Below are 115,343 nucleotides of genomic sequence, written 5' to 3'. Positions count from 1 at the left end.
TCTTCCTTGGTGGTGCTCAGGGCTACATCGTAGGCGAAGGTACTCAACACTCTCCAGAATCAGGTTTTGGAACACTCATGCTTAAAGGTGATTTAAAGGAGATGAGCTCGGAATACATTCGTGCTGCCAGTTTTGAAGGATATGGAACTTCCCTTTATGTTGGAATGGGTATTCCAATACCGGTGCTCAATGAGGATATTGCAAAAGCCACTGCTGTAACGGATGACGATATCGTTACAAATCTTCTTGATTATGGTATTCCCAGCAGCAATCGTCCTGCTATCAGGTCTGTCACTTATGGCGAATTGCGTTCCGGTTCGATCGATGTCAATGGTAAGGAAGTAACGACCTCATCTCTCTCAAGTTTCAAGAAGTCCCGCCAGATCGCCAATGAACTTAAAGATTGGATAAAAAGCGGTGAGTTTTTTGTCAGCATGCCTGTGGAACGTCTTCCAAGGGATACTGCATGCAACTCGATGAAATTATCTCGTGTTAGTCCTCTGGTGGGGGATATCATGACTTCGGACGTTAGTATCATTCAGGCAGAAGCAAGCTTTAACGACGCTGCAAAAACCATCATGGATAAACAGTTCAGCCATCTTCCTGTGGTCGATAAGGATAATTCTCTTGTGGGTATCGTGACCGCATGGGATATTTCCAAAGCCGTTGCAAAAGCGGAATATGATCTTGTTAAAGATATCATGACAAAAGATGTGGTGACAACAAGCCCGGATGAAGCAATAGACATTGCAGCTTTCAAACTTGACAGCAACAATGTTTCTGCACTTCCTGTCATCGATGCAAAGAAACAAGTGGTTGGTATAATCACAAGCGATGATATCAGTAAACTGCTCGCAAGGAGGCAATAAAGATGAAGATAAAGATAAGCATTGAATCTGCCATTGTTGCAAAACCGATATTGGCGGAGGCTATTATCGAAACCGGTGCTCTTCTGAACATTTCGCAGGCACACTATGACACCACTCATGGTGAGGTCGTAGCTGATATTCCTTCTGAACAGTTCGGGAAGATCCGGGATTCTCTTGTGAAGAAAGGTGCCGAAGTCGTAGTTCTTGATACTCCCATCAGCAGAGACGAGGAAGAATGTGTGGAATGCGGTGCATGCATATCTGTTTGTCCTGTAGGGGTATTTTCCTTTGCTGACGACTGGAGTCTGGAGGTCGATACTGACAAGTGCATCCAGTGTGGTACCTGTCTGACCATGTGCCCACATAATGCTCTGGTTCTTGGGCAGTGACAGTTGAATATGAAAGAACATTTTCAGTTAAAGGAAACTATCGTGACGATAGTTGCGGATGATCAGTCCTATATAGAGCTAGCGAAAGAGTCCATAGCCGTACACCGGCTGAAACTTGAGGAATACATCCGCTCTGATCCTTATTTTAAAGTAACTCTTGAACCCTATGAATGTTCAAGTGATGCTCCTGAAGTTGTCAAAAGGCTCGTTGCTGCCGGCAATTCCGTGGGCATCGGTCCCATGTCCGCAGTTGCGGGTACGATAGCGGCACTTGCAGTTGGATCAATGGTCGATGCCGGTGCGACTTCTGCAATTGTCGATAATGGGGGGGACATTGCGTTTCTCAACGACAGGCCTATAGTTATAGGGATATATGCCGGTCAGTCCTCTATAAGGAACATTGGGTTCACACTCGAGCCTTCTGATCACATTCGTGGTATATGTACGTCTTCTGGTACAGTTGGTCCCTCTATCAATTTCGGGTGTGCAGATGCTGCCGTAGTTTTTTCAGATGATGTATCCCTGGCAGATTCAGCAGCTACCGAACTGTCCAATGCAACAGGCATAGGACATGAGGGCGTGGAAAATGCGTTCGATACTATAAGTTCGATTATTAATATCGATGGTGCAGTCGTTATTCAGGGAGAGCACATGGGTATGTGGGGCACCATTCCTCAGATAACGCGTGCTGATATGCAATATGAATGTATTACAAAAGGCTGAATGTGATAACATGCTTTGAAAAATATTTGGCAGTACCGTTTGGTCTGCCATTATTAAAATAGTCTTTTTATGCTACTGGCTGCTGGAATGGTATCTCTTCATAAGGTTGGATCACAACAAATCCTTCACCTTTGAAAGACATCTGTATACTTTCGCCACTTGAGCGTCCGACAAATGATTTTAATGACACATCTGTTTTAAGGTCGGGGGAAAGATTGCCGGACCATGCAACTGTGGCGTTTGGATCGGTAAATACTGGTGTATCCTTTGTAACTTTGAGTGTGACTGGGTCGTAATGTGTGGTTATGGCTACCATTCCGGTGCCTTCAAGCTTTACATTAAAAAGTCCGCCTGCCATTATGCCGGTTACTTTTTTCATCATCTTGATGTCCCATCCTATAGTTTCTTCGAATGCCAGAAGATCGTTTCCGTTAACGAATATTGCTTCATTGTCAAGGTTTATTATGGATATCTTCTTTCCGGCATCTGCAAGGTATACTTTACCCTGTCCTTCTGCTTTTGTGAGGCTTATACCTTCTCCAGTCACTGCTTTTTTCAAAAGTTTGCCGACACCGTGTTCCAGTATACCCTCTCTTGTGAATTTGACGTTACCAAGGTATGCTACCATTGAGCCCCTTTTGGTCCAGACACGGCCATTAAGGTTCAGTTCGAGCATCCTGTCGCGTTCAAGTTCGAATAAACCTTCTCCTTTATCCTTTTGTCCAGTTTCGTTTACGAATTCTTCTATTGAATATCTTGGCATTTTATCATGTCCTTTAAAATATAATATATAGTTAATTTGTATTATCTCTCTTAATGCTTAATAAAGTTATTTGGTGTGTATTTAGTAATGAATATTAATATATTGGAATATCATATATTCGACAATACCAGAACTTGAATATGGACGAATTTTAAAAATCGATTGCAGTAATCTCCAAGTGCTTTGCGACAATTGTCGATAAGCTTATATATTACAATTTATAAATACTATGTCTGAAGACAGTCTTATGAGGGCAGGTTTAACTGACATAGTTCAGTTTGATCTATCTTTATGTCAGATGATGTCTTATATCAAGAGAAGGCGATAATTGATCGAATAATGTCGGTTTATCCGATAGTGTTTAAGTTGTTCCGTTCAATTTTAGTCTGATCTAATAACCATCTGCTTACAACACGGGTGGTGTCGGGGAAACCTGGCAAAAGAGAGTAGAACAGTCAATTCGTATTAAGCTAATTTGGTCAATACTTAGTAATGCGCATAATTTGCATTAGAATGCAAATCCAAGAGAGGGGATGAACATGCAGTCTATAGTACAGGAAGCACTAAAACACACAGAGAAAGAGAAAGAGTACAGGCAGTCAGTTACAGAAGACGACAAATTCGAAGGCTTCGGTATGCCCAGGATTACCATCGTTGGATGCGGTGGTGCTGGAAATAACACTATTAATCGCTTATATAATATCGGCATTGAAGGTGCAGAGACCATTGCTATCAATACTGACAAGCAACATCTGGACCATATTCGTGCTGACAAGAAGATCCTCGTCGGTAAGACTCTCACAAGGGGTCTTGGGGCAGGTGGCTATCCTGAGGTTGGTGCCAAGGCTGCAGAACTTGCACGTGGCACTCTTGAAGAGATATTCAAAGAGAGCGATCTTGTTTTCATTACTGCTGGAATGGGCGGAGGAACCGGTACTGGTGTTGCACCAGTTGTTGCAGAGATCGCAAAGGAACAGGGAGCTATCGTTGTTGGTATGGTATCCAGTCCTTTCAGAGTAGAGCGTGCGCGTACCGTCAAGGCTGAAGAAGGTCTCGATACATTCCGCAGTGCAGCTGACACAGTGATCGTTCTTGATAATAACAGGCTTCTGGACTATGTTCCAAACCTTCCTATAGAGCAGGCATTCTCTGTAATGGATCAGCTTATCGCTGAGACCGTTAAGGGTATTACTGAAACTATCACTCAGCCATCCCTTATCAATCTTGATTACGCTGATATCAGGGCTATCATGGGCTGTGGCGGCGTTGCGGTCATGCTCGTTGGTGACAGCAAGAATCAGGACAAGAGCACTGATGTTGTTCGCACAGCACTTAACCACCCACTCCTCGATGTTGATTACAGAGGCGCTACAGGAAGTCTTGTGCACATCACAGGTGGTCCTGACCTCAGCCTGAAGGAAGCAGAAGAGATCGCAGCATCCCTTACATATGAACTTTCACCAGATGCAAACGTTATCTGGGGAGCACGTATAAGGGATGACTTTGAAGGAAAGGTGCGTGTCATGGCTATCATGACAGGTGTTCAGTCCTCACAGGTCCTTGGTCCACAGTTCCAGAGTGGTATGGTCGAAAATGTTGCTAAGAACACAAGCTCACACTCAAAACCATCCTTTACTCGTGCAGAGCGAGGTCGCCGCACAATTGTTGAACCTATGGGTTCACAGGCATCCTTTGGCGGCTCTATTATAGATATAATCCAGTAATGTCATACGTTGATCGGAACGGATATTTTCGGTCAACATATACTTTTTTAATTTTCAATCGGTATCTATAGATATTCTTTTTTAGAATGCAGGGAATCTAAGTCCATGAAAGTTCTAATCGCTACAGGTAAGCTTGCAGAAATGACTGTGAGGTCTTCTGTTGGTGATAATGCTGATGTTCTCGTACTCGATGTCGATGTTGCTGCATTTATAACTCCTCACAGATTGCTTTCTGCTCTTAAGGAGGAAAAGGGGAAATATGATGTTATATTAGTCCCGGGTTTCGCATCCGGTGATTTTACTCTGGTGTCAAAAAGACTTGGGTGCAAGGTTTTTCTTGGTCCTAAACATGCTTATGATATTGGGAATGTACTCAAGTTCGTTGATGAGGTGGATCTTTCACTCGAGATTCCTGCATGTGAACTTCTTTCTGATATCTGGAAGGAGCTTGCACTTGAATCACTTGTAGAACTGGAAAGCAGTGCTGACATGCTTGCAATGCTTGGTGATGTAAAGCTTGGTGGCGGTTCTCGAATGAAGGTCATGGCAGAGATCGTTGATGCGACTGGATTCGAGGGGGACGCTTTATCCCTAAAAGTTACTGAATTTATTAAAAAGGGTGCAGATATAATTGACCTTGGAGCTTCTCTGACGGCATCTGCCAAAGATGTCAGAAATACAGTTCGTGTAGCTCGTAAGGTTTCAACGGTTCCTGTTAGCATTGATACGCTGGACCCCGACCTATTAAAAGCTGCATTGGATGAAGGCGTCGATCTGGTATTGAGCCTTAATTCCAGTAATATTGATATTGTCGGGAATGATGTCGCAGAAGCAGGAGTTACTGCGGTAGTCATTCCTGATGCCGGGAACAGCTTTGAGAGCCTTGTGCATAATATTCAGGCTGCAAGGGATGCTGGCATTGCGAATTTGATTGCAGACCCCGTGCTTGATCCCATTGGACATGGGTTTGTTGATTCAATTGTCAGGTATGTACGTTTTCATAACGAATATCCCGGGATGCCGATCTTCTTCGGTGCTGGTAATGTGACCGAACTCATTGATGCCGATTCTATTGGAGTGAATGCCACTCTTTGCGGGCTGGCTGCAGAGGTAGGTTCCTGCATTTTGTTCACTCCGGAGTTCAGTGAGAAGACGAGAGGTTCTATTGCTGAACTTAATACTGGCGCCAAGATGATGGCACTTGCTTTAATGAGGGAAAGTTCTCCGAAGGACCTTGGACTTGACCTTTTGGTGCTTAAGGAGAAAAGGCGGCGTCCGGATGTTACTATTCCTGAGGGGTCTCTTTCTGCAAAACGATTTGCAGGATGGGAACTTGATCCACTTGGACCGTTCCGTATAGGGATTGTTTCAGATGAATGTGGTGGCGGTATTATCGTTGCAGAGCATGAAGATGTGACTGTCACAGGGAGAACTGCAAAAGAAGTTATTGATACCATAATTAAAATGGGTCTCATATCAAAACTCGACCATGCCGGTTATCTTGGGTGTGAAATTAAAAAGGCTGAAATAGCCTTACGTCTTGGTAGGAGCTATTCACAGGACGATGATCTTTGATCTTTAGGTGTTAGGATGAAATTGCAAAATGATGATAAGGAACTGATCGTTGAGATAATGGCTGCAAGCTATTTTGCTCAACAGGGATGGAAATGGGTCAACCTGAAACGCGATGCTGATAAGCTATACAAAATTTATGACGAGCTTGTTGATCAGTACAATGCATATCCCTATATGAGTAAAGACTGGTATGTGGAGAACTCGTCTTCAAAAAGCATTCATATGTGCAGTAAATGGCAGGAGTTCAAAGAGCTTGTGGATTTCCTCAAAGCCTATTCCGATGACCTTGATTTCCTTGTGAACAATAATAACAATAAGATGTTCTGTATAAAATCTGTAGATGGTGACATTTCTGATTCTCAAAAACATGCAATAACAGAGGCGAGAAATCTGAGGTGCAATGTGTTTGTGTTCAAAGCTTCAGTTCCTGACAATATGGACTTTGAAATACTGCAGGTTGGTGGGGGTTATTAACACTCCTTTCTTTTTTTATTTGACCAAAATGCTTATATTAAATATGTTCCATTATTATAACTGCTTCAAAGTATAACTTTCTACTTCAAACGTAAGGCATTAAATAGTATTTACTCATGTATGTGCTGCTTTCTTCCATTATGTTCCGGTTTAGTTAGTTCTTTTTAGCATCAATAAAAGGACGTGAAAAGTTTGTTTAATAACATGGAATCCACTGCACCAGTAGAAGCTGGCGAGACTTACGAAGTGACAATTGAAGATATTGCAAGGGAAGGAGATGGAATCGCAAGAGTAAGCGGTTTTGTAGTCTTTGTACCTAACACCTCCGTCGGTGACGAAGTTACCATCAAGGTAACAAAAGTAATGCGCAAGTTCGCATTCGGCGAAGTCGCTGAGTAATTTCTCAGTGTTCATATCTGGTGTGAAAGAAGGAGTGATCTTTCTTCATACCATTTACTGACAGTCTTTTGATCTTCTTGCATTCGATTTGAATCTTCTTCTGATATCATCTTGATTTGGTGGTCTTGTTCTCATCTATTCTAATAGTTGTTTCTCATTGAAACACATTTATAATATATCGCTATTATAGGACACATTCTCATGACGCCTGATGAATCATATGACATTATCATTGTTGGTGCCGGACCTGCCGGTTCAACTGCTGCAGCCTATGCTGCAAAAGCAGGTGCTTCTGTACTTCTCATTGAAAAGAAAAAGGATATAGGATTGCCACTTCAATGTGGTGGCTTCCTTCCTCATCTGGACACTTTACAGGAGCTTGTACCAAATGCACAACTTCCTTATTTGCTTGAGGACATTCCTGCAGACTGCATTCACACTACAAGCAGTGTACAACGTTTTATCGCTCCGAATGGATATTCCAAGGAGTTTGAGGTGGATGCTGATGCCATCGACAGACGGAGGTTCGACAAATATCTTGCAAAGGAAGCAGGGCGTTGTGGTGCGGATGTAATGATAGGGACCAATGTTCTTGAGGTCAACGGTACTTCTGTTGATGTAGATGGTGTTTTTGGGACACATTCTATTAGTGGTAAAGTTCTCATTGGGGCGGATGGTCCGAATTCCACGGTTGGTAGGGCAAAGGGATTGGTGAGGGATCATGATCCTATGGGAACTGGTACTGCTTTTGAGTATGAGGTAAGTTGTGTGGATATCGACCGTGAAGCTGTTGAGATGTACTTTGGTAAAGATTATGTGCCCGGTGGGTATGCATGGATAATCTCTCAGGGTGGGGATACTGCAAATATAGGCGTTGGTATAAGGGAAGTGCTGTTCAGGAACGGATTGTCTGCAAGGGATTATCTTGAAAGGTTCATGTATGAGCACCCGATAGCAAGTCGAAAGCTTGATGGAGCTTCTATTATTTCAGTCGTATCCGGTCTTGTCCCGGTAGGTGGTGCTCCCAAAGTAACTGCTACAAAGGACACTCTTGTGGCCGGGGATGCAGCAGGTCACATAATAGCGACCAATGGAGGGGGGATATCTACTGCAATGGTTGGGGGTAAGATCGCAGGTCAGACTGCAGCTGAATTCCTCGAGGGCAAGTGTGCTTTGCAGGATTATGAGGAGCGCTGGAGGCGTGAGATGGGACTCGAGATAAAAACAGCGGTCTATGTGCGAAAGCTCATGGATAATCTTATGCGCTCCGATTCCATGATGTCGGCTGCGATCAAGATGATCGACCCTGAGCATATGAAAGCTATGCAATGTGGACAGTTGCCGGATGTTGTTCGTAAAGGTCTCATCAAGATGAACTTTGGGATAAAATGAATCTCCTTTTTGTCTATGGCACTTTGAAAAGAGGCTATGTGAACCACCATCTTCTGGAAAGGTCAACATTTGTTTTGGAAACTTGTACCGAAAAGAAGTTTCAGATACTTGATATGGGTGATTTCCCTGCAGTCGTTAAAGATGTTCCTGTATCGACCATTGATGGTGAATTATTCAATGTTGATGACAGTACATTGTCCGACATTGATGCATTTGAAGGGGAATGGTTCAGCAGGGAGGAAGTCGTTTTACAAGACAGTTCAATTGCATGGATGTATTTCCTGTCAGAATATGTATCCCATGAAGGGTGTCCATCTATCACTTCGGGGACATGGCAAAAAGATAAAGGAGACAATTACGAATGATCGGAGATAAATTAAATGGGGATATTGCAGGTGTCGGAACTCTTTGTTATGAGGGACATGATAATCTCTATCTTAACATTACCAATAGATGCAGTGCAAACTGTGTTTTTTGCATTCGTGATATATCTGATGGCATTTATGGGTCGAATCTTCGACTTACTAAAGAACCTTCTCTCGATGAGATACTGGATAAACTCGGATCTCTTGACCTTGAAATCTATCGGGAGGTAGTTTTCACTGGCTTTGGTGAACCGACTATAAGGTTGGATATTGTACTCGAGGTGACAAGATGGCTCAAAGAGCATGGAATGAAGGTGCGGATCGATACCAATGGACATGCTCAATTACTACATCCTGAAAGGGATGTTATCTCTGAACTTAAGGATGCTGGCCTTGATGAAGTATCAGTAAGCCTTAATGCTGAATCTAAGGAAAGATATGATGAGCTGTGCCAGCCTGATCTTGAAAATGCATATGAGGCAATGCTCGAGTTTACAAAAGAAGCAGTAAATGCTGGAATTGAGTCCCGTATGACTGTCGTAGGTTTTAATGATGTTGATATTCTGAAATGTGAAAAAATAGCACACGAGATTGGTGCTGCTTTTCACGTAAGGTAATATCTGGTTCAATTTCAGATATACTTGAAAAGATCATCTCTTTTTTCTTCGTGGAGGCGTTTTCTAAGAAGTCCTTTAAGGCTTTTGATGTCTCCTTTTTTAGCACTGGTGGGTGCAATGATATAGTTCCACTGTTTCCATGGGGACGATAACCCAAATTTTTCAACGATAGCATCAAGCCTTTCATCATGGTGTATATCTTTTATACGGTCCATCTTGTTGACGGCTATGATAGTGTCGAATCCAAGCTCATTGAAAAAGTCGAAGATCTCGATATCTATTGGGATCTCATTCCGGCTTTCCCAACGTTCAACGACATCGACAAATGAAACTGAATCAGTAACAATTACTGCGATCTTTATTCTATCTGCATTGTTCTCTATGTAGCGGACGATCTGGTCTTTTACAATGTCCTGCTTTCTGTCCTTTACACCGCTCATGAACCCAAAACCGGGCAGGTCTGTTATCAACATATCGGAAAGAAGGATCTGTGTCGGTTTTAGTGTAACTCCGGGGCGTTTTCCCACCTTTACTTGTTTGCCGGTGAGCTCTCTTATTATGGAAGATTTACCAACATTCGATCTTCCTGAGATGATTATCTCAAATTTGACTTTATCTAGATTCTGCTCATATTTCATGTCATGCTCCCGCTGTCCAAACTCCTGAAAGGGCTAAATAGGTTTCGTTCAGTAAATTCTGCGATTACCAGGAAAGAGCCTGATTGATTATTCTCATTGTGTTATCCACAATGTCTTTTACCGATCGGATTGTTTTATATTTAAGTCCATCCTCCTCTACCTCCACCTGTTTAGCAGGTCTGGTGAAATTGGTTATTTGCTGTTCCTTATCTTCTTCATACTCGTCAAAGACTATGGTTCCTCCATCTTCGTAGATACTATTAAGATAATATCTATTTGTCCTTACTGTGCCGGAATAACCTTTTGCATCAGTATATTCAATAATTGCTGAAGGTACGATCATATTGCCCTGAATTTTGTTCATATGGACAATGTATGACAAATTTGTGGTGTTATTCGGCAAAAGTACAAGATCTGCTGAGGTCTTACCATCAATTAATTTTGACTCGACAAGCATCTCATCCTGAATTCTTATGTGTGCTGCTCTATCTCCTTCGTTCTTGACATTCACTGCAATATCGAGTATTTCCGGATCTGTATCATTTCCCTTGACTGTCTTTGTAGCATTGATGTAAGGGCCATGGACTATAAAGTTGGTCGAATTGCTGTATTGGAAATAGGTGATCCCATTATTGACAAGTCGTATTTCGGTGGGGGGTATGGTATAATTTCCCGGGTACAATGCTTTTACAGAATACTGGATCACTTTTTTTGAGTAAGGGTTAAGGTCTGAAATATTGATCTCTTCGATTTCCGGGTCGAAGATAAGGTTCTCTGGAAGGGTTTCATTGATCGAGATATCGTCTAGGCTACTACCTCTAAGGTTGTGTAATTGGATTGTGATAAATGCACGTTCATCAATATTTACATTCTTTAGCTTTGTCTTTGAGACCTGTAATGTTGTGTTGATCCAGCTTTCAGAGTTTTGTGTCGTGAAATTGAATATTGAAACTCCTATCTTTGTATATGGGGTTGGTATGTCGTTGCCGGTAACGACTTCCAGAGCAGTGATGTTGAGTCTTCCACCAACGATCTTGCTTACAGGTATATCGCTACTATTTGTCGAGAGCATAACATTCCATTCTTCTGAACTTTCGGAAAGGATGGTGAGCATAACATAATCTGTTTCAATATCGAATGGTCTTGCCCTTGAAAAGTCATGTGCTTTTATCAATGATCCATTCACATCCACACTTTCACCCCAGTGGAGCGTGTAGTTAATTTGTTCTTCCCAGTTACCATTGTCTTCTGCAGCCGTAGGTGTATTTGTCAAGGCTAAAATGAAGATTAATAGCAGGATACAGACGTATGTTCTCATTAGATTACCTTTTAATGTCTTCTTCTTAGCAGGTACACTCCTGCAATGGTGGCAATGACAAGAATTGATCCAAATCCGGGCTGAACTTTTTCTTCATCATTTTGATCATGCACATCGGTATTGATATTGGTATTTTCTGAAGGTGTATTCGAATCACTTTGGGTATCTGGGTTACTGGTCTCTTCGGGTCCAGGTGGCACGTCTACTGTTATGCTGGGCATGTTCGATATTTTTTCACCTTTGAAACCCTCCATGTCAATAAATGTTGCAGTTGCAGGAGAAAGTTTGAATATGCCAAGCTCGTTCATTTTTAAGGTATATGTGTAACTACTGGATTGATCTGCACCAAGAACCGCATCGAGGTTTTTATCTCCGCTGATGAATGTTGCGCTTTCCGGGAATTGATCCGAAGTGACCCTTGTACTGGCATCTCTGTTACCTTCATTTCTTGCTGTGACCGTAACTTTGACTTCCTGCCCCGGCTGGAGGGTGGTTTTGTCAAATATCTGTGTTATTACAATATCCGGTCCGTTGACGATCAAGTCTGGCATTTCCGATTCATATGTATATTCTTTGCCATTGGAAGCTACAAACGAGGCTGTTGCTTCAGGAGCAGTGAATGTGCCTTCTTTAAGTGGTTTCAATGAATATGAAAATACTTCTTTTGTTTCACCAGGTTCAAAATTGAGGTTTTTTTCAAGGGTTATGCTATCCTTTAATTCAACACCTTCAATAATGGAATCCTTTACCGTAACTGAATTTATGCTGTAAATACCCGAATTGCGGATAGATACAAGGACGTGTGCAGTTTCATCCATGTATATCTCTTTTGTTATGGATTTAGTGAGTATGAGTTCTACTTTCGGCTCAACTGTAACTGTCTTTGATTCGTCCGTCTCATAAAAGTCGTTGTTTATATCTTTGGCCTCAACGATGGCGTTTATTTCTATTTCAGTTTCTTCCCATAGGTGGGGTACTTTGAATTTGACCGTTATGGGTTCGGCAACTTCGCCTTTTTCAAGGCTATAAATTTCATATTCTAATTTTCCATCAGTGAGTTCCAGTAAATTGGGTTCGATACTGAGTTTAATGTTCTTGCCTTCCGATGTTCCTGTGTTCTTAACAGTGAATGTTGCAGAGATCCTTTGGGGTGAGCTCATGGTCTTGGGATCGTATTCATCTTTGTCTGTACCGATCGTGATCTCTAATTCCGGCTCCCCTCTTCTGTATATCTCGATTTCGGCGTTAGGATCTTCCATATTACCGGTCCATTCATCAACATTCAATGTTACTGTTTTTGCAGAGATCTTTATGTCCTGTCCATCAGCTTCATCCCTGTATTCAAAGCTCTGTCCTACTCGTATGAAACTGAAATCTTTTATCTCATTATTTTTTGTTAATGAAATATGAACATAACCATCTTTGGTAAAATCTTCCGCTTTTATTGTGTACCCATCACTATCGCCTCCATTAACCATTGTATCTCCCCAGTATAATGTAGAAGAGGTCGATGATTCCCATTCAACATCATCGAGCGAGTATGCAGATGCGTTAAATGGGAGCAAACAAAGGGATATCAATAGTGCAGAGACCACTAGTAGAGATATTGATCGTGGAGATACAGCTTTCCGGAGCATGGGACACCTTCTTTAAATTGTTGATCGTGATCTTGATAAGACCAACGCTTAAAATAATCATATATGTAGATATATTTATTGTTTGATTATATATAATATTATATTTTATTTAAGTCTATAGTTTAAAGTCATTATAAAACCCGAACTTTATAATATAATGATTTCTAAAATATATTGTTTACCTCATTCGATCGAAACATTTTTTGTTATACTATAAATATCATAATAGTGGGTAGAAGCATCTATTTGTAACCAAAAAAAATTAACAATTGTCAGGTGACATAATTGTGTACTTTCCAAGCTCGTTTAATGTATGGGGAGTATGGGAAGTTCGAATCTTTTCCCTCGCAAAGCAAGTCGGAGATATAGGTAACAGCAAAAAACGGAACTCTTAAAATTAAAATCAACAACAGAAAAGAGAAATAGCAATTCCAGAGAAATTAGTGATAGTTTAAGTAGAGAGATTTCCATAAACTTTCAATAATCTTACCGTTTGAAGAAATTCAGAGTATTCATAATCTTTGTTCATTTCAACTTCTTTAACTATAAATTCAATTATAGCTTTGAATTCAATTACATGGTCAACTCCATTCTCTTTTAGAAACTGAATGGTCTGATTGCGAGATTTTTCAGTAGCAGGTAGCTTTGATAATACAATAATATTTTTAAATTGAGTTGTTTTGAAAAATAATTTTGCTGTATCCTGAGCATTTTCTGATACAAAGTTAAGAATCCGAGGGAAGTTTTTAATCAATGAAGGAGTAAACCTTTCAGTGTGCCAACCTTTAACTTCAATAGCAGCTTTTTCAATCCCTTTTAAGTCCTTGACACTTAATACAAAATTGCTTGGTGGGTTCATAGAATCAGGGTTTAAGTTTAGAACCATCAAATCAATATCACTATCACCACGAATTACAGGATATTTTAAATTTGTTTTAACAAGAAAATCATTTTTTTCAAAAAACTGTCGAACTATTTCTTCATTAGTATTGCTAATACGAATCCCCCATTCTTCCAATCTTTTCCTACGTGAATATTCATCGTAAAATACTTTAATCTATGGTAACAACTTAATATGTGATTCATATTAGAATATGGATGTGTTTTTACAAACATGGAATTTACACGCTTTAGGAGAATTATGTATGACTAAATATGGGGAAGCAGCGATAAAATCGGCTGATGTAATAATATCAAATGAAGGAAAAAGTCCTAGGGATATTTGGGATTTGATTACCTCTGATATTTTTGGAGAGGGAACTTGCAGCCAGAAAAAAGGATGCCCAAGAAACACATTTCTTGCACTTTGTGAAGAAGGAATGATAAAAGGAATAACAAAGGGAAACTATACAAACTCTCGAAAAAATAAAGAATATGCATTAAAAGCAGTTAAAATTTTGAAAGAAAAACCCAATTTAGAAAACAATCCCAAAGCCCTTTGGATTAAAGTTATTGATGAACCTAAAATACATAATGGTCAAATGGATGTTATTATCGCATTATGGAAAAACGGTTACATCGATGGAAAGTGATATATTATCATTTTCACTTTTATTATTTTGTCATTGTTTTAATTTTTCTATCAACCTTCTTACCGCAGGAGTATTCAAATTTAAATCCTCATTATCCCTTATACGTTTCTTAATCCCATGAAAAGTACTCCTACCAACTCCACATCTTTCAGCTTCCTTCTGTGACATCTCAAGAAGTTTCATCTTTATATCTTCAACATCAACAAACTCCTGAACCTTCTTCACATCAAGAGCCTGTTCATCAAACTTTGATATTAAAACAGGCTATGAGATAGTTTTTAAAAAATAAATAAAGACTACAAATCATTTCGAAGCTTAAGATGGGATTAAATAACAACAATTCCTATTGGAATGCAAGGAGCAAAAACCTATGCAAAATACAAAGAAAATACTTACTTTACTTTTCATATGCGTTTTAGCCACAGCCACTCTTTTAGTATCCGGCTGTACTGAAATTGCTGATGATTCGGAAGATGTGAACAGCGACGAAATAATTTCCATAAATACTGTAGCTAATATTGAATGGCAATGGTCGGGACTTATTGAAACTGAATCTGGCAGTCAATCCGTAGTTCCTGATCCCGAAAACTACACAATTGTCTTAAATTCGGATGAAACATACTCAATTAAAGCAGACTGCAACGTTGGAAGTGGAGGTTACACACTGGAAGGAAGTAATCTTACATTATCATCAGGACCAATTACGCTTGCATACTGTGGTTCCGACTCGTTGGATACTCAGTATCTTTCCCTATTAAACAATGTGACAACTGTCTCAATGGACAATGATCAGCTTGTTCTTGGTATAGGAGAAAATGGCGACAGAATGCTATTTGTTAAAGGGGGAATATCCTCAGACAGCAACGAAGAATCCGAAACTCTTAGCAGCTTCAATGGAACTATATCTTCTCTCGAAGATGGAGATTCTTATCCAATGTTCCTGCTTGAAAGTGAAGAAATAAGCAGTTCAGGATATACAAAAGGAATTAAATATGTGATATCGGAAGAAACTGTTATAATGGACCCAAATGGAGGTCTTTTTGATTCAGAGAATCTAAAGGAAGGAATGAACGTTAGGGTTTTCTTTGGTCCGGCACTGACCAAGAGCATTCCACCTATTGGGCAGGCCGAATTAATTCAACTAATTTAAAAATTAGTTTTTAATTTTATAGGCTTTGTAGAACTCCGCGTTTGAATTATTAGGACGGCCTTGACATATTTGTCAAGGTTGTGCACTAATAGTTTGAATTTTACTTCTTTTGCTTGATTCCAGTACTTTTTTGCCCTGATTTTTTTCCCACATCTCCAACCTCTCCCTCACATGAGCATTGAGAACAAAAGGCTTGTCACACCTTAGCGTTCTGCTTCATATAATGCAAAGTGCCTTTAGAAAATCCCATCTTCTTCCATTCAATGTAATACAAATCAATGATCTTCTTCCTCAGCAGATCAGTATCATCCCTTTTACCCACATAAACTGGCTTGCTAAACTCAACAGTTTTCCTTTTCCCTACGAGCTAATGACTTAACTCTCTTGCTTTCACCAACAATACAGATCCCTAAGAACTATTCTTCTTCCTGTATTCAACCTTACAATTCATCATAGCATTGAACTCTTCAGCAACTTTCTTTGTTCCATAGGTTTAAGCCTCAATGAAAAGCTCTCTGTCCTCACAAAGTCCTTATTAAATTATGTGAGGTACATTTAGATATGGCAGTGCTAGAAAAATGCACTGGTTTGTAATTTAGTATATAATTCGGACCTTACAAATTATCATTTGTGATAATCGGCTCTATAGAAATCATCGATATTCAGGCGACAATCAAATTTAATAATTCAAATGTACTACCAGCTATTGAACTAAGTCTTGCAAGAGAACACGACAATATGTAGTATATGATGTACTTTATGAAAAGATATACATACATTATGTAATGTATACTTTACATGGTGATTTAAGTGCAAACCAAAGATGTAGGTCTGTTAGTTATAGGATTCATATTAACCCTGATAGGAATAGGATTTCGTATTTTTGAACCAAGCTGGACTATAGATCCAACTGGAGCAAGTGGTGCATTCATAGGTGCAGGAGTCGTATTGATAATAATTACTTTCCGCGACATCCGATTTAGAAATAAAGGAACCATAGTGGAAGATGAACGAATATTTCATATCGCTGAAAAAGCCAGCCATAAAACCCTGTTAATACTCATTATACTTGAAGGTACGTTGATAGCATTTCTTGGAGTTACAGCATCAAACATCAAAGCTTACCCAATTGTATCTCTACTGTTTGCTATAACAATAATCTCCTATGCGGGATTTTTCCATTGGTACAAAAGACAAATGTAATCCCGGATGTATGTTGAATGAAGAACAATCTAAAAGTCTGGAGAGCAAAGAAAGATATCACTCAGGAACAACTGGCCAAGAAAATAGAGGTGACTAGACAAACCATCAACGCTATAGAACGTGGTAAATACGATCCAAGTATAAAATTGGCTTTCAAGATGGCACGATTCTTCGAATGTTCGATTGAAGATATTTTCCTTTACGAATAATATGTTAAAAGCATAATTATAACGGCTCCATAGAAATCCTCTAAATTCAAGCAATTATGCAACTCCATAAAAGTCCATTATGTTGTCTTGAATGGTGACAATTTTGCAAAATTTTGGCTATAGATTGTGATTTAATTAGGTTTTCTACAGAGCCGATAATTCACAAAAATAAATAGAAACTAATGGAGGAGTTTTAAATATGAAAATACTTGGAATATCAGGAAGTCCAAGGACAAAATCACGTTCAGGTTCTATTAAAGTTGTACAGAAAATTCTAGAGAATACAGGGTGTGAATATGAGCTTTTTCACTGCACGGTAAAAAGATAAATGGCTGTATCGGATGTATGGCATGTGTTGAGGATAATGTATGTAAAATAAAGGTATGTAAAGTAAATGATGATATGAAAACTCTGCGTGATGAAATTGTTGAAGCTGATGCATATGTTTTGAGTGGTGTCAACTATTACAATCCATTAAAAGCATTGATGCATTCTTTCCTTGAAAGATGGTATCAATTCAGGCACCTTGAAGCTGATATTCTCTGAGGAATACTTGCAGTTACTGTAAGTCTTGGGGGTGCAAATCCTTCGCCGCCTACTTTGGGTTCTTAATGAATTTTGCTTATATTACCATTAAAGTTATTGATAGTATTGAAGGAATATGTGCTTTTGGTTGCTGTTATTGCGGATACGGTGAAGACTGCAAGGTAGGAGGACACTATGCGGTATATGGACCGAACTCTCCAATCAATGTGGATACGATCCCTGACGTTACAAAAGACGAAAAAGTGATGTTTACAGCTGAGCAGGCAGGTAAAAAGCTTGGTGACCAATTGCGCTCTGCTGCTTACAGCCGTGAGAAAACAACACAGGAAGTTATGGAAGTTCTTCAGAAAATGCACCAACAGGAATAATTTGTATAATTGATACTGATTAAAAATTAATCTCTGTAGAAAGCCTCGATATTTGGAGATGCTAAAGTCACAAGAACAATAGTTTATGGCCTTCTTTTGACCATTGAGTATTCGCATCAGTTTTACACAACTGATGCTATTTTTTAATATTAATTATATATCATAAAAATAGTGCAGGGGTATAGATATTGTCAAAAAGTTCAGAACTTTGATAATGATATGATCTTTGTGTTGTTAAGCTTGGATATCATTGGTACGTCCACAGTATCTTATCTTTGTTTGATGCTAGATTTACACGCTTAAGTTGCTGATCGTTTTTAATTTAAATTTCTAACTCCACAAAATTTCACAATAGTGAATATATATATATAATATACGACAAAGTATAAGTCATTGTGAAGTGTCCGAAGGTATTATCATGAAACTGGAAACTCCTTGTCAGGCAGTAGTATGGGATGTCCTTCCTGCGATACGTGCAGCACTTGCGGTTGAGCTTGTGAACAATGGCATTGCCCAAAAGGAAGTTGCAAGGCTCTTTGGTATGGCGCCTTCCGCTGTTTCTCAGTACATGACAAAAAAACGAGGTTACCGGATCGAATTCGATAATGAGATAAAAGATGCAATATCTCGTCTTGCGGTTGAGATCCAGGAAGGCAAGATCGATAACGTTTCTGCAAAGATCTGTGATATATGCAGACATTTAAGGACTGGGGACGATGCCTGTCCTGTTGGTCCGACTTAAATTATAACTATCTTTTTTCTGAGCTATTATTGTTCTAAGGTTAGCTTTTGTTTTATTGGTCGTTCTGCTATCAAGCGCAATGGCTAAATAATAGCTTGCAACTTCACTATCGTGAACGCATTGGTCTGGTAGACCTTAAAGGTTTCTCCGGAATGGGTCCGACCTTTGGTGGTATGCTGGAGTCCGGTGTAAAAGTCGCAAAGATCGCTGAAGCTATTGTAAGATCCGTATGATCTTTGTTGAAACAGGTAGTTTATCTGCCTGTTCATCTTTTTGAATCACGGCAGATAGTTAACGATTTATACAGTTGCCGATATAACTTTGTATGTTCACCGATATCTGTCTTAAATTGCCTTTATCATTACATTTATCTTGGCAGATCGGTTCAATATCTTATTCCATTTAATTTAAGGGGTGTATTGCCAGATGTTCAATGAGACAATCTATCTTGATAACGCTGCAAGTACAAGACTTGATGAAGAAGTACTTGAAGCGATGAAACCGTATTTCTTTGATGCTTATGCAGTTGCTACGTCTGAATTCGGTTATTCCATGGGCATTGATGCCAAGGAAGGTCTTGAAAGGTCACGCAAGGTCATTGCATCAAGACTTGGTGCGCAAGCTGGCGAGATCGTATTCACTTCAGGAAGCACTGAATCGAGCAATATGGCAATAAAAGGAGTGCTTTCAGCTCTGAAAGGAAAGAAGGACGACCATTTGATCGTATCCCGTCTGGAAGATTTCTCTGTGCTGAACACAGCAAAGAAACTCGATAAGCAGGGCTATAAGGTAGACTTTATAAATGTCGATGGAGAAGGTGTCCTCGATATTGATATGTTCACCGATACTATCACTTCGCAAACAGCACTGGTATCCATTCAGCAGGCAAATCAGGAGATAGGCACTTTGCAGGACCTTAAAGCCATCTCTGATATCTGTGAGGATAAGGATGTTCTGTTGCATACTGATGCCACTCATAGTTTTACACGAGTTCCTCTGGATGTGAGCAAACTTCCGGTGGACCTTGTAACAATGTCAGCACATACTATACATGGTCCCAGAGGTATTGGTGCACTGTATATACGTGAAGGAACTCCGATCGACAAATGGATGGATGGAGGATTCCAGGAATCCGATAGGCGTGCTGGTGTGGAGAACATCCCGTCTGCGGTAGGATTTGCAAAAGCTGTGGAACTTGTGACCCCTGAGGAGAATGAACGCCTTGCAGCTATGAGGGATCGCGTTATCGAAAGAGCGATGTCTGATATTTCTCATGTTACGCTAAATGGAAGTGCTACCAGCAGGTTGCCACAAAATGCTAATATGACATTCCATTATGTCGAGGGTGAATCCATTACATTGCATCTTGATATGCTGGGCTTTGCAGTAAGTACAGGCTCTGCATGTTTTAGTCGTTCTCTTGAAGCAAGCCATGTGATACTAGGTATCGGTGGCAATCATGAGAGGGCACATGGGTCACTGCGTTTCAGTTTCGGGCGCTTTAATACTATTGAGGATGCAGATGCTATTATTGATGCATTGAAGGATGTTGTCACGAATCTGCGGGCTATCAGCCCTCTGTCAGAAGATAATTGAAATTATGGTGAGAAAAACAAGAGAGGTGTTTCTATGACTTTCCCATACACAAAAGAGGTACTTGAGCATTTCAGAAATCCACAGAATGTTGGAAAGATGGAGGATCCTGACGGCAAGGGTCTTGAAGGCAGTCCTGCATGTGGTGATATGGTTGCCGTTTATCTGAAAGTTAATCCTGATACTCTGGTTATCGAGGATATTTCTTTCGAGTCCTATGGCTGTGCATCCAATATCGCAACAGCATCTATGATTACTGAGATGGCAAAGGGCAAGACGCTTGAAGAGGCCAAGAAGATCACGTGGAAGGAAGCAGCTAATGCTCTTGGTGGACTTCCACCTGTCAAGGCGCATTGTTCCGTGCTTGCGGTCGAGGGGCTTCGGTCTGCTATTCGTGATTATGAAGAGAAGCATGGCATGGTCGTGGAGAATGAGGCCACTACGGTAGAGGTTGTCAGTAAGCGTTTGAAGCATGTGATGAACCCGATGGCAGGTCTTGATATCATCAGGACCGAACTTGTGCTAAAGGTGGTGGTCGAGGAAGGTACTGTTCGTATAGTGCTTGATATACCTTCGACACATCAGTTTGCAGTTGCCATAAAGGAAGATATTGTCGATAAGCTGGAATCATTGTGGGATGTTGAGAGTGTCACGGTTGATTTCATCTCCTGATATTCTTCTATCTCCTTTTTATATTTACATTTGATCAGGTTCTGATAAATATGGAAATTCGTTCTATTGCTCCTTGTACAAGCAAGCCTTCTATTTTTCATGTAGAGGCGCAGCTTGAAAATGAGATAGATATCCCAAAGGCATGTGAAGCTTTATCTGTCGAAGAAGGCGTTACCATCAAGTTTCTCAGGTGTTCTGAAGAGCTTGGTGCGATCCGTTTTACTTCAGGTGCTATGATGGTGCTTATCTATGGGAGTGGCAAGATCACTGTGAGACATGCGCCGGATGATGGTACTGCCAGACAATTGCTCGAAAGGGTTGCTGAGCTGGTGGAATGAATTTGATGAGGTGAAGGGCTGTCGATAGTTTATTCTTAGAATATGGCCTTACTTTTTCTATTTTCCGTTTTATCTGTTCCTATGCAAAAAAGAATTCAATTGGCTATTTAAGCTTCCTGCTGATATTCGACCGGCAACGATAAACTATATATAATTTTCACCAGTATGTTCCTTAACATTAGAGGCTATGCTATCAGGCAGAGCCTATAAGGATCTGGCTGATTCGATGTGTTATTTCATAAATTAAGAGGTCTTCATATGGATGATATGGATACTATTATCAACAGGATAAAAGAGCAAGATCCAGAGCTATTTTTGCAGATAGAGAAGATAATTCCTTTTCACGGGTACTTGAGCTCGGGAGCAATGATAGGATTACAGATGCTCACGATGGCGAAGAGATTACTTGATGTTAAGGAAGGAGAACGCATCTATGTTACAGCGGAGACATCAAATTGTGTCCCTGATCCATTCCAGATACTCGAGGGTGCTACCATCGGGAATAAGGGAATGAAGATCAAGGACTACGGCAAGATGGCTGTTACCGTGAACAAACGTGGTGCACCGGGTGAAATGATCATGCCCGCAGTCAGGATATATCTTGATGCGGAAAAGACCGAGGCTTATCCCAGATTGCATGCGTGGTTCATGAACCTTGAAAAAGTACGTCATGAAGAGATCCTGCCTATTTTACTCGAAGCAGGCGAGAAAATTTATTCTTACACTTTTACAGCGATCGAAGTTCCTGTCAAGAAAAGCAAGCAAGTAAGGCTGTGCGAAAAATGTGGAGAGAGCTTCATTCAATATGAAGGCGAAGCGCTTTGTGAAGCATGCAGGCATGAGCAGTAATTACGGAGTAGATGAGATGAACGAAATAGTAGTTCAGACAAAAGATAACAAGCAAGTGGTGTATTTACCAGAAAAGTGCATTGGTTGCGGAACCTGTACGATGGTCTGTCCTAAGGACACATTGATCATAGGTTCAGTAGGACCTGTTGCCAGGGGACTCATCAATAAGGAGTACCTGGATATTAGAGATACATGTATCACATGTGGAATGTGTACTAAGGTCTGTCCAACAGGTGCCCTTGAGATGAGAGAAGATGGAAAGCCTGTATGCGATGAGAACTTCCTGTGCAGCTCGCTCGCACCAACAACGGTGAACGATAATTGTGTACACTGTGGTGTATGTGAGCAGATCTGTCCGCAGGGTGCTATCGAGACCAGGCAGTGGCTTGCAAACGATGGCAGTGCACGCATAGATGGTGAAACCATCATCGATCAGGAAACCTGCGTACACTGTGGATGGTGTAGCGAGGTATGTCCAACTAATGCTATAACTGTGCAGAAACCTTTCGAGGGTACCTGGGAACGTGCAGAGGATGTCTGTCAGGCATGCCGTACCTGTGTGGATGTATGTCCATGCAATGCACTGTTCAATCCGGAATGGGCTCCAGGAGAAAGAGTTGACAAGGTCGCTCAGCGTCCTGATGCATGTATCTACTGTGGTGCATGTGCTGTTTCCTGTCCTGTCAATGCTATCGATGTCCAGAAGACAGCGATCGTTCCTGACATGAACAAGAAAGCTGTATTTGAGAAGAAACTTCTCAACAAGCCATCAGCAACTCCTGTATTGACCTCTGTCCTGGTGACAGATGAAGATGCATGTCTTGGCTGTGGAAATTGTGTGATCATGTGTCCTGTCAATGCAAAATCCTCAAAGGATCTTGCAGCAGGTTCACTGAATGATCTTGATGAGAAACCACTGCTTGAGGTAAGGAACGGTACTGTCAAAGTAGTTGATCAGGAAGCATGTGGCTCCTGTGGTGCATGTGCTCTTATCTGCCCGGTTTCTGCAATTTGGCTTGAGAAGAGGGAGGTTGAATAATGGCTGGAACTATTGTAATTAAGAACGGATATGTTTATGACCCGCTCAATGAAGTGAACGGTGAACAGCAGGACATCTTCATCAAGGACGGCGTGGTAGTTTCCGAACTTTCCGCAGCTGATCTGAAAGATGTTAAGGTAATTGATGCAACAGGCAAGACAGTTATGCCTGGTGGTGTAGATTCTCACTCACATATTGCCGGTGCTAAGGTCAATACCGGTAGGATGATGCGTCCTGAGGATGGTTACAAGACAACAAGGACAAAAACAGCTATCGCTCACTCAGGTTCAGGGGAGACCGTACCATCCGTCTACATGGAAGGTTACGAATACTCCAAGCTGGGATATACTACTGCTTTTGAGGCAGCTGTTCCTCCAATGGAAGCACGTCATACACACGAAGAGATGCGCTCCATCCCAATGCTCGATATGGGTGGCTACCTTGTTCTCGGTAACAACTGGTTCATGATGCGCTACTTGAAGGAAGGCGACATGGACAGGGCAGCAGCATATGTTGCATGGATGATGAGAACTCATAAGACATACGGTATCAAGTGTGTCAATCCTGGTGGAGTTGAGAACTGGGGCTGGGGAAAGAATGTTTCTTCCCTTGATGAGCAAAATATACACTTCGAGATATCTTCCAGGGAGATCATCGATGGGCTGACCGAAGTAAACGAAATGCTTGGTATGCCAATGTCAATGCACCTTCACGCAAACAATCTTGGTCATCCGGGAAACTACAGGACAACAAAGGAATCTCTTGGTATTTCCAGCAAAACAAAGGCAAAGCAGAACATGAGTGTTAACTGGGCTGAGACAAAGATCGATGCAAGCAGAGATCAGTCAGTGTACCTCACACACATGATGTTCAATGCATTTGCCGGCACATCCTGGCGTGATTTCGAATCTGGTGTCAAGCCTCTTGCAGATTATATCAACAACGCTGACCATGTTGTCATTGACAGTGGTTGCGTACCATTCGGTGAAGCAACATGTATGACTGGTGATGGTCCTTCCATCCACGATCTCTCAGTGCTTACTGGTGGCAAATGGTCCAACACTGATGTTGAGCTTGAATGTGGTTCAGGTGTCTGTCCATTTACATATCTTAAGAGCAACCCTGTTCACAGCACTCAGTGGGCAATGGGTCTTGAGTGCCTGCTCCTTATCGACGATCCATGGAAGACCATCATGACAACCGACAGTCCAAATGGCGGACCGTTCACCAAGTATCCACTCGTTATGAGCTGGCTCATGTCCGAGAAGTTCAGGGAACAGACATTCAGTGAATGTCACAAATGGGCTAACGACAGAAGTACACTCGGTGGTGTTGACAGGGAAATGTCCCTTTACGACCTTGCGATTCTTACCCGTGCTAACACGGCAAAGACCATTGGTATGGCACACAGGAAGGGTAGCTTTGGTATCGGTGCAGATGGTGATGTTACTATTTACGACATCGACCCAACAAAGATCGATACCAGGGAATATTCTGACCTGATCAACAAATTCAGCACTGCTGAATACACTATCAAAGGCGGAGAGGTTGTCTGCCACGATGGTGAGATCACTATGATCCCTGATAAAAGGACATATTATACCGACGCGAGCGTTCCTGATGCAAATGAGAAAGAAATGCTTAAGGATGTTCAGGAATGGTTCAGGTATTATTCACACGGTTTCAACCACTATCCAACACCTGAGAAGTACCTGGTCAATCCAACAGTGATCAAGGTAAACACGGAGCAGTGAGAGCATGGCAGAAGTCATTCTTACAGTCAATACTGAAATTGGTTTAAAAATAGAGGCGGATGTTATCACTCCTGATACATTTGCTGGCAAGAACAAGAGCGAAATCGAGGCTCTGCTGGTTTGGCAGGGCCCAAAACAGTTTCCTATCTCTGCATTCTTTGATGTGGAGGGCGATGCTGGTGCTTCTGCAGAAGATACATCTATTGTCATCAAAGGCGATTCTGCGAGAGTAAAGCGCATCGGTGAAAAGATGACAGTTGGAAATATCACTGTTGAAGGATCTGTCAGCATGCATGTAGGCTCCCAGATGGTAGGTGGCGAGATCCTTGTAAAAGGCGATGCTGATTCATGGGCAGGAATGGAGATGGTAGGTGGACTTATCCACATCGAAGGTAATGCAAATGACCACGTTGGTTGTGCATACCGCGGTAAGTGGATAGGAATGTCCGGCGGACGCATCGTTATCGATGGTGATGCTAACAATAACCTTGGTGGCGGTATCAGCGGTGGGGAGATAATCGTTGGTGGAAATGTCGGTCACTACACTGGCATTCGCCAGAACGGCGGTCTTATCGCTGTAAAAGGAAATGCTATTCGTGCAGTTGCTGCTGAAATGACAGCCGGTACAATGGTTGTTAATGGAACTATCGAGAGATTCTCTCCTGGATTTGAATATGTGACAAACGAAAGCGACCTTAAGTTCGATGATATAGAATGCCCGGGTGAGTTCATGAAGTTCCTCGGTGACAATGCGATCACAAAGAGGCCAAAGGGCACGCTCTATGTCAATCAGGCTGCAAATCTGGATCTGTGAGGTGTGATAATGGAAGTATTACTTAACACAGGAAGTACCATTAATGAGGGCAGACTTGCAAAAGGTGGAAACAAGTATTCAGAGGAATATAGGCTCGAGTGCGCAGTGTGCTGGCTCTCCCCCTCTAATTTTGGATCCCTTGGATGCCCGGAAAAAGTAAAAGTAACAAGTAAGGACAAAAAACATTCCATCATAGTTTATACAAAATGTACAGATGTTATGATGGATGGAGATGTATTCATGCCAAGAGCGATCTGGTCTAACGTGATCATTGATCCATATACATTCTCAACAGGTTCTCCTCTCTACAAAGGCAGTCCTGTGACTGTCGAGGCAGGAGAAGGTGATGTATTGAGTGCAGAGGATGTTGTCCTTAATCTCTATATGGGAGGTAAATGATATGGTTTTTAAGAACATTATGTGTCCGGTATGCGGAGCTTCATGTGATGATATCCAGGTAGAGCTTGGAGATAACGAGATCACTGTCAAGAACGCATGCAAGATGGGTAATGCAAAGTTCCAGGAAGTCGTAAGTTCACACCGTCTTAAGGACCCACTTGTCAAAAAGAATGGTAAGCTTGAGAAAGCTGCATGGGACGAAGCACTCACAAAGGCTGCAGAGATGCTTGTGAACGCAAAGAGACCTCTTTTCTTCCTCGGAAGTGAGACCTCATGCGAAGCACAGGAAGTCGGTCTTCATATCGCTGAGTATCTTGGCGGTGTAGCAGATTCTAATGCAACTATCTGCCACGGTCCTACTGTTATGGGTATTCAGGAAAGCGGATGTGCAGGCTCAACAGCAGGTCAGGTCAAGAACAGGGCTGACGTGAACATCTATTGGGGAACCAACCCTCTGGCATCCATGCCAAGACACATGTCTAAGTATGCTGTCTTCCCAAGAGGATACTGGTCTAAGAGAGGAAGGTTCGACCGTAAGGTTATCACTGTTGACCCAAGAAGGACCGATACAGCAGTAGCATCAGACCTTCACATACAGCTTAAACCAAACTCTGACTATGAGCTTTTGAGCGCACTGCTGACCATCCTTAACGGAAAACGTCCACACCCATCTGTAGAGGAGATCACAGGTGTGCCAATTTCTGCAATGGATGAGATGATCGATGTAATGGTGAATGCAAACTTCGGTAGCATCTCAGTCGGTCTTGGTCTTGGTTCTTCAATGGGTAAGCACAGGAACGTTGAGCTTGGTCTCAACCTTGTAAAAGAGCTCAACAACAACCACGGTACAAAGTTCGTACTCGGTGCACTCAGAGGTCACTGTAATGTGGCAGGTTTCAACCAGGTCGCATCATATCTGTACGGATATCCGTTTGGTATCGACTTCTCAAGAGGCTATCCAAGGTACAACCCTGGAGAGACCACCACTGTTGATCTGCTGAGGGATAAGGACGTAGACGCTGCATTCGTTATGTGTGCTGACCTTGTCAACCACATTCCTGCAGATGCTGCATCCTATCTTGCAGAGATCCCAATGACCTGCCTGGATATTGCTCCATGCCCAACAACAACAGCTTCAGATGTTGTTCTTCCTGGTGTCATCGATGCAATGGAGAATGACGGTACATTCTACAGGCTCGACAACGTGCCAATGTACTTCAAGCCGTTCACAACATCTCCATTCGAGTTCACACAGAGCAATGAAGACACACTCAAGCAGTTGTTCGCAAAGATAAAGGAAATTGCTTGATCATGCCGTTGGATTGGCACATTGAAAGAAAGAACGCTCAGAATAACTTCTGGCGTGATGAGGAATGGGATTCTTCCGCTCCTTATCTTTCTTATAAGGGTGTCGAGCTTACGGAAGACAGCAGTAACGAAATAGATGTGGATGTCATCGTTGAGAAAGAATTCCATCTTTCACTCAATGACGTCCCCCTTGCTTCTTTTTTTGCAACCCCTCAAGAGTTCGAAGAACTGGCTGTGGGTTTTTTAATATGTGAAGGTTTTATCGATCACGCCATTGACATCATATCGGTCGAGGTCAAAGATGACCGTCTGATATGCGAAGCGGACATCTGTACGGACCGTATCGGAAAGACCAAACGTAACATAGATCCTGATTCAAGATTCGATTTTTGCAGTTGTGCCATTGGCTCTAGACCCTGCAAGAAAAAGGTCGGTAATGTTTCTGACATAAGATTTGACCGTAAGGTCCTCTTCAATGCAGTGGAACACCTCAAGACCGATGCAAAGACATGGAGACGCACCGGCGGTACTCATTCGGTCATTATCACTGATAACGACAGCAATATCCTGGCATTCTGTGAAGATGTGAGCAGGGCTTCAGCTGTTGACAAAGCAGTTGGCAAAGCAGCCCTTGCAGGTGTGGATATGTCCAAATGTGCAATTGTCGCTACAGGCAGGCTTTCAGTCACAATGGTCTCAAAGGCCGTTAATGCAGGAGTTTCCGTACTCGCCAGCAAGGCAGGTCCCATAAATGAAGGTATCGACCTCGCAAGGGCGGTAGGTCTGTCACTGGTGGGTTTTGTTCGCCCGCCTCATATGTATGTCTATAACGGTATTGAGAGAATTATTTAAGGACAATTTTGTTCATATTTCAGTTTTAATTCTTGATCAATTTTGCTTTAATGTCTTCCATTTTTGCTGTCTGTTCCATCTGTCCCTGCTAATCCAATCTCTCTCTATTTTATATATGCACATCCAAATTTATTTATATGTTTGATGTGTTCTATGATTAACACATTGTTTATAAGGTCCATATCTTGAGGTTCCATCTTTGTTGTGTGATATTTTTGCTTATGCCTATTGGAAATATTGCAGCTAAAGATATCACCGTAGATGATGATGGTTTTGCCAAATTTATGTCGATAGACGAGGCTGTTAAATATTCAAAAACAGGTGATACTATCATTGTGTACCCTGGCACATATTTCGAAAATGTAGATGTTTACAAGGAGATAACACTTGTTTCATATTCAGGAGATCCGAATGATACTATTATCCAAACTTTAGGTCCAGACGCTCATGTTCTTCATGTGACCGAGGATAATGTGACCATTAGTGGCTTTACTATAATAGGTGCAAGTACCTCTAAATATGATTCGGGATCAGGCATTTATCTCGATGAAGTGGTAAATGCTTTTATTAGCAACAACATTATCACAAAAAATAATGCGGGTGTCATTCTTGTTCGATCAGAGAACAATACGCTGGTCAATAATGTTGCATACATGAATCGTAATGGTATTAGTATTGGGGATTCTGACCATAATGTGCTTAATAATAATACTGTGAAACAGAACAAGTTCAATGGCATAGTTCTTGGCTATTCTGACAACAATAGTTTGATCAATAATAATGCAAGTTCGAACTATGATAGTGGCATTAGACTGGAATCTTCAAATGACAATGAGTTAATCGTCAATGTTGTAAATTCAAACAGATATGGATTCGAATTCAAAAGTTCCTTCAATAATACCTTAAGTGATAATACTGTAAACTCGAATAGTGCTGTGGGCATCTATTTTAAAGATTCCGCAAATAATAAAGTTGAAGGCAATTTATTATCAAAGAATCTCAAAAATATTCATGAAGACTCGGATCGAAGTGATAAAAATCATATTTATGACAACGAGATAAATGACAGTACCATTGGGAATATATTGTTCATTATCTCGAGCTTTTTTGTAATTGTACTTGTGGCAGTTTTCCGGGTATTAAAGGATAAAATAAATACAAAAAAGTTGCTGATATCTTTAATTGCATCGTTATTTGTTTCTGCTCTTATTATTTTTACCGCGGTGATTTTCTTTACTAATGAAACATTTCGCACAATAGCCGGTGGATATTGGTCTTACCTTGAAATTCCGGTTATGTTCATGATACCTGCTACCCCCCTCATTTATGGATGGATAACAAGAGATAAGATTGGTTCGATAGTGGTTGGAATTATTCCATGGTTCGGTTTCATGATGTCGATAGCGATAATGTCAGGCAGTATATATGATTTTTTCAGTCCGATCAAGTTTATTGAGCTTATTTTCTATTATGGTATTTATTCTATTGTTGGCGGTCTGGCAGGTTATTTTGCATCAAAAAGAAAGATTGAATATCTTCTTATTGCGATTGTTCTTGCAATGGGATGGATCACTATTTTTCTCAGTGGCATTGACTGAAAAAGGGGAAATTAATTAAGTAAAATGGTAGGCTTGGTTTCATGAAATTCTCATTCAAAATTTTAATAATTCTTCTAATTATATCTGCATTTACCTCAAGTGCATGTGCAGATGTGTTATTTCCCGGAACACGCGGTATGGACAGATGTGTTAAAATAGTGAATCTGGATGAGTTCCCGGAAATTGTGCTGGTCGGACACATAACCGGTCCGGTCATCCAGTGTGAGAATCCGTATATCATCAGCCCGGATGAATGTTTGACTAAGTTTTATAAAGCCAATGAACTGACGATCTATGCCATTGATAAAGCTTATCTGGAAGCCAAAGGACTTGAGAATATCAATCTGGAAACAGATTCGAACTTATGCTCCTACGAAGTTAAGATTAATCCTGACTGGGATGTTGTGAACATAGCAAATCCGTTGATGAAAGAAGATATTGAATACTCGATCGCCGGTTTTTCAGAAGAAAGGCTGATCATCTACAAATCCAGACAAGTTTCAGAGTACAAGGCTGGCATTCCGGACAGGACCGAAATATTTGAAGAACCGGATATGCCGGATATCAGGCTGACGATAAAAGAAAATGTGTCTTCTGTAGAAGAGAACATTTCTTCCATAGAAGAAGACGTATCAAAGGATGAATATCCAGTTCCGGATGAGGGTGAAGCAAACGATGAAGGTATTCTGGATTCCATTATTCGTTTTCTTAAAGGCCTTTTTAACGTTAAGTGATAAGGATGATCTATGAATACAACTTTTTGCTTGCATTACTCGTTACTTTGATAGTGGAGACAACGATCTTATTCGCAACTGTTCGTTATTGCTTCAAAACAGATCGGTCATCTATTCCTGATTACTTGTTGATATTTGCAGGAACCTTTTCTTCATTCTCAACACTTCCATACCTCTGGTTCGTACTGCCAATGTTCATTAGATCATATTCTCATTTGATTGCGATCGGGGAAGTTTCAGTGGTTCTTGTGGAAGCTGTGATCTACTGCTTTGTGTTGAAAGTGAGTATGAATAAAGCACTCTTCCTGTCTTTCATCTGTAACCTTGTTTCCTTTTTAATAGGATTGGCATTACGTCCGATATTTCTGTGACTATATTTTGTATTCTGAAGTCTACACTTTGTTATGGTGGGAATATGAATATTTTTGATTGATATTTCGATCGAATTTACATAAATGCTTTATACTGAATAAATCTTAATTAAAAGTAAAAAACAGGCTCTGTATAAATCCTCTTTTCTAACTTCAACTAAGCCACTTCTTTTTATAATAAGAAGTCCCCTGTGATTGTTCTCCAACAAACTTCAATAATTTGTTACTCGTACATATTCTGTTGTTTTGGATACTATTTTTAAGAGAACACTTGACTTATTTTACAAAAATAGAGATTAAATTGACATTACTGCAATTGATTCCACTGGATTCACAAGTGGTTATTGTAGTAACTACTATTCCTGGCGAATTAAAAAGTGGAGACGAAGTTATGTAAAGACTAGCATTTCGGTTGATGTTAGTAAATTTGTGATTACTGGTTACAAGATATCTGGTAAACCTGTTTCAGTTCTCAATGAGGTGATCAAAATCAATCTTATGCAAATGATATCTCATTGATGTTTTACATGGAGTCTTATGATATTGTTTACCAATTGGATGGATTGAAAGTTTTTCTGTGGACGTTCCGAGAATAATAGTGAAGATGTCTTTAGGAGGGAGTGAACCATTTATTGAAATGGGGATGTTGTCCAGAAGCGGCGGTAAAACAGATTTAATACAATGGGCAGGTGTTAACTCAAGTCGTGATAACATGGAAAGGGCATATCATACGTATATAAATGTGCCGAATAATGTTGATTTGGTGGATTATGCTAAAATTAGTGAAGTACTGAATTTGCAATCCCACATCAGATATAAATTTATTTTCTTGTATGATGGGGACAAGTATATGACATATTATCTTTATTTTATGGAATACACGACCTAATAATGTAGGTGTATTTTTATTTTATAGGCTACAGTCAATGAAAAGTGACTGAAAGTATCTATCTGATTCAAAATCCATGTGCTTTTTTGTGCTAATTTTGGATAGTAAATTATAGATACTATTTTAAAGCCGAAACTTTACCCGTGGTTTTTCAATGGAAAAATACAGTAAGCAACAAAAAGAAATAGCAACAATGATCGATTCTGATGACTTTCTGGATAAGTGGAAAGATTGGAATTGGCAATTAAAACATTCAATTCGGGATATTGAAACTTTCGAGCGATTGCTTGGAATAAATTTTGAGCCACCTGAGAAAGAGAAGCTCAAAGAAACGCTGGAAAAATTCCCATTGTCTATCACACCTTACTACCTATCATTGATAGATTCTGATGATTTCAGAAATGATCCTATTTTCCTACAATCATTCCCTTCACCTGAAGAACTAATTATATCGGCGGACGAACTTGAAGACCCTCTTTCAGAAGATACAGATAGCCCTGTTGAAGGCATAACTCACAGATATCCTGATAGAGTTCTTTTCCACATAAGCAATGTATGTTCTATGTATTGCCGCCATTGCACACGTAAAAGAAAAGTTGGGGACATTGATTATATACCTGAAAAAGAGAAAATACTCGAGGGTATCGAGTACATTAGGAACACTCCACAAATAAGGGATGTATTACTTTCAGGTGGAGATCCTTTAATGTTGTCTGATGATTTTCTGGATTGGATCCTTACTGAAATAAATAGCATTCCTCACGTAGAAGTGATCCGTATTGGCAGCAGGATGCCGGTTGTACTTCCATACCGAATTACAGATGAACTTGTGGATGTTTTGAAAAAGCATCATCCGATCTGGCTAAATACACATTTCAATCATCCCAGAGAAATGACATTTTCATCCAGACAAGCGCTTAAAAAGCTTGCAGATGCCGGCATCCCTCTTGGAAATCAAACCGTACTGCTTGCGGGTGTAAATGATTGCCAGAGAATTATAAAAAAGCTGGTTCATAAGCTGGTTCAAAATCGTGTTCGTCCATATTATCTGTACCAGTGTGATCTTTCAGAAGGCCTGTCCCATTTCAGGACGCCCATAGGCAAAGGAATAGAGATAATGGAAAATTTAATTGGCCATACAAGTGGGTTTTCAGTTCCTACTTATGTTATTGATGCCCCTCACGGAGGAGGTAAAATACCGGTTATGCCAAATTACATCATCTCCTGGTCGACAAACCGTGTGATCCTTCGTAATTATGAAGGTGTTATTACCTCCTACAAAGAGCCGGAATCATATAAACAGATATATTGTGATCGAAATTGTGAAAAGTGTGATCTACAGCTTAAACTTGACGACGCTACAGAGTATAAAGCGATTGGCATTTCCAAACTGCTTGCGGATTATGATGACACCACAAGTCTTGTTCCTGAAGATAATGAGAGGATGGAGAGAAGGACTTGAAGGATACTATTGAGAAGATCGGCAACTCCATTATCCAGCATGGGAGGTATAATGATCGCATATACCTCATGAAATTAGATCCAGAAGATATTCATTCACTTCTGGATAAACTGGATGCTCTTGCAGAAAAAGAAAGCTATTCAAAGATATTCACAAAGGTTCCGGAATATTTCAAAGAACTTCTTTGTGATAGAAATTATCTTTGTGAAGCGGCCATCCCACAATATTATGATGGGAAAGAAAATGCAGTGATCATGAGCAAATTCCTTGATGATAAGAGAAGCATTGACTGTTTGAATGAACGGCATGAAAATGTGCTAACGACGGCTCTATCAAAAAGAAACGATCAGCAGAGCAATGTTCCATCTGAATACTCGATCAGAATATGTGATAAAAGTGATATTTCACAAATGGCGGATCTATATAATAAAACATTTGAAACCTATCCATTTCCCATACATGATCCCGATTACCTCTTAAAAACAATAGAGGATAATGTAGTGTATTTTGGAGCTTTCAAAGAAGATCAAATTATTGCACTCTCTTCTTCTGAAATAGAATACGGTCACTTGAATGTGGAAATGACAGATTTTGCAACATTGCCTGAATTCCGGGGAAAGGGCTTATCTTCATATTTGCTTGGAAAAATGGAAGATGAAATGAAAGCAAAGGGCATCAAAACTGCATATACCATTGCAAGAGCCAGCTCTTATGGAATGAATATTGTGTTTGCAAAATGTGGATATGAATATTGTGGAAGACTTGTAAATAATACCAATATATCTGGCAATATTGAAAGCATGAATATTTGGTATCGAACCTTTCAGACTGATTGATATTTATTTATCGATCATCTTTTTTTATCGTGTGACAAACACCAATTGATTCGCTATTAAAGCTAGTATTGTTTTTAGTTGCTTGCAAGGCTATATTAGTAATCTCAAGTCTTGTTAGAAATAATTACATCGCCTTATTTTTTTGTTGGTAATATGAACATGGAACTTATTATGATTAAACTTATATGTGAGAAATCGGTATTAGGTAAATTGCTTAGACAAATTCAAATTCTTTTTTGTTACCAGATTGTATATCAAAATCAATTAATAGTTTTAAATCATACTATATATTGCCGTACCATAAATAGTACGGCGTGGCAGTGAATCAGAAGGTAGAACGCCATTGGGTGTGAAAGCCCATAAATATTCAAAGTTTATTTGGCACTTGTAAATCCTTTAGGTCGGCCTGAGATGGGGATAATGTATTGGGGTAGGGTCGCCCGAAGATTGCCCGATGAGGTCGGCAAAGCGATCCCTGTTCACTGCCTTTAAGTAACTTTTTTGCTAAACATAACAATTTAAGGGTATTGCTGACCCCAAAGAACAGAACTTTTCAATATATAGCATAATGAACTGGTCCTTATATTAGATGCTTTGAAAATATCAGTCACAATGTGACCGCAGAATCTCACGGGGAGATTCCAATCGCCTACTTTTTAACTGATATGTTCGTTTTACTACTGGATGGATCATGTCAGTTATTTCATTAATTCATTTATCACATTGTTTGTTATTGTAAGCCCGATTACAGGAGTAATTACATTTATAACACTGACCAATGGTCTGAGTTTACGTGAAAAGAACGTAATTGCTAAAAAATCTGTCACATTGGCATTTATAATTTCCATGTTCTTCATTTTTACAGGGACCATTATTCTTGACGTTCTTGGGATAAGTCTTGATTCACTAAAAGTTGCCGGTGGTCTTTTACTTCTAACGGTAGCTTTTGATATGATGCATGCCAAGATATCAAGACAAAGCATCACTGATAAAGAGATAAATGCATCCTATGAACGTGATGATATCTGGATCTTCCCAATTGCAATGCCTATACTGGCAGGTCCTGCTACCATAACAACAGCCATAATTCTTACAGAAACTGCTGAAGTGGTCCAGCAAAAAATGCTCCTCATACTCGCAGCAGTAATAACATATTCAGTAGCCATGGTAACATTTCTCTTTTCCAGAAGAATTCACAAAAAAATGGGATATAATGGAATGCTGGTGCTCACAAGGCTATTCGGTCTGTTCCTAGGTGCAATTTCAGTAGATATGATCGCCAGTGGCGTCTGGGGACTTTATATGAGCATGACTATACTGCCAATTTAATTATTTACTTTTGGTGTATTTTAGCTTTATGAAAAGGATAGGGTAACTCAAAGTTGCCTTCAAAAGTCGGCTTTGTAGAAATCCTCATCCAAACTAAAAACATAGTCTTGATGATTATCAAGATTGTGTAATATTACTTTAAATTTCACTTCTTTTACTTGATTTCTGTACTTTCTCACGTAAGTTTTCCCATACTTTCTTTTTAAAACCGAAAACATCGTTTCACTCAAATTCCGCATAGAGTAAATTTTGTTGTCGAATTCATGAATCATCTTCTTCCGATATCGTCCTTTGATTCGCTTTCGTTCAAGTTGTCTCAGTGGAACGATTGCTATTGATCCAAGTTTCTCCCTCGTCAATTCGTGTATGTTTTCAGAATCATAGGCTTTATCCGTCACATAATATCTTGATCTCCTATTGCAATGACATTGCAATAGCAATGTCTTTGCATGTTTTGCATCATGAACAGGTTTACCAGAAACCTTGTAACCAGTAATCACAAATTTACTAACATCAACCGAAATGCTAGTCTTTACATAACTTCGTCTCCACTTTTTAATTCGCCAGGAATAGTAGTTACTACAATAACCACTTGTGAATCCAGTGGAATCAATTGCAGTAATGTCAATTGAATCTCTATTTTTATAAAATAGGTCAAGTGTTTTCTTAAATATGGGCTCTGTAGAAAACCTCGTAAAATCTACATCAATAGACTGAAATGCAGATTTCATTATGATCTTGGGCAAGACATATACCAATAGTTTAGACTTGGATTGTTGTCCTAATATTGAGGATTTCTACAGAGCTAGAATTGTAATTATGTTCATTCATTAACAGTCATCCCTTCATATATTGTGTTCATTATCATCACACATACACTTATCCATAACACCCTTTGTTCATATGGATGCAATTATAATAATTCTTTTTATGATGAAGTTAAGTGGGAAATACTTTCTATCTAAAAAAAGAAAATCATTGAATAAAAGTATTTTTGTAAACTCTCTATCAAAAAATATTGTGTTGATACATTCTATTTTTAGTACTAACATAGCTTTATATCTTTGACCTTTCTTATGTTAATAGGGAATAATCTTTTGGAGGTAAACTATGGAAAAATTACTTGAAGAGATAAATCAAGACGTAGATAAATTGGCAGAAAATACCGGTGAAGAAGCAAAAGTTCTAAATGAAAAGATTAAGACCAGGCTTAATTCCGTCGCCAAAGATTTGAAGTATATAAATATAAAAGCGGAGGTCAAAAAACTTGGGGTAAAGGTTGATCAGCTGGTTGACAGAACCGGAAGTTCTGCAAAAATGCTTGCTTCCGAAGTAAAACAGGAAATCACTGCGATTACTGACAGGATAGCCCTGCATAAACATATGGATGATCTAAGCAGAGATCTCGATGAACTGGCAGTAAAGACTGGAAGCGAAGCAACAAAACTTGGAACCAAAGTAAAGCAGGATATGCGATCCCTTGCAAGTTCTGTTAAGTCCATAGACATCAGGAAAGAGATCGATAATATCATTGCCAGAGTTGATAAGCTTATAGATTCTACAGGAGAAGCTGCAAAGACATTGGGATCTGAGATTAAAGATGAACTCGTTTTGATCAACAGCAGGATCGATCTAAATAATCGACTTGAGATACTTTCCAATAGTATCAATGAACTGGCAGTAGAGACTGGAAGCGAAGCATCGAAGTTGGGGATGAATGTAAAAGAAGAGATGAAATCTATATCAGATTCGATCAAATCAATTGATATAAAGGAAGAGATCGAGGCTATCATCTCTAAGGTTGAAAGACTTGTAGATTCCACAGGCGAGAGTGCAAAAAAGCTGGCAATTGAGATCAATGAAGATATTAAAAACCTCTTGAAAAAGATTTGAAATATATTAATGGCATTGAAGCAAGCGGTCTGGATGCAGTAGGATCTCGGTAAAAAACTCTATTTTAGAAAGGGGGTGCAAAATTCCATGCTGGTTCCAATCCAGATCGAATTTGTGCACTGGGCAAGTGGTGTTTCTGCTTTCAACACCGCTACTTTTTTTACAGAATATTTATTACAAAATATAAAAAAGAGGATTATTTCCTCTCTCTTGCATATGCCACAAGTGCCTCTTTGATCCCCCACTTGAAAGCTACTACAACAGCGAATCCCCATGCCAGTGGTCCTATCAGCAGATAGAAGATACTCGTATCGATGAGCACTGTATCAAGTGCCAGTAATACCAGTACAAGTGCAAGGAATCCCTTGAGTACTGGGACCCAGACATTTGCTCCTTCTACTTCCATTCCTTCCATGATGCCTTTTAGGTAGTCAGTAAGGAAATCAATTGCCAATAGCCCAACTACCAGTATGAGCATTCCTGCAAATAAATTGGGTATGTAGTTGAGTATGCTCACCAGGAAATTAGAGACCACATTCAGTCCCAGGATATTAGAAGCTGCCAGAATGAAGATTATGTATCCGAAAGCTTTTATAATACCTGCAATTATGCCAGAAGCTGTCAATTCTGCTGCTTCAAGACCTTTCCCGATACTGCTCTTTCCGATATTTTCATCAATTCCTGAAGCCATCGCGACCTTCTTGATCAGTTCTACCAGGAAATCAACGATAAGCAATCCAATTACAAGGGTTATCAATGCCGATGCTATAAGGGGCAGGAATAATATGATCTGGGTGAGGAAATTTGCCACGATCTGTATCTTCAGTATGTCTATAATAATTACAGCAAAGATGATGTAGATGAACCATCTGATTATACCATCAAACATTGCCACGGTGGTCATTCCAGTTTTTTTGATCATACCACCTAAGGATGTCTTATCAATGAGATCATCCAAACCTATCTTATCAAGGATTTTTGCTCCGATCTTTCCAAATGCTTTTCCGACAAACTTCCCTACTATCATCAATACTATGACAGCAATAAGTATCGGAATAAATGCAATGAACTGATCCATTATTCCAAATAAACTTTCCAGTATAGGCGATTCCACCATTATATATTCCCCCATATATTTATTTATTTTTGTAGAAGAGATGTTAAAATCCGAGATATATTCCCAACTCTTCTCTATACTATTATTTAATAGGTTAGCATTTAAACGTTGTTTTAGAAATATTAAATGTTATAACTTCAATATGATTATAATTAAAAAAATAACCTGCCCATAAGGGCAGGAAATCTCAATTTCTCGATCCTGATCTCAGTTTTCCTTTCTGTATCTCATTGCAACAAATGCTGCAGAAACCAGAATTAATACTGAAACAAAAATTCCCATGGACGGAATTCCACGAGTTACGGTGTAAGTTCCTGATTCGATTCCAATCTGGACTAGATATTCACCTGCTTCTGATTCAGTACGTGTGAACTCAACAGTACTTTCCTCATCTACACCAAGAGTGACACTCTTGGAATCAACGACTTCTCCATTGATATTGAGTTGTACATTGACATCACCCTCATCGGTACCGGTGTTCATAACATCAACCATGATCGTTACGGCTTCCCCTGTACCGACCTCTGCAGGTGTTATGATGAGGTTAGATAACTCGAATTCTGGTTCAAGAGCTATTACTTCGAGGTTAAACTCTGCATCCAGTAATCCCTCAGATTGTGATGTTATCTTGTGAACTCCGGATTCTATTACCTTGAAGGAAAGTGTGCCTTTTGCAGAAGTATTGCCTATCGAGACCCCATCATAGAGTATCTGCGCTTCTGCAACCGGATCTGCACCGATGGCCTTTATTGTGGAAATTGTGATCGTATCTCCTTCATACACGACTTCAAAAGGCGTGACTTCAATGGCTACCTTTCTGGTCACATCGTCAGTAGATATAACTTCCACTTCTTTATCTGCAGACGCAAATTCTTCCTTCTCAGCACTGACACTAAAAGTGCCTAATCTTGTCGGTCTATATGAGATCATACCTTCATCAGAGGTCAGCCCAACTTCCTTGCCATCGAATTCAACAAGTGCTTCGCTGACAGTTGCACCACGGAAGGTCACTTTTATGTCAATGGAATCACCCTGGACAAGCACAGAAGGCATTTCAATTGTAAGTGCTCGGGAAGGGGGTGTGGTATATGTTACGAATGGATAATATCTGATGGTGTCTGAATCTGCGACTTTAAGAGATATATCGCCCATAATTGGTATGGTCTTATCTCTTGAAAGTGTGATTGATTTGTCATTCTCCATTTCGATCATCTGGGAGTTGATCCTCTTTACTTCCATCTTGTCGTAACTATCCCCATTGTTTACTTCGACGAACTTCTCAGAGATCTGGAACATTCCTTTCATAAAGACCGCATTTGTTTCCGTTCCTCTGAATATCTCCTCGAAATGAACTACTATTATTGGTACACTCTCAGCGGACCCCAGATCCTTTTCAAATACTAGATCAGCATTCGATTTTATGACCTCGCTGTCAACCTTTTTACCATTTTTCATCAATGTGACCAATATTTTGTCACCGGAGATATCCACCTCTACGATCTCGATCTCATATCCTTCTTCGAGCACAAGGGATGAACCAGCAACAACAGTACTTTTCTTGTCATTATCGATTAGTACTTTGGAGAGCTGACCTTCAGAAAGCATGCTTACATCATCAGTGAACCTGTTCTCTGGGTACCCTGCAAAGTATTTCTCCGCCATGAAACCGACCACCCGGAATTTGCCCCACTGACCATACTCAAAGCTCACTTCCTCAGCTACTGTTGAATATACAAGGTCACCTTTTTCGATCGTTTTGCCATCAAGGCTCACTACCTCAAGTGATTCGGTTCCAATTCCCTCATCAATGTTGTAGTAGAAACCTTCAAAGTTGAGTGGTGTCCAGGTCATATTCTCTTCTTCAGTAATAGTACCCCTAAGTTCATAGGTTCCGGGTGCAGTGAGGTCTAAAAATGGAGCAAATCTCAATGTATCATCGTCAGCTACAATAAACTTGAGTTTACCCATGATGCTTATTATCTTTCCTCTGCTCAGAGATATGTCATCATTATTTTCCATTGATATCTCGTTTGCACTTACAGTTTGGACCTCCATTCTGCCAAAATCATCTCCACCATCGACTTCTACATACTGGTCTGATATCTGGAAGATCCCCCTAACAAAGATCGCATTTGTTTCCGTTCCTCTGAATATCTCATCAAAGTGAACTGCTATTATTGGTACGTCCTCAGCGGACCCTAGGTCTTTTTCGTAAACGTAGTCATCTCTTGAGGTAAGTATGGCGCTTTCAACCTGTTTGCCATCCTTTGTGAGTGAAACAAGTACCTTGTTACCATCCATGTCGACTTCAACTATGCTGAGCTTGTAACCTTCTTCAAGAACCAACGAGGAGCCGGCGAAGAACGACTTTTTATCGTCATCATCTGTAAGCACTTTTGCCAGTTGGCCTTCTGAAATTAAACTGACATCATCCCTTACAAAATCGGAGTCATCCGTGTATCCTGCAAAGTAACGCTCTGCCATGAAACCGATGACCTGATATGAACCCCACCCATTGTGCTCAAAATCGGTTTCTATCGGTTTTGTAGAATAAACGAGATCACCGTCATCAATTGACCTGTCGGAATCACTGTCAAGATTGATAGTCAGTGTTTCCGAACTTTTTCCGGAATCAATATCATAATAGAATCCTGAATAGCTTTGAGCTGTCCAGGTGTATTCAAGTGTCATATTTTCATCTGCGTCCCATATCCTGTTTCCTGTGGACTCCTGAGCAGATGCTGCGGTACAGATCAAGCTGAATAATATTAATACTATCAGCATATATTTAGTATGTTTAATACTTTTCATAATTTTACCCCCATTTATCATGCCTCTAAATAGCTAACTTTAAGGCATACAATGAAATTAGTATCTAATATTATTTAAAATGTTTTTTATATACTTCATTAATATGTTCAATGATCTGTTTTTGGTGATTTCTCTTTGAGAACCAATTGTTGTGATGTTTGTAAGTTCCATGAAGAATGTTCTAACCCGAATTTGACAGTTTATAAAAATTAATGTTAATTTATGTGGCATTTTGCTTATTTTCCATCAATATTTGTCCAATCTGTAACTAAATAAGAATATGTCACAAATTATAGTTTTTACATAACATTAATTAACATAAATCTTTAACTTAGTAACAACTGTCAAATTCTAAAAGGCTAAAAAATAGAACTGTCAAACGTGGGTTTTACGACAGAGGAAAGAGATATCATCTCAACTTTATTTTTGTTCATACTATATATCTCATTTATCAGGGTGGTCTTTCCTGCAAATTGTTCTGCTATACTGGCTATGTTTCCTCCTTTACCATTTTCAAGATCATCAATATTGGATTGGATCTGTTCGATCTCATTTTCCAGTCCTATTATTGAAAGGCCAACTTCCCCATTCTTTCCTATAATATTAAATTGTGTTTTGATGCTAATATAATTAATGGCTTTGTAGAAATCCTTTTGATCAAGAAGTTTTGAATCACAGTTTCACTCAGATGCTATGCAGCTGAGTGCCTTCGTATCTATCGATCAGAAGGTGCGTTGGAGTAAACCGATGCAAACATATGCCTGTTTTCACCTGTTGATAGCAACTCTTGAATTTCATCAACTCATATGTTTCATTATTTTTGAGGATATCTACAGAGTCCATATGTTAGCTTTTGCAAAGGTCTCATGATGTGATAAGTAATCTGAAAATCATAATATCATTTAGACTTCCCACCGTATTCCGGTTCTTTGGTTATGAATAAACTAATACAGTAACAATTATGGATGCTAAATACAAGAAAGAATCATTTATACTAAAAAATAGCATTGTTATTGGGGCTGTTAAATATCTTCAGGATAATTTACAGGAAAACTCCAAATGATAATTTTAAATAGATGTGCAAAGATTTTACTATCTATATATAAACTAATTGGGTTGAAAGATAATGGGGAAAAATTTAAAGATCGGAATGTTCTCTTGGGAGAGTTTACATTCGATAAAAGTGGGTGGTATAGCTCCGCATGTTTCCGAACTTGCTGAAGCTCTTGCGAAGACAGGACATTCAGTCCACATATTTACCAGAAATAATGGACTGGAACCATATGGAGAGGTTAATGGAGTTCACTACCATCGGGTAGACCATTCTCTCTCAGGAGGCATTGTTCAGCAAATGGATAGCATGTGTGATTCAATGTACTCGAGATTCCTTGATGTTACGAAGGAATATGGCAAGTTCGATATATTACATGCACATGACTGGCATCCTTTTAATGCGGTTTCAAGGATCAAATATGAATTTGGTATTCCTTTTATGTTCACATATCACAGTACCGAATGGGGACGGAACGGTAACAAATATGGAAACTGGTGGGAAGCCGAAGAAATATCCCACCGGGAATGGAAAGCTGGATATGAATCTGTGAAGGTCATATCTACATCACAGCAACTTACAGATGAGATCAAGTTCCTGTACCAGATACCCGATGAGAAGATAACTATCATTCCAAATGGTATTTTCCATGGAAAAATAAAAAAGGATGTTGATGCCGGTGAAGTGAAAAATAGATTCGGCATCCATCCTCTTGCACCGGTTGTTCTGTTCATAGGACGTATGAGCTACCAAAAAGGTCCGGACCTGCTTGTTGAAGCTATCCCTGAAGTGATAGATCATCGCTGGGACACAAAATTTGTTTTCATCGGGGAAGGTGAAATGCGCCCTCCCTGTGAAGCTCTTGCAAATGCCGAAAAAATTTCAGATAATTGTCATTTTCTGGGATATGTGGATGATGAAACGGCCAGGGACTGGATAAATGCATGTGATATTCTATGTATTCCAAGCAGGAACGAACCTTTTGGGATTGTTGTTCTTGAAGGGTGGGATGCTGAAAGGACCATCGTTGCAACAGATGCTGTCCAAATAATCAATAATTTTGTTGATGGTATCCTTGTCTACAAAAATCCGAATTCTATTGCATGGGGCATAAATTATGTACTTGATGACCTTTCCAATAGTAGCATGAGAAAGGCCGGTAAAGAACTTATTGAGACTAGGTACAACTGGCTCAATATCGCAGAAAATACAATTGAAGCATACAATTTGGATGATAAAAATGATTGGATCCCTGGTGCTACACTTGGGCAAACAAAAAAGTTTTGGTGGAAAATTGATGATGATCTCAACCTTTCCATAAGTAGAGAATTTGATTCGTTAAATGGCGCGCTCAAGGTTGATAAGCTTATAAAGAAGGATGAATTGAGTAAATTGGATGATTATATGGCAGATGAACACTGGAAAGGTCTGTCAAATAACGTAGCTAAATTAAGAAATGGGACCGAAAAAGAAGGTATTGGGAAATTCCTTTATAATGATCTCCATTGGACAAATACAGAAGCTCAGCTATCAAGTCACATCGGATCAATATTCTATCGGGCTGGGGTGTGGGAGTACAATGGAAAAAAGAGAGGAATTCAATTTAGAAAAATAACAGGTGATTGGCACAAGTTGATAAAAAGCTACTATGATGGGTGCATTAAAGAACTTGATCTTGAGCAATTATAATATCATTGACCTTAAGTGTTCGAACTTTGGGATATATAGTCAAAATATGACTAAATAAGCATGCTGGAAGCAGCGAATCTGCCATCCTTCATTTATAGTTTATTCTATCAACACGCATATTGACCCCATGACCTAAGAATTTCCTAAAGCAAATTCTGTCAAGAGCTTTCTTTTCAAGTTAGTGGGGCCAGATAAACCATAAATTGTTGCAATACTAACATCTTGAACATGACGATCTCATCAAGGTTTGGTCTGCCACCTTACTCTGTTTTGCTTGTACATTTCTGCCATAATTGAAATAAATGGTTTCCAATTGATGAGATATTCTATTTCAGAGAGTTGTAACCGAGATTATCTAGAATACTTTACCAGTATGATGCTTATACTCCATTTCAACTTAATTTGAAACTAATCTCTATAAATATAAATTTCGACATTATTTGAAATAGAAAGTTTCAATATTATTTGAAATCCCTTGAAGCTGCTCAAGTGACAAAGATCGTTGTATGATAAAGACAGGATGTGATCGTATGAAAATAGAAATACTCGGTACGGGATGTGCAAAGTGTATTAAGGCAAAAGAGATAGTTGAAAAAGCTCTTCAGGAAAGCGGGCTCCAGGCGGAGGTTGTCAAGGTTGAAGATTATGAGACCATTCTTTCCTATGGAGTAATGATAACTCCCGGGCTTGTCATTGACGGCGAGGCAATGATCGCCGGCAGAGTTCCCAGTGTGGACAATGTTAAAAAATAGATCACCGGATGATATAGTTGTCACTGAACTTGGTGTGAAGAAGACAAGAAATCTGGATGTCGAGGATTCGGTGATCTCAGAGAGTCTGGAAAAGTGTGTCAAGCTTTTCTGTTCGCTCTCTGTGAAAACGAAAAGAATGTTAAAATATAATGCATCCACTGAAAAGTGATGTTATAAGATACATGACAGATGCAATCCGATCTTATAATTCAAAGATGCTGTTCCCTGTCAATCTACTCTGGAGGAAATGACAATGGTTGACGTGTTCTATCCCATGCAGTGGATAGCAGATAAGGTCACCTACGATCTACTTGGGATCGAAGCCACCACAGGTCTTGCAAAAAGCCTGAATTTTATTATCTACGATGTACTGAAGATATTCGTACTTCTTTGGGTTCGGGAAGAGTGTCTTTTCGCAGTAGCTGCAAATGGTCTTAAAGTAGGTCCCTAACGCATGTGTTACGAATTAAGAACCTCTACAAAGTTCCCAGTTTTCTCTATGCAGGCCATATACATTTCTTTATATTTTATCTGAATAAATGAGTCTTATGCCTTCTTTATCGTTACCCAGAAAACACTGCCTTTTGCATCAGGATTGTTTTCCACTCCAATGTGTCCGCCGTGCAGCTCGGTTATCTTCTTTGCTATAGCAAGCCCGAGCCCTGTACCCTTGACACCACTTTTGTCCACTCGCTTGAAACGCTCGAACAACTTTGGCTTGTCCTCATCTGCAATACCAGAGCCAAAGTCTGTGACAGTTACTTTCCACTCGTCATCGGAATCCAGTATATCTATGATCACTCTTTCTTTTTCGGGACTATATTTTATGGCGTTTGATAGGAAATTGACAAAGACCTCTTCTATCATGGGATTTACCTTTGCCATATATGCACCATCAGGCATTACTTCGATGTCCATTTCCCTTTCATCGATCTGTAGTTTGAGACTTTCCACGATCATCCTTAGCATCAGGGCAATATCCATGTCCTTGAACTCGATATTCTCAATGGTGTCCAGTTTTGCAAAGCTGGCTGCACTCCTGATCATCTCGATAAGTTTTTCGTTGTTCCTGTCGATGGTCTGCAGGATCTTCATTTTTTCCTCATCTTCCTCACTTTCAAGCAGGATGTCGGTATATCCTTTGACGACTCCTGCAGGATTGAGTAGATCATGGCGCAAAATATCTGTAAAAAGGTCTTTCATCTCATTAGACTCTTTTAACTGCTCTGTATGTTCCCTGAGTTTTTCGATACCTTCTCTGCGTTGCATGAGATTCCATAATCCTTGCATCAGCAACGTTAGCTGTCGCACGTCTGATCTATCATAATCCTCATCTTTGTTACCTACCCCTGCGGTGGCAACTATTCTTTCCCCTTCGAACACAGGTATGGTCAGGTAGTTAAACATCTCCACATGACCGGGTGGAAATCCTTTCTTGAGGGGGTCGGGAGCAAGGTAATCATTGACTATAATTGGCTTCCTTTGTCGTATAGGCTCTCCCCAGAGTCCGATATTTTTCACAGGATATACGAATTTCTTATCCGGGATAGTACATTTCTGCATCACACTGTTGGACCATGTGTGCATTGTGAGGAGGCTCTCATCCTCGCTGAGAAATGCAATGTAACCGATCGTGCTCTGTGTAAGCCTGACGGCTTGTTCATGCACAAAATCAGCTATCTGCTGCATTGGAGCGTCTGCCATTTGTTCAAGCTCCAGTAGTGCTTCAAGACGATACTCGTCAAGCTTCAGAGCATTTTCCAGTTCTATTCTTGAAGTGACATCTTCCAGGATACAAACAGTTCCATGAGGTGAACCCTGGCCTGAGATGCCAGGACTGCAGTATATCTCTATCTCTATTGCATCATCCTTTCCAGGGGGATGGAAATTAACCTGATAATGTGCAGACTCTCCCAAAAAAGTCTTTCCGATAATATTTTGCATGCCTTCATCTGTGAAAATATCGGCCATGTTCAAGCCGAAAATGTCCATTTTCTGCATATTGAGAATACTGGTGAGTTTTTCATTGCAGAAGGTGATCATCCCAGTCTCATCGAAGTAAATGATGCCCAATGGTGAACTTTCAATGATCATGCGATAGTCATTCTCATATTCCAATTGTCACACCTCATTCCATATTTTGTCTGGTTTTTTGTGTGAAGCGATCAAACCCACAACCAAAGACCAGACCGAAAATATCACTCAAGTAGTGTATTGTATCCGTTAGGATAGAAACTACACTTGTAAAAAGAAAACCTGTAAAAAGCATCTTTTGCAGATTTTATTACAGGCCCATCTCGTGTACCACAATGTAGTGGCACATTTTACCCCCAGATGTTTATCTAAAAAACATCATGTCGTCATTTTAACTGTTTCAAAGCTTCCCTGCAGGATGCGACAGCTGGAGCTCCAGATGTGATGTATATGACTTCCATGGTTTCCATGATCTCTTCCTTGGTAGCACCGTTCTTGAGCGCACTCTGCATTTGAACAACAGTGCACCTATCGCACTGTTTTGATGCAACTACTGCCAGAGCCATCAGTATTTTCATTTTTGCTGGCAGAGTACCATCTGACAACAGCTTATGGTTGCAACGGTTGTATTTTTTTAAAAAATCCGGGTCAAGGTCCCCAACGGTTTCAAGGATGCGAGGAGTGAAACCAAGTTTATCGCTCATACTGTCCAGTAATTCTTTGTGTTCAAGTTCTTCATGTTTAGACATTTAATACCCCCAATTGTCTTACAATAATTGCATGATCACTTATTATTTACTTATTTTGCTGGCAGAATGCATATGGCAAAAATGGTAAGTAAAAGTATTATCAATAATTAATAGGGGTTCGGGGTTCAGTTGACGTAAAAAGGTCTTGCAGAGAGAATGATCTCAATAAAGTAAGGGAACTGGATGTAGAGCTTGCTAAAAAGATAAGAGGAGAATAAGATGAAACCAACTGATGATTTAAAAGAAGAGCACCATGCTGTCACATTGATGCTGAAGATATTGGATGGAATCTGCACAGATCTCGAGTCCGGAAAAGAGGTGAAACATGAGCATCTCGGGAACGTCGTTGAATTCTTGAAAGTATTTGTTGACAAGTGCCACCACACAAAGGAAGAGGAATATCTTTTCCCTGCAATGAAAAAGGCAGAGATTCCTGGGTCAGAAGACATGATAGATTCCCTTCTGGAAGAACATGAACATGGAAGGCGAAATGTCAGAATGATAAGTGAAGCGGTTTCCGGAAATATGGACTCTGAAGCTCTATCAACAATAGTCCGGAGTTCAAGGGATTATATTGAACTTTTGACCCAGCACATCAACAAAGAGGAAAATAACCTTTTCCCCATGGCAGATGAACATCTTGCTCAGGAGATTCAGGTAGATCTGTTGAAATCATTTGAGATCGTTGAGATCGAGAAAATAGGTGAAGGCAAACACGAAGAGTTCCACAAACTTCTCCATAGCCTTAGGGATGTTTATGTGAAGTCGTAATTCAGCTATGACCAGTCTGAATTCTTCGAAAAGCATTTTCATGATATTATGAACTTTTTGAAAAGAATTGCCTGGCCTACATTATGGGAATGAATAACTCAAATTCAACAATTATGTAGTTATTAGACAATTTGATGTATAGATGAAAATAGGGGTAACTCTAGAGGAAATTTATTCTAAACAATAAAAAGTGGTAAATTGATTTTATTAGTATTCATGAAAGATAAATAAAGAGCTATCGGGGTATCAACCGAAGACGAAAATAAAAAAAGATTTCCTTTACTCCCTAGGGATTTGGAAATCCGTCGTTCACAACCTTTCTATATTAGTTGTAAGGTCAAAAGGCTCTGCATAAAATGGTGCCGTTGTAACGACAAAATCAACTGAAGCTGCATATTTTGGGATGTTTTCGAATGAAATACCGCCTACAGCAAGTTCGAGCTTTGGATTGATTTGTCTAAGTTTTGGAGCGACCTCTTTTAGTTCTTCGGGGGTGTAGTGGTCGAGTAATAGGATGTCGGCTATGGGAGCGTATTGAAAGACTTCTTCTTTGGTGCGTGGTTCTATCTCTATTTTTCTCATGGCTCTTAATTTATCGAAGGAACCTACTACGTTGAAATGATTTTGTGTTATCAGAATAGAGTCGCTAAGGGAGTTTCGATGGTGGTCACCACCGCCGGCATGTACGGATCGCAATTCGTATTTTCGGAAACCCGGGTGGGTTTTTCGGCTTGTAGCTATCATGATATCGGGATTTACTTCTCTTGCTTTATCGACCATCTTTCGGGTCTTTGTTGCAATGGCACAGGTCATTGAGAGGAAGGTCTGTGAGATTCGCCAGAGCTTGAAAAGTTTACGTAGGTCGCCTTCGGCTTCAAAAAGAATGGCATTTTCTGTAAACTCTTTACCGTTTTCGAGATGCATGTTCACTTTCAAGCCTTTCTTCTCATAAAATTCTGCCAGATCATCTGCACAGGAGGCAATACCAGGGTCTCTTGATCTTATTGTGAGACTTCCTTCTCCTTCGATACCGAGCAGTTCTGTGGTCTCATCTCCGTAGGGGCAATCCTCAAGCAGGTAATGTTCGAATTCTTCGATCATGGTTTCACCTTTGTTTCATAATTTAGATTTAACATTATGTCTGTTAAAAATACGATCGTATGACCACTGTGGTCAATAACTGCTGCTGTTCTAACGGAGTAGATGAACGGGCAAGTGGCATTACTAATGGAAAGCTTAGTGGAATTCAGCTATCCAAATGTGCCGGTTTACATCCTTTAGCGGTCATACATTCGAATTTAACATAGTCTAAGCAAGCGTTATGTATGAATGAACATAACGGTTATAAATGTATCGATTTGATCAGGATCTTATTGTTTTATCATTTTAAAATTAACATATTTTAATCTTACTTACTCTTGTTTTTCCGATAACTTGATATTTCCAAGAATTTTATTGATATAACATGGAGCTATCAAAAGTAGTCGAAACACTTGAGGAGATCGCCCCTCCTGAACTTGCAGAGGATTTCGATATTGATCGTATAGGTCTCACACTTGACCTTGACAACGATATCAAAAGAATAGCAGTTGCACTTGACCCTACCGAATATGTCCTGGAACGTGCAGCACAGATAGGCGCAGACATGCTCATCACTCATCACACATTGATATTCCATTCTGTGAACCTTATCTCAAAAGAGCTTGCAGGCTTGCTGAAAATTGCATTTGACAATGAAATATCCCTTTATTCGATGCATACGAACTATGACAGTGCAAAGGGTGGTGTGAACGATGTGCTCGCTCAACGTCTGGGTCTTAACGACGTATACGAGGTAGGTATGGGGCGGATAGGTACTATTGATGAATGCCCTCTGGATGTGTTCATCGATCATGTGGCAAAAAGTCTGAACACTCATCTTCAGTATGTTGGGGAAAAGGATACCATTAAAAAAGTAATGGTCTTTGGTGGCAGTGGTTTCAAGGACGACTATCTCGATATCGCAAGGGACAACGATGTGGATGCTTATGTTTCTGCTGAACTGAAACACGATGTTCTCCGCAGCTATGATGACCTGCTACTGGTAGATGCGACCCATTATGCAACAGAGAACCCTGCAATGGAAACTCTCTGTGAACGTTTGAAGGACTTATTAAAGATCGATGTTGAATTCATTGCGAACGATCCTTTCATCAAGGTGAGATGATGGCAGAAAAAGAACATGAAGAACTTTCTGATGACGATCTGGATGAACTTATGATGGAGCAGTCAAAAGCTCCCGGCTGTAAGAAGCACCGTGGTTATGGAAAATTCGATAAACCGCCTGTTAACAGGGGCGTTTCTGTTGATGATAAAGGCAAAGAAAAAAAAGAATGTTGACCTTTGGTCGTTACTTCATTTTTGATGAAGTATGCGATCAATTTTTTTAATTTATTCCCACGGTAAGTCTGGATATGTTTCTTTAAAGCTCGTGACTTCATTTAATAGATCAATGTAATTATTTTGTATTAATTGGATATGGTTCTCAAGGCCGAGAATCGTATCAATTTTTGAAAGTTTCATAACTCTTGCCCAGGATTTACTTGAGTTATGATTAACTGTTTCCCATCCATCTGATTGACCGGCAAGTTCGTTCATGAACTCAATTATCTCTTTTCTCTGTTCGCATGTAGGTGAAACTTCTAAACAAATTCCATAGCTTGGATATGAAGTTATATTCTTGGTATCAATCCAATATCCAAGGAGAACATTAAATCTATAATTCTGATTATAGCGGACGCAAACATACCGATTAAAATCTCTTAGTTGTGTCAAACAGGATGCCCTTTGTGACACTTTCCCTATCTCTGTTTCGAATTTATCGGAGACAATTCCGTAGATCGTCTCATCCATCATTTGTTGAACTTTTCTGAAGTTAGTTAGTGCCAAAATATCAATCGTATTAAAACAGTTATTAGTTGCCATATTATGTTCTTCCATAAAATTTAATGTTTCTCTTATTAATATGTCTTCACTATCAGTTTGTTTGTAATATGTGGACAAAAAATTGTATATTTCATACCATCTTATTTGAATAAAATATAGTTCATCTTCGTTATTGCATCCGGCAAATATTTTGTTTTCATCCTTGTTCTCATGATCGCGAGTGATATACACCAGTTTCTTTTTTCCAAAGTGATTAAGTTGATCAAGTTGCTCTGCATATCTTTTCAGTTGGTCATATCCTTCGGATGAACCTATTTTAGACTCTACAAAAATGAGTTCATTATGTGAGGCATTATTTATTTCAATGCAAATATCTGGTCTGCTATCTGAGAAATGATAATCTAATGCTTTGTATGTTTGCTGAGTCCATATTGTTGCAATTGGTTCTATAGCTTCAGTAATTTTAAAGTGGGTTAAAAAAGAGAGAAAGAATGACTGCTCATTCTCTAAAACAAAAGTAAATATTTCTGTAAAGAAATCTTCTAATGGGATTTGATTTGGATTTAATTGCAACAGCCGATCAAAAATAGACATGATTTTCTAAAGAATTTACTTATATGTATATGTTATGGAATAAATCTAAAAATAAATGTGAAATAATGGATGAGTGAAAAACGAAGTTCTCACTCTTCTTTCACATTGTTAATAACTCGTTTTCCGCGTTCCATTGGAACAATAGTGAGTTCTGCATATCCAAATTCGCGCTTTAGCGGCTCTTCCTGTGCTATCCTGTCCATTGTGAGTGCAACAGCAGCAACTTCGGAATGTGGCTGATTTCCAATAGCAACGTTCCAGTCAGCCAGATCGTATATCTCGGTTGGAACTTTTTCAGCACCAACCACTATCATGAGCTTATCGCACAACTTGATCTCTCCGGCAGCATCAGGAAGATTGATCCCGTACATGGAAAGGTGGCATACTTTCCCGCCTTCCTCTTTCCATTTTTCGATCTCGCTCTTCCAGTTGACATCATTTTCAACATAGAAGTCCCCTCCCCAGCGCTCGGCTACATCCTCGATGGCATTTTTAATTCCTTTATCATTGGATGCCAAGAGCATGCCTTCAGCACCGAGGGCGCGGGCTGTAAGGCCTACGTGGGTGGTTATTCTCTTGTCCCTCTCAGGACGATGTCCGAGTCGGAGTATCACAATTTTTTGCATTATAATTATATCTCCTTGAAACTCTGGATGCGCTCCAGCATCATTCCCTCTACAATGAACGGTGGTCTTTCCTTTGCGCTCTTGACCGCGTTTTCAAGTTTTGATTTCTTCTCTGCATAAATGGTCATCACAGGATCGCCTTCTTTCAAAGGTTCTCCCTGTTTCCTATGCAAAAGTATTCCTGCACCTTTGTCATTAGGTGCTCCTGCGAGCCTTGCGATCTGAACAAGGCGCTTGTTGTCCATCTCAAGTATATATCCGTTATTAGGGGCAATGATATCTTCAGTGAACTCTCCCACGGAAATGTCTTTGTGGGTCACATCAGGATTACCGCCCTGTATCTTGATGATCTCTTTGAACTTCGTCAGTGCTTTTCCGTTCTTCAGGGTCTCAATGGCAAGGTCATATCCCTTGTCTTTGCCAGCCACATTCCCCATCTCAAGAAGCATTCCTGCAAGTGATGCACTCTTCTCTATCAAGCTGTTCGGTCCCTCAAAGCTCTCAAGGACCTTCAATGCCTCGATCACTTCAAGTGCAGGTCCTATAGTGCGTCCCACGGGGGAGGCACCATAGGTCAGAGCACAATCCACATCCATACCAAGCCTGTCACCAAGATTGATCAGGTCCCTTGCGAGCTTTCTTCCTTCCTGTACGTTCTTGATCTTTGTACCGGGTCCGGTGGGTATGTCCATTACGACATGGTCTGCACCAATGGCACCTTTCTTTGCCATGATGGATGCAAGCATCTGGCAATGCGGGTCAATTGAAAGCGGGTATTCGACCTTTATGAGCTTATCATCCGCAGGTGCAATATTGGTAGCACCACCCCAGACAAGTACGCCACCAACCTCTTCGGTCATCCTCTTGATCTCAGCAGCATCGAACTCAACAGGTGCAAGTATCTCCATCAGGTCTGCAGTCCCTCCTGCACCAGTGATTGCCCTTGAGCTGGTCTTTGGGATAAGTAATCCGTTTGCAGCTACTATGGGAACGATGAGCAATGAGATCTTATTTCCGGGAACTCCTCCGATGGAATGCTTGTCCATTATTGGATGGGTATCGAATTCCAGCTTGTCCCCAGAATCTATCATGGCACGTGTAAGCCATTCGGTTTCATCATCGGTCATGTCGTTTATATATGTTGCAGTAAGGAATGCAGCAATTTCTATCTCGGCAAGGTTCTCTTCGACAATGTCCTTCACGAGTATGTCTATCTCTTCCTTTGTGAGCTTCTGTCCATCCATTGTCTTTCTTATAATATAGGTTGACTTTGGTTTTTCAGCAGGGAATACTTCGACCGTCTCGGTCCATTCCTTACTCAGTGCCTCTTTCACTTCATGGTATAACCCTATCATGCCAGGTGATATCATATCTTCCGTAAAATCTACGATGGCTGTTAGGGTCACGTGGTTCTTTATACGTACCCTGTCTCCTTCATGGACACCTAGCTCCTTAGCATCAATTGTGTTCAGGATCACTTTATATTTGCCTACTTTGACATCAATGGGTTGTACTTTTAGTTGCATTGTCTCACCTTTATGTCTTTAGTACTTTCATTTTTCTGGATATATAGGTTTACATTGGCTGACCTTTCTGGGTTGTGTTGATACTAGTTTTGTTTTTATATTACCAATAATCTTTTATAAAACGACACCATGATGATAATAATGATGATAATGCTGTGCAACTTGCAGTAAGCAATGTACTCGATCTGCATAATAATGAAGACATATTATGGGGAAGTCCCTCTATTTTGGTCCATAAAGAATATCGATCACAAAAGGTTTGGTAGAATGATAGAAAGTTCTGATAATGAGTTCGATGCAAAAAAAGACGAAAAAGTATCTGCGGAGAATATCGTAATGAATGCAATCGATGGGATGGATGACGGTTTGCCCTTGGATAAATCTTCAGAAGTAGGTACAAGTGAACCTCCTGAAGACATATTATCAAATATTGTAGAGATTGTGGAAGCTGATTCTCAGACCGAGCTCCTTTCTCAAGAAGAGTTAGAGAGTGATATTGGGGAATTACTCAATTTTAAGAAAAAAAATATTGATAAAAGCACCAATTTATCAGGCGAGATTAGTTCTGCATGGGAAAAGACCCTGAAAGAAATTGTTTCAGAGCACCCTATTCCAGAGGTTCTCCCCCTTGAGATCAAACCTGAATCGTTCATCCAGAAGTTCTTGAATATGGTTCGCGCCAAATCTTTTGAAATGGATGATTATGATATTGCAATACATGGTCCTCTTGTGGAAATAACTCTCCCAGAAGATTCTGTTTATGATGAAATTGAATTCTATAATGTGAACCCGCCATATTCTTACATTAGGGTAGTTTATAATCCCGAAATTCATGAATATTTATATCAGGTACTTGAACCTGAACTCTCAGAAGAGGAAACAAAACTTTTCAAGATGGTAAAAGAACGTCTTGGTGAAGTTATGGATACTCATCTGAAAAGTATGAACAGAATTGATTCCGAAGAGTATTTGAGGTCAAATGTTAATTCTTTCCTACACGATTACAGGATAAGAATCACCACCATAACTCGTGAAAAGATCAGTTATTTTATTATTCGTGATTACCTTGGCTACGGTGAAGTTGATGCTATTATGCGCGATCTGGAGATCGAGGATATTTCGGGTGATGGCCCTAACACGCCTGTCTATGTTTATCATAAAAAGTACGAATCTATACCTTCAAATGTAATTTTTGATGAGGAAGATGGATTAAATGCTTTGATCATAAGGTTAGCTCAAATTTGTGGCAAACACATTTCCATTGCAAATCCACTCTTAGATGCAACATTACCTGATGGTTCCCGTATACAGATGACTCTTGGAAGGGAGATTACTACAAGGGGAAGTACGTTCACTATTCGTAGATTCAATGAGAATCCAATCACACCTTCCGATCTTTTAAGCTATCATACATTTTCGAATGCAATGCTGGCATATCTATGGCTTGCTGTTGATTCAAGTAGGAGTCTCATTTTCGCGGGTGGCACTGCTTCAGGCAAGACCACAGCGATGAATGCTGTTTCTACTTTTATTCAGCCTGAAATGAAAATTGTTTCGATCGAAGATACAAGAGAATTGAACCTTGCTCACCCGAATTGGATACCTGGAGTCACACGTGAAGCGTTTGGAGGTGAAAATAAAGGTTCTATTGAAATGTATGAACTTTTAAAGGCTGCACTTCGTCAGCGTCCAGAATTTATTCTTGTGGGTGAAGTTAGGGGTGCTGAAGCATATGTGCTTTTCCAGGCGATGTCCACAGGACACACAACATTTTCTACCATGCATGCAGATTCCGTACAATCAATCGTGCACAGGCTTGAGAATCCTCCTATCAATGTTCCCAGGATCATGATACAGGCACTTGATATTGTGGCAATTCAGGCACAGGTGAAAGTTGGGGATGAGCGGGTAAGGAGGTGTAAATCGCTTACTGAGATCATAGGGGTTGATCCGAGAACTGGTGAACTTCTAACGAACGAGGTATTTGTATGGAACGCGTCAAAGGACTTATTCCAGTATTCAGGTCGTTCCTACATTCTAGATGATCTAATGGATTCAAGAGGCTGGGATGATGTTAAGGTCAAGGAAGAATTGCAGGAACGCCAAGACGTCATTGAATGGGCGCGCTTGAAGAATATCACCTACTTCAGAGACTTCTCTAAGATAGTGGTTGCGCATAAGCGTGAGCCTGAAACATTAATGAAACTTGTAAGGCAGGATCTGAATGGATAAATATTTCAGTATAGCTTTTGCGCTCTTTGGTAAATACTATGTGGACAAACGTTCAAAGTATTTTAATTTGAGGCGGGACCTTCTAAGGTCCAGGCTGAATATGGGGTATGACAGGTATCTTTCTGGCGTTCTTCTCATTTCGATTCTCGCCACATTAGGCATACTTCTCCTATTCTTTTTTGTGATAGTACTCATTGGTGTACCGGTGATAGAGGCTAATAGATTTGGTTTTCCAGCATGGACTGCTGCTTATCGTCCTTACCAGCCTATACTGGTAGCTGTTTTTGGAGGTCTATTTTTTGCAGCTTTATGTTTTGTTAGTGTCTATTCACTATTGAAATCTTATCCTGCTATGGTCGCAGGTGACAGAAAACGTAAGATCGAACAGATGTTGCCTTATGCTATCAACTATATGTCTGCAATGTCTGGTGCAGGGGTTCTTCCGGTAGATCTTTTCCGTGCTCTTTCAAACAATGAGATATATGGTGAGATGTGTGTCGAATCAAAATATCTTGTGCGTGATCTGGAAGTTCTTGGCAGTAACCTTGTGTCTGCAATGAAGAATCTTGCATCTTCAACACCCTCTCCGATGTTACAGGAATTCCTTCAGGGTGCTATCACAGTTGTAACGTCTGGTGGTGAACTTGAGTCCTATTTCAAGATCAAGGCTGAACAGTACATAATTGATAACAGGCAAAAGCAGAAAGAGTTTTTAGAAACCCTTGGTCTTCTTGGTGAGACATATGTGACTGCATTTGTCGCAGGTCCTTTGTTCCTTATTATTACGATAGCTATCGTATCACTCATGGGTGGTGCAGATCAGGTATTCCTATATATTCTTGTTTATGGTTTGATTCCAGTTGGAAGTGCGATGTTTCTCGTGATTATAACGTTAATAACTCCGGAGGAATAATAGTGAAATTCAATAAAAAGACCGGAAGAAATGTTGTTGAAATTGATGAACTTGATGAGGAACAGCTCACTACTTATGAGAAACAGATTATTCTAATGAAGCTTGATGATATCAAGAAAAATGATCGTTTAAGAGATTTTATGAAGGATCCAAAAGGTTCCTTTTCAACATATCCTTATTATGCTATGGCCTTCAGTGGACCGGCAGCAATTATATTCATGATCGCGGGTTTGTACCTGACTTGGGGGACACCCGGCATTGATAATGTTCTTATTTTCTCAAGCTGGATATTTATTCTTCCTCCTGCATTGACATTTTATCGTAAAGCAAGATACATCAACAAGGTCGAGGAATATCTTCCGAACTTTCTTCGTGATATTGCAGAAATGAGCAGGGCAGGTCTCACCCTTCCGGCTTCTGTAGAAACTGTCGCAAAAGGTGAATATGGTGAAATGACCAAAGAGATCCGCATGATGGATGCTTCTCTTTCATGGGGTATCTCCTTTGAGGATACGCTTGAGAATTTCGGAAAAAGGATGAACACTCACCTCATTACCAGGTCAGTAGCACTTATTACTCAGGCAAATCGGGCAGGTGGTCGTGTTTCTTTTGTCCTCGAGGCTGCTGCAAGGGATGCGAGTGAGATAAAGACCCTTGAAAGAGAGCGCCGCGGCAATATGGCTGTTTATGTTGTGATCAGTTACATGTCATTCTTTGTATTCATTTTTGTGATATTGATGCTGGCTACAAGGTTCGTTCCCACTATGCATATGGCAAGTGTGGCTTCATCTTCATCACCTGCAGGTGGTTCTTTCATAGGCAGTTTCGATGCTGATAATTTCATACGCATACTTTTCCATGCGACTATCATCCAGGGTTATATGAGTGGCCTTGTTGCAGGACAGATGGGGGAAGGCAGGTTGAGTGCCGGGTTGAAACACTCTTTCGCCCTGACATTAATTGCATGGCTTTCATTCATAGTGCTTTAAACCTATGAATGATCCCGAATGTTGGTCGATCAAACCGTTGGAATGTCGGTTGAACGGCTGACTAAATGAACGAACGCTTAGTTATGTATGTAAATCAAAAAAGTATTAGAAGCTCATAGTTTTAAAAATGAGCTTCTCGCCTTTTCTTTTATGGATGTGAAAAAATCTTTTCCTTTTGCATCGATTCCTACTATGAGCGGTCCGAATTCATGAACTTCAAGTTCCCACACGGCTTCCGGCATTCCAAGGTCGAGCCAGTGCACATTCGTGACGTTCTTTATGGATTCTGATGCAAGGGCAGCACATCCGCCCGTATAAGCAAGATATACGCATTTTTCTTTCATGGAATCAGCCACATTTGTCATGCCACCCTTTCCAATAAGGACTCGGACATTGAAATTTTCAAGAAGTGCAGGTGTCATCTTCGACATTCTGTCACTCGTTGTAGGACCTGCTGCAATGACTTTCCATTTCCCATCTGTCTGTTGCATAAGAGGGCCACAATGGTAAATGGCTGCACCTTCAAGGCTGAATGGTAGTTCTTTACCTTCTTCTTTAAGTTCAAGGATCCTCGCATGTGCTTCATCCCGGGCTGTCAGTACTGTTCCTGAGATATATACGATATCTCCGGTATTGAGTTCTTCGATATATTCTTTTTTCAGGGGTGTGTTGAGATGATATTCCATCATTTATCACCTCCTAGAACAACTGATGCGTGTCTGTTCGCCCAGCACTGGATATTGATGGCTACGGGGAGTGAAGCAGTGTGGCAGTAGGATGTAGCAAGATGAACTGCAAGTGCTGTGGTATCTCCTCCAAGTCCCATGGGTCCGATCCCAAGGGAATTGATGTCTTTGAGAATGCTTTTTTCTTCATCGGTCATGTCCGTTACCTCACGCAGGAGGGTAGCTTTTGCAAGACGGGCAGCTTTATCAAAAGACCCTCCGATGCCAACTCCGACTATTATCGGTGGACAGGGTCTTCCTCCAGCGTTAAGAACGGTCTCAAGGATGAATTTCCGAACATCTTTCAACTCTGTAGGATTCATCATCTTGAGGGCACTCATGTTTTCCGAACCTGCTCCCTTTGGTGCGACCGTTATCTTTAGCTGATCGCCTTCAACAAATTCGTATTTAATATCGGGGAGTCCATCTCCGGTGTTATCGCTACTGTTGCTTCTTGTTATGGGGTGTACTGCATTTGGTCTGAGGGGGACTTCCTGTGTGGCTATTCTGGATGCTTCAATGATAGCTCCCTTAAGGTCAATATCAAGTTTCAGTTCCCTTCCGATCTCTACATAAAATATAAGTATGCCTGTGTCCTGACAGAGCGGTATGTTGTTGTTGCTTGCGATATCAATATTCTTCAGTATCGCATCGATCTGTGATATTGCAACGTCACTTGACTCATTTTGTCTTGCATTTTTAAGTGCGTCTATAACATCATCAGGGAGTTGTGTCTCTGCCTCTTTGATTATATCTACAGTGGCCTCAACTACATTTTTGTATGTCACCATGCTTTTCACCATGTCTACCATTACGTATGTAAAAAAAGATCAATCAAATAATTAAAATGGTGCGGGAGAAGGGATTCGAACCCCCGAACGTCTACACGAGCAGATCTTGAGTCTGCCACCGTTGGCCACTTGGTTACTCCCGCATTTGAGAAATACGTTGCTATTAACAGCAGTATTTGTTATAAATATATCGATTGTAATTATTTCAATTTGTTATTATTAGATGCGTTTATTGAGGATCTTTCCTGTTCTTATGATGCTCTCATAAATAATTTTATATTTCGTTTATATTGGCACTATCGTTACAAATACATTGTTATTTTTGGAATTATATTTATTAGTGAGTAAGTAATTATGTTGTTCTGATGACAACCGTTCGATCTGATTATGATCTATCAACTGGTCCATGCAATGACAATCAGGGCAACAAAGAGCTTGTTCTTAGTGTTGCCAGTCGTGGCTGGCATCCAAAAATGCTGTCTGAGAAGTGCAGTGTTGATTATCATATGCATTTTGGAGGCTCCACCCTTGATCTTGAAGGTTTGATCGAGTTCATGGGAGCTATCCATTATGCCCTTCCAAACCTTGTGTTCGAGATATATGATGTCATTGCAGAAGGTGACAAGGTAGTGACACGCTGGAGTGCAAGTGGCACTCACCTTGGTAAGTTTCAGGGAGTTATACCGACAAAAAAACCTGTACATTTTACAGGAATAACTATAAGCCGTATTGAAAATGGAATGATCGTTGAAGACTGGGAAGAGGTGGATCAGCTCAATTTTGCACAGCAGTTCGGTTCTTTTTCAGACATGTTCTGATATTGTCCCTTCTGTATCCGTATGAAATATCTTTTATAGAAACAGATGACTCTACAGATGATAATAATATATATCTTAATAAAAACGTGATTTTATCCCGTACCACTAACAAAGGAGAGTTTATTTGGTCAGCACTAGCACCTTGTTTGCCCTTTTCCTTGTATATTGGGCAATTGTATCTATACTTGATAAGAAAGGAATATTTGAGCGATATAACATATCTACCTATGGTCCTGTCCTTATGATCAGAACGGTGAAAGGGCAAGCCCTGTTGGATACTCTTGCACGCCCGAAGAGAAGTTGGAGAACCTTTGCGAACATTGGTATTGTCCTTATGTTCGTTGGTATGTTAGCCATGTTCTTGATCATCATTATCTCAGACATTGCGATGCTGGCCTCTATAGGCGAAAGCACATTGCCGGAACCGGGTAAGTTCAATGAGGCAAGGAATATTTTTCTGATACCGGGTGTCAATGAGTTCATACCCCTGACCTGGGGTGTTATAGCCTTGCTTGTCACTCTTGTTGTTCATGAGTTCTCACATGCTATTCTCTGTAGGGTCGAAGGTATCAGGGTGAAATCCATGGGTATCCTTCTTGCTATCGTTCCTATAGGTGGTTTTGCTGAGCCCGATGAGGAAGAGCTATTTGGTGTCAAAAAGGAAGATACTGAAGGTTTAGGTGCTAATACTACCGATGGTCCTATTGAAAGGCGTATTCTGGGTACCGAAAAAGAAGTGATGCCTAAAAAGGTTGCTTCAAGGGAACAGAGAGCAAGAATACTTGCTGCCGGAGTAATGTCTAATTTTGTGGTTGCCTTAATAGCATTCATACTTTTCTTCGGCCCGGTCCTTGGTGCTATAGCTCCAATGAGCGATACCATGATCATCAATGTGACCTCCGATTCGTCAGCTAATATTGCAGGGCTTGAAAACGGTATGGTCATAACACAGATCGATGATACTTCTATTCAAAAGGCCAATGACATCATTCTTTACATGAACAATATAGAAGCAGGGGCAGTTGTTCAGGTACATGCTTCAAAGGACCACAACCTACTGGTCTATGATGTTGAGGTTGGGAATGATACGGATGATGGCATAAAGGGGATGTATGTCAATAATGTCGTTACGGATTCTCCGGCTGAAGCAATGGGTCTTGAAAGCGGTATGCTGATAATAAAGATCGATGATACTGCAATTAGTTCATCTGAAGATTTTGTTACCTTTATGAACTTCACTAAGACCGGTCAGGTCATCTCTGTGGAAACAGTGATAGCTGGTAAGGCTACAGGAGATAACGTCTCTTCTGAAATATTCGAGATCGAACTGGCTTCCCACCCGGAAGGTGGTTCCGAAAAAGGTTTCCTTGGTATCTATTATAGGCCCAATGAAATTGAAATTGAAATTGTACCTCTTGGAATGTCCATAGGCGAATTTCCTGCAAAGGACTACCTTGCGGCTCTGAAAGCTATCCCTTCGATGCTTGGTGGATTTACTGGTTGGATCATTATTCTGGGCCTTCCGATATTTGGATTTGCAGGCGAGGGCTTCCCGGGATTCAGTGGTCAGCTTGCACAGTTTTATTCTCCGATAGGATGGGGTGAGCCATTAGGAATAGGCATATTCTGGATCGCGAACACATTGTTGTGGGTAGGATGGCTTAATTTTTATGTTGGCCTTTTCAATTGTCTGCCGGCAGTACCACTTGATGGTGGTCATGTGTTCAGGGACTATCTGCACGCTTTAATCAGTAGGTTCATTTCTGATGAGGCGAAGGCAAAAGAGGTATCTTCCGCCATTGCAGCATCTTTTACAATGCTGATACTGGCTTCGTTCCTCTTTATGATATTCGGTCCTTATATTGTACACGGATTCTAAGTGTACAATACATTTACATAGATCTGATATTAGTAGTAAAATATAGGTATAAGAGGCAAATTGGATGAAGTACCCAAATTTCTTACGTACGGATATGGCAGGGTATATTGGTATCTCCATAGCTGTCGTTGTTATCTATATTTTTATTTTTATTAAGCTAATGCAGTTTGAACAACAGTTCGAGCACATCAACTTCCACGATGCTCTGTACTGGGTAGTCTCAACGATCACAACTGTTGGTTATGGTGATATCGTCTTCAGATCGATTATTGGGAAGTTATTCTCTATAGTTGTGCAGGTATCTGGTATTTCCATGTTCTTTGGTATTCTGATAACCCTTGTTGTAACTCCATGGTTCGAGAAGACCATGAAGCTTCCTTTACCTGCAAGGGTTCCTAAGAAAATGTCCGATCATATTATCGTTTGTGGCTATAACCAGCTTGTAGAAACCTTGATAAATGAGTTTCAGGAGCAGGAACTGGACTTTGTCATTCTTTCGGATGAGGAGGAAGTTCTTCGTTCCATAAATAAAAAACATATCCCATGTTTGTATGGTATAGCCAGTGAAGAATCTTCTCTTGAGAATGCGAACATCCATTCTGCAAGGTTTCTAATTGCCAATATGTCGGACAGGGAGAATGCAAATATCACTCTGACCGCACGCAAGCTTAGTGATGTTCGGGTAATTGCGGTGGCTGAGGATGCTTCTAATGTGAAGTACTTGAAATATGCAGGTGCTGACAGGGTAATTTCTCCAAAGCTCGTTCTTGGCAGGTTCATTGCAAAAAAGGCTGTAGATCCTATCCTTGGAATGGTTTCCGGTGCAACCGAGTTCTTTGATGGTTATCGGATCGCAGAACTTCCGATACAATCTAAAAGTATGCTTGTTGGTAAAACACTTCTTCAGGCATCGATAGAAGATAGGACGGGCGCCAAGGTCATAGCACTGCGCAAAAGCGGGAAGTTAACATTCGATATTGGTCACAATGATCTAATAAAAAAGAATACCGTCCTCCTTGCAGCTGGTACAATTGAACAACTTGCAAAACTTGAAAATTTAGCTGGGTGAAATATTGCTATGAGGACAGATGAACATTTGATAGTACTTGGTTATGGTGATGTGGGTAAGCGCATTGTTGAGGTGCTTCAGGACCATCAGCTTAGTTTTGTAGCAGTTGATACAAATGAGCAGAATTTTTCAAATGCTGATTTCCCCTATGTTGTGGGCGATGGTACGGATGAAGATATCTTAAAGGAAGCTGGTATCGATAAAGCATCAACTCTGATTATCACTTTGAACGATGACAATGATGTCATTTTTGCAACCCTTATCGGACGTGGCATGAAACCGGATTCCCTAATATTCTCACGTGCCAATTCTGTAAGGTCGATCGATAAGATCTACAAGGCAGGTGCCGATTATGTGGGGTCTCTCTCGATAGTTGCAGGACAGATGCTTGCCAAGATAACTTCTACATGCACAAAATACGAATGTGACGATCTTTTCGAAGATATTGTTCTCTATGAAGGAATCGGAATTGAGAAGTTTCATTTGCATAAAGGCTCTCCTATAGTCGGTATTTCTATAGTTGAACTGGATCTTGTCAAAAAGTTAGGTTGCAGGGTACTGGGCGTTGAACGCAATAAGGAAGTTACTATCGATCCGCATGATCTGTTTGTCCTTGAACTTGGGGACGTGGTTGCAGTGGTAGGTAGCAGAGAACAGATGGAATTGTTCCACAATGCATATGTGACAAAGAATTGATATATTCCTGGAAATACGATATTATGGATACTCTTATTCTGGTTGCATTGGTGCTATTGCTTTCTGTCCTCTTCTCATTTCTCGGAATGGGTGGTGCTGTTATCTATGTGCCACTGTTCTATTGGCTAGGGATAGATCTGATAACTGCCATTGCAATGGCTCTTATGCTCAATGTGGTCACAACTGCTTCTGCATCCGTTACTTATCTAAGGAAAAAGACAGTTGATCTCCCCACAGCGGCACCGTTTATCTTATCTTCTGCAATAGCTGCACCATTGGGAGCGTATGTCTCTACATCTGTTCCGGAAGAGTTCGTCCTTCATACTTTCAGTGTGGTCGTAGCTGCTGCCGGTGTACTTATGATACTCTTGAAAGATATCGGGGAAAATGATACTACTTCTAACTTGGATATAAAGGAACGTTTAGCTATCGGGATAATCTCCGGTCTGTTCATAGGCTTCATTGCAGGACTGCTGGGCATAGGTGGTGGTATCTTCCTTGTACCGATACTTGTGTTCATGGGATTCGGCGTAAGACGTGCTCCTGCAACATCTGCTTTGGTAGTTTTGTTCTCTTCCCTTTCCGGATTCCTTTCACACATAAGCAATGCCCAGATAGAATTTCGTACACTGGCGATCCTTGGAATTGTGTCTTTTATCGGAGGTCAGCTAGGTTCTCATCTAATGTACCTTAGATTTCCATCTCTTAGTGGTTTTTTTGAGAGATACTTTCAAAAAATATTCGGCCTACTATTGATATTAATCTCCATGATGCTGCAGTTATCCCTTCTTAAATGATGGCATAATACGTCCCATGATTCTGATTTCATGATGGAAAACTTTAATAATAACACCAAACCTTGAAACAATGGGTGCTTTTGATCCAATTAACAACTTGAAATATATTGTATCAGACCTTACACTTAAAAAGCAAAATAAACAATTAAACCTGCTATAATTGAGATAGTAATTGCCAAGAAAAATGCAATGAACGATTATGATATTCTGTAAATTGTAGCAATCAATAATTTTTTGGAGTAAGGTCAGGAACAGACATTAGCATTTTCAGCCCATGAATAGATTCATGAACTGAAAAAATGCTCAATTACTGACTGCTTTTGGGCTTACCTGCGCCTCGACCAGAATTTCGACCTGAGTTCTTCTTGGATGTACTTTTAGCCTGGCCTCGATTGGTGTTCTCGGATCGTCCATCTTTATTTTTACTATCCTTATTAGCACTACTACTTCTACCGCCTTTGCCTTCTCCTTTTTTGCCTCTACCTCTTTTAGGTCCGGTGCTTCCAGTTCGTCCTCTCTGTTGCTTGGGAGCTGGCTTCGCTGCGTCACCTGTGGCATTCTTCGCTTTTTCGGAGTGGTAATTATGCTCTGCGACCTCGATCTCCATATCGGTGAGTTTTTCGATATCACGAAGGAAATCCCTTTCATCCGCTGCACAGAATGAGTATGCTGTTCCTTCAGCTCCTGCTCTTGCTGTACGTCCTATGCGGTGCACGTAGCTTTCAGGGATATTCGGCAGGTCATAGTTTATTACATGGGATATGTCCTCGATATCAATTCCTCGGGCAGCTATGTCTGTTGCGACCAGTACACGCAGTTGTCCGGACTTGAAATTCTGAAGCGTTTTTGTACGGTGGGTCTGGGACTTGCTTCCATGGATAGCACCCGCATTGATATTGCTCTTGTTAAGCATCTCAGTGACCTTATTGGCACGGTGCTTTGTACGTGTGAATACGAGGACACAGTCCAGATGTTCGCCCCTTAGTAAATGCAAAAGCAATTCGTTCTTGTTATCCGAATCCACGAAAAAGATGAACTGCTCTATGCGCTCAACGGTTGTTGCCTGCGGAGTAACCTCAACCTGTGCAGGATTGCTGAGCATCTTCCTGGCAAGTGTAGATATCTCCGGGGACATGGTGGCTGAAAAGAAAAGGGACTGACGCTTTTTTGGCAGCATATCGACAATTTTGTTCACGTCGTTGAGGAAACCCATGTCAAGCATCCTGTCCGCTTCATCGAGGACAAAATATTCTACATTTGAAAGCTTGATGTGTCCTTGCTGTATCAGATCCAGCAGTCTGCCCGGAGTTGCTACAAGGCAATCTACACCTCTTGAGAGAGCTCTTACCTGTGGTGTCTGTCCGACACCTCCGAATACAACTGTATGTTTGTAACGGGTGTATTTGCCATAAGTGGCAAAACTCTCCCCGATCTGTGCTGCAAGTTCCCTTGTTGGGGCAAGCACGAGTACTCGTGGTTTTTTCGGAGTTGCCTTTTTGTGAATTGCAGACATATTTTGAAGAATTGGCAATATGAATGCAGCCGTCTTGCCAGTTCCTGTCTGAGCGATACCGATCATATCCCTATTATCCAATAGATGGGGGATGGATAGTTCTTGTATGGGAGTAGGTGATGTATATCCTTCTTCGGTTAATGCCCGCTGAAGCGGGAAAATCAAATTTAAATTATCAAATGACACGTTATACCTCTGGTTAAAATGTAAAAATTGTTGGAATTTATCTGACTCATCTTTCTGATGAGTAATAACCCTGATGGTTATGGTTCAAATTTTACTATCGATTTTGAAGATATTGTTCATCTTATAATGGTAGATGTTGACCTTCAACGTGAAAGTATTGGATCGCAACTTCTTGTTCATTCCGGGAAGGAGTTGTCCGGTCATGGTGCTACAACTCTCCACGTTGAAACATTTGAGATAAATAATCAGGCAGTCAATTTCTACAAGAAAAATGACTGTATTCTTACCAGAAAACAAAAAGAACAGGGTCTTAATATCAATAGGTTATTATTTGAAAATGCAACACGACATAATGATGATGATTGTCACATCTGAAAAACATTAGATATGTTAATATACTATTAATTAATATGTATATATTAAGAGCTATCTGTAATCTATAATTGGGGAGTACGGGGGTACAATCAGATAAATAAAAATTGTGGTGGTGGCTCTTTATTTTATGTGTCGAGGGTGATACTTTGTATCTCCCTCTATCCCCTCTAGATGTTGAGAACTTTAATTGTCATGTTATCAGCGACTATAAATATATTTTATTTACATAACATTTTGTATCTATTTTTCTAAAATAAAAGGCTTAGTCGAGAAATTTGAAAAAACGATTAAAGAAAGGGTTGTTATCCCTGTCTCAAAATTGTCTCGTAAAATAAAATACAACGAATTCAAGCCCAACCAATCTGCTGGAGGGTAATCATATCGTTCCATATTTTGGTCATGTGTTTGATAAGATTTCCTTCGAATATCATCAGATAGGTATAGTCTGCTGCGGCGGTCTTACCTGTTGGGGGCACAGGACCACCTGGACCAATCTGAGTTCCATGGAATACAGCACAAGCTGCAACGCTATTCCTTTCTTCGTCTTCTGCAAGGAAAAGTAGCTCATAATGTCCATCTGGTATTGGGGTTAGTAAGTTCTTCATCCATTCGGTGTAACCTTCCACAGTGTTTATTCCATCCAATGCACCTACTTGGGCAGAGAATGTTGCACCAGGATGATAGTATTGCTTACAGACTTCTCATCCTTTTCCAGTTTCACATGCCTCGTAAAACTTTTTTGCCATTTCTAAATTTTTGTTCACCTTTCAACCTCCATTTTCCCATCACACATAATGTAACAGAAATTAGGCTTTGTAGAAATCCTCATCCAAACTAAAAACACAGTCTTGACAAATTTTTGAAGTGTGTTCCAGATTTATAATTTGGAACAAACACATTCATCCCCTTGTATTTAAGTTGGAGAACAATCACAGGGGGATTTATAAAAATGAGTGGCTTAGTTGAAGTTAGAAAAGAGGATTTCTACAGAGCCAGATATTTTTATTACGATTAATGATTCTTGGTGGACTGGGTGGTTACTTTGCATCAAAAAGAGAGATAAAATTTCTTATCGTTGCAATTGCTTTGGTTATATTATGGTTTTTGGTTTTTATATATTCATTTCATTTTCATTGATGGGTGAACAAGTGAAAAATTTAAATAAAATTCATTTTAACTCCGTATCATATGCGAGACATCAATCATCCTCCGGTGCCTCAGTCTGGAATTGGAACATCACAAGCACTTCGTTGATACCATTCTGCCTGCTTTGCCTGTCAAAGATCCCATAGATCTCATCCATCAGGGAAGTTTTGATCTGCGAACCATCCAGAATATCAAGCACAATAAATCCATTTCGATCAAGCCCATAGGTGACCACAGGTCCATTTGGATAGGTATATTCCAGCATATCTTCGCTTACTCCTTTTTCAACAATTGCAAGTTCATCAAGCCAGTAATCCCTCTCATCCTCGATATAGAATTCCGGTTCCTTTCCATAAGTAGCGATGGCACCGTACTTGTGTTTGTTTACAATTCCTTCAATGCTTATTTTTGCAGAAGTGCGTACAAGTTCCGAATCATCATTCAATGTTTCTTTAAGAGGTTTGACAGCCCTTTCATCCCCAATCCTGCCAAGAGCTTCAGCAGCACGGGTGCGCGTACCTGCGAGTCATTATCCCCTAACGCAAGGATGAGAGATTCTACCGCAGGCTCACCTATTCTGCTTAGAGATTGTGTTGCAGGACCAGATACGTCATTAACGGTTATTAAAACCATCAGAGGTTCTACTGCTGGTTCCCCCATCTCACCAAGAGCCTGGATCGCCCATATCCGGGATGGTTGACTTTCATTTAGATCGTTTGCAACCCTGACAAGAGGTTCGAATGCCGGATCACCAATATCCACAAGAGCAATTTTTGCAGCGTTTCTAACATCGCTGTCCCTGTCGCCCAAAACATCAATTAGTGGCTCAACTGCAGTTTCATTTCCGATCTTACCAAGGGTCTGGGCTGAATTCTCCCGAATCTTCGGGTCATAGCTACCCAATGCCTGTATCAGGGGTTCTACTGCCGATGCATCCATTTCAACGAGTTCTTTGACAGCATTAACCCTGACAGAAATGTTCTCGTCTGCCATATCTGATATCAATGACCCCGCTGCGGAAGTGCTGTCATAAACATCAGTATGTGAGATAGGTGTGCTCGGAGATATTGCCTTGACCATCAGAATCTCATGACCATAATTGGAGGTCTTTGTTGTGAGCTTCCAGGTTGGATAGTATGTGGTTTCATCCCCATAGCCATACGGATAAACATCAAAACGGTCGAAATAAACAAATTCAACTTCAGTGATCCTGACACGTCCAAGAGATGACATGGGATAATCACCCCTGTCTGTGACAAAATTGCCGACCTTTACTTGCCGTGTCAGGTATCCTTTTGAGTTTTCTATCTTTGCTTCTCCTATGGGATGAAAGCTATCTGCATTGAATTTTGTATCCTCAATAGAATCATTGATAACAAGGAAACAAACATCGTTTGCAGAACTATTGAAGTCTTCAGTAGAGTTCACGAAATCGACGTGTAGGATATTCAAAGGAATCTTTGCCTGAAAAATAGACAGATTGTTTACCGGTACTTCAGGAACTTCCGCATCCAAGCGGACTCCGGGATAGAAGAACGCACCAATAACAAGAACTACCAACAGAAACATACTCAAAATCGTAATTAAAATCTTTTTGTTTCCCTGCATTGACTTACCCTCAATAAAATTATGTCCTTACCAAGCATATTACAATTCAAAAATTTTCCATAATAGTTACAAGATGATATTCTTTGCCATGCTCTCCGTCAAGCGTAAAAGACAACACAGCAGTCTCATTGGGACTTAAAGTAACTGTTTGGGAACTGCTATCCCTACTTCGCCATTGGATTCAAGTGAAGCAGTAACATTTGCACTTCTTGAAGTATTAGCACCATTCCTAACTCGCATATCAACATCGTAAACAATGCCTTTTGATAGATCAAAGGACCTGTGGAATGTAGAAGGAGTCTCATAATAAATGTCATCATCATAGACATTATTGGAAATGTCAGCATCGGAAGCATGAATGGTAACATACCCACTGGCAAAAAGAACTCCGATCATCAGAGCCCCGCCAATTATTTGCAATCCCTTGTATGACAGGAACTTTTTATTTTTTATCATGATCATCCATACCACCAGTCATTAATTCCATTTCATCCTTTGTCAGTACATCTGTTGCAGTCGTCAATGTAATCAAAAATAAAAGGATGGTAATTTGACATCTGTTTCATCGAGAAGCTCCTTTAGCAAAAATGAATACAGCGATCAGTGCTAAAAATGAAGTTATTATTCTAAATCCAGGAATGATCTCAGAGCGTTGTTCATTGTTATTTTCTACTGGATCAACATTCGATTCTTCAACAATTTCTTCATCGAGAACAATAAATCCATCATACATGAATGCAACCGGTACTTCTTCAATCCCGACCTTCTTTCCCTGCTCTTCGAATATCTCATATATCTCATCCAGAGTAGAATTGTCAATGTCTGTTCCCTCAAGGACCCCAACTTCGACACAGCCATTAATTCCACAACCAGTCCAAATCACCGAACCATTCGGATGGAAGTAAACTTCGGTTTCATTCCTCGCACCTTTTCCGATCACCATGAGCTTCCCGAGCCAATCCCTTCTTTCAGTTTCGTTCTCAAAAGAAGGCATTCTGCAATAAGTTGTTATTACATTAGTCTCATTTCTCAGTTCTTTAAAAGTTTCAGGTCCAAATTCAAGTGACTTACGACCAATGGAATTATGATCATCCGTTGAGAAATTCTCCATTTCTTTTTCAATTCTCACCCTACTTCTTTCTACTATCTTATCATACCCAAGAAGTTCTTCAGAAATATCGTTGTCTCTTATCGTAGTATTATCAACCCTTTCATCAAGGTATAGGTTACAATTGTTGTTTCGGATCGTGTTGTTCAACAGGATATTACCATTACTCCCTGACGATACAAAAATTCCAAAACCGTAGTCTCCAATCTTGGATAAGATGACGTTATTAAGCAGTTTATTGCCAGAACCTGAAATAACAATTCCCCTGTTTTCATTCATTGTTACAATGTTGCCTGCCGGTGTGTTATTATCACCACCAACACTGATTCCAATTTCATTATTTGATGCATTGTTATGTTCTACGATATTGTTGTTGGAACCGTGAATTGCTATTCCGGAAGGATTATCAAATACAATGTTACCGTTTATTGTGTTGTAATTGGAAAAAGAGACAAGTATCCCATCATAGATGTTAGAATTCACCGTATTGTTTACCAGAATATTGTTTTAGCTGGATAAAAAAGGTAGATACCGTTTCCATTATTTGAAACAATATTGTTTTGAATGATACAATTGGATGCTTCATCAATGTATATTCCACCTTTGTACATTGTTGTATTCTTTATGCCGCCCATTACCGTAAACCCACTGATATTGACACTATCTGAGCTTACATGAATTACGTGGTCTTGATTGTTGGCAGCCTCAACAATCGTATCTTCGGGATTGCCGGATTGTGACATTAATGTTAAACTCTTGGAGATGTCTATGTTCTCCATGTAGCTCCCCGGCTGAACAAGAATAACATCTCCCTCATTTGCGTTGTCTACAGCCTTCTGGATCGTTGCATAATTTGCCTCGTCGCCGGCGCCAACAATAATAGAATTCGCCGTTACAGTACCGGCAGTCATCATCAGAATGACAAATGTTATTACAATACAGATTCTAAGCATTATCCTTCCCACCATCCCCAATATTTTTTACAATCTTTTTTTTGCAGCTTCAAATACACAGACAAACTATTATGTTAACTTCATCAGCTATCATCTTTCAGTTTGATAATCAGACTTGCAATAATTTCAACAATATCCACATTTCAAGCAGTCGCAAACGAGACTCCATAATATTCATTCCCAACCTTGATCACATAAGAACCCTTTTCTTCAAGGAAATCGATTGTCCGCCTCCATTCACCGGAACTTGCTTTCACAAACTCCTGGGTCTCGATTGCTTCCTTTAAGGCAGGATATTCGTTCAACTTTTCTTCAGTTACAACTACAAAATCCGCAGGAGTATAGTCAAATCGATCAGCATCTATCGTTTTTGAATACATATGACTGTGCGCACTCCATACAAAAAAGCCGGCAGAGATAAGAAGTAGCGCCATAAAGGATATGATAAATGCCTTTGCCACAAAAACACTCGACCTCTCCTTGCAGACCAGTATTCCGGTACCAAATAGTATCCAGTAAATGAGTAGCATCAAATAGATGGACTGGGAAGGATGTATGCCCTTAGGAGATAACCACTGAGATAGAATGTGAAGATACCAAGGCAGAAGAAGATTATGTATTTCTTTTGTATAGTGGTTAACTTGCTCATATCCATCATACTAACCCCTTAAGAAAACGGATTATGGAAGCCAGGATACCTTCATCTTTTTTATCAACTACATCCGGAACCGTTTCCTCGTTCAGTGATAGATTTTCTTTTATGGAAGAGGTGTTCTTTTCTGCAAAAGATGTATTTTCTTTGATCGTCAGCCTGATATTTGGTATATCTGGTTCTTCAAATGTTTCGATGCGGTCTGGACTGCCATCATTGTACTCTGAAACCTTCCTGGATGTATAGAGTACCAGCCGGTCTTCTGAAAAACCGGCTATCGAATATTCTACTTCTTCTCTGGTCAGCGGATCTTCCTCTTTCACAACATTCCATTTAGGATTTATCTCAACTTCATAGAAGCATAAGTTTGGATCCGATTCCAGATCGATATTATCGAGTCCTTTAGCTTCTAAATAATCTTTATCAATGGCATAGATCGTCAGGTCATTGGCTTTATAGAATTTTGTCAGACATTTATTCGAACTGATGATATAAGGATTCTCACACTGAATAATCGGACCGGCTATGTGTCCCACCAGTACGATTTCCGGGAATTCCTCCAGATTCACTATTTTGACACATCTGTCTATACCACGTGTTCCTGGAAATAGTACATCTGCACATGCATTTGCTGTAAATGCAGATAGAATTAGAAGAATGATCAAAAATTTTATTGATAATTTCATGATATCAACTCCTATGAATGTGCTATCAAATACTGAAATATGCTTCCGGATCAAAACAAACACCCTTTTTTGTTAATTCGTTCATGTATTACGATGCTCCAAAGGAATCCTTTACGAAAAATATTGATGCTACAAGAAGTACAAAGCCTACTCCAAAACCGGTCCAGGTAAGCAGCGGGCCAAAAAGATATTCCTGGTAAAAGATGTTTGATGTCAGCATTTGTCCAATGGAAGTCAAAAATAGATTTGCACCAATGACTCCACACACAAGTGCATATATTATGTAGTTTATCTGTATTTTACCAGGCTCGTTCATAAGATCATCATCTTTCTTTTCTTTAATAATCATAGTGATAAATTTTGTATTAATTGTTTATGTCCATTTTATCGAACTGAAATCAGGAAATGTCCGATGAAAAGGACATAAAAAAGCAAGTTTATCAGATCAGTTCATGGATTCCGCCACCTTCACGATCTCATCTTTATCCAGGGAAGCGCTTATCATCAGCTCAATATCATCCACATACCATCGAAGCATTTTATTTCCATAAACTTCGACAAAGTCCCCGGGAGAGCCATTGACATCAACACTCTCGGAACCAGGGAACTCCGTTGGTCCGGGAAAACCGGATTCAACTTCAGTTATATGCAGCTGTGAGTCATCATTAATGAAAACCAGAGTGACTCTTTGCAGAACCTGACTGCCGGATGCGAACTCGCTGTTATCGAACAGTGATGCATGATCGAGTTCATAACCATCCGGGACATAGGATGGAAGAAGAATATGAAAATCTGCTTTATCCTGTGCTTCCTCTAATGTGATATCCTCAGGAACTGCGAACTCATTCAGGTTAAGGGTACTTACTTCTACACCTTCAGGGATATCGAACTCGAATACTTCATCTGAAATACCAGTATTCACCTGCAAATTGCGAACCTCTACTGAAACAATTACGTTTCCATCGGTATCATACATGTCATACTTCAGCGGCATCCAGGTCTCTGCGTCGACCCAGACCTTGATATTGCCGGTAAATGGACCTGCGGATGGAACTTCCTCTTTTGGCTCAAGGTTCATTATGAAAGTGTTCCTGCCTTCGATCTTTTTCATTCCGGAGAAAGAAACATCACTTTCATTCAGGAACTGTGCAATGATATCGCCATAATTTATTTCCTGATACAGATCGATATCCGGCATTTCCATGGCCACGACCGAGTTCTGCTGAGGATCATATGTCCACATGGTCTCTCCATTGGAAACGACAATGGTACCCGCCTGTTCTGCAGGCTGCTTAGTGACCGACCTCATCTTATCTTTTTTCTGGAACATGTCCTGCTCCATTACGGATTCCTGACCCATGAGTGACATTGTCATGTACAAAGTGAATGAGGAATCTTCAATGAGGTCGTTTTTCTGTTGCATTTTCTCTGCGATCTCTTCTGCTGTAAGTTGCTCGTCCACACATCCCGCTGAGAACAATGCACAACACATTAAAAGCAATACAAGCAATACTTTAGTTCTTTTCAAGTCCCTCATCCTCCGATAATCAATATTCGTTATTCAACGAACTTTTTTACAATGTTTATAAATGTAACTATGTTCTTTTATAAATTATTTATGTCCATTTCATCGAACTGAAAGATGGACATTGGTCTCAGAGTAATTATTTTTAAAAATTTATTTGAAATTTGAGAAATGTTTATACATTAAAAAGTCTTATGTACACTAAATGAATAAATGGATACTGACAATCTTAATCTCGCTTTTGGTACCGCTTCTGGCATGTGGAGCAGTATATGTAGAATCCCAATACAATACGGCCGAGGGATACATAGTAGTTCCAGCCAGTGAAGATCCTTCCTACGACCCGGCTTCCTATAAAGGTGCAGATTCCACCTTGACATTCTGGGACCTTCCTTTAAAACTAAAGATGATACATATCTTTAATATTTTCCTGGTAACGATCGGTCTTGCCAAACTGTCACCTCTAATATTGTCGAAGTTCAGCCTTATATTTGCAAATAAGAACAGGAACAACGTTTTTGAGTATATCGTAAGCAATCCGGGATGCAGTGTGGCTGATATATCACATGGTCTTGAACTAAACCGAGGGACTGCAAAGTACCACCTGAAAAAACTACACAACGAGCACAAGATCACTGTTTACGACCATGGAAGCTCTCCAAGGTTCTTTCAGAACAATTCGGTTTGCAGCGAGCAAGCCCAGATCCTAGCTCCTTTTCTGCAGGATGCAAACCAAAAACAAATACTTCTGATGATCAGAGATAAACCCGGTATGACAAATAACGAAATCTCACAGACCCTCTGCATCACCAACAGCACAGTTTCATACCACCTCAAGAAAATGACCACGAATGAATTACTGCAGGCAGAGAAGGATGGTAGGTTCAAGAGATATTCTCTGAACCCCCGGATGGAATCGGAACTGGACAAGATAATGCATGCTGACATTTGAGGAACATAGTTCATCAGGTCTTGGTGTAAATACCAAAGTTCATATTAGGCTATCGAAACAGTTCGAGGAAATGGACATAAACCGTTTATATGTATAACCGATTAACAGGAGCTTGTTCTATCTGATATGTTTGAATTACCTGGAATTGATGCACAATGATATCCTCATATCTGATGATTCTGATTATGACACCTATTCTACTTTGCCTGATAACTGCTGGCTATTATATTTTTGTGCCGAAAAATTTCAAAAAAAATCCAAAGACAACATACAGAAGCATGTTTTCGTTGGATACATTGCCCTATCTGCTATCAGCATGCTTTGTCTATGTGCTCGTTAAATTTCAGGTGGTAGTTACCAAATTTTTGCGTGACGGAGCAAATACTAACTACGCTAAGTATATACTGTTAATAGAGGGTGATACCGTAAGCTATTTTCAAAGCTTTGCAACCCAATGTTAACATGTATTAGTGCAATCGTTTATTTGGTTGGATTTTCCTTATTGTTAGTTTTCACGTTCTTCTTGCTCATGCAGACTCAAAATCTCAAGGTTCTACAAGAGTACACGATTGCTTTCATTGCAATCTACCTGATAGCACTTCCTTTTTATATTTATTTACCAGTGACAGTTACAGGTTACACATTACCCACTGTTACCCCTTTATTGTATAACCTGAGCCCTATCATCTCACAAGGTGTGAGAATTGTCGATCCATTCCTTGACAATTGTTTCCCAAGTCTGCATGCTGCATAATCCATTATGGCTATGTTGATGATCTTCAGGACCGATTATAAGAAGTTCAAAGTTTTTGTGACGCTAACAACGATTACCATACAATTTACGATACTATATCTATGAATACATTGGATCACAGATCTGATTGGTGGTTGCATACTGGCTTTGCTAAGTTACTTTATTGTCACCCGATATAGGATTACCATTTTTAAATTGCCTGAGAGGATTGTGATGCTCTTTGAGAAGAAGACAGGTATAATCGATGCTATTAATTCCCTCCTCCTGTCCAAAGGGTTCACTAAATGAGAATTTTGATTTTTATGTCATAGGAAGGTTTGGGTTCATGCAGGTTTCGGAATTTGATAGTAGTAAATACTCAAATATCCATGGCACCCACATTCGGGCAGTGTTTCATGAAAAGTATATCGAAGACCATGTATAATTCAAGGTAAAGATGGTAAAAAAACAACCCATGCAGCTATATGATTAGAAATCTTCGGAACAGTTCGATGAAATGGACATAAAGGTAATATACCTCACAAATCGTATTTTTCTTTAATAAAATAAGCAGACATAAAACAAAATTTTAAATAATATGTTAAAAAAATAATAAATAAATAAATAAATAAATAAATTGAAGAGGTAGTAATACATGGAACAGAGTTATGCTGTAGGATGGGGAACGCTTGCATTAATAAATACAGGAATCGCTCAAAGTAAGAACAAAAAAGGTCTCAATTGGTTTCTTATTTCCTTATTGCTTGGTCCTATAGCTACATTTATCCTAGTTGCCTTTAAATCCTAAAGAAGTTTTGCATGGAATTTCATGAAAATATTGTTTAGATAAATCCAAACATAAGTTATTGAAAACAAGACAGTGGAAATACGATGTATAGGAATTATCCTTTCTTTGAACAGAGGACTAAAATCTTGGTATATACCATAATTAAGCATCGAAGAATCATCTTCGCTTCCTTTTTCCTTCTGTTATCTATCTCAACCGCCTGTGCTACTGAGTACACTGTCCGCCCAACCTTGAGCAATGAATTCGGTGTATCGGTAGCAGGAGAATATGTGCAGGAACTCGAGGTCAAAACTATTCCCTACTGGTACTTTCTCCTTTGGCTGGCCTGTATCCGGCTAAGCACATCATTTACACAGGTGTTCCCGAATATCCTCCCTCTTCTAGGTGGATATGAAAGGGTCCGCAGGTCAAATACGCTGGATAACCTGAACCGGAAGAAATTGTATGGCTTTATTCAATCCCGTTCTGGAGCTTATTTTAACGAGATCGTCAAGAGAACAGGATTAAACAGGGGGACTGTGAGATACCATGTAGATGTCCTGGAAACACAGCACATGATCGTATCTCACAAAGTAAATGGAAAGATCCGGTATTTTCAGAATGGTTCCACCTATGATGAAAAAGAGAAGACAGTGATCGCTGGGCTGAGAGATGATATTGATCGAAGGATCGTCTTAGAGATTCTCAACAACGGATGTAATACCAATGGAGCTCTTGCAGAAAGGATAGGGGTTTCTGCATCCACCATGAGCTGGCATATCAGACGACTTATGGAACAGGAGATCGTCAGAGGCGATAAAGAAGGTTGTTACACAATTTACAGGATCAATTCCAATTATTTGGAGTCGGTAGAGAAATATGTGCAGACTATGGATTCTTTGAGATATGATAAAATCAAAATCTGTAACAATACATAAATAGTAAACATGTGCATGTTGACATATGTTCCTTCCAACAGGAGAAAAACAGTTTGAGTTCTGGAAACTGCGAAGAGGTGGTCTTCCCAACATCAACATTGCACACTCGTTCAACATCTCCAGGCAGGCGGTATCCAGAGCGCTTATCAGCATGGATAAACGCATTGAGAATACGCTGCTTGAGATGGCGCAGGCGAACCAGATAGAAATGGAGAGCATGAGTTCTGAGCGCGGCATACTGTTCGGGCACTTAGTGCCCCTTAATGTCAGTACCTTGATTTTTGTGTCTGAAAAATACGGTGTGCAGGTGTGGTATGAACACGAAGGAGATTGTGGGAAATGCAGCAGGTACAGGGAGTGTATCGAACTGCTTTAGGACTTTGCAGATGAGATGAAAATCAAACTGAAGCAGACGGATGATCCTACAAAACTGGCAGAGGAACTGTTTGAAAAGTTGAGAGGATTGGTATGACAATAAATATAGCAGAAACTATACGGAAAGTCATGGGATGGTGTCCGAATTTGGGTGCGATGGAAGCCAGAAAAGCAATGCAATTCGATAACCTTGTGGTAAATGCACCTGACAAAAGTAGGGAACCAAACCATAAGACCATGACATGGCGGAATAAATATCGCAACTTGATTTTAATAGGATCAATTTTTGGCACCATCGGTCCCATAAATATGTTTATTTCGTGGGGCGGAAAGAACATGGGTATTGTTCTGGCAGGAACTTTTTTAGGGATATTGATAAGCAAGATTACATGGAAAACAACCTGGCATTCACTGGACAGGATAGCAATTCGCATACCCCGTAAAGCTGCCACAAAACTCTCTATAAAACGGATAGTTGTTTTTGGCATCATTATTTTCATATATGTGGCTGTGATCACCCATTTCATGTCAATTTACGGATTAAGAAGTGTCGTTGCATTTCTTGGTGGATGCGGCATGTCCCTGCTGTGGTCACATTACATGCAGATTGTACAATGGGAAAGGAAAAACCAGAAGACACTGGTTAAGTCGGGGTATGCTACACCAATTGTTGTAGTATCGAATGATAGGGACACGGAATGACAACAATTATTGAATATACTAGTAGAATGCTGGGTTGGTGTCCGATGAAAGATATCTAGTTTAGACAACCGCAAAATCTGCTCACCGGATTTCCAGTCTGCAACCTCTTTGGGTAAAACAGTTAACGTTCGACAGGGTCAATCGGAAAACGTAGTCTTTCCAGCCAATACTATCCTATTCATCGTTTGCTTCACAATAGGCTTGAACTTGCTGCTTTATATGTCTTCTCGATTGGATTATTCAATTTTTTGGATCTCCTCAACATTGAGTGGGTAATTTAATATTCGTTTCTTCCAATTCAATCATTATGGAAGATAAAGAACTCATTCAAATTACCCTTGGCTTATTATCCCCTTGGTTTGTAAAAGACATTGATCTCAATACTTCTAAAAGGAGGATGGACATCTACCTTGATTTTTCCAAGGGTACTAAATTCTCATGCCCTGTTTGCAACAAATTAAGTGAACTCCATGATACAAAAAAAAAGGTGTGGAGACACCTCGACTTTTTTCATTATGAAACATACCTTCATGCCAGAGTCCCTCGAACAAAATGTAATGAACATGGTGTAAAGCTTGTCAATGTTCCCTGGACAAGACAAAACACTGGATTTACCTTGTTCTTTGAAGCATTAATTGTTGCTATATCCAAGGAAATGACTGTGTCTGCTATTGCTGAAATGATTAACATTCATGAAGATTCAGTATGGAGAATTCTCACTCATTATGTTAACAAAGCAGCAGCAAAGATGGACCTGTCTGGTCTTGATACAATTGGAGTGGATGAGATATCTGTCAAAAAAGGTCACAGTTATGTGACTTTGTTCTATGATCTCAATAAATCAAGAATAATTCATATTGAAAATGGAAAGAAAAGAAGTGTGTTCAAAAAGTTTAGAGAATATCTTTCCAAGAAGATTGATCCTGATAACATTAAGTATATCTCGATGGATATGTACCCTGCTTTCAAAGGAGGGGCACGAGAATATTTTCCAAATGCTAAGATCGTTTATGATAAGTTTCACATTGTAAAAATGATGAATGATGCTATTGATAAAGTTCGAAGATCTGAGTATCAATCAAATAAAGATCTTGGTAAAACCAGATTCATGTGGTTGAAAAATCCTGAAAATTTATCAGATAGAGAAATCGCTAAAATACAATCGATCAAGGATTTGGATACTAAAACTGCTAAAGCGTACAAGTTTAAACTTGCACTCCAGCGATTATGGGAAATCAAAAATATGGATGTAGCAAGAGAGTATATTGAAAAATGGCATTATTGGGGAACACATAGCAACATTAAGGAAGTTATCACATTAGCAAAGATGATAAAAAGAAATTCTCATGGAATTCTGGAATCAATTAAGGGAAATATTAGCAATGGTGTTGTTGAAGGATTGAACAACAAGATCAAGACTGCTTTTAAGAGATCGTATGGATTGAAGACTGAAGTGTACAGGAATAAAATGATATTCTTGATGGCAGGGAAACTGAGTTTACCCACACGATGTTAAAGAGAACCAAAAAAATGTGTGCTCAGCCGTACAATGACATATCATACTTAAGCGATGTAATATTCGCAGCACACACTGAACCATCCTTCAGGAAATCCTCAATGTTCTTTTTAAGTTCAGAAGGATGGGAAACACCCGCCATACCCCTTATCATTTTTCCAGCACACGTGAATATAAACGTAGGTGTTCCCTCCACTCCATATCTTTCTGCGACCCATGGATTAAGTTCGGCATTGAGCCTGAAGAATTTACACGAATCTTTGTATGTTTCTGCAAATTCTCTGAAATAAGGGTCTATAGCTTTGCAATGAGAACATGTGTTCAGATAGAACATTACCAGAACAGGTTTTGGTTGTTTTTCAACCATAATTTCCCAATTACCGTCACCTACTTCGCCTACGTAATTATTCTGCATGTTACCCCCTTTATTGGTATCGTTTATGTTAAATGATCAATATTTTATTTGATAAGAACGATCATTTTTCATCATTATCAAATATTTCGACCATATTGTGATCATAATAAAGTTGCTTTTCAAAGATAGAAATATCCTTTGGTAGAACACCAGGACGTTTATCGGTTGTCAGGTAGAAATAACCTGCAATGTGAGTGTAATATTCCAAATAGCCTTTTATGACATTGTTCAGAGTTTCAAATCTTCTTCCAAGCACTAAAATAAAAGGTAGCTGAAATAGAAGACAAATTATCATCAAAAGGCTATATAAAGATAGAATTATCACAACAGGTATGCTATAGAATAATCTTACGAACAATTCAAAACGGGAAGCTTTTTTGTTCCATACGAAAAGCTCATTCATTCTTTTCTGATCCATTATAATACCCCCATATTAAATCACTTGATCGATCATTTGATCAGATCAGACTTCTTTTTCTTGTAAAGGAAATAGACAGCAAGAATGAACAATGCTGCCATTGTTATTTCGATTGAGAACAAACTCCGAACCCATTCCATCCTGAGTTGGGTCTCAGCTAGTTGTTTACCTTCAATGGACCGTTCATACCCTGGCTGGACAGCAATTGCTTGATCAAAGGCCACAGATGCACCCTTATAATCACCTAATTCATATAAGGCATAACCTTTACCTACAAGAGCAAATAAGTTCTCAGAGTTTACGTTCAACGAAGCTTCGAACGCTTCAAGGGCTTCACTAAAAAGTCCCATTTCAAAAAGCTCACGCCCAAGATTGTAGAGAGCATCAGCATCCCCGGAGTAAAGTTGGACGGACATTCTGTATGAAGCAGTTGCCTGTTCTGCCTTCCCGATCTGTGAAAGGACATCACCTTTACCAGACCATGCCTTTGCATAACTAGCATCAGCATCGATCGTTTCATTGAAAGCAATAAGAGATAGATCGTATTCCTCGAGTGCAAAAAGCGTGAAAGCTTTTCCACTTAATGCCTTTACATATTTAGGAGAGTGAAATAGAGCAGTATCGAATGCAACAATTGCACCCTCATGATCACCTATTTCATATAGAGAATAGCCTTTACCGGACCATGCTGGTGAAAAGGTAGGATCTATTGATAATGCCATATCATAAGCACTTATTGCAGCTTCATAGCCACCAAGACCATAATAGCAATCACCTTTTCCAACCCATGATATAGAATACCCGTTGTCAAATACGAGAGCCTCTTCAAATGCCTCCAATGCATCGGAATACTGTGCAATTCCAATTAGTGAATAGCCTTTGCCAACATACGATAATATGTTAGTTGGATCCAGGGAAATGGCCTTATCATAGGCATTAACCGATTCAGAATAATATCCCAATCCATACAAAGTACTGCCTTTACGAGACCATATTTCTGCATCATCAGCCCCGATAGCAGTTGCTTTTTCATAAAGAGTCCTGGCTTCATCGGACTTCCCGATCTTTGCTAATGAATCAGCTTTGCCTGCATATGCATTCAAAAGATTCGGATCGTACTGTAGCGCCATATCATACGCCTGAATAGCGGCTTCATAATCACCAAGATAAAAATGAGAATCACCTTTACCATACCAGGCAGCTGGAACGTTTGGCTGGTACATAATAGCAGTTTCAAAAGCATTCAATGCCCCTGCATGATCGCCTTCATCAAGCATAGCATTTCCAGTTGAGATCCAATCAGTGACCGGTGCAGCGGATACCGTAACAGAAAGCAGGACAACGATAGCTAGTATAGAGAATATGGAGGTATTATTTAGCAGATAATCACAGCCTATATATGGATCTACACGATTGACAGCTATTATATAAGAGCCTTATTATATATATATTATGTTAGCAAAAACGGATGCATCTTAATGAAGAAAAGTATACAGATACTATCACAATACAGCTAAGAAAAAATAAGAATAGTGAACTTAAAAATGAATGAAACAGGAGAGTGACAAATATCACTCTGCTGGTGCTTCAACTTCTTCTGAACCGCCACCAAGGATCTCTTCAATGGCCTTGTCAGAGTATCCTGTAACTTTGGTGTTGATCTGAGTAATGTCAGGAGCTACCTCACTTCCACGAAGGAATTTCCTTCGGCGTACGCCTTTTGCTACTGCTGAATATCCTACACCGTTTGCAATAAGGACCTTTTGCCTCCTTGGACCTGGAAGGGTTGGACTCATTACGAAACCACTGTTGTCGGTACCGCCTGTAATGGTTAGTGTGTAACCATCCAGACCTACGGTTGCGCCATCTACTGTCTGACCAATAGATCTTCCAATGAACTGGTTTGCTTCAGCTCCAGTAATGTCGAACTGGTAGGTCTTTGTTTTAGGATCTGAAACTACAATTTTAAAATCTGCCATGATTTGCCTCCAATATGTTTGAATTAATTTCTATTTAAAGTTAGCTTAAGCCTGTATATGAATTACAGGTATTTATTTTGTATCCATCGATCATTTCGCCCAGAATGGGTTATCCCTTCTTTTTATATCCAAGAAGGAGTCAAGTGCTTCTAATTCATCCGCCGAAAGTGAATCGTAAAGTTCCTGCTCAAGTATCTTAACATGCCTTTCAGGTATGTTCGCATGGAGAATATCGCCTTCGTTTATCTGTCTGCCCACTGTAGGACCTTCGATAGACATAGCAACTTCCATACCGATAGTAGCAACACTTACGTTCTCACCTCGTGATTGCAAGCCTTTTACAATTCCCACTACAGTACCATCGCCTGTCGCAACATCGACCTTCGTCTTGATGGTACCACCTATTACACGCACACCTACAACAGCAGGTTTACTCTGTCTGAACACACAGTCAGGCATAATAGTGAACATAGCGGGTTTGACAATTGTCTCGGAAACGGCCTTTTCGGATATAGCCCGCTGCTCCTTTACCCAATCCCTATAGTCATCTATCAAACGGTAGATGACATCGTTCATGAACACCTTGACGCCAGTGGATCGTACTTTTTCTTTGGCATCAGGGAGGATATTGACATTAAACCCTACAATAACAGAATGGAACGGATCTTCGATAGCGAAAGCTTCCATAATATCCCTGTTGGAAATATCACCCACATTCGCTTTGCGAATAGGGATATCCTCCTTTTTAAGTTCGTTCACAAGAGCTTCAAGAGATCCAATTGTATCAGCTTTTATAGTTATACCGCTCTGATCGGTATCGATCTGGACATCTTCGATCTCATTACGCACTTCTTCAACAACAGCATCCAGTGTTTCAGCAGTAGCTACTCTAACTGAACCTCCGGATAATGCACCATCGAGATGAGGGGCTGAGATCTTAACACCAACTGCAGCAGTAACCTTACTTACCTGCTTGAACTTATCTTCAACATTGATCTCCGAAAGAGCACGTGGTTTTAGGACTGCACGAACTTTTGTCTGTATAGGTTCACCTAAACATCCAACAACTATCGTATCACCTTTCTTCAGCACCCCATCATACAAGATAAGATCAAGTGTGGTTCCAAGTCCACGCTCTTCTTTGACCTCCAGAACAGTACCCACACCGGGCCCTTCTGCATTATAATGAAGATTCGATTCGAGGAATCTCTGCGCCAGCCCCAGCAGAACCATCAATAGATCAGGAATACCTTCACCTGTGATCGCACTGATAGGAATAACACCAATATTATGCTGGAAATCATTTACACGGTCATATCGATCAGAACTGAAACCATGGTTATACAGTTCACCCACGACCTCATAGAACTTAGTGTCAAGACTTCCCCTTACGTGTTCGCTCTGCTTATTGTAAGACGTCATGAAAGGAGCACCTTTTTGAGGGTTCCAACCATGGATTTTGTCGATCTTGTTCGCCACAACAACGAACGGGGTCTTATGTTGTTGCAAAATATTCAGGCTCTCGATCGTCTGTGGTTTAAAACCTTCATTGATATCAACGATAACAACGGCAAGGTCTGCAAGAGCACCGCCACGACTCCTCAAAGTAGTGAACGCATGATGACCAGGTGTATCAATGAAAAGAAGCCCAGGAACCATGAACTTATCAAGTAGACCTGGATTCCCACATTTTTCCACAATAGCACTTATAGGAACTTCAGTTGCACCAATGTGCTGGGTGATAGCTCCAGCCTCCCCGGATACAACTGCACTTCCACGTATCATGTCAAGCAGTGAGGTCTTGCCGTGATCCACATGCCCCATAACACAAACAATAGGAGTCCGTAAGTTATCTTTTACAACCATGACACAACTCTCTCTGAAATCCTGTTGAATTCATTAATATTAATAAAAACATTCAGGAGCGTTAGTACATAACATACTAACAATGACAGAGGACCAAATTATCGGCCACTTGTACCTGAATGTTATTCGATCTTCAGATGTCTGATCCTTTCGAATCACTCATACAACCATTCATCATCTGCTCGTGGATAGCCGGAGATCTCGGACTCTTCAAAGTGAAGACCTATCTCACGCTCTGCTGATTCCGGAGCATCGGATGCATGGACAACATTTCTACCCATATCAACTGCAAGATCACCACGGATGGTTCCGGGCAATGCATCAACAGGATTCGTTGCACCATTGATCGCACGCATGATCTTGATCGCATTATTGCCTTCAATGACCATCGAAACCGATGGTCCTGAAGTAACAAAGGATACGAGAGAACCGAAGAAAGGCCTCTCGGAGTGCTCTTTGTAGTGCTCCTTTGCAGCCGCTTCGGTCATCACATTCATCCTTAATGCTGCGATCTTAAGACCTTTTTTCTCGATCCTTGAGACGATCTCTCCAACAAGACAGCGCTGAACGCCATCCGGTTTGACCATAACATAGGTTCTTTCCATAAGATTCACCAACATTATGCTTTCTTAAGGTAGATCCTACCCTGTTCTGTCCAGACAGTACGCCTTGGAAGTCTTCCAAGATCGAAGTTGCCCTTACACTTAGAAGAACAGAAATAATATGTGGATCCGTCCCTCTTTGCAAAAAGGAGACCTGTACCTGGCTCAAGCAACTCTCCGCAAAATGAACATTTTCTCTGTTCCATTATCATCACCTGGTAGTTAGTTTCTTAGCCTCTCTGGATGTCTCCATAAGCATGAAAACATCACCAATTCTTACAGGACCAACGCAGTTTCTTGTAATGATCCTACCCTTGTCACGACCTTCAAGAACCCTGCACTGAATCTGGCTGGCTTCGCCATGCATACCGGTGTTACCGATCACGTCGATAACCTCAGCTGCAAAACCCATATCATCATCTGCCATTCGGGATACCTCCAGTCAATGATTATTTGAGTGCAGCGACTTTCTGCGCAACGTCTTCTACAAGTTCGCTGCCCTTTCCTGCATCAGTGATCACAACAGCTGCACAGCCTACACCAATTCCACATGCTGCACCAAGTTCTTTCTGCTGTTTTACAAAAATGTATGGTGTGTTCTTTTCTTCGCAAAGAGCTGGAATGTGAGCAACGATCTCGGATGGCTCAATATCAGCTGCGATTACTGCAAGCTTTGTGATGCCTCTTTCGATAGCTTTTGTTGCTTCGTTCGTACCTTTCTTTATCTTTCCGGTGTCTCTTGCGAGTTCGATTGCTTCAAGTGCTTTATCTGCTAATTCGTCAGGAACTTCAAATTTAACCATATTCATATCTCCTTCGAAACCGCCTTTGTCTGCGGTTTGTCATTATTCATTGTAATTCACATCAGCAATACATTCACTCAGAAATGAGTGATATTACATCAACCAAAGTATTTGGTATGAATCGCGACAGTCACATATATAGCTTGCGCCAAAGTGTCTGCCAGTTCCCCAAAACATGCACAAGGCAAAATAAAAAAAATAAGGTGAGAACAAAATCACCAAGCAGGTTCACCAATGAGTGTATAGAAATCGGTGATATTAGATGTAACGGTCACCTTCAAAATATCTTCCTGAGACTCTATATCATAGTCCAGACCCTTATCAGTACCTTCAGCTGCATAAGCAGTTATATTGTTGCGAGTACCATCTGTCGGATTAAGATAGACAGTAGTACGTGACAAACGAGAATCATCAAGGAACATCAGATCAAGGTAATACTGATCTGCAAAACCGTCATCCACAACCATAACTTGCTGTATCGATGCACCCGGCTCCACGAACTCCATCACCCTGCTGAAATCAGATGATGCATTAGCATCGCCTTCCATGACATCCAGAGCATCTTCCAACCGATCCTGCTGACCAAAGAGCATAGGATTGCCTATAACGTTATACAGGTCGCCCCCGCGTGAAGCGAAATAGTATCCATTATACGCTTCCTCTGAAAGCTCATAAGGGAAAGCAATGACCTCAGGGTTTATCACATGCATATTGAAACGGTGCAGGTTAGTGTATCTCGCAGAGTATGACTTAGTGACCGGAACACCATAGATTGAGTCCAACTGTGACACATCATCCATCATAAGGAAAAGCGGTGTATCCCTTATGCTATCAACGTCAACGTATTCTGCAAATGCCACACCTTCCGGTGTAACTGCCAGACCATCAGCAAGGGAATTCAGTTCATGATCCACATGTTCACCGGGAATAGATTCAAAACCAGCTAATTCCACACCCGAATTATCCTCAGCATCCCCATTCGAACTCCCAGGAATGAAAACAGTTATTATTGACATGACCATTAAAAGCGCCAAAAAAATGGCTACATATTTTGTATTCATTTATACTCTCCAAAAAATCGATGCATTATCGTATCTAATATTTAAAGCAATTATCTACATAATCATATATAAAGACTATTTATCGAATCCTAAAATAAAAGAATCGGACAGAAAAATATAATCCGATCCATCAGTCCATAAACCAATCAGTCCATAAGTCTTGATGAAGCCATAATACAAGGCTGTCCCGACCATTCACCACAAACAAGCTTTGTTTCGACCCTGTCCAGAGAACCACCCACATCCAGCATGATAGTTTCATATACTAATTTATTACCAACCCGGACACTGGAAAGCATAGATTCCACATTATCCCATTCCCGATCAGGATGAAGTTCAAGGTAATGCATATCAGAAATATCCACATCCGAAAGCTCGAAACGGTCTGCAACCACCTTATTTACATAGAGGATATATCCCTCCATATCCATCACCACCAAAATATCATCCACCATCTCAACAAGTGATTGAAGATCCTCGTATTTCCTGGAATCATTTGAATCCGATTGGATCTTTGATATTACCACTCCGATCTGAGTAGCTATCGTCTCAAGTGAATTGCGTGCATTTGCAGGGATCTCATATTCAGCATGTGAAGACAAGCAAAGCGCTGCAATGATCTTCCCATCATGTTTCACAGGGATTATACCGGTAGCATGCAAACCCTCGTACTGGGAACTCTCACCAGTAGTAATAGCACTGAGCTCCGAATGATGTTTGTAAACCGGTTGACCGGTCATCACAAGACGATTCTGCACTGAATTCTTCACAAACAATGAAGTATCCTTCACAAAACGTTCTGAAAGACCTTTATGCGCCATAAGCATCAGATCCCCCGTGGATTCATCAATAAGATACAGCCTACCAGAATCCACCGGCTCGACCTTTAAACTGAATTCGAGCATCTGTTCGAACGTTTCTTCAAGACTATGCGCAGAACTTAGAACACTATCAAGATCAAATTGCATATGCATAAAATCATCAGAATGTTTACGGTCAGTAACATCCACAATAAGACCCTGCATATATGCAACATTCCCGATCTCATCATGCTTGATAAAAGTTCTTTCGTCAACCCATCGTATATCACCGAACTTGGTCAATACACGATATTCCTGATTAAAATCCATAAAACCCGCATCTATCCTCTTAGAAAGTTCCCTTTGTACCCTCTCAAGATCATAGGGGTGTACAATATCAGCATACACAAATCTTCCTGAGATGAAATCATCAACAGAATAACCAAACTGGATCACATTTTCTGAAACGAACTCAACCGGCCAATCCGGCTCGGCGCGCCAAAGGAAAACAACGGCAGGACTGTTCTTAATAACATCCCCAAGGATCTTCTGGATGTCAATAGAACGTCGTAACTCCTCATCAACACTTCTATGAAGAAGAATGCTCCACATACCCTGCATCAGAAGTGTGACCTGACGCACATCCGAATGATCATAATCTAAGGCCTTATTAGCAACCCCTACAAGAGCAACGATCTTTTCCCTGTCAAATATAGGAACACTCAAGAACCTATCGATTTCCATATGCCCTTCAGGATAACCCTTTTTGGAAGTGCTCTCATAAGAATAGTCATTGACTATGATCGGCAACCTCTGCTTAAGAGCTTCACTCCAAAGCCCGACATCAACTACATGCGACTGAAGTTTCTTTTCGAGTAGAGAACATTCATTCGTAACGTTCTCAGACCATGAGTCGTCCGTGATGGCACTTTCATCATCGCTTATGAATGCCAGATATCCCATTTTGCTTTCAGTTAGTCTTACAACTTCCTCCCTGGCAAAATCAATAATATCCTGAATTGAAGCATCCGTCATCTGATACAAGCGTAACAGTGCTTCAATGCGTCTTTCTTCACTATGAAGTACATTCTCTACCTTCTTCTTTCCAGTGATATCAAGAATAATACCCTGAAGATATTTCACATTGCCTTGTGGATCATGCTGTATCTGAGTTCTTTCATCGACCCAACGGACTTCACCAGCCTTTGTAAGAATACGGTACTCCTGGAAAAAATCAGAATAACCCCCCTCAGTACACTTGGAAACACCTGCACGAACACGATCAATATCATCAGGATGAACAATATCCCCATAGACCAACTTCCCCGATATGAAATCTCCAACCGAATAACCGAACATATCAATGTTATTCGATACGAACTCCACGGGCCAATCCGTCTCTGCCCTCCAAAGAAAAACGACCACCGGACTTGAATTGATAACGGTCTGAAGTGCTTTGTTCATACCAAGAGCACCATCAAGCAGTGCGATATCATCCATCCTTTGTTCAGTAATATCCAGAACAATACCATGGTAGAACTGAATAGAACCAGAATCATCATAATGGGAGGAGGTCCTTTCATCAACCCATCGAACCTCACCGGTCTTTGTGAGAATACGATATCGAAGGTTGAAATTGCGATCTTTATCACACACATGAAGAGATGATTCAGATATTACCCCATCAACGTCATCCGGATGGATAATATCAGCATAACGAAACTTTCCCGAAATAAGATCTTTTGCATCATACCCAAATTGAGAAATATTCTCAGAAACGAACTCCACTGGCCAGCCCGCTTCCTCCCTCCATATAAAAACGACCGCAGGGCTGGAATTTATAACAGATTTGAAAACCTTTTCTCTGGATGCTGCATCAACAATAGATACTTTTGCACCTTCCATATTTGCTTTTTTGGTACTGATGCGATCAACTCCATAAGTGATATTAGATAATAATATTTAGTAACGTTGTTCATTTAGTATAAGATAAAAGGCATATTTATACATTAATGAGTGAACATCTGAAATAACGATATTTACTTTATAAATTACTGATATTCTCGAAAGGAATTGCCTTTAAAGAGATAAATTGAAAGAAGACAACGAAACAAACAGCTTCACTAATACAACCATTGCAAAAAGTATATCACTGGCAACCGGATAATTCAATGTATGAGCGGTATCAAGGACATGTTCCAGCAAGCATCATATAAAAGAAAACTAAAACAAATTGTCAAAAATGCTGAAAGCACCTATGGAAAAGGATATGTACTCCATGAGATTGGACGATTTGAAGAAGCTTTAGAAAAATATGATGAAGCAGCATCCATATGGGAAGAACTGCAACAAGAAATGATCCAAAACGGAATGGAAGATGAAGCCAAGAATGCTCTGAACCGTGAACTTGAAATTAGATTCAACAAATGTTTCATCCTATTTAAACTCGACAAAAAGGAAGAAGCTCTTACCATAATCGAAAATACGATACAAAAAAAGCCAGATGATATGAAACCCATCTTCAGTAAGGGCTTCATACTTTTCAACATCGGCAGATATGACGAAGCACTCAGGATGCTCGATCTGGCCATTTCACTTGAACCGGAATACCCTGATGCATGGTCTTGCAAAGCAAACACACTCTATCAACTCGAACGTTTTGAAGAAGCACTTGAATGCTATGAAAAAGCGATCGAGTTTGCAGACATAATGCACTTCAATTTTCCACGTTACTCATTCCTGAACATGAACCCTGACCCTACGATCAAAAAAAATGCATCCGGTATTTGGTATTGTAAGGCCAACACCCTTGAAAAGCTGGGAAAGCACAAAGAAGCAATTGACGCTTACAATAGTGCCCTCGAGATCAAACCAGCATTTTCCGATGCATGGTACTGCATGGGGACCACTCTTGAAGAACTGGGAGAAAACGAGAATGCTTTGAATGCATACAGTAATGCACTCGAAGTAGAAAGGGGGTTTACCGCAGCACTTGAGAACAAGGCAAACCTGTTATATAAACTTGGAAGAGAGGAAGAAGCAAAAGAACTGCTAGGTTCAAACTGAAATGTTAGAGAATGATCAATACATTCTCTTATCTGGTTTTTTTGACCATTCGTCAAAGAGTTCGTAACAATTTTCACACTCAATTTTCACTTCACTAAGTACTGAAGTGTCAACACCTTCCCTCAACATTGCATAGATGTCACCATCATCAAAACCAAGAGATGCAACATCTTCTGTGCTGGTGCCGTAGTAGATCTTCCCAATACGCGCCCACATTATAGCTGAAAGACACATAGGACAAGGCATTGTGGTCGCATAGAGCTCACAACCCGACAGATCGAAATCCTCCAGAGCCGCTGATGCCTTACGGATAGCCACGATCTCGGCATGAGCAGACGGATCATTTGTCCCAAGAACTTCATTGTGTCCTTTTGAGATGATTGTATCGTCCTTTACAATAACAGCTCCAAAAGGGCCACCTTCATTGTTACGCATACCTTTTTGAGCTTCTTTTACAGCAGCATCCATGAAATATTCCATAAGGTGTTCTGACATGGCTCAGCCCTGTTCCCCATATCTTTTAAGAAGAAGTTCCATCGCTTCTTTATCCCGCCCACTTCCACATTTGTTAACAGTGATAGAATATGCTTCTATGAGTCTCATATATTTCTCATTGTTCGTCAATTCATATCGAGTAGCATGCACACAAGACTCTACCACGAGATTGAATCCCCTGTTAATTGAATTGAAGATACAGCGACCAACATGCGCATGTCTTGGAATGAGCTTTGCAACTATTGCCCCGGAAGTCTCCTTGAACTCATCGCATTCGAATACGACCCAACAAGATGAATCCCTGACAGTTGCAAACGCACGACCTCCATAGGAAAGAACTTTAAACTCCGATTCAGTGATATTCCCAAAAGTACTACGCACAAAGATCAGAGGGTCATAAACAAGATTTGCAACAAGCATGCGTTCTGCTTTTACATTTTTATAGGTCTGCGAACCTTTGAAAAGTCTTACGAACACATCATCCCCTTTTCTTATGATACCTATTGGAGCAGCATTGGGTGACCAACCCTGATATGTAGTCACAATAACTTCCGATATACCCTCAGTAATACCAAAATCATCCAGATCAAATTCCGTCATTAGAATCTCAAGCCTCCAAGTAAAGAGATGAACAAACCTGCTATGACGATATCTGCTGTCGAGCCGGGATTTAAGCCTTTTTCCAAAAGCAGTTCATCAAATATTCCCACATCATCCCAGAAAGGAGACATGTGGTAGCCTGAGCCTTCCAACCTTTCTACAATACATTTTGCCTGATGCGAGACTTCCTCAGCAGTCTTTTCGTCCGTCTTTGTCCTGATGAACGTATCAGGCCTTTCAGAAAGCAGCTTCAGGAATGAAAAAACAACTGCATGATTGATGTCAGGTATGAGTGCCCCATCACGGGATACATCCATGAACCGATCAAGCATTTGAGCACACTTCACACAATCACCAAAACCGCTTACCCACTCATTTGCGATCTGATCATAACCTTGTGAGATAACCATTAGGTCATAGAGGGTCAATCCATTCTCCCTCAATGATACAAATGATGAATCGTCCTGAAGATCGAACTCATCCACATCGTTCACACGCACCCCTGCTGAACGAAATGCTTTATAGAAATCAATAGCATCATCCGTATCCGTTGAACTGACTATTTCATGTGCACGGGCAACGAGCTCATCCATATCAAACTTATTTCCACTGCCAAGAAGCTCACCGGCAGCCATTGAAAGAGGAATAAGGAGAAGGAATGCACCAAAATGAGTGTTTCCACCACTCTGCCAGCTATTGCTATGACAGACCGCACTTTTTAGTAAAGTACCAACTCGAGAATCATTCCTTGCTGCAGCTTCAATAACAGGATGGACACTTACCGCAGATGCCAGAAAATGTTCATATCTGGTATCCTCATAGTCATGATGCCTGTCAATGTTACCCGGCTTTGGAGATGAGGAAACCTCAAGTATCATTGCCAGTTGTGCACAACATGCAATATGTGAGTATACAGACTGGTTGTTACAACCATCCATAGAATGCATACTCTGATCACTGTTCATTAACAGGTTTTTTAGCATTATCTAGTATATAAGTTGCAAGGTCCTTTTTCAAACGCATATAATCTGAAGCAGAAAGATCAAGGACATCGAGAACACCATCTCTCAGATAACAGGGTTTTGAGATCTTACAACACCATGCAAGGCTGCCAAAACATGTACTATCTCCAAATTCAAGTGGAGTTCCTTTTACAAATTCCATTTTGATATCAGCAAATTCTTTTGGACTATATCCAAGCTGAGCCGCCTTATTATGCACTGCACATGGTTTAACAGGTAAACAACAAAATGCAAGTCCTCTCAGGTCACCTTCGCCACGACACACATGCTTTGGAGAATTATACCAGCCCATCTGTTCCTGTACTGCACAGACATCTTCGACAAGAGAGTCAATAAACCCATCATCCTCAAGCACAACCCGGGACACCGATATCATATCAGCACCCTTTGAGAACATGTCCCTTGCGTCCATAATGTCCATAATGGAATTGTTCCCAATAAGTAAAAGCCTTGTAGAATCACGAATACGTAAAATAGCTCGAAGGTCAGCACCAGCTCCTTCTTTCATGGCATCGACATGAAGAATGTCGGCTCCTGCATTCTCAATGCTTCTTGCAAGGGCAATATCATCGACAACGTTCGCCCTCACTTTCACAGAAAGAACCACACCAGTCTCTTTGATCTTCTTTATCCATTCGTTAAGACGTGGAAGGTCCTTCATCAATGCTTCACCAACACCAATGGAAACCATTTCCTCCTGTCTGCAATGTGCATCAAGCTCAAGTATGCCACCTGCATCTTTCACTATAGTGGCAGCTTTAAGAAGAGGTTCAAGGCTTACAGCCCTTACATTGAAACCTACAGCCCCACCGGTATCGACAGCATTTACCTCCGTTTCAAAGAACTCAAGAGGAGCATCCGATAAGAACTCCTGCCGGCCTCTTTCAACAAGCTTTGCCGCAGCTGCATTCGTTTCTTCATCAAGATTATAGCCACCGATCACTGCAAGACCGGCATTCTTTGCATTTTTGCTGGCAAATACACTGTCAGTGATACCAGCCATTGGCGCAAGCGCAATGGGGTTTCTGAAAGTAACATAACCAACTTGCAGATCAAAAAGTTCTTCGCTCACAATAATAGCCTCATTAAGATTATTTAAGCATATCTTGCGCTGTAGAAGAAAGTAGTTACATATTAATGTAACGTTAGATAAATACATGAATAAGCACAACAACGGACCGATAATAACACCAGCGTTACTAACATTATAACAACATCGCATATTATGAAAAGAGGCTATAAAGTGGAAACAATAAAAATTGCAGCTATCCAGATGGATATTTGTCATTGCAATAAACAAAAGAATATCAAAAAAGCCCTTCATTTTTCAGAAGAAGCCATTTCAAAAGGTGCTGATATTATCGTTCTCCCGGAAGTGTTCTCCACAGGCTTCTGTTATGAAGAACTAGAAAATATAGCCGAATCAGGATCATACCCCACAATTAAAGAACTAGAGGTCTTCTCAAAAAAGAACAAGTGTATAATAGTAGGATCCATAATCGAAAAACACAGTTCCAAGAACAGAGAAACATATACTAATCTGGGCTTTTGCCTGGAAGATGGAGAACTTGTCGGGACCTACACAAAGACACATCCATTCGGAAAAGAAAAAGAATATTTCACATCAGGAGACGTCATTGAACCAATACACCTTAAAGAACGAGATCTGACAGTTGGGTTGCAAATATGCTATGAGATGAGGTTTCCAGAAATTGCAAGGAAGCTTTGCCTTTCAGGAGCGGACATACTTATGACCATTGCCGAATTTCCGAACCCAAGAGAACATCAATGGAGAACACTTGCCACTGCACGTGCTATTGAAAATCAGGTATTCCACATTGCATGCAACCGATCCGGTTCAGACCCTACTTCCACCTTCTTTGGAGGTAGTATGATAATTGACCCCCTTGGAAACGTAATAGCAGATGCGAAAGATGGAGAATGTGTGATCATCGAGGAAATTGATACATCCATCATGAAAAAAACAAGAAAAGAAATACCTGTCTTCGATGATCGCAGACCAGACATATACAAGTGAAAGATTAGAACAGGGACAGCCACAGAGATTCAGAATATGTCACTAGTTTATATATTTAAATTTACATCAAGTCCAAGAATTGTCCTTGCACCACCTGCAATATCACGTGCTATCTCAGCACAGCCTATAGCAGCACTCCATTTACCAAGCAATTCGGGTTTCAGGTCAAGATGCTTGCCTATTCTTTCAGCAACATGATCGACTTCACCGATCGAGCCGGCAAGAAATACATTTCCGAGCGAACCATGATCATTCATCAGGACCTGCATTGCTGCAATTTCCATTGATGCGAACAAAGCGATCTGGTCAAGAGCAAAGATAGCATCACTTTTACCATTGACAGCCGCCTCAAGAAGTTCATCGTTATCTGAATAAGAAGTGTGTTTCAGCACACCAGCATTTATGAAAGCTTCATTGGCACTACATTTACCCGCATCGACATCCCTGATAGCCTCCAGATCGAGCGGACCATGTCGGGTCCCCGGTGCAAAGATACAAGCATCAATAGCACCAATGAGCTTACCACCACAAACGGCCACGGTAACTGTGTTAGAACTTATGTCTGAAACTACAAAATCATCTATGCCTTTGCATTTGGCATTGTAGGCTATACCTATCTTCTCAGGACTTGTGGAATGGGAAAAAACATTCAAACGGGGATCAGTATTGCTTTTTGCATGAATTCCTGGAATAAGGACAGCAGAGATAGGCGAATTCTTTATCGCATCAAAAACAAGAGTTCCAGCCCCTGTTTTCTTGCCAACGCCCTCTATGCTCAAAACACCCCTGGAATCCACATTGTCCATATCCTCGATACTTACAATACCATCACCCATGGAATAGGTGACAGCTGCAAGTTCAATATCAGAGATCCCTACATCAAAATGAGAAGTGATCGAATCGATTATCTGAGCTTCGGACATGCTGGATACTTCTCTACGTGGCATTTCAAATGTCCGTATATCCCCATCACCGATTCCGGCAAAACGCATTGCATTGGTCCCATGGTCGACTCCGATAAACATCGATCACACCTTGATCTCAGATGTCGAAAAGCATAGCATTAAGCTCTTCCATCAGAAGTGCCCCATCTTCACGGGTAGCGACCGTTGTAACGATCCTAATTTCCTGAGCTGATGTCCCATGGGTCAAAAGAAGACGGAGATTGCCATGCTCATCGGGATGTGGAAGTACCTTTGCAGCGAGATTACCACCAGGAGAACTCTTTCCCCTAACAGTGATAACAGAAGGAACGATGCCCTTGACCTTTTCGTGCTGACTGATGGTACCAAGGATCTTTTTACCCTGACGTTCACCGATAACGGTTGTGTGTGCTCCATGAAGTTTATCTTTCAACGATGCTTCCTTACTTTTGATGGTATTCTCATCCATGAACAAAATTTGGAAGAATGATATAAAACGTTAGTGGTCTACATAAAGTAAAATTAAAAAAAAAGACAGAATATGCACTAAAATGTGCATTTTCCAGTATCAGATATTCTGAACATCACTCATGTCAAGAAGTTTCACCTTCGAAGCACCAAGGATCCTGACCGCACCCCTGATATCATTGACACGAACAATAAGGAAAGCTTTCTCAGTCCTGGTAACAAAAGCATAAGCATAATCGATGTTGATATTCTTTTCACCGAGAACATCTGCGATCATTCCGAGCTGACCAGGCACATCTTCCATCTCCACACCAAGGACATTGGTCTCCGAAACTGTGAATCCAGCATCATGCAACACCTTGTGAGCTAGGCCAGGGTTATCTACTACCATCCTGATTATACCGAAATCCCCCGCTTCAGCAATTGTGAATGCACGGATATTAATTCCGGCATTTTTGAATTTGTCAGCAACACTTGCAAGCCTCCCCGGCTTGTTCTCTGCAAATAATGAAATCTGTTTGATCATTTTCTCTTCCATGAGATCAGCCCCATTTACTAATTTAAATGATGTCTTCTAAAGATTATAACTTTCTGTTGTCGATCACTTTCTTTGCCTTACCCATCGAACGTGGCAATGAACCATGCTCCACAAGTTCCACCTTGACAGCAATGTTCAGCACACCTTTTAGAGCAGCTGCCACCTTTTTCTCCAGATTTATGATGTCATTGACCTTGTCGCTGAATGCAAGATCGGTCATCTCGATCTGTACTTTCATGATATCAAGTTCATTTACCCTGTCCACGATGATCATGAAGTGTTCACCAACCTCAGGGATCTTCATAAGTACAGACTCTACCTGACTAGGGAACACATTGATACCACGAACAATAAGCATATCATCTGCACGACCAAGAACACGCATGATACGTGGATGTGTCCTTCCACATTCACATTCATCCCAGTTCAGTACAGTTATGTCCCCTATCCTGTACCTGATAAGTGGCAATGCTTCCTTTACAAGTGTGGTTATCACAAGTTCACCGCGCTCTCCGTCAGCAACAGGTTCACCAGTTTCAGGGTCTATGACCTCTACAAGGAACTGGTCTGCCCAGACGTGAATGCCATTCTGTTCACGGCACTCCGTGAAGAGAGGGCCGCTAAGTTCGGAGGTGCCAAAGATATCATAAGCTTTGATGCCTGACGACTCCTCTATCCTCTTGCGCATCTCCTCAGACCAGGGTTCAGCACCAAAAACACCTATTCGCAGGTTCGTATCTTCCTGGAAGCTTATTCCTGCTTCCTTTGCAGCCTCGATCATGAAAAGAAAATATGAAGGAGTGCAACCGATAACAGATGTTCCAAGATCCTGCATCAGTTCGATCTGCCTGTCAGTATTACCTGAGCTTGTCGGCAGTACAGTACAACCCGTCTCTTCAGCACCATAGTGCATACCAAGACCACCTGTAAAAAGCCCATAGCCATAACCGATTTGCATGATATCATTGCGACCGATACCAATTGAAGTCAGAGCACGAGCAAGGGAAGTAGTCCATGATTTTATGTCGTTATCAGTATAGCCAACAACTGTTGGTTTACCAGTAGTACCGGATGATACATGAAAACGTACAAGTTTATTATTGGGAACACAGAACATACCTGTGGGATACGTATCCCTCAGGTCTTTTTTGTACGTGAAAGGAAGCTTTGTGACATCATCGAGACCCTTAATGTCCTCTGGCCTTATCCCTGCATCATCAAATTGCTTTCTATAAAAGGGAGAATGCTCATAAACATATATTATGAGGTTGCATAACTTCCCCCCCTGTATATTCTTCAGCTCTTCAACAGGCATTCTCTCGATCTGTGGATTCCAATATTCTATCATATGTATCACGCTATTGTTGACCAATAATGATGGTGGTTTGTTACAATCAATCATAAGCTCAACGGGTTTTTCTTAGTTCTTAAAATTTCTTTTACCAACTCAACGCATTCAAAGAGAATGGTATCCATATCAGCCACAACATCAATTCCTGCTGCGCCTGCATGACCACCACCGGTCCCCTCATAGTGACTGCTGATCTCTTCCATGATCTTGCCAAGATTTACGCCTGCATTTACGGCATCACGTTTGGCACGACCACTTACCCTTATGTTATCGGAGCGTGCAGTACCTACAAAGGCAACGTCTCCACCGATATTGATAAGCATTGAAGAAGCAGAGCCACCAAAAGAACTTACGTTCGAAGTGACTACCAGCCAATCACCGACACGTTCAACATCTGCCCTTGATGCTGTTTTAAGCATTGCGATCCTCATAGAAACATCCTGAGGAGTTGATGCCATAAGATCAAGAACTTCTGCATACTCGACACCACTTGAATCGATTATCTCAGAAAATGTTTTGAACGTTCTGCTTGTAGCATGCTTGAAATGTCCTGTATCTGTCACGATCCCGGTCATGAGTCCGAGAGCCATGCGATGCATTATAGGTGCACCCATGCATATCAGAACATCATAAACGATCTCCGCTACTGATGTGGCATTACGGTGAAGATAAAAGGATGCGTTCTCTGTAAGCGCAGTAGTTGCATGATGATCTACTACGCAATAGTTGGTAAGTTTAATATCATTGAGCTGTGCGCTGGTAGATGTGTCTACGACCACTACCAGATCATAATCTTTCGGATCAGGATTATTTATTACAGCTATCTCCAGCTTATCAACAAGTAATGTCGCAACTCTGTTGCACCCATCCACAAGCCCTACTTTACCTCCGACAGCCTCAGACAATGCAAACGCACTGCTTATAGCATCCGGATCGGCATTTCGATGGCAAAGGTATAGGATATTGTGATAATCAAGGAGACGGTTGTAGAATCCAGCTTCGTCAACCTGCATTTCTACCTCTCATCCACTCAGAAAGAATTGTCTGAAAAGGATAAAGGAGGGATTACAAGGATCACTGTCCCTGAGTACCCATTGCCTGCTTAAGTTGTTCCTGAAGCTGGGTAAAACGCTTTGAGATGCGCTCTTCCTGGCGTGTGATAGACTGAAGCCGAAGTGAAAGTGTCTCAAGCCTCTCTTTCAGCTTTGCAACGGTATCATCCTTGTTCGACTGGATCTGAAGGTCACCTACAGCCCTGTAAACAATAGCATCATCAGAAAGCTTTTCAAGCTCTTCAAGTGCCATTTCAGACTCTTTCTTCATTGACTCCATCTGATTCTTCTGCATAGCAAGAGCTTGTGCCTGCTGTTGAACCTGCTGCAACTGTGCGAGCTGGTTCTGCACTTGTGGGGGTATTTCTGAACTCATATTGGTTTCACCTGACCAGTCAATAAACCTGAAATGATTTTAATGTTTCTATCCAGAATATATCAAAATGAAAAGCAGGGTATCTCATACACCGTATCTGGCATTCTTACCAACAGCACATACGTCATGTGCGATCTGTACCATACGAAGCCAGGTGTTGAGAGTGGAACGCATAGATATGATGTCATCAGCAGTGATATTCATCACAAGGGAATGATTATTGACCTTTATATCCACAATAGAACGCCCAGAGACCATAGTTCCAAGTTCCGGCAGGATGCAACGGTATATAGCTTCTGCGTCCTCCGTTATAAAAACAGATTCCGAAGCTATTTTCATTCCGACATCACCATTTTGCGATAATTTTTGATATTCAGCCTGAAAAGCATATTATCAAGATAAACGAATTCAAGATGATCATCGCTGGCAATCAGACATTTCGAATCATAATAACATTCCCCTTCAGGAATATCCAAATAATAGGAAAGCAGATTGAATAACTCACCATCGCCATTTATTGAAGGCTCCAGCGCTTTAAGAGGGGTATATTTGTAGCCGTCCGGATAAAAAACGCTCAGGTGGATCGATAACAATTCAACGCCATGGCTATCATAGAACATAATGCTCCCGGGACTTCCGTGATAATCACCTACGACCATCAACAGACCATTTTCACACAGAGAGACAATGTCTATCAGACCCATTTTACCACGGGTCATGTATTTACAATTAAAAAAAGATGCCAAATACTTGCACATAGTGCGAGTATTGGCTGAAGGTTTACGGGAAGAAGTAATCAGCATGACTTCTTACTCGACCTTAACCTTTTTGATCGATGATTGCGGCCTTTCTTTTACAAGTATGCGGTGTCCGCAGTACGGACAGCGAATACCGGTATATCCATAGTCGATTTCGACTGGCCGCTTGCATCGGGTGCACTTATAGTCCATATTGATTACTCAACCTGTTCAGTGGCTTTCTTAACAGTCCTCAACACAGTCTTACCGACTGTTGTAGCTGGGATGTAAGTACCACCTGCAAAAGTATATCCACATTTTTTACATTTCCAGATGCCAGTCCCAACTCTCTTTACAGTTAGGCGTGCACAGCTTGCACATTTGTGTGCTGCATGCATCTTCTCTTCAAGATCAGCAACCAACTTTCGGTCTCTTCTACCATAGCGTGTACCAAATCTTCCTGCGGACCTAGATACACGTCCTTTCTTAGTATATTTCTTTGCCATTATAAATATCTCCTTGAAGCAGATTCCTATTTATGATCGAGCTTATAATGATCGAATATAATCGTTATGAGCCTTCATTGAATCAGATACGATTCAGATGTTGAGGAGGTATTCCTCTCTGATTTTCGCTCCGACCTCACGTGATTTTTCAACGGATCTCAGGAAGTTTTCTTCTGAGAGCGTACCTGGACCACTTTTCTGCATAGCACAGATCGAACCATCCTGATTGGTCACTATAGTGAGTCTCAGATCACTAACTGATTCCTCATTATTGGTTGCATCAATGACAAGTTCCCCTCCAATATCAATAAAGGAGAGAGAGACGGGCATTTCTCGGATAGGCAGTTTTACATCCTCTCCGCGACCTTCGCGTTCTCCCGGAATAGTTGCTGTCATAAGTGCTGCAATAGCACCGAGTGAAGCAGCATCCAGTAAATTACCACTGTCGTTAAGCACATGAACATCTATGAAGACTATCCAGACCTCTTCTCCTTCCGTAATACACAGCTTGTTTAAATCAATTGCGCCTGATTCACGGATACCACGGTCTACCACACGTGCCATTTCAATAGCTTTCTCTCGAGGTGGACCAGCTTCGAAGTTTGGTGAGGCGATAGGATTAAGCTCCATACTCGTGATAATGACGCCCTTGTCAGCGGAATCCGCGAAAGGAGAACCCACCTGAAGTTTAACACCAACCAATACCTGAGTATCACCCAGCAAGACCTTTGCAGACCCTTCTGCTTTATCGATAACATTGGTCTCAATTATCAGATCACGTGTTTCATCGAACCCACGGCCATCCTCACGCTGACCCTTGAGAGCCAGATTAAACAAATAATCTTTTTTAAGTCTTGATATAGCTTCACTCATTTTTCTCACCCTCATCCTCATCGGACTCATTGCCCTCTGTTTCTGAAGAGCTGTTATCCTCGGACTCAGCGTTTTCAGTTATCTCGAACTCAGATACATCTTCACCGAACAGGTCCTCAGCTTCATCAGAAGCATCCTCTTCCCCGTCATCCGTGAAAGCTTCTTCTTCATCCGGAAGTTCAAGTTCTTCATTTTCTTCGCCTTCGAGCTCTTCATCCTCAGCGTCAGAAACTGCTTCGACATCTTCTACAATTCCGGATTTTTCGACCTCTGCTTGAAGCTCAGCTTCCTCGAGAATCTCCATTTCGTCAGTAGTACCAAACTTTGATAAAAGAGCTTCCTTCTGAATGGCAAATATCTGCTCACAGCCCTTTCGGACCATCTCGACACCCTTCGCGATCTCATCTGCAGTAAGATTACCATCCATCTGAAGTAAAGTTATCTCGCCATCCTCGGTCATTGCAATAGGCAGGTCAGCATCACCATAATTGTCTTCAGGTTTATTAAGATCGATTACAAGCTGACCATCCACCTTTCCAACAGCACATGCAGCAACTAATCCTTTCATAGGAATGCCTGCATCAACAAGTGCAAGTGTAGCAGCATTGATAGCCGCTGTCCTTGTGCCTGCATCTGCCTGAAGGACCTCTGCAAATACATCAATTACAGCACCAGGATAGAACTGTTTCATAACAACGGTTTCGAATGCCTCTCCGCTTACCTTTGATATCTCAGTACTTCTCCTGCTTGGACCAGGACGGATACGGTCCTCCACAGAGAAAGCTGCCATATTATACCTATACCTTACAAGTGCTTCACTTGGACGCTGAAGCCTGCGTGGGTGAAGTTCCCTTGGACCATATACAGCTGCAAGGACCTTATTATTGCCCCATTCAAGATAACAAGAGCCATCTGCTCTTGAGAGTACGCCCATTTCCACGGTCATCGGGCGGATCTCATCCACACGCCTGCCGTCAAGACGAAGTCCATTCTCGTCAATAAATTTTACCGGTTTATCACTCATATTTAATCTCCAATTTCATCTCATTCTCCCATCTGCAAACACAAAAGGTCTTAATTAGTCTCATCGGTATCATTGTCCAGCAAGACATCGACCTTACGGCTGGTCTCTTCGGTAACGTCATCATCTTCAAGGGACACACCAGCAACTTCTTCATCTACTAGCTGTTCTTCATCGGAACCCTCGGTCCCTTCCGGTTCACCCCTCAAAAACATGCCGACCTTATCCGTTAAACCGGACATATGAGATTCACTTTCTATCATTTCGATCGCTGTCGTAAGACGGTCCATATCTTTATCCTTACCATTTATCCAGATACGGCCGTTCTTTCCTACGAACACATCACAATTCGACTCTTTCTTAAGAATTGATACCATTGACCCACCATGTCCGATGACACGTGGTACCTTTGAAGGCACAACTTCAATGATACGACCTTTACTTAATGCTCTTGAGCCCTGCTCACGCATTGAAAGCTCTACTTTCATAGCCTTGCTAACATCCTTCACACGAACAATGACACAATCCCCGACATCCATGAACTTCCTCATTTCAGAAGAATCGACACGTTTAGGAAATTCGGATACATGAAGAAGACCATCATACGGAGAACCGGTTTCCATTATCCAGTTGGAAGGAGTGACATCAATGACATTCACAATAATGAAATCCTTACGTGAGGGAATATATTTTCCTGAAAAAGGTACTACTGAAACCCTTCCCTTGAAATTTGCAATTCCATAAAGTAAAGAATAGATATTTCCATTTTTAACATAAGTACCTGGCCCGGCCATTTCTTTCTTCTCAGAAAGTAATTGCCCGGGGATTACGATTTTACGATCCATCAATTTACCTCTTACAAAAGTTTTGTTTCCGCATCACCTTTTGTCAGATGGTTCACAAGCCCATAAAAATCATTCTGCATCCCTGCAGGGATCTTGACCACAGCAACCCATGAACCATCATTCTCCCAGTTATCCCTGAGCATGGTTCCGAACTTTGCAATATCCCCATAGGATTTTCCTGCATATTCAGAAGGGATTTTGACAGCGATCTCAACTTCTTCAAAACGAATAGGAATGATCGGCCTTATCGCCTTCATGACAATATTGACCTGTTCATCCACACCCTTCAGAGGATCGATATGGACCTTTGCCTCTTCCATTGCCTTCTCGATCCTTCCAGGAGGGTGAGGTGCCCTCGTTTGAGGATTTATCGCATTTCGTGCAATGGTGGAAATGACCTGTCTGGTCTTTTCCTCAAGAATATGTTTCCTCTGTTCCTTAGTAAGCTGAATTTCGCCGTGTTTGATAATATACGCTGCAATTTCAAAAACATCATCGGTCTGGAATGCATTGGTAAGATCGGATTCTGCCGCATGGTCTCCCCTGCCCGAATCCTCGAAGATGGACTCCACTGCAAGAATATCCTCAATTTTAACATTGCCTCCTTTCTTGAATTCCAGAGCCCCATCAGGATCCACAAGCACTTCATAATGTTTGCTGCCTTTCTTTAGCCTTGCAACCAATGATTCATCAAGAGATACCATACTATACACCCTCCTATATTACCTAATAATGCTCAAAAACACATTACTCGTCCTGCTGTTTTTCCTCATCATCTGCTTCTTCAACAGTTTCATCAACATCCTCTTCCTTATGTTTGGCAAGAATGGTTTCGACGTATGACTCGACCTCATCGACAGGACATTTCCTGAACTGGCGGTCCTCAAGAGTGACCATACCCACTTCAAGCGTTGCAGGATCGATCTTTACATCAGATGCCCTGTAAAGCGCTTCCATACCAAGCATTACTGCTTCTTCCATGGTCATGTCATCGCGATGCATTTCCTCGAAAGTTTCCATGAAAACGTTTCTGCCTGCGCCAATAGCTGTTGCCTTATACTCAAGGAGTGCACCGCTAGGGTCACTTTCGAACAGCCTTGGGAGGTTGTCATCGACGCCTGCTATCAAAAGTGCAGTACCATAAGGACGGACACCACCATATTGTGTGTATGTCTGCTTGTGGTCACAGATCTTCTTTGACAGGACCTTAACACCGATAGGCTCATCGTATGTAGCCATGTTGATCTGAGCTTCCACTCTGGCCCTGTCCACGAGAGCACGTGCATCAGCAACAAGACCTGATGTTGCGACTCCAATATGCTCATCGATCTGGAATATCTTTTCGATAGATTCCGCTTCTATCAACCTACTTGTGATCCTCTTGTCAACAATGAGGACAACACCATCCTTTGCTTTAATTCCAGCAGCGGTAGTGCCTCTTTTAACGGCTTCCCTTGCATACTCGACCTGAAAAAGCCTTCCATCGGGACTAAAAACGGTAATTGCTCTATCATAACCCATTTGTGGTGCCATTTGCATGCTCTCTTATCTCCTACTAATTATTTTGTGATGCTAAAAAACGTATGAATAGAGTTTCTGTACATTCACCTAGTTCACTTAAGGTAATTCCAAATTATAATATATATCTGTTTATGTCTTTTCTTCAGGACTATATACAGTACACCCTTCTAAATACTTTGTTGTTGCTCCGTGCACTGTCCCGGATATACCCAGGACGTGAATTATCACTGGTTTGCCATTCACCGATGTAACCGAAGCAAGAACAGCACGGGTCATATCCATACGATCCCGAAGACAACGTACAATACCTTTTGAATCCTCAAAGTCAAGTAGCCTTACCCCACATTCACTCAAACCGTTATCGCCAACAAGCGAGCTAGCACATAAGAAGATCTCACGAAGGAGATCACTTCGGTCAACAATGTTGCCACCTATGAGTTCAAATGCAAAATATCTGCGATCATGGCGTAAGGTCGGAGGAAGGACTTTCAGCTTCATTCATCCCCCAGAACAGAAGGAGACGGTTCAAATATTTCCACCCCTTCGCAAACATAGTTCTTATCATGTCGTTTCTTTTGAACGATCTTCAAAGGTGTTTCCGATAATGCCATGATGGCCTCATCCTTCTCCATTCCAAAAAGAGCTGCAAGTGCAATGATCTCACGAGGTGCACGCAGACCAAAGATGGATAAAGCATTACTAGTAAGCAACATTGGAACATCATACTTCCTTGAAAGTGCCAGATAATCCCTGAAATGAGATAGACTGTGCACACGTCTTCCGCCGCGGGACATGATCAGCGAATCAATATCAAATGCAATCGCGACATTATTTTCACTTGCAGACTTTGCAAGCACATGATTTAAGCCACTGCCCTTTGGAGTGAACGGATGTATAAGGATATCAACGTTAGAGTTCTCCACTGCCGCACGATTAATGCCCTCATCGCCACCATGTACAGCCAGAACATCCACTTTATTGCGATATTTACCAACAAGACCATGAAGTTTAGAGGGATTCGAAGCCACAAGCTCGACCGTGCGGAAAATATCAAAACCTTCGGTCCCATCCGATTTTAGCGGCCCTTCTGCAGTAGAATGATTGCTCAGACCGATCCCGGCAAAACCAAGATGTTTTGCCATTGAGATTAGTTCTTCTGCCGTATTTTTACCATCCGGCACATAGTGGATACTTAGATCATAGAAAGAGCGTTCAGCCAAATAATTCCTCCACGATCCTGCCGGCTTCCAGCCGATCCTTTGGATACGTTTCGATCTTAACTTTCACGATTATCGCATCCGATGATGAAGATAATTTTATCCGCCCATTGAATGCTGCCTGTTTGTCGAACCTTAGATGGAACATCTGGTCATCATCAAGACGATCAGGCATTTCTTCACGAAGCAGCTCTACATCCTCAGGCGTCATTTTCGGCCTGACGAATGCAGCAAAGGCCTTTGTATCAGGCTTGCGCTTGATAGCTGAACTGAACATGGTAATAGGATTACCATGGTATCCTTCGACAACCAGGGACTCAACGTACTTGTCAGTATCAGTACACTTGCCTTTGTCAAAAGAATTCAATAAAAAGAGATCCAGAGCAGATCTTACTCTGGACTCATCCTCAGTAGCATGTGCGCTTACACGCACAGAGATATAGTGGATCACTTTTTGCTTCTGTTAAGATTTGATCTTACGCTTGGCCTGGTCTTCTCAGTACCGGTTCCGCGCGTCTGCATGCCTCGGCCCTTGCGACCTGCACTGGTCTTACCACGGAATACCCTACCACTGTGAGCCTTGCCACAGATCCAGTTGAGATTCTTATCAGATTTAATGACAGGGTGGCTTGGGTCAACGAGAATTACCTCGTACCATTTCTGCTTACCATCTTCGCCTACCCAGTAAGAGTTAAGGACTTCCATGTTAGGGTACTTCCTTGCAGCACGCTCTTCAGAGATCCTCTGAATGCTCTTACCGACAGTGATCTTATTCTTACCGGTGTGCTGAGTACGCCTTCCACGAATGTAACGGGACTTTCTCATGCTACCCCTTCGTACTTTTACACGAGCAACAACGATACCCTGCTTGGCCTTGTAACCAAGTGATCGTGCACGGTCGATACGTGTTGGGCGTTCTACTCTTGTAACAGAGCCTTCCTTTCTCCATACCTGAAGCCTTTCCCATCTAAGGTCACGGACGTAAGTCTCATCAGGGTTCTTCCATGCATCTCTTATATATCCATAAAATGATTTTGACAATTTATTCACCTTGTTTCATGTTAGTTTCACGGTTCAGCTGAAGTTTTCAGCCACATTCCCACGGGATAGTATCCCGACAATGAAACATCGATTAGTACATACACTATGGCATTTAAACCTTTTTATCTGACAGGACTGAAAGAATAATATTGTTGATCAGTAGAAAAAAAAGAAGACAATGCAGATTATCCAATCGCATTGAAAACATGCCACCACAGTTACATCAGAACCAAGGGCTAACGATTTATCAAAATGAACTATGCTCACCATTGCCTCCGCTGAGACTGGTGCAATTGAGACACTGGCAAAGAGTAACAATAGAAATAATCTGTAAAAATAACCCGACGATATATAATTCAAAATCACATTTTAAAGAGGTTAATATCCATTGATGTATATGAGAATCGTGTATTTACTTTAATTGAATGCAATTCCAGAAAATATTGCCAGTGCACCTCAAACTGAAGAGATACCCAAAGCTAAATTTATCTATAAAATGAAGAAATCCTCTAAGAAGCTAAAAGTAAAATGTGGGGCTGGAGAGATTCGAACTCTCGATCGACGGGTCTCTCCGAACAACTGCCTTACGACAGTCAATTCTTAAGAACACACATCAGTGCTCCAACGGCTCTTCACCGACCCACTCCGTCGAGCAGATCTCAGTAGACCCGTTGTTCATCATTTATCCGCTGGAGCCCGTCGCCATTCCAGGCTAGGCCACAGCCCCGCAACCTTGCGATTACATCCCAAAGATATATCTTATCACTGATATAGGTATCGGTTTAAAAAATAAGAATTGAACAAGAATGTAACAGCCATACATCATTCAGCCCATGAAACATTATTATGCATTGATAAGATCAGCAAGTTCAAGGCAGATCTTTTCGATCTCCTCGCGGATAGTATCGACAGAAACTCCGAGAAGGCCTGCAAGATAAAGTGCTCCTCCGGCACCCACACCTTCCTTCACATAGCCAAGTTCATACTGCCTCAATCCCTTGTGGGAAGAATTACCAAAACGAGGATCAATTGCAAACATATCAGCTTCAAGTGCTTCGATGATTTCATTGAAATTTGCAGTCTCATCATTAGCTACATAACTTGTAGTCACAATGGACACATTACTAAGATCAGTACCCATATGCTTCATGAAAGCATACACTGCGGCCATCTGAGTCCCACCTGCAAGTATAACACGCTTACCTTTAAGCCCTGAAACAAGACCAGCTACAGCTGGCATCATCGGATCACCAAGACAGGCGATAGCGCGTATTGGATCACCCCTAAGACCACCGGAAATAATACCTGACGCATCCATTGCTTCTTTCACGACCCTCCTCTTAAGCTCCACAGGATTCTCAGAAGAGCTACTGCTCACATTACTATCATAACCAAGAGCATCAAGAACACCCATGGCAGTGGTCGTGCCAGCAGGAGTACTTTCCCCTATTACAAACATATCATGATCATCACGAACCCTCTCACCAACAGAAAGTGCAGCCTTGATGATACCTTCGACATCATGCACAGCCACATCATTCCTGATATCTTCCCCATACCTTGCACCCAGATCCTCAAAAGGAACTTTCGGAGGAATCTTCAGACCAGAGTTCACAAACAAATGAGGGACACCTGAAAGCTGTAATGATGCACGTGTAATAAGTCCAGGGGTGGGTGTATTATATGGAGGTGTCATCGGGATCACAGGAGCACTGATGATACTACCAGTCTCTACAAGCTCCGCATCGCCTGTTGGGGTGTAATCCGTAAGCTTAGCAGTCATTCCTGCTGCAGATAACTTCTCGATATATGCAGTTTCCGTATTTCCCAAAACACAGATGAATAACGGCTTTTCCGGTCTTTTATCATTAGCTATCAGAGACACCATATCAAATCACCATCATCCAGCATCAATAAGTCCTTGCCACGTAAACCCTTGTACGAGTTTCCTTGCTACAGATAGGACACTTGTAAGTACCATCCTCATCCATATCAGTAGGAATTCCAAGTATGCCTGCACCGACCTGTTCATCCAGATCGAGCCCACACTTTTCCTCACCACACCATGGAACAAGAGCAATTCCATCCTGTACCTTTTCCTTAACATCATCCACAGTAGAACAATCGAAGATACGCTCGTTCAGCTCAGAAGTCGCCTTTTCCAAAAGGGATGTCTGAATAATTTTGAACCTTGAGAGAACCTCATCCTTGATAGAAGCCAGAGGCACCTGTTCCTTCTCACCAGTATCACGTCTGGCGAGCATTGCAGCCTCGTTCTTCAGGTCCCTCGGACCTATCTCTATCCTCAAAGGAACGCCCTTCATCTCCCACTTATAATACTTGGAACCCGGACGTTTATCGCTATCATCGATAGTGACCCGAACACCTGCAGCCTCAAGCTCAGCCTTCACATCATTACATGCATTGAGCACAGCTTCCGGTTCTTTGAAAATGATAGGTATGATAACAACCTGTGTCGGAGCGACCTCAGGAGGAAGTACCAGACCCTTATCATCACCATGGGTCGAAAGTAGAGTGGCAATGCACCTTTCAGAAACGCCATAACAGGTCTGATGAGCATAGACCTGTTCACCATCAACATCCTCATACTTGATATCAAAGGTCTTTGCGAAATTATCACCCAAATGATGTGCAGTACCCACCTGAAGCGTTTTTCCATCAGGCATCAATGAATCTACTGCAATGGTATAATCAGCACCAGGGAACTTGTCCCAGCTAGGACGCTTTGAAGGAAGCACAGGAATAGCAAGCCTTTTGTAGAACTCGATATAGAGTCTTATAGCCTCCTCCACCTGAGATGCAGCCTCATCCCAGGTTGCATGAACCGTATGAGCTTCCTTAAAAGAAGTGATCTCCCGGAGACGGATAAGCGGTCTGGTGTGCTTTGTCTCATACCTGAACGTATTGACGATCTGGTAAAGCTTCAATGGAAGGTCCGCATGTGAACGCACCCAAAGACGATACATAGGATAAATCGCGGTCTCACTGGTTGGACGAAGCGCAAGTTTCACATCAAGAGGAGTAGTACCACCATTGAGTACCCAATAAACCTCTTCTTCAAACCCTTTGATATGCTCTGCCTCTTTCATGAACTCATTTTCAGGTATCAAAAGAGGGAATAGTGTTTCCTGATGATCTTTATCAAGCAATCCACGAATGATATCATAAACATTCCTACGAATAGAAAAACCGAAAGGATACCAAACATATGAACCTTTCACAGGATAACGTACATCCATGATCTCTGCGATCTGGAGCATACCGTTATACCATTCACTGAAATTCTCTTTTGAAGGAAGCGTTGCCTCTTTTTCTTGTTCAGCCATAATGTCACCAATAAGATCGAAACGATTATATTCGAATTTTTGAGCTAAATACAGGCATCATTTATAGCTATTTCCAATCGGCTGTATCTTATCAGAAGAATCGACTTCCATCTGAGAGGTATCAACATCAAAGACAACCATACCGCTATGAAGATCGCCCGCTTCCTCGGCCGAGAGCTTTCTGGATACAACTTTCTCAGAGATTATAGCACTGTTACCAAGAGGATCTTCTATAATGACAGTCAGAGGAAAATCCCCAGCTATAGCTTTTTCAATCTGATCCTGTAGTTCCAGTCCACGTGCATAAGCATCGTCATCATCTTTAACCCAGCCAGTAGCGGTCACGACAACCGACTGTACCCTTTGAAGAATGCCCTCAATATTAGTAACATATGAATCCGAAACAGAACCGGGCTCAACATCGATTCCGAGTTCAGGGATCCTTATGGTGCCTGAGGTCGAACGTATGACCCTTGCATTGAGATCCTCAAGTCCTTCCACCTTGAGCTCAAAACGCATAGGCTCTTTCTGAGCAAGTATCATTGTATCCGTGAACCTGAAACCACAGTTACAACAGGAAGTGGAAATGTACATAACTTCCCCGAAATAGGGAATTTCATCCCCCTGCCACTTAATGATAAGATCTTCCTGGCAGAGAGGACAGGAAGTTCTGGTCTCAAATGATCTCGGGGACTCTGCCCCGGAACTATCCTCTGCGCTCAATACCTTCCACCAACTATCTTGGATCTGTCTATCCTGACACCTGTCGGAGTGACAAGTACCTGATCATCCTTAATACCTGCAATGTCCCCATGAACATCGACAACAACATCTTTCAGATCCTTAAGTGCCCTGTCAAGCATGAGTTTATCAGCCTTGATATTAGAGATATCGATCATAAGGATATTGCCATTATAGATCTCTTTCTTCAAGTCAGGAAGTTCGTTAAGGTTCGTAAGTTCTGCCACCCTGATATAGGTCTCTGCAGGTTCATCTGCCATTTCCTGTTCAAATTTACCAAGGTCGAGCTCAGTATATTCATCAGCATCTGTCGCACCCTTTACTCCACTTCCAAATATTTTATCCATGAAATTTGCCATAGTCAGCACCTTTGTCCTAAGATTCGATTGAATGGATTTAGAATATATCTTTAATAATTCTTTTAATATTTAAGCCATTAGCTATTTTGATTTTCTGGCTTCGCATCAATGTTAATAGGATTTAATATGGATGTTCATCATATTTTAATGATAGCTTCCAATTTATCCTGAAATGTCATGCCTCAAGGTTCCAAAGTTCATCCCCGACATAATGTATAGACTTAATAGCCTTACCTGACCTGCCCACCATCTCAGTCGCCGGCACAAGAGCACGTCCGATAGCAAGAGGCTTACCATGTGTTTCTTCAACGATGATAACAAGGTCGCCCTCATTCAGCCCATCATCAACTTTAACGATTCCCGGACACATTATATCAGCACCATTCACAACAAACTTCACAGCACCCGCATCAACCGTAACGACATTGCAATCAAGTCCTAATTCCAGCACACCCCTTACAGTAGGGAAAGATACCTCACCCATCTGGAAGAAAAGCACCTTGCCATCAACGATGATTATCTTAAAATCATCAGCCATAGCACTTTCAAGCTTGTATTCTGAAATACGATCAATAACATCCCCGAAAGTAGATCGAAGACTTTTAAACAATTTGTTCTTTGCAGATTTCCTTAGTTGAACCCTGGACTTTACTTTCAACTTATCACCTTTGATAATAAAACATGATTTTAACCATGCATTATAGCCCCGTATTGTTTTAAACATTTCGAACAGGAAATTGCAAAAAAGAATGGAGCAACATTCGAAAATAAACAGAAAGATAACAATACCCCTTGCCAAACATTAGAATTGTTTTGGAGATCCTAATAAAAAGTAGAACCGGTGGTGTAAAAAAAGGGAAATTAATATATAATGAATCGGAATAGGAGAGTTCAGAATTTAACAACTATATATTATTTGTAGTGTAATTTGTCTAAATCACAAATCATTTCAAGGACTAATTGAAACCGCTGGCATAAGGTAGCTTTTCTAAAAAAATGGGAGGTATCAGCATAACTGGTGCTACAAAACGAGGTTTCCGCGCATACACCCTTTCAAATTACAAAGAGATCCCACAGATACAGAATTTTACTCAGGAGCAGCAAGAGGATATCGGGATCGCTGCAAGGATATTTCCATTCCGCGTTAATAATTACGTCATCGATGAGCTCATTAATTGGGACAATGTACCCAATGACCCAATGTTCAGACTTACTTTTCCTAACAAGGACATGCTATTGCCCCCTCACTACAAGGAGATGAAGCACCTATTACACACCGCTGCATCGGAAGAAGAGGTCCAGCAGGCAATACATAAGATACGTTTGACCCTGAACCCACATCCTGCAGGGCAGCTTGATAAGAACGTTCCCGAACTTAACGGCAAGGTCCTTGAGGGAATGCAACACAAGTATAACGAAACCGTCCTTTTCTTCCCCACACAGGGACAGACCTGCCATACATTCTGCACTTTCTGCTTCAGGTGGGCACAATTCACCGGCATGAAAGACCTGAAGTTTGCCAGCCGGGAGATAGAGACATTAGTATCATACCTCCAGGAACATCCCGAGGTAAAAGATGTGCTTTTCACAGGAGGAGACCCTATGACAATGAGCGCAAATCTCCTGAAAAGATATATCGAACCTATCCTGGAAGCAGATATTCGCACGATCGAGAACATCAGGATAGGGACAAAATCATTAAGTTACTGGCCACAACGCTTTGTTTCTGACAAGGATAGCGAAGACATACTGTCCCTGTTCTCCAATGTTACCGACCACAACAAGCACATGGCAATCATGGGACATTTCAACCACCCGGTAGAGCTTACTACAGATACAGTCAAGGAAGCCATAAAGAACATACGCGCGACCGGAGCACAGATACGAACCCAGTCGCCCCTGATAGCCCACATAAATGATGATCCGGTCATCTGGGAGCAGATGTGGAGAGAACAGGTACGCCTTGGGTGCATACCTTATTACATGTTCATGGTAAGGAACACAGGTGCAAACCACTATTTCGACACCCCCATATCAAAAGCATGGGAAATATTCCAGGAAGCATACCAGAACGTGAGCGGACTTGCAAGAACTGTACGTGGACCAAGCATGTCCACTGACCCAGGGAAGATAAATGTCCTCGGTACACAAGAAATAAACGGTGAAAAGGTCTTTGTGCTTGAATTTCTGCAAGGACGTGATTGTAGATGGGTGCGTAAACCATTCTTTGCGAAGTATTCTCCAACAGCCTCATGGCTTACCGACCTTGAACCTGCATTTGGAAAAGAGAAATTCTTCTTTGAAAATACAAGCACAATTTGAGATCAGGGCAGGGCTCATTAGCCCCCTTAACCTTATACAGATCACATTTTTTATAAAATATATGTCTTTTTAACATAATATTTAAATCTGTTACCGCATTAGGATAATACCTATACATAGCCAAAGAACTGGACATACCCAGGAGGGCACCATCATGATCAAAGAAGTTACTGACCAGTACAATGCCAAAGAGATCGAAACAAAAGTTCATGAATTCTGGGAGGCGAACAACGCCTACAGATCAGTACGTGAACACCGAAAAGGCGCTAAGAAATTCTATTTTGTGGACGGACCACCATACACTACAGGCCATATCCATCTTGGTACT

The 115,343-nt window shown here is 40.8% G+C and carries 126 protein-coding genes, 2 tRNA genes and 6 pseudogenes (2 of these 134 running past the window's edge); 62 read left to right on the top strand and 72 right to left on the bottom strand.

Going from position 1 to position 115,343, the window contains the following annotated elements; all coding sequences use genetic code 11:
* The 3 genes in view from MBUR_RS01570 to MBUR_RS01560 are tightly spaced (at most 9 nt apart) and all read left to right on the top strand, a layout consistent with a single transcriptional unit that may run on beyond the window.
* Positions 1–869 carry the 3' portion of a homocysteine biosynthesis protein gene (locus MBUR_RS01570; RefSeq protein ID WP_011498475.1) on the top strand. 634 nt of this gene lie to the left of the window's left edge, so 869 of the gene's 1,503 nt are visible here — the last part of the coding sequence; the start codon falls outside the window, past its left edge; it ends in the stop codon at positions 867–869.
* Between the two features lie 2 nt (positions 870–871).
* Positions 872–1,258, top strand: a complete 387-nt coding sequence (locus MBUR_RS01565) for a 4Fe-4S binding protein (RefSeq protein ID WP_011498474.1) — start codon at positions 872–874, stop codon at positions 1,256–1,258.
* A gap of 9 nt (positions 1,259–1,267) precedes the next feature.
* Entirely contained in the window at positions 1,268–1,981 is a 714-nt protein-coding gene (locus tag MBUR_RS01560) for a UPF0280 family protein (RefSeq protein WP_011498473.1), read from the top strand.
* Between the two features lie 67 nt (positions 1,982–2,048).
* Here the strand turns inward: MBUR_RS01560 and MBUR_RS01555 are convergent, their stop codons facing one another.
* The gene (locus tag MBUR_RS01555) at positions 2,049–2,744 is read right to left on the bottom strand and encodes an AIM24 family protein (protein ID WP_011498472.1); all 696 of its coding nucleotides are present in this window, start codon (positions 2,742–2,744) and stop codon (positions 2,049–2,051) included.
* A gap of 539 nt (positions 2,745–3,283) precedes the next feature.
* On the opposite strand from MBUR_RS01555, the gene ftsZ reads away from it, so the two are divergent.
* The 7 genes from ftsZ to MBUR_RS01520 all read left to right on the top strand — a co-directional run bounded on the left by ftsZ (position 3,284) and on the right by MBUR_RS01520 (position 9,290).
* Complete coding sequence (gene ftsZ, locus MBUR_RS01550) at positions 3,284–4,468, top strand: cell division protein FtsZ (RefSeq protein WP_011498471.1); 1,185 nt, start codon at positions 3,284–3,286, stop codon at positions 4,466–4,468.
* Positions 4,469–4,573: 105 nt separating this feature from the next.
* Entirely contained in the window at positions 4,574–6,043 is a 1,470-nt protein-coding gene (locus MBUR_RS01545; protein WP_011498470.1) for a dihydropteroate synthase-like protein, read from the top strand.
* Positions 6,044–6,058: 15 nt separating this feature from the next.
* Positions 6,059–6,517: a hypothetical protein gene (locus tag MBUR_RS01540; protein ID WP_011498469.1), complete on the top strand. Its 459-nt coding sequence runs from the start codon at positions 6,059–6,061 to the stop codon at positions 6,515–6,517.
* Between the two features lie 204 nt (positions 6,518–6,721).
* A complete protein-coding gene (locus MBUR_RS01535) occupies positions 6,722–6,916 on the top strand; it encodes a TRAM domain-containing protein (RefSeq protein WP_048063138.1) in 195 nt (64 codons plus the stop codon).
* A 201-nt stretch (positions 6,917–7,117) separates the two neighbouring features.
* Positions 7,118–8,308 (top strand): geranylgeranyl reductase family protein, encoded by a 1,191-nt coding sequence (locus MBUR_RS01530; RefSeq protein ID WP_011498467.1) that lies wholly within the window; start codon positions 7,118–7,120, stop codon positions 8,306–8,308.
* The gene (locus MBUR_RS01525) at positions 8,305–8,673 is read left to right on the top strand and encodes a gamma-glutamylcyclotransferase family protein (protein ID WP_011498466.1); all 369 of its coding nucleotides are present in this window, start codon (positions 8,305–8,307) and stop codon (positions 8,671–8,673) included. Before MBUR_RS01530 ends, MBUR_RS01525 begins: the two co-directional genes overlap by 4 nt.
* Positions 8,670–9,290 (top strand): TatD family nuclease-associated radical SAM protein, encoded by a 621-nt coding sequence (locus MBUR_RS01520; protein WP_011498465.1) that lies wholly within the window; start codon positions 8,670–8,672, stop codon positions 9,288–9,290. The genes MBUR_RS01525 and MBUR_RS01520 overlap by 4 nt, the downstream gene beginning before the upstream one ends.
* Before the next feature lie 14 nt (positions 9,291–9,304).
* Here the strand turns inward: MBUR_RS01520 and engB are convergent, their stop codons facing one another.
* From engB to MBUR_RS01500, 4 genes are all read right to left on the bottom strand, one after another.
* Positions 9,305–9,928 carry a GTP-binding protein EngB gene (engB, locus tag MBUR_RS01515; RefSeq protein ID WP_011498464.1) on the bottom strand — a complete coding sequence of 208 codons (624 nt, stop codon included), beginning with the start codon at positions 9,926–9,928 and terminating at the stop codon, positions 9,305–9,307.
* A 64-nt stretch (positions 9,929–9,992) separates the two neighbouring features.
* Complete coding sequence (locus MBUR_RS01510; RefSeq protein WP_157196613.1) at positions 9,993–11,201, bottom strand: hypothetical protein; 1,209 nt, start codon at positions 11,199–11,201, stop codon at positions 9,993–9,995.
* Between the two features lie 56 nt (positions 11,202–11,257).
* Positions 11,258–12,883 carry a DUF11 domain-containing protein gene (locus tag MBUR_RS01505; protein WP_011498462.1) on the bottom strand — a complete coding sequence of 542 codons (1,626 nt, stop codon included), beginning with the start codon at positions 12,881–12,883 and terminating at the stop codon, positions 11,258–11,260.
* 451 nt (positions 12,884–13,334) lie between these two features.
* Positions 13,335–13,901 (bottom strand): hypothetical protein, encoded by a 567-nt coding sequence (locus MBUR_RS01500; RefSeq protein ID WP_011498461.1) that lies wholly within the window; start codon positions 13,899–13,901, stop codon positions 13,335–13,337.
* 127 nt (positions 13,902–14,028) lie between these two features.
* Between MBUR_RS01500 and MBUR_RS01495 the strand changes: the two genes are divergently transcribed.
* A complete protein-coding gene (locus tag MBUR_RS01495) occupies positions 14,029–14,415 on the top strand; it encodes a DUF6979 family protein (RefSeq protein ID WP_048063136.1) in 387 nt (128 codons plus the stop codon).
* Between the two features lie 30 nt (positions 14,416–14,445).
* Here the strand turns inward: MBUR_RS01495 and MBUR_RS01490 are convergent, their stop codons facing one another.
* Positions 14,446–14,640 (bottom strand): hypothetical protein, encoded by a 195-nt coding sequence (locus MBUR_RS01490; RefSeq protein ID WP_048063135.1) that lies wholly within the window; start codon positions 14,638–14,640, stop codon positions 14,446–14,448.
* Positions 14,641–14,785: 145 nt separating this feature from the next.
* On the opposite strand from MBUR_RS01490, the gene MBUR_RS12780 reads away from it, so the two are divergent.
* Entirely contained in the window at positions 14,786–15,565 is a 780-nt protein-coding gene (locus MBUR_RS12780; protein ID WP_011498459.1) for an META domain-containing protein, read from the top strand.
* Here MBUR_RS12780 and MBUR_RS14680 read toward each other — a convergent pair.
* Positions 15,562–15,714, bottom strand: a pseudogene (locus MBUR_RS14680) (IS5/IS1182 family transposase); the annotation flags it as partial. The gene MBUR_RS12780 and the pseudogene MBUR_RS14680 sit on opposite strands and share 4 nt — an antisense overlap.
* Before the next feature lie 661 nt (positions 15,715–16,375).
* Here MBUR_RS14680 and MBUR_RS01480 point away from each other — a divergent pair.
* The 20 genes and pseudogenes from MBUR_RS01480 to MBUR_RS13695 form a co-directional block, all read left to right on the top strand.
* Complete coding sequence (locus MBUR_RS01480) at positions 16,376–16,768, top strand: DUF2178 domain-containing protein (RefSeq protein ID WP_011498458.1); 393 nt, start codon at positions 16,376–16,378, stop codon at positions 16,766–16,768.
* A gap of 17 nt (positions 16,769–16,785) precedes the next feature.
* Positions 16,786–16,977: a helix-turn-helix transcriptional regulator gene (locus MBUR_RS01475; protein ID WP_011498457.1), complete on the top strand. Its 192-nt coding sequence runs from the start codon at positions 16,786–16,788 to the stop codon at positions 16,975–16,977.
* A gap of 345 nt (positions 16,978–17,322) precedes the next feature.
* Complete coding sequence (locus MBUR_RS12775; RefSeq protein WP_052286172.1) at positions 17,323–17,523, top strand: flavodoxin family protein; 201 nt, start codon at positions 17,323–17,325, stop codon at positions 17,521–17,523.
* A gap of 65 nt (positions 17,524–17,588) precedes the next feature.
* Positions 17,589–17,891 carry a hypothetical protein gene (locus MBUR_RS12770; RefSeq protein WP_052286171.1) on the top strand — a complete coding sequence of 101 codons (303 nt, stop codon included), beginning with the start codon at positions 17,589–17,591 and terminating at the stop codon, positions 17,889–17,891.
* A 418-nt stretch (positions 17,892–18,309) separates the two neighbouring features.
* Complete coding sequence (locus MBUR_RS01465) at positions 18,310–18,633, top strand: transcriptional regulator (RefSeq protein ID WP_011498456.1); 324 nt, start codon at positions 18,310–18,312, stop codon at positions 18,631–18,633.
* A gap of 95 nt (positions 18,634–18,728) precedes the next feature.
* On the top strand, positions 18,729–18,866 hold the full coding sequence (locus tag MBUR_RS13700; RefSeq protein ID WP_157196612.1) for a hypothetical protein: 138 nt from the start codon (positions 18,729–18,731) through the stop codon (positions 18,864–18,866).
* 193 nt (positions 18,867–19,059) lie between these two features.
* On the top strand, positions 19,060–20,229 hold the full coding sequence (locus tag MBUR_RS01460) for a cysteine desulfurase family protein (protein ID WP_011498455.1): 1,170 nt from the start codon (positions 19,060–19,062) through the stop codon (positions 20,227–20,229).
* A 33-nt stretch (positions 20,230–20,262) separates the two neighbouring features.
* Complete coding sequence (locus tag MBUR_RS01455; RefSeq protein WP_011498454.1) at positions 20,263–20,898, top strand: iron-sulfur cluster assembly scaffold protein; 636 nt, start codon at positions 20,263–20,265, stop codon at positions 20,896–20,898.
* Between the two features lie 50 nt (positions 20,899–20,948).
* Entirely contained in the window at positions 20,949–21,236 is a 288-nt protein-coding gene (locus MBUR_RS01450) for a hypothetical protein (protein ID WP_011498453.1), read from the top strand.
* Between the two features lie 258 nt (positions 21,237–21,494).
* The gene (locus tag MBUR_RS01445; RefSeq protein ID WP_011498452.1) at positions 21,495–22,085 is read left to right on the top strand and encodes an FmdE family protein; all 591 of its coding nucleotides are present in this window, start codon (positions 21,495–21,497) and stop codon (positions 22,083–22,085) included.
* A gap of 16 nt (positions 22,086–22,101) precedes the next feature.
* Positions 22,102–23,124, top strand: coding sequence for a 4Fe-4S binding protein (locus tag MBUR_RS01440; RefSeq protein WP_011498451.1), 1,023 nt, complete (start codon positions 22,102–22,104; stop codon positions 23,122–23,124).
* Positions 23,124–24,878, top strand: a complete 1,755-nt coding sequence (locus MBUR_RS01435; protein WP_011498450.1) for a formylmethanofuran dehydrogenase subunit A — start codon at positions 23,124–23,126, stop codon at positions 24,876–24,878. The genes MBUR_RS01440 and MBUR_RS01435 overlap by 1 nt, the downstream gene beginning before the upstream one ends.
* Before the next feature lie 4 nt (positions 24,879–24,882).
* Positions 24,883–25,692 carry a formylmethanofuran dehydrogenase subunit C gene (locus tag MBUR_RS01430; RefSeq protein ID WP_011498449.1) on the top strand — a complete coding sequence of 270 codons (810 nt, stop codon included), beginning with the start codon at positions 24,883–24,885 and terminating at the stop codon, positions 25,690–25,692.
* Between the two features lie 9 nt (positions 25,693–25,701).
* Positions 25,702–26,091: a molybdopterin dinucleotide binding domain-containing protein gene (locus MBUR_RS14065; protein WP_011498448.1), complete on the top strand. Its 390-nt coding sequence runs from the start codon at positions 25,702–25,704 to the stop codon at positions 26,089–26,091.
* A gap of 1 nt (position 26,092) precedes the next feature.
* On the top strand, positions 26,093–27,400 hold the full coding sequence (locus MBUR_RS01420; RefSeq protein ID WP_011498447.1) for a formylmethanofuran dehydrogenase subunit B: 1,308 nt from the start codon (positions 26,093–26,095) through the stop codon (positions 27,398–27,400).
* Between the two features lie 2 nt (positions 27,401–27,402).
* Positions 27,403–28,251: a formate dehydrogenase accessory sulfurtransferase FdhD gene (fdhD, locus tag MBUR_RS01415; protein ID WP_011498446.1), complete on the top strand. Its 849-nt coding sequence runs from the start codon at positions 27,403–27,405 to the stop codon at positions 28,249–28,251.
* A 221-nt stretch (positions 28,252–28,472) separates the two neighbouring features.
* Positions 28,473–29,849: a NosD domain-containing protein gene (locus MBUR_RS01410; protein ID WP_011498445.1), complete on the top strand. Its 1,377-nt coding sequence runs from the start codon at positions 28,473–28,475 to the stop codon at positions 29,847–29,849.
* A gap of 137 nt (positions 29,850–29,986) precedes the next feature.
* Positions 29,987–30,583, top strand: a complete 597-nt coding sequence (locus tag MBUR_RS01405) for a hypothetical protein (RefSeq protein ID WP_232221927.1) — start codon at positions 29,987–29,989, stop codon at positions 30,581–30,583.
* A gap of 5 nt (positions 30,584–30,588) precedes the next feature.
* Positions 30,589–30,954 carry a hypothetical protein gene (locus MBUR_RS01400; protein ID WP_048063133.1) on the top strand — a complete coding sequence of 122 codons (366 nt, stop codon included), beginning with the start codon at positions 30,589–30,591 and terminating at the stop codon, positions 30,952–30,954.
* 219 nt (positions 30,955–31,173) lie between these two features.
* Positions 31,174–31,419: pseudogene (locus MBUR_RS13695) on the top strand (IS5/IS1182 family transposase); the annotation flags it as partial.
* 3 nt (positions 31,420–31,422) lie between these two features.
* Here MBUR_RS13695 and MBUR_RS13690 read toward each other — a convergent pair.
* A pseudogene (locus MBUR_RS13690) lies at positions 31,423–31,668 on the bottom strand (ISH3 family transposase); the annotation flags it as partial.
* 329 nt (positions 31,669–31,997) lie between these two features.
* Here MBUR_RS13690 and ablA point away from each other — a divergent pair.
* The 3 genes from ablA to MBUR_RS01380 all read left to right on the top strand — a co-directional run bounded on the left by ablA (position 31,998) and on the right by MBUR_RS01380 (position 35,470).
* Positions 31,998–33,305 (top strand): lysine 2,3-aminomutase, encoded by a 1,308-nt coding sequence (ablA, locus tag MBUR_RS14060; protein ID WP_011498441.1) that lies wholly within the window; start codon positions 31,998–32,000, stop codon positions 33,303–33,305.
* Positions 33,302–34,141, top strand: coding sequence for a putative beta-lysine N-acetyltransferase (gene ablB, locus MBUR_RS14055; RefSeq protein ID WP_011498440.1), 840 nt, complete (start codon positions 33,302–33,304; stop codon positions 34,139–34,141). Before ablA ends, ablB begins: the two co-directional genes overlap by 4 nt.
* A 684-nt stretch (positions 34,142–34,825) precedes the next feature.
* The gene (locus MBUR_RS01380; RefSeq protein WP_011498439.1) at positions 34,826–35,470 is read left to right on the top strand and encodes a MarC family protein; all 645 of its coding nucleotides are present in this window, start codon (positions 34,826–34,828) and stop codon (positions 35,468–35,470) included.
* A 70-nt stretch (positions 35,471–35,540) separates the two neighbouring features.
* Here MBUR_RS01380 and MBUR_RS01375 read toward each other — a convergent pair.
* Positions 35,541–36,144 (bottom strand): annotated as a pseudogene (locus MBUR_RS01375) (IS5 family transposase); the annotation flags it as partial.
* A gap of 436 nt (positions 36,145–36,580) precedes the next feature.
* Between MBUR_RS01375 and MBUR_RS12765 the strand changes: the two are divergent.
* Positions 36,581–37,363, top strand: a complete 783-nt coding sequence (locus tag MBUR_RS12765; protein WP_011498437.1) for a hypothetical protein — start codon at positions 36,581–36,583, stop codon at positions 37,361–37,363.
* 196 nt (positions 37,364–37,559) lie between these two features.
* Here the strand turns inward: MBUR_RS12765 and MBUR_RS01365 are convergent, their stop codons facing one another.
* Entirely contained in the window at positions 37,560–38,480 is a 921-nt protein-coding gene (locus tag MBUR_RS01365) for a mechanosensitive ion channel family protein (protein ID WP_011498436.1), read from the bottom strand.
* Between the two features lie 207 nt (positions 38,481–38,687).
* On the bottom strand, positions 38,688–41,291 hold the full coding sequence (locus MBUR_RS01360; protein ID WP_011498435.1) for an S-layer protein domain-containing protein: 2,604 nt from the start codon (positions 41,289–41,291) through the stop codon (positions 38,688–38,690).
* Between the two features lie 1,126 nt (positions 41,292–42,417).
* On the opposite strand from MBUR_RS01360, the gene MBUR_RS01355 reads away from it, so the two are divergent.
* Positions 42,418–44,031, top strand: a complete 1,614-nt coding sequence (locus MBUR_RS01355; RefSeq protein WP_011498434.1) for a glycosyltransferase family 4 protein — start codon at positions 42,418–42,420, stop codon at positions 44,029–44,031.
* A 130-nt stretch (positions 44,032–44,161) separates the two neighbouring features.
* Here the strand turns inward: MBUR_RS01355 and MBUR_RS14245 are convergent.
* A pseudogene (locus tag MBUR_RS14245) lies at positions 44,162–44,373 on the bottom strand (transposase); the annotation flags it as partial.
* A gap of 188 nt (positions 44,374–44,561) precedes the next feature.
* On the opposite strand from MBUR_RS14245, the gene MBUR_RS01350 reads away from it, so the two are divergent.
* From MBUR_RS01350 to MBUR_RS01340, 3 genes are all read left to right on the top strand, one after another.
* Positions 44,562–44,783 (top strand): thioredoxin family protein, encoded by a 222-nt coding sequence (locus MBUR_RS01350; protein ID WP_011498433.1) that lies wholly within the window; start codon positions 44,562–44,564, stop codon positions 44,781–44,783.
* Positions 44,770–44,952, top strand: a complete 183-nt coding sequence (locus tag MBUR_RS01345; RefSeq protein ID WP_048063131.1) for a hypothetical protein — start codon at positions 44,770–44,772, stop codon at positions 44,950–44,952. The genes MBUR_RS01350 and MBUR_RS01345 overlap by 14 nt, the downstream gene beginning before the upstream one ends.
* A gap of 78 nt (positions 44,953–45,030) precedes the next feature.
* The gene (locus MBUR_RS01340) at positions 45,031–45,234 is read left to right on the top strand and encodes a hypothetical protein (RefSeq protein WP_011498432.1); all 204 of its coding nucleotides are present in this window, start codon (positions 45,031–45,033) and stop codon (positions 45,232–45,234) included.
* 95 nt (positions 45,235–45,329) lie between these two features.
* On the opposite strand, the gene MBUR_RS01335 is transcribed toward MBUR_RS01340, so the two are convergent.
* Both MBUR_RS01335 and MBUR_RS01330 read right to left on the bottom strand, forming a co-directional pair.
* Positions 45,330–46,901 carry a GAF domain-containing protein gene (locus MBUR_RS01335; protein ID WP_011498431.1) on the bottom strand — a complete coding sequence of 524 codons (1,572 nt, stop codon included), beginning with the start codon at positions 46,899–46,901 and terminating at the stop codon, positions 45,330–45,332.
* A 242-nt stretch (positions 46,902–47,143) separates the two neighbouring features.
* Positions 47,144–47,506, bottom strand: coding sequence for a carboxymuconolactone decarboxylase family protein (locus MBUR_RS01330; protein ID WP_011498430.1), 363 nt, complete (start codon positions 47,504–47,506; stop codon positions 47,144–47,146).
* 219 nt (positions 47,507–47,725) lie between these two features.
* Here MBUR_RS01330 and MBUR_RS01325 point away from each other — a divergent pair, with 219 nt between their 5' ends.
* Positions 47,726–48,277, top strand: coding sequence for a hemerythrin domain-containing protein (locus MBUR_RS01325; protein WP_011498429.1), 552 nt, complete (start codon positions 47,726–47,728; stop codon positions 48,275–48,277).
* Positions 48,278–48,586: 309 nt separating this feature from the next.
* On the opposite strand, the gene MBUR_RS01320 is transcribed toward MBUR_RS01325, so the two are convergent.
* The gene (locus tag MBUR_RS01320) at positions 48,587–49,378 is read right to left on the bottom strand and encodes a nicotinate-nucleotide pyrophosphorylase (RefSeq protein ID WP_011498428.1); all 792 of its coding nucleotides are present in this window, start codon (positions 49,376–49,378) and stop codon (positions 48,587–48,589) included.
* Between the two features lie 364 nt (positions 49,379–49,742).
* Here MBUR_RS01320 and MBUR_RS01315 point away from each other — a divergent pair, with 364 nt between their 5' ends.
* Positions 49,743–50,483, top strand: a complete 741-nt coding sequence (locus MBUR_RS01315) for a Nif3-like dinuclear metal center hexameric protein (RefSeq protein ID WP_011498427.1) — start codon at positions 49,743–49,745, stop codon at positions 50,481–50,483.
* Positions 50,480–50,656: a hypothetical protein gene (locus MBUR_RS13680; RefSeq protein WP_198003776.1), complete on the top strand. Its 177-nt coding sequence runs from the start codon at positions 50,480–50,482 to the stop codon at positions 50,654–50,656. The genes MBUR_RS01315 and MBUR_RS13680 overlap by 4 nt, the downstream gene beginning before the upstream one ends.
* 51 nt (positions 50,657–50,707) lie before the next feature.
* Here the strand turns inward: MBUR_RS13680 and MBUR_RS01310 are convergent, their stop codons facing one another.
* The 3 genes from MBUR_RS01310 to MBUR_RS01300 form a co-directional block, all read right to left on the bottom strand.
* Positions 50,708–51,796, bottom strand: a complete 1,089-nt coding sequence (locus MBUR_RS01310; protein ID WP_011498426.1) for a PD-(D/E)XK nuclease family protein — start codon at positions 51,794–51,796, stop codon at positions 50,708–50,710.
* Positions 51,797–51,885: 89 nt separating this feature from the next.
* Positions 51,886–52,422 (bottom strand): tRNA (cytidine(56)-2'-O)-methyltransferase, encoded by a 537-nt coding sequence (locus MBUR_RS01305; RefSeq protein ID WP_011498425.1) that lies wholly within the window; start codon positions 52,420–52,422, stop codon positions 51,886–51,888.
* A 5-nt stretch (positions 52,423–52,427) separates the two neighbouring features.
* The gene (locus MBUR_RS01300) at positions 52,428–53,948 is read right to left on the bottom strand and encodes an AMP phosphorylase (RefSeq protein ID WP_011498424.1); all 1,521 of its coding nucleotides are present in this window, start codon (positions 53,946–53,948) and stop codon (positions 52,428–52,430) included.
* A gap of 174 nt (positions 53,949–54,122) precedes the next feature.
* Here MBUR_RS01300 and MBUR_RS01295 point away from each other — a divergent pair, with 174 nt between their 5' ends.
* Genes MBUR_RS01295 through MBUR_RS01285 form a run of 3 tightly spaced genes read left to right on the top strand, consistent with a single transcriptional unit; the run spans position 54,123 to position 58,082 of the window.
* Entirely contained in the window at positions 54,123–56,180 is a 2,058-nt protein-coding gene (locus tag MBUR_RS01295) for a type II/IV secretion system ATPase subunit (protein WP_232221926.1), read from the top strand.
* The gene (locus MBUR_RS01290) at positions 56,173–57,093 is read left to right on the top strand and encodes a type II secretion system F family protein (protein WP_011498422.1); all 921 of its coding nucleotides are present in this window, start codon (positions 56,173–56,175) and stop codon (positions 57,091–57,093) included. Before MBUR_RS01295 ends, MBUR_RS01290 begins: the two co-directional genes overlap by 8 nt.
* Positions 57,094–57,095: 2 nt before the next feature.
* Positions 57,096–58,082: a type II secretion system F family protein gene (locus MBUR_RS01285; RefSeq protein ID WP_011498421.1), complete on the top strand. Its 987-nt coding sequence runs from the start codon at positions 57,096–57,098 to the stop codon at positions 58,080–58,082.
* A 113-nt stretch (positions 58,083–58,195) separates the two neighbouring features.
* On the opposite strand, the gene MBUR_RS01280 is transcribed toward MBUR_RS01285, so the two are convergent.
* The 3 genes from MBUR_RS01280 to MBUR_RS01270 all read right to left on the bottom strand — a co-directional run bounded on the left by MBUR_RS01280 (position 58,196) and on the right by MBUR_RS01270 (position 59,741).
* Entirely contained in the window at positions 58,196–58,768 is a 573-nt protein-coding gene (locus tag MBUR_RS01280; RefSeq protein ID WP_011498420.1) for a FumA C-terminus/TtdB family hydratase beta subunit, read from the bottom strand.
* On the bottom strand, positions 58,768–59,598 hold the full coding sequence (locus MBUR_RS01275) for a fumarate hydratase (RefSeq protein ID WP_011498419.1): 831 nt from the start codon (positions 59,596–59,598) through the stop codon (positions 58,768–58,770). Before MBUR_RS01275 ends, MBUR_RS01280 begins: the two co-directional genes overlap by 1 nt.
* 57 nt (positions 59,599–59,655) lie before the next feature.
* Positions 59,656–59,741 (bottom strand) — tRNA-Leu (locus tag MBUR_RS01270).
* A 222-nt stretch (positions 59,742–59,963) separates the two neighbouring features.
* Here MBUR_RS01270 and MBUR_RS01265 point away from each other — a divergent pair.
* The 5 genes from MBUR_RS01265 to MBUR_RS01245 all read left to right on the top strand — a co-directional run bounded on the left by MBUR_RS01265 (position 59,964) and on the right by MBUR_RS01245 (position 64,857).
* Positions 59,964–60,416: an ester cyclase gene (locus MBUR_RS01265; protein ID WP_011498418.1), complete on the top strand. Its 453-nt coding sequence runs from the start codon at positions 59,964–59,966 to the stop codon at positions 60,414–60,416.
* A 124-nt stretch (positions 60,417–60,540) separates the two neighbouring features.
* Positions 60,541–62,295 carry a site-2 protease family protein gene (locus MBUR_RS01260; RefSeq protein ID WP_011498417.1) on the top strand — a complete coding sequence of 585 codons (1,755 nt, stop codon included), beginning with the start codon at positions 60,541–60,543 and terminating at the stop codon, positions 62,293–62,295.
* A 64-nt stretch (positions 62,296–62,359) separates the two neighbouring features.
* Positions 62,360–63,364: a potassium channel family protein gene (locus MBUR_RS01255; protein WP_048063128.1), complete on the top strand. Its 1,005-nt coding sequence runs from the start codon at positions 62,360–62,362 to the stop codon at positions 63,362–63,364.
* A gap of 9 nt (positions 63,365–63,373) precedes the next feature.
* Positions 63,374–64,060, top strand: a complete 687-nt coding sequence (locus tag MBUR_RS01250; protein WP_048063127.1) for a potassium channel family protein — start codon at positions 63,374–63,376, stop codon at positions 64,058–64,060.
* A 23-nt stretch (positions 64,061–64,083) separates the two neighbouring features.
* Positions 64,084–64,857, top strand: a complete 774-nt coding sequence (locus MBUR_RS01245) for a sulfite exporter TauE/SafE family protein (RefSeq protein WP_011498416.1) — start codon at positions 64,084–64,086, stop codon at positions 64,855–64,857.
* 307 nt (positions 64,858–65,164) lie between these two features.
* Here the strand turns inward: MBUR_RS01245 and MBUR_RS01240 are convergent, their stop codons facing one another.
* Positions 65,165–66,556, bottom strand: a complete 1,392-nt coding sequence (locus MBUR_RS01240; RefSeq protein WP_011498415.1) for a DEAD/DEAH box helicase — start codon at positions 66,554–66,556, stop codon at positions 65,165–65,167.
* 57 nt (positions 66,557–66,613) lie between these two features.
* Here MBUR_RS01240 and MBUR_RS01235 point away from each other — a divergent pair, with 57 nt between their 5' ends.
* Positions 66,614–66,931 (top strand): GNAT family N-acetyltransferase, encoded by a 318-nt coding sequence (locus tag MBUR_RS01235; RefSeq protein ID WP_011498414.1) that lies wholly within the window; start codon positions 66,614–66,616, stop codon positions 66,929–66,931.
* Positions 66,932–67,278: 347 nt separating this feature from the next.
* Here the strand turns inward: MBUR_RS01235 and MBUR_RS01230 are convergent.
* From MBUR_RS01230 to MBUR_RS01185, 10 genes and pseudogenes are all read right to left on the bottom strand, one after another.
* Positions 67,279–67,611, bottom strand: a pseudogene (locus MBUR_RS01230) (hypothetical protein); the annotation flags it as partial.
* A gap of 518 nt (positions 67,612–68,129) precedes the next feature.
* A complete protein-coding gene (locus MBUR_RS01225) occupies positions 68,130–68,561 on the bottom strand; it encodes a hypothetical protein (protein ID WP_157196608.1) in 432 nt (143 codons plus the stop codon).
* Positions 68,519–69,646, bottom strand: coding sequence for a HEAT repeat domain-containing protein (locus MBUR_RS12760; protein WP_198003775.1), 1,128 nt, complete (start codon positions 69,644–69,646; stop codon positions 68,519–68,521). Before MBUR_RS12760 ends, MBUR_RS01225 begins: the two co-directional genes overlap by 43 nt.
* 174 nt (positions 69,647–69,820) lie before the next feature.
* A complete protein-coding gene (locus MBUR_RS01215) occupies positions 69,821–70,147 on the bottom strand; it encodes a hypothetical protein (RefSeq protein WP_011498412.1) in 327 nt (108 codons plus the stop codon).
* 100 nt (positions 70,148–70,247) lie between these two features.
* On the bottom strand, positions 70,248–71,276 hold the full coding sequence (locus MBUR_RS01210; protein WP_011498411.1) for a NosD domain-containing protein: 1,029 nt from the start codon (positions 71,274–71,276) through the stop codon (positions 70,248–70,250).
* An 8-nt stretch (positions 71,277–71,284) separates the two neighbouring features.
* Positions 71,285–71,746 carry a right-handed parallel beta-helix repeat-containing protein gene (locus tag MBUR_RS14510; protein ID WP_011498410.1) on the bottom strand — a complete coding sequence of 154 codons (462 nt, stop codon included), beginning with the start codon at positions 71,744–71,746 and terminating at the stop codon, positions 71,285–71,287.
* Between the two features lie 143 nt (positions 71,747–71,889).
* Positions 71,890–72,276: a hypothetical protein gene (locus tag MBUR_RS01200; protein ID WP_048063125.1), complete on the bottom strand. Its 387-nt coding sequence runs from the start codon at positions 72,274–72,276 to the stop codon at positions 71,890–71,892.
* Between the two features lie 124 nt (positions 72,277–72,400).
* The gene (locus MBUR_RS01195; protein WP_011498409.1) at positions 72,401–73,084 is read right to left on the bottom strand and encodes a hypothetical protein; all 684 of its coding nucleotides are present in this window, start codon (positions 73,082–73,084) and stop codon (positions 72,401–72,403) included.
* 88 nt (positions 73,085–73,172) lie between these two features.
* Positions 73,173–73,433, bottom strand: coding sequence for a hypothetical protein (locus MBUR_RS01190; RefSeq protein WP_011498408.1), 261 nt, complete (start codon positions 73,431–73,433; stop codon positions 73,173–73,175).
* 96 nt (positions 73,434–73,529) lie between these two features.
* Positions 73,530–74,612 carry an outer membrane lipoprotein-sorting protein gene (locus MBUR_RS01185; protein ID WP_011498407.1) on the bottom strand — a complete coding sequence of 361 codons (1,083 nt, stop codon included), beginning with the start codon at positions 74,610–74,612 and terminating at the stop codon, positions 73,530–73,532.
* A 202-nt stretch (positions 74,613–74,814) separates the two neighbouring features.
* Between MBUR_RS01185 and MBUR_RS01180 the strand changes: the two genes are divergently transcribed.
* The 6 genes from MBUR_RS01180 to MBUR_RS01160 all read left to right on the top strand — a co-directional run bounded on the left by MBUR_RS01180 (position 74,815) and on the right by MBUR_RS01160 (position 80,612).
* Complete coding sequence (locus MBUR_RS01180) at positions 74,815–75,561, top strand: winged helix-turn-helix transcriptional regulator (RefSeq protein WP_011498406.1); 747 nt, start codon at positions 74,815–74,817, stop codon at positions 75,559–75,561.
* 529 nt (positions 75,562–76,090) lie between these two features.
* Complete coding sequence (locus MBUR_RS13675) at positions 76,091–76,315, top strand: hypothetical protein (protein ID WP_157196607.1); 225 nt, start codon at positions 76,091–76,093, stop codon at positions 76,313–76,315.
* Between the two features lie 912 nt (positions 76,316–77,227).
* Positions 77,228–78,019 (top strand): winged helix-turn-helix transcriptional regulator, encoded by a 792-nt coding sequence (locus MBUR_RS01175; protein ID WP_198003773.1) that lies wholly within the window; start codon positions 77,228–77,230, stop codon positions 78,017–78,019.
* Positions 78,020–78,044: 25 nt separating this feature from the next.
* Complete coding sequence (locus MBUR_RS01170) at positions 78,045–78,395, top strand: hypothetical protein (protein WP_011498402.1); 351 nt, start codon at positions 78,045–78,047, stop codon at positions 78,393–78,395.
* Positions 78,396–78,487: 92 nt separating this feature from the next.
* Entirely contained in the window at positions 78,488–79,096 is a 609-nt protein-coding gene (locus tag MBUR_RS01165; RefSeq protein ID WP_011498401.1) for a DUF1673 domain-containing protein, read from the top strand.
* 307 nt (positions 79,097–79,403) lie between these two features.
* Entirely contained in the window at positions 79,404–80,612 is a 1,209-nt protein-coding gene (locus MBUR_RS01160) for an ISL3-like element ISMbu4 family transposase (protein ID WP_011498400.1), read from the top strand.
* A gap of 22 nt (positions 80,613–80,634) precedes the next feature.
* On the opposite strand, the gene MBUR_RS01155 is transcribed toward MBUR_RS01160, so the two are convergent.
* The 11 genes from MBUR_RS01155 to MBUR_RS01105 all read right to left on the bottom strand — a co-directional run bounded on the left by MBUR_RS01155 (position 80,635) and on the right by MBUR_RS01105 (position 90,461).
* A complete protein-coding gene (locus MBUR_RS01155; RefSeq protein WP_011498399.1) occupies positions 80,635–81,027 on the bottom strand; it encodes a thioredoxin family protein in 393 nt (130 codons plus the stop codon).
* Positions 81,028–81,088: 61 nt separating this feature from the next.
* Positions 81,089–81,445: a DUF4389 domain-containing protein gene (locus MBUR_RS01150; protein WP_011498398.1), complete on the bottom strand. Its 357-nt coding sequence runs from the start codon at positions 81,443–81,445 to the stop codon at positions 81,089–81,091.
* Between the two features lie 32 nt (positions 81,446–81,477).
* Positions 81,478–82,722 (bottom strand): tetratricopeptide repeat protein, encoded by a 1,245-nt coding sequence (locus MBUR_RS01145; RefSeq protein WP_011498397.1) that lies wholly within the window; start codon positions 82,720–82,722, stop codon positions 81,478–81,480.
* A gap of 294 nt (positions 82,723–83,016) precedes the next feature.
* Entirely contained in the window at positions 83,017–83,424 is a 408-nt protein-coding gene (locus MBUR_RS01140; RefSeq protein ID WP_011498396.1) for a 30S ribosomal protein S6e, read from the bottom strand.
* Between the two features lie 90 nt (positions 83,425–83,514).
* The gene (gene infB, locus MBUR_RS01135; protein ID WP_011498395.1) at positions 83,515–85,290 is read right to left on the bottom strand and encodes a translation initiation factor IF-2; all 1,776 of its coding nucleotides are present in this window, start codon (positions 85,288–85,290) and stop codon (positions 83,515–83,517) included.
* A 155-nt stretch (positions 85,291–85,445) separates the two neighbouring features.
* Positions 85,446–85,895 carry a nucleoside-diphosphate kinase gene (gene ndk / locus MBUR_RS01130; protein ID WP_011498394.1) on the bottom strand — a complete coding sequence of 150 codons (450 nt, stop codon included), beginning with the start codon at positions 85,893–85,895 and terminating at the stop codon, positions 85,446–85,448.
* Between the two features lie 14 nt (positions 85,896–85,909).
* Complete coding sequence (locus tag MBUR_RS01125) at positions 85,910–86,098, bottom strand: 50S ribosomal protein L24e (RefSeq protein WP_011498393.1); 189 nt, start codon at positions 86,096–86,098, stop codon at positions 85,910–85,912.
* Between the two features lie 5 nt (positions 86,099–86,103).
* A complete protein-coding gene (locus MBUR_RS01120; RefSeq protein WP_011498392.1) occupies positions 86,104–86,319 on the bottom strand; it encodes a 30S ribosomal protein S28e in 216 nt (71 codons plus the stop codon).
* 22 nt (positions 86,320–86,341) lie between these two features.
* Complete coding sequence (rpl7ae, locus tag MBUR_RS01115) at positions 86,342–86,695, bottom strand: 50S ribosomal protein L7Ae (protein ID WP_011498391.1); 354 nt, start codon at positions 86,693–86,695, stop codon at positions 86,342–86,344.
* Positions 86,696–86,910: 215 nt separating this feature from the next.
* Positions 86,911–87,756, bottom strand: coding sequence for a hypothetical protein (locus MBUR_RS01110; protein WP_011498390.1), 846 nt, complete (start codon positions 87,754–87,756; stop codon positions 86,911–86,913).
* Positions 87,757–87,902: 146 nt separating this feature from the next.
* Complete coding sequence (locus MBUR_RS01105) at positions 87,903–90,461, bottom strand: PAS domain-containing protein (protein WP_011498389.1); 2,559 nt, start codon at positions 90,459–90,461, stop codon at positions 87,903–87,905.
* A gap of 270 nt (positions 90,462–90,731) precedes the next feature.
* Between MBUR_RS01105 and MBUR_RS01100 the strand changes: the two genes are divergently transcribed.
* Positions 90,732–91,622 (top strand): tetratricopeptide repeat protein, encoded by an 891-nt coding sequence (locus MBUR_RS01100; RefSeq protein WP_011498388.1) that lies wholly within the window; start codon positions 90,732–90,734, stop codon positions 91,620–91,622.
* Positions 91,623–91,637: 15 nt separating this feature from the next.
* On the opposite strand, the gene MBUR_RS01095 is transcribed toward MBUR_RS01100, so the two are convergent.
* Genes MBUR_RS01095 through MBUR_RS01080 form a run of 4 tightly spaced genes read right to left on the bottom strand, consistent with a single transcriptional unit; the run spans position 91,638 to position 94,811 of the window.
* Positions 91,638–92,117, bottom strand: a complete 480-nt coding sequence (locus tag MBUR_RS01095; RefSeq protein WP_011498387.1) for a nucleoside deaminase — start codon at positions 92,115–92,117, stop codon at positions 91,638–91,640.
* 3 nt (positions 92,118–92,120) lie between these two features.
* Positions 92,121–92,717 (bottom strand): DUF447 domain-containing protein, encoded by a 597-nt coding sequence (locus MBUR_RS01090; RefSeq protein WP_011498386.1) that lies wholly within the window; start codon positions 92,715–92,717, stop codon positions 92,121–92,123.
* Complete coding sequence (locus MBUR_RS01085; protein ID WP_048063456.1) at positions 92,717–93,682, bottom strand: triphosphoribosyl-dephospho-CoA synthase; 966 nt, start codon at positions 93,680–93,682, stop codon at positions 92,717–92,719. Before MBUR_RS01085 ends, MBUR_RS01090 begins: the two co-directional genes overlap by 1 nt.
* A complete protein-coding gene (locus tag MBUR_RS01080) occupies positions 93,672–94,811 on the bottom strand; it encodes a methanogenesis marker 9 domain-containing protein (protein ID WP_048063123.1) in 1,140 nt (379 codons plus the stop codon). The genes MBUR_RS01085 and MBUR_RS01080 overlap by 11 nt, the downstream gene beginning before the upstream one ends.
* Positions 94,812–94,964: 153 nt before the next feature.
* Here MBUR_RS01080 and MBUR_RS01075 point away from each other — a divergent pair, with 153 nt between their 5' ends.
* On the top strand, positions 94,965–95,777 hold the full coding sequence (locus tag MBUR_RS01075) for a carbon-nitrogen family hydrolase (protein WP_011498383.1): 813 nt from the start codon (positions 94,965–94,967) through the stop codon (positions 95,775–95,777).
* 47 nt (positions 95,778–95,824) lie between these two features.
* Here MBUR_RS01075 and MBUR_RS01070 read toward each other — a convergent pair whose 3' ends face one another.
* The 25 genes from MBUR_RS01070 to MBUR_RS00960 form a co-directional block, all read right to left on the bottom strand.
* Positions 95,825–96,802 carry a methanogenesis marker 12 protein gene (locus tag MBUR_RS01070; protein ID WP_011498382.1) on the bottom strand — a complete coding sequence of 326 codons (978 nt, stop codon included), beginning with the start codon at positions 96,800–96,802 and terminating at the stop codon, positions 95,825–95,827.
* A gap of 16 nt (positions 96,803–96,818) precedes the next feature.
* Entirely contained in the window at positions 96,819–97,169 is a 351-nt protein-coding gene (locus tag MBUR_RS01065; protein ID WP_011498381.1) for a DUF2103 domain-containing protein, read from the bottom strand.
* Between the two features lie 99 nt (positions 97,170–97,268).
* Entirely contained in the window at positions 97,269–97,706 is a 438-nt protein-coding gene (locus tag MBUR_RS01060; protein ID WP_011498380.1) for an ACT domain-containing protein, read from the bottom strand.
* 43 nt (positions 97,707–97,749) lie between these two features.
* Positions 97,750–99,054, bottom strand: coding sequence for a phenylacetate--CoA ligase family protein (locus tag MBUR_RS01055; RefSeq protein ID WP_011498379.1), 1,305 nt, complete (start codon positions 99,052–99,054; stop codon positions 97,750–97,752).
* A 50-nt stretch (positions 99,055–99,104) separates the two neighbouring features.
* Entirely contained in the window at positions 99,105–100,070 is a 966-nt protein-coding gene (locus MBUR_RS01050; protein ID WP_011498378.1) for a DHH family phosphoesterase, read from the bottom strand.
* A 61-nt stretch (positions 100,071–100,131) separates the two neighbouring features.
* Positions 100,132–100,485: a prefoldin subunit beta gene (locus MBUR_RS01045; protein WP_011498377.1), complete on the bottom strand. Its 354-nt coding sequence runs from the start codon at positions 100,483–100,485 to the stop codon at positions 100,132–100,134.
* An 84-nt stretch (positions 100,486–100,569) separates the two neighbouring features.
* Positions 100,570–100,824 (bottom strand): KEOPS complex subunit Pcc1, encoded by a 255-nt coding sequence (locus MBUR_RS01040; protein ID WP_011498376.1) that lies wholly within the window; start codon positions 100,822–100,824, stop codon positions 100,570–100,572.
* Positions 100,821–101,288 (bottom strand): rRNA maturation protein, encoded by a 468-nt coding sequence (locus MBUR_RS01035; RefSeq protein ID WP_011498375.1) that lies wholly within the window; start codon positions 101,286–101,288, stop codon positions 100,821–100,823. Before MBUR_RS01035 ends, MBUR_RS01040 begins: the two co-directional genes overlap by 4 nt.
* A gap of 6 nt (positions 101,289–101,294) precedes the next feature.
* Positions 101,295–101,435 carry a DNA-directed RNA polymerase subunit P gene (locus MBUR_RS13255; protein WP_011498374.1) on the bottom strand — a complete coding sequence of 47 codons (141 nt, stop codon included), beginning with the start codon at positions 101,433–101,435 and terminating at the stop codon, positions 101,295–101,297.
* A 5-nt stretch (positions 101,436–101,440) separates the two neighbouring features.
* Positions 101,441–101,728 (bottom strand): 50S ribosomal protein L37ae, encoded by a 288-nt coding sequence (locus tag MBUR_RS01030; RefSeq protein ID WP_011498373.1) that lies wholly within the window; start codon positions 101,726–101,728, stop codon positions 101,441–101,443.
* Positions 101,729–101,821: 93 nt separating this feature from the next.
* Positions 101,822–102,610, bottom strand: a complete 789-nt coding sequence (gene rrp42, locus MBUR_RS01025; protein WP_048063121.1) for an exosome complex protein Rrp42 — start codon at positions 102,608–102,610, stop codon at positions 101,822–101,824.
* A complete protein-coding gene (gene rrp41 / locus MBUR_RS01020) occupies positions 102,594–103,625 on the bottom strand; it encodes an exosome complex exonuclease Rrp41 (protein ID WP_011498371.1) in 1,032 nt (343 codons plus the stop codon). The genes rrp42 and rrp41 overlap by 17 nt, the downstream gene beginning before the upstream one ends.
* Positions 103,626–103,675: 50 nt before the next feature.
* The gene (gene rrp4 / locus MBUR_RS01015; protein WP_011498370.1) at positions 103,676–104,467 is read right to left on the bottom strand and encodes an exosome complex RNA-binding protein Rrp4; all 792 of its coding nucleotides are present in this window, start codon (positions 104,465–104,467) and stop codon (positions 103,676–103,678) included.
* A gap of 11 nt (positions 104,468–104,478) precedes the next feature.
* Positions 104,479–105,171 (bottom strand): ribosome assembly factor SBDS, encoded by a 693-nt coding sequence (locus MBUR_RS01010; protein ID WP_011498369.1) that lies wholly within the window; start codon positions 105,169–105,171, stop codon positions 104,479–104,481.
* Between the two features lie 43 nt (positions 105,172–105,214).
* A complete protein-coding gene (gene psmA / locus MBUR_RS01005; RefSeq protein ID WP_011498368.1) occupies positions 105,215–106,006 on the bottom strand; it encodes an archaeal proteasome endopeptidase complex subunit alpha in 792 nt (263 codons plus the stop codon).
* Between the two features lie 111 nt (positions 106,007–106,117).
* On the bottom strand, positions 106,118–106,486 hold the full coding sequence (locus MBUR_RS01000) for an Rpp14/Pop5 family protein (RefSeq protein WP_011498367.1): 369 nt from the start codon (positions 106,484–106,486) through the stop codon (positions 106,118–106,120).
* The gene (rnp3, locus tag MBUR_RS00995; protein ID WP_011498366.1) at positions 106,483–107,208 is read right to left on the bottom strand and encodes a ribonuclease P protein component 3; all 726 of its coding nucleotides are present in this window, start codon (positions 107,206–107,208) and stop codon (positions 106,483–106,485) included. The genes MBUR_RS01000 and rnp3 overlap by 4 nt, the downstream gene beginning before the upstream one ends.
* On the bottom strand, positions 107,201–107,638 hold the full coding sequence (locus MBUR_RS00990; protein ID WP_232221922.1) for an RNA-binding protein: 438 nt from the start codon (positions 107,636–107,638) through the stop codon (positions 107,201–107,203). The genes rnp3 and MBUR_RS00990 overlap by 8 nt, the downstream gene beginning before the upstream one ends.
* A 14-nt stretch (positions 107,639–107,652) precedes the next feature.
* Positions 107,653–108,246 (bottom strand): 50S ribosomal protein L15e, encoded by a 594-nt coding sequence (locus MBUR_RS00985; protein ID WP_011498364.1) that lies wholly within the window; start codon positions 108,244–108,246, stop codon positions 107,653–107,655.
* 531 nt (positions 108,247–108,777) lie between these two features.
* A tRNA-Trp gene (locus MBUR_RS13670) sits at positions 108,778–108,973 on the bottom strand.
* Positions 108,974–109,090: 117 nt separating this feature from the next.
* A complete protein-coding gene (gene cobT, locus MBUR_RS00980) occupies positions 109,091–110,134 on the bottom strand; it encodes a nicotinate mononucleotide-dependent phosphoribosyltransferase CobT (protein ID WP_011498363.1) in 1,044 nt (347 codons plus the stop codon).
* A gap of 22 nt (positions 110,135–110,156) precedes the next feature.
* Positions 110,157–111,593, bottom strand: coding sequence for a proline--tRNA ligase (gene proS, locus MBUR_RS00975; RefSeq protein WP_011498362.1), 1,437 nt, complete (start codon positions 111,591–111,593; stop codon positions 110,157–110,159).
* A gap of 57 nt (positions 111,594–111,650) precedes the next feature.
* Positions 111,651–112,316, bottom strand: coding sequence for a ZPR1 zinc finger domain-containing protein (locus MBUR_RS00970; RefSeq protein ID WP_011498361.1), 666 nt, complete (start codon positions 112,314–112,316; stop codon positions 111,651–111,653).
* Entirely contained in the window at positions 112,313–112,693 is a 381-nt protein-coding gene (gene sepF, locus MBUR_RS00965; RefSeq protein WP_011498360.1) for a cell division protein SepF, read from the bottom strand. The genes MBUR_RS00970 and sepF overlap by 4 nt, the downstream gene beginning before the upstream one ends.
* Before the next feature lie 175 nt (positions 112,694–112,868).
* The gene (locus MBUR_RS00960) at positions 112,869–113,351 is read right to left on the bottom strand and encodes an RNA-binding protein (RefSeq protein ID WP_048063120.1); all 483 of its coding nucleotides are present in this window, start codon (positions 113,349–113,351) and stop codon (positions 112,869–112,871) included.
* Between the two features lie 338 nt (positions 113,352–113,689).
* On the opposite strand from MBUR_RS00960, the gene MBUR_RS00955 reads away from it, so the two are divergent.
* Positions 113,690–115,015, top strand: a complete 1,326-nt coding sequence (locus MBUR_RS00955; RefSeq protein WP_011498358.1) for a KamA family radical SAM protein — start codon at positions 113,690–113,692, stop codon at positions 115,013–115,015.
* Positions 115,016–115,169: 154 nt separating this feature from the next.
* Positions 115,170–115,343: the beginning of an isoleucine--tRNA ligase gene (ileS, locus tag MBUR_RS00950; RefSeq protein ID WP_011498357.1), read on the top strand. Its footprint extends 3,003 nt past the window's final position; 174 of the gene's 3,177 nt are visible here — the first part of the coding sequence; its start codon is at positions 115,170–115,172; its stop codon lies off the right edge, out of view.

Source organism: Methanococcoides burtonii DSM 6242 (genome assembly GCF_000013725.1).
Taxonomy (GTDB): domain Archaea; phylum Halobacteriota; class Methanosarcinia; order Methanosarcinales; family Methanosarcinaceae; genus Methanococcoides; species Methanococcoides burtonii.
The sequence above is the reverse complement of the archived record's forward strand: the minus strand, read 5'-3'. Positions and strand labels throughout refer to the sequence as shown.

Coding starts and splice junctions, on each gene's coding strand:
- MBUR_RS01565 (WP_011498474.1), top strand. CDS start 872: ATGAAGATAAAGATAAGCATTGAATCTGCCATTGTTGCAAAACCGATA.
- MBUR_RS01560 (WP_011498473.1), top strand. CDS start 1,268: ATGAAAGAACATTTTCAGTTAAAGGAAACTATCGTGACGATAGTTGCG.
- MBUR_RS01555 (WP_011498472.1), bottom strand. CDS start 2,744: ATGCCAAGATATTCAATAGAAGAATTCGTAAACGAAACTGGACAAAAG.
- ftsZ (WP_011498471.1), top strand. CDS start 3,284: ATGCAGTCTATAGTACAGGAAGCACTAAAACACACAGAGAAAGAGAAA.
- MBUR_RS01545 (WP_011498470.1), top strand. CDS start 4,574: ATGAAAGTTCTAATCGCTACAGGTAAGCTTGCAGAAATGACTGTGAGG.
- MBUR_RS01540 (WP_011498469.1), top strand. CDS start 6,059: ATGAAATTGCAAAATGATGATAAGGAACTGATCGTTGAGATAATGGCT.
- MBUR_RS01535 (WP_048063138.1), top strand. CDS start 6,722: ATGGAATCCACTGCACCAGTAGAAGCTGGCGAGACTTACGAAGTGACA.
- MBUR_RS01530 (WP_011498467.1), top strand. CDS start 7,118: ATGACGCCTGATGAATCATATGACATTATCATTGTTGGTGCCGGACCT.
- MBUR_RS01525 (WP_011498466.1), top strand. CDS start 8,305: ATGAATCTCCTTTTTGTCTATGGCACTTTGAAAAGAGGCTATGTGAAC.
- MBUR_RS01520 (WP_011498465.1), top strand. CDS start 8,670: ATGATCGGAGATAAATTAAATGGGGATATTGCAGGTGTCGGAACTCTT.
- engB (WP_011498464.1), bottom strand. CDS start 9,928: ATGAAATATGAGCAGAATCTAGATAAAGTCAAATTTGAGATAATCATC.
- MBUR_RS01505 (WP_011498462.1), bottom strand. CDS start 12,883: ATGCTCCGGAAAGCTGTATCTCCACGATCAATATCTCTACTAGTGGTC.
- MBUR_RS01495 (WP_048063136.1), top strand. CDS start 14,029: ATGACTAAATATGGGGAAGCAGCGATAAAATCGGCTGATGTAATAATA.
- MBUR_RS12780 (WP_011498459.1), top strand. CDS start 14,786: ATGCAAAATACAAAGAAAATACTTACTTTACTTTTCATATGCGTTTTA.
- MBUR_RS01475 (WP_011498457.1), top strand. CDS start 16,786: ATGAAGAACAATCTAAAAGTCTGGAGAGCAAAGAAAGATATCACTCAG.
- MBUR_RS12775 (WP_052286172.1), top strand. CDS start 17,323: ATGGCATGTGTTGAGGATAATGTATGTAAAATAAAGGTATGTAAAGTA.
- MBUR_RS12770 (WP_052286171.1), top strand. CDS start 17,589: ATGAATTTTGCTTATATTACCATTAAAGTTATTGATAGTATTGAAGGA.
- MBUR_RS01465 (WP_011498456.1), top strand. CDS start 18,310: ATGAAACTGGAAACTCCTTGTCAGGCAGTAGTATGGGATGTCCTTCCT.
- MBUR_RS01460 (WP_011498455.1), top strand. CDS start 19,060: ATGTTCAATGAGACAATCTATCTTGATAACGCTGCAAGTACAAGACTT.
- MBUR_RS01455 (WP_011498454.1), top strand. CDS start 20,263: ATGACTTTCCCATACACAAAAGAGGTACTTGAGCATTTCAGAAATCCA.
- MBUR_RS01450 (WP_011498453.1), top strand. CDS start 20,949: ATGGAAATTCGTTCTATTGCTCCTTGTACAAGCAAGCCTTCTATTTTT.
- MBUR_RS01445 (WP_011498452.1), top strand. CDS start 21,495: ATGGATGATATGGATACTATTATCAACAGGATAAAAGAGCAAGATCCA.
- MBUR_RS01440 (WP_011498451.1), top strand. CDS start 22,102: ATGAACGAAATAGTAGTTCAGACAAAAGATAACAAGCAAGTGGTGTAT.
- MBUR_RS01435 (WP_011498450.1), top strand. CDS start 23,124: ATGGCTGGAACTATTGTAATTAAGAACGGATATGTTTATGACCCGCTC.
- MBUR_RS01430 (WP_011498449.1), top strand. CDS start 24,883: ATGGCAGAAGTCATTCTTACAGTCAATACTGAAATTGGTTTAAAAATA.
- MBUR_RS14065 (WP_011498448.1), top strand. CDS start 25,702: ATGGAAGTATTACTTAACACAGGAAGTACCATTAATGAGGGCAGACTT.
- MBUR_RS01420 (WP_011498447.1), top strand. CDS start 26,093: ATGGTTTTTAAGAACATTATGTGTCCGGTATGCGGAGCTTCATGTGAT.
- fdhD (WP_011498446.1), top strand. CDS start 27,403: ATGCCGTTGGATTGGCACATTGAAAGAAAGAACGCTCAGAATAACTTC.
- MBUR_RS01410 (WP_011498445.1), top strand. CDS start 28,473: ATGCCTATTGGAAATATTGCAGCTAAAGATATCACCGTAGATGATGAT.
- MBUR_RS01405 (WP_232221927.1), top strand. CDS start 29,987: ATGGACAGATGTGTTAAAATAGTGAATCTGGATGAGTTCCCGGAAATT.
- MBUR_RS01400 (WP_048063133.1), top strand. CDS start 30,589: ATGATCTATGAATACAACTTTTTGCTTGCATTACTCGTTACTTTGATA.
- ablA (WP_011498441.1), top strand. CDS start 31,998: ATGGAAAAATACAGTAAGCAACAAAAAGAAATAGCAACAATGATCGAT.
- MBUR_RS01380 (WP_011498439.1), top strand. CDS start 34,826: ATGGATCATGTCAGTTATTTCATTAATTCATTTATCACATTGTTTGTT.
- MBUR_RS12765 (WP_011498437.1), top strand. CDS start 36,581: ATGGAAAAATTACTTGAAGAGATAAATCAAGACGTAGATAAATTGGCA.
- MBUR_RS01365 (WP_011498436.1), bottom strand. CDS start 38,480: ATGGTGGAATCGCCTATACTGGAAAGTTTATTTGGAATAATGGATCAG.
- MBUR_RS01360 (WP_011498435.1), bottom strand. CDS start 41,291: ATGAAAAGTATTAAACATACTAAATATATGCTGATAGTATTAATATTA.
- MBUR_RS01355 (WP_011498434.1), top strand. CDS start 42,418: ATGGGGAAAAATTTAAAGATCGGAATGTTCTCTTGGGAGAGTTTACAT.
- MBUR_RS01350 (WP_011498433.1), top strand. CDS start 44,562: ATGAAAATAGAAATACTCGGTACGGGATGTGCAAAGTGTATTAAGGCA.
- MBUR_RS01345 (WP_048063131.1), top strand. CDS start 44,770: ATGTTAAAAAATAGATCACCGGATGATATAGTTGTCACTGAACTTGGT.
- MBUR_RS01340 (WP_011498432.1), top strand. CDS start 45,031: ATGACAATGGTTGACGTGTTCTATCCCATGCAGTGGATAGCAGATAAG.
- MBUR_RS01330 (WP_011498430.1), bottom strand. CDS start 47,506: ATGTCTAAACATGAAGAACTTGAACACAAAGAATTACTGGACAGTATG.
- MBUR_RS01325 (WP_011498429.1), top strand. CDS start 47,726: ATGAAACCAACTGATGATTTAAAAGAAGAGCACCATGCTGTCACATTG.
- MBUR_RS01320 (WP_011498428.1), bottom strand. CDS start 49,378: ATGATCGAAGAATTCGAACATTACCTGCTTGAGGATTGCCCCTACGGA.
- MBUR_RS01315 (WP_011498427.1), top strand. CDS start 49,743: ATGGAGCTATCAAAAGTAGTCGAAACACTTGAGGAGATCGCCCCTCCT.
- MBUR_RS13680 (WP_198003776.1), top strand. CDS start 50,480: ATGATGGCAGAAAAAGAACATGAAGAACTTTCTGATGACGATCTGGAT.
- MBUR_RS01310 (WP_011498426.1), bottom strand. CDS start 51,796: ATGTCTATTTTTGATCGGCTGTTGCAATTAAATCCAAATCAAATCCCA.
- MBUR_RS01305 (WP_011498425.1), bottom strand. CDS start 52,422: ATGCAAAAAATTGTGATACTCCGACTCGGACATCGTCCTGAGAGGGAC.
- MBUR_RS01300 (WP_011498424.1), bottom strand. CDS start 53,948: ATGCAACTAAAAGTACAACCCATTGATGTCAAAGTAGGCAAATATAAA.
- MBUR_RS01295 (WP_232221926.1), top strand. CDS start 54,123: ATGTACTCGATCTGCATAATAATGAAGACATATTATGGGGAAGTCCCT.
- MBUR_RS01290 (WP_011498422.1), top strand. CDS start 56,173: ATGGATAAATATTTCAGTATAGCTTTTGCGCTCTTTGGTAAATACTAT.
- MBUR_RS01280 (WP_011498420.1), bottom strand. CDS start 58,768: ATGGAATATCATCTCAACACACCCCTGAAAAAAGAATATATCGAAGAA.
- MBUR_RS01275 (WP_011498419.1), bottom strand. CDS start 59,598: ATGGTGACATACAAAAATGTAGTTGAGGCCACTGTAGATATAATCAAA.
- MBUR_RS01265 (WP_011498418.1), top strand. CDS start 59,964: ATGACAACCGTTCGATCTGATTATGATCTATCAACTGGTCCATGCAAT.
- MBUR_RS01255 (WP_048063128.1), top strand. CDS start 62,360: ATGAAGTACCCAAATTTCTTACGTACGGATATGGCAGGGTATATTGGT.
- MBUR_RS01250 (WP_048063127.1), top strand. CDS start 63,374: ATGAGGACAGATGAACATTTGATAGTACTTGGTTATGGTGATGTGGGT.
- MBUR_RS01245 (WP_011498416.1), top strand. CDS start 64,084: ATGGATACTCTTATTCTGGTTGCATTGGTGCTATTGCTTTCTGTCCTC.
- MBUR_RS01235 (WP_011498414.1), top strand. CDS start 66,614: ATGAGTAATAACCCTGATGGTTATGGTTCAAATTTTACTATCGATTTT.
- MBUR_RS12760 (WP_198003775.1), bottom strand. CDS start 69,646: ATGTTTCTGTTGGTAGTTCTTGTTATTGGTGCGTTCTTCTATCCCGGA.
- MBUR_RS01215 (WP_011498412.1), bottom strand. CDS start 70,147: ATGATCATGATAAAAAATAAAAAGTTCCTGTCATACAAGGGATTGCAA.
- MBUR_RS14510 (WP_011498410.1), bottom strand. CDS start 71,746: ATGCTTAGAATCTGTATTGTAATAACATTTGTCATTCTGATGATGACT.
- MBUR_RS01200 (WP_048063125.1), bottom strand. CDS start 72,276: ATGCTACTCATTTACTGGATACTATTTGGTACCGGAATACTGGTCTGC.
- MBUR_RS01195 (WP_011498409.1), bottom strand. CDS start 73,084: ATGAAATTATCAATAAAATTTTTGATCATTCTTCTAATTCTATCTGCA.
- MBUR_RS01190 (WP_011498408.1), bottom strand. CDS start 73,433: ATGATTATTAAAGAAAAGAAAGATGATGATCTTATGAACGAGCCTGGT.
- MBUR_RS01180 (WP_011498406.1), top strand. CDS start 74,815: ATGAATAAATGGATACTGACAATCTTAATCTCGCTTTTGGTACCGCTT.
- MBUR_RS13675 (WP_157196607.1), top strand. CDS start 76,091: ATGCAGACTCAAAATCTCAAGGTTCTACAAGAGTACACGATTGCTTTC.
- MBUR_RS01170 (WP_011498402.1), top strand. CDS start 78,045: ATGTTCCTTCCAACAGGAGAAAAACAGTTTGAGTTCTGGAAACTGCGA.
- MBUR_RS01165 (WP_011498401.1), top strand. CDS start 78,488: ATGACAATAAATATAGCAGAAACTATACGGAAAGTCATGGGATGGTGT.
- MBUR_RS01160 (WP_011498400.1), top strand. CDS start 79,404: ATGGAAGATAAAGAACTCATTCAAATTACCCTTGGCTTATTATCCCCT.
- MBUR_RS01155 (WP_011498399.1), bottom strand. CDS start 81,027: ATGCAGAATAATTACGTAGGCGAAGTAGGTGACGGTAATTGGGAAATT.
- MBUR_RS01150 (WP_011498398.1), bottom strand. CDS start 81,445: ATGGATCAGAAAAGAATGAATGAGCTTTTCGTATGGAACAAAAAAGCT.
- MBUR_RS01145 (WP_011498397.1), bottom strand. CDS start 82,722: ATGCTTGATGAAGGCGATCATGCAGGGGCATTGAATGCTTTTGAAACT.
- MBUR_RS01140 (WP_011498396.1), bottom strand. CDS start 83,424: ATGGCAGATTTTAAAATTGTAGTTTCAGATCCTAAAACAAAGACCTAC.
- infB (WP_011498395.1), bottom strand. CDS start 85,290: ATGGTTGTAAAAGATAACTTACGGACTCCTATTGTTTGTGTTATGGGG.
- ndk (WP_011498394.1), bottom strand. CDS start 85,895: ATGGAAAGAACCTATGTTATGGTCAAACCGGATGGCGTTCAGCGCTGT.
- MBUR_RS01125 (WP_011498393.1), bottom strand. CDS start 86,098: ATGGAACAGAGAAAATGTTCATTTTGCGGAGAGTTGCTTGAGCCAGGT.
- MBUR_RS01120 (WP_011498392.1), bottom strand. CDS start 86,319: ATGGCAGATGATGATATGGGTTTTGCAGCTGAGGTTATCGACGTGATC.
- rpl7ae (WP_011498391.1), bottom strand. CDS start 86,695: ATGGTTAAATTTGAAGTTCCTGACGAATTAGCAGATAAAGCACTTGAA.
- MBUR_RS01110 (WP_011498390.1), bottom strand. CDS start 87,756: ATGAATACAAAATATGTAGCCATTTTTTTGGCGCTTTTAATGGTCATG.
- MBUR_RS01105 (WP_011498389.1), bottom strand. CDS start 90,461: ATGGAAGGTGCAAAAGTATCTATTGTTGATGCAGCATCCAGAGAAAAG.
- MBUR_RS01100 (WP_011498388.1), top strand. CDS start 90,732: ATGAGCGGTATCAAGGACATGTTCCAGCAAGCATCATATAAAAGAAAA.
- MBUR_RS01095 (WP_011498387.1), bottom strand. CDS start 92,117: ATGTCAGAACACCTTATGGAATATTTCATGGATGCTGCTGTAAAAGAA.
- MBUR_RS01090 (WP_011498386.1), bottom strand. CDS start 92,717: ATGACGGAATTTGATCTGGATGATTTTGGTATTACTGAGGGTATATCG.
- MBUR_RS01085 (WP_048063456.1), bottom strand. CDS start 93,682: ATGAACAGTGATCAGAGTATGCATTCTATGGATGGTTGTAACAACCAG.
- MBUR_RS01075 (WP_011498383.1), top strand. CDS start 94,965: ATGAAAAGAGGCTATAAAGTGGAAACAATAAAAATTGCAGCTATCCAG.
- MBUR_RS01070 (WP_011498382.1), bottom strand. CDS start 96,802: ATGTTTATCGGAGTCGACCATGGGACCAATGCAATGCGTTTTGCCGGA.
- MBUR_RS01065 (WP_011498381.1), bottom strand. CDS start 97,169: ATGGATGAGAATACCATCAAAAGTAAGGAAGCATCGTTGAAAGATAAA.
- MBUR_RS01060 (WP_011498380.1), bottom strand. CDS start 97,706: ATGGAAGAGAAAATGATCAAACAGATTTCATTATTTGCAGAGAACAAG.
- MBUR_RS01055 (WP_011498379.1), bottom strand. CDS start 99,054: ATGATAGAATATTGGAATCCACAGATCGAGAGAATGCCTGTTGAAGAG.
- MBUR_RS01050 (WP_011498378.1), bottom strand. CDS start 100,070: ATGCAGGTTGACGAAGCTGGATTCTACAACCGTCTCCTTGATTATCAC.
- MBUR_RS01045 (WP_011498377.1), bottom strand. CDS start 100,485: ATGAGTTCAGAAATACCCCCACAAGTGCAGAACCAGCTCGCACAGTTG.
- MBUR_RS01040 (WP_011498376.1), bottom strand. CDS start 100,824: ATGAAAATAGCTTCGGAATCTGTTTTTATAACGGAGGACGCAGAAGCT.
- MBUR_RS01035 (WP_011498375.1), bottom strand. CDS start 101,288: ATGCTGATTACTTCTTCCCGTAAACCTTCAGCCAATACTCGCACTATG.
- MBUR_RS13255 (WP_011498374.1), bottom strand. CDS start 101,435: ATGGACTATAAGTGCACCCGATGCAAGCGGCCAGTCGAAATCGACTAT.
- MBUR_RS01030 (WP_011498373.1), bottom strand. CDS start 101,728: ATGGCAAAGAAATATACTAAGAAAGGACGTGTATCTAGGTCCGCAGGA.
- rrp41 (WP_011498371.1), bottom strand. CDS start 103,625: ATGAGTGATAAACCGGTAAAATTTATTGACGAGAATGGACTTCGTCTT.
- rrp4 (WP_011498370.1), bottom strand. CDS start 104,467: ATGGATCGTAAAATCGTAATCCCCGGGCAATTACTTTCTGAGAAGAAA.
- MBUR_RS01010 (WP_011498369.1), bottom strand. CDS start 105,171: ATGGTATCTCTTGATGAATCATTGGTTGCAAGGCTAAAGAAAGGCAGC.
- psmA (WP_011498368.1), bottom strand. CDS start 106,006: ATGCAAATGGCACCACAAATGGGTTATGATAGAGCAATTACCGTTTTT.
- MBUR_RS01000 (WP_011498367.1), bottom strand. CDS start 106,486: ATGAAGCTGAAAGTCCTTCCTCCGACCTTACGCCATGATCGCAGATAT.
- cobT (WP_011498363.1), bottom strand. CDS start 110,134: ATGGTGTCTCTGATAGCTAATGATAAAAGACCGGAAAAGCCGTTATTC.
- proS (WP_011498362.1), bottom strand. CDS start 111,593: ATGGCTGAACAAGAAAAAGAGGCAACGCTTCCTTCAAAAGAGAATTTC.
- sepF (WP_011498360.1), bottom strand. CDS start 112,693: ATGGCAAATTTCATGGATAAAATATTTGGAAGTGGAGTAAAGGGTGCG.
- MBUR_RS00955 (WP_011498358.1), top strand. CDS start 113,690: ATGGGAGGTATCAGCATAACTGGTGCTACAAAACGAGGTTTCCGCGCA.